The sequence below is a fragment of the Streptomyces sp. NPDC020983 genome (assembly GCF_044333485.1).
Lineage (GTDB): Bacteria > Actinomycetota > Actinomycetes > Streptomycetales > Streptomycetaceae > Actinacidiphila.
The window spans coordinates 1-111592 of sequence record NZ_JBIRRA010000016.1 but is presented as its reverse complement, the minus strand read 5'-3'; the positions used below and the strand labels follow the sequence as shown (position 1 = coordinate 111592).

Here is a 111592-nt window from a genome sequence, read left to right as displayed (position 1 = left end):
TTCGTCTACGACGCCGACGGTGGCCGCGACTTCCTGGACGACCCCGAGTACGGCGAGACTCTGGCCGGTTTCGAGAGCACCCGGACCCGCCTGTGGGGCGGTGCGGCGATACGCGCCCTGGGCTGCCGTTTCTTCCCGCGGCTGCGCGACGGCGATCTCTACGTGGAGCGCGGCGACATCGACGATTTCCTTGCCGAGTGCGACGCACTTCGTCCCCACTTGGGCCACCTTGCCCGGCAAGGCGGTTACGAGGCCGACTACGTCACCGAGCGCTTCGACAACATCGTCGCAGCCGCGGTACGGGCCAAGGCCGAGGCCGGGGGCATCGTCGTCTGGTGACCGGGTCACCGCCACCGCCCCCCCACGGAGGTCGGTTCCCTCGCGCCGCCACTCGACGCGGACGCGCCACTCCTCCTCCGCCTCCCCGTAGCGGACCGCGTAGGTGACCAACTCCGAGATCACGCGTGGAAGCCACCTGTGCCCAGGGTAGTTCGGGAAATCACACACTCAGCAGCAGACGGTGGGCAATGATCCGGATGTGACCCCGGATCCACGTGACCGTCGCCGGTCCTCGGCGCGAGCAGCAACGACTCCTCAAGTGAAGAGCCGACCGTCCAGCGACGACGCGCATGAGGTCGTGTACTTTCGACGCCACTCCGCAGACGACCCTCAGGAGATGGCCCCCGGACGAGCCTTCCTGCGCGATGTGTGTCCGGTCAAGGTGCGCGCCCACATGCAGTCGGTTCTCGTGGCTGTAGCTACGGCCCCGCCCAAGAGTTTCGCTGGGGGTGGCTACTGGGAGGCGATGAAAGGCGACATGACCGGCTGGTACGAGGTACGCGTCGACGGACCCAAGCGCCACCACTACCGGCTGTTCTGCTTGCTTGACTACGAGGCGGAAGGGTACGAGAAGCCGCTACTGGTGGTGGTGACGGGACTGGACAAGCCGTTCCGCACCGTCCTGGCCGATAGCGACTACAAGGCGGTGCGGGACCTCGGCCAGGAGTACGTGGAACGGAACCCTCGGTCCATTCTGTGACAATCGATCGGCTCAGGCGGCCGCACCCGATCGAGACTTCCCACTCCGGAGTCCGCTGAGGTGCTTCGCGAGCGCTTGGGTGTCAGCAGCTCGCCCTTCCAGGAGCGGATCCGTCACTGCTTTCCGCTCGGCCGCAGGCAACGGCTCAAGGGTGATCCGCATCCCGAGCGCAGTCGCCACCTCGGCGAGCGTGCCCAGAGTGGGGTTGACATGACCTGCCGAGAACAGCCGCCGCACAACCGCCGGCTCCGCGCTGATCGCACGTGCCAGAGCGGCCTTCGAGAGGTCCGCCGCGTCACGTGCCTCGTCCAGGGCATTGACGATCCGGTCGATGGTGGCGATACGCATGGACTCAACCACGTAGTGGCGGAGGAACTCAGGGTCTTGCAGGTCCTCGGCGAGGTCATCCCAAAATGCGCTGTGCGGGGTCGCCATGGCGTCCTCCTCTCGCAGATCCTTGACGAAGAGCGTATCAAATAAGATACACATGTGCTAGGTCAGAAGTGCCCCGGAGCGCTCAGCTGTCGCGATTTTCGCAGGTCAGAGGTGTTATCCCACGTAGTGGACGAGTGTGGATCGCCGTCGCGGAGAGGCTTCAGACGTACGTCGGCAGTCCAGCCGCGCCAGACCGCTGAAGGTGCCTCGGCCGAGGCTACGGGGCCGCAGGTGCCGGACGCACCCTGGGGGCGTCCGAGGAGGCCGCCGACGGCCTTCGACAACGTCCCTGGCACGTGCGAAGCACGCTATGACGGTCTGCGAGACCGAGAGCCACACAGCGCATGACGAGTTCAGCCGAGACATCACGAAGGGAGAGGCCTGATGAACCACTCTCGATGGAGACTCAACCGTGAACGCGCCATCGCCGAGGGTGGAGCTGAGGCGCCAGGGGTCGAGGCGATGCGCACGGAGATCCGCTTGGCCTTCGATCTCGGGCAGGCCGTCCACGACCGCAGGATCGAGCTGGGCATCTCCCAGAGCGAGCTCGCCAGGCGGGCGAACATGACCCAGCCCCAGATCTCCAAGCTCGAACTGGGCGGCGCCGTCCCCACGCTCCGGCTGCTGGCCCGCCTCGCCAACGCCCTCGATGCGTCGCTCACCATCGCCCTCGACGGCGACACCTCATCCGTCGTGTTCACCGCGCATGCGGCCTGACCCGGGTGAACGCTCCGGCGCATGGGCAGAGCCGCGGGCCCGCCGGGGATGCTCCCGTACCGCTACCTGCGGGTTCTCCCGCGGGGAGGGGGTGCGTGCGTGTGCGGGGCGTCAGGGTGAGGGAGTGGTGGGGGGCGGGGCCTGGCGCCACTGTGCTTCGGCGCCGGCGCTTCGGAGCAGGGCGACGGCGGACTGGGCCCCGTACGCGGTCAGACCGCCTGCGAGAACGACGGGAGCTTCGCGCGCCAGGTCCCGGCTGTGCCACACGCTCAGCCCGCTCACCTTGCGCACCGCCAGGATCACCTCCCTCTCGCGGGGCCCGCAGTCGATGAGCACCACCTCGTGGGACGGGCCGTCGCAGAGCAATGTGGAGGGCCCGGTGGACTCTTCGTCGGGCATCGCGCTCCCATCCTCAGTGCCGGCCACCACCAGCCGGTACCGGCTCGGGCGGGGGTCTACCAGCCGTGTTCGGGAGGTCCGACGATGGCGGCGCCGGCCTGGGCCGCGAGCCAGGCGGGGCGCAGGTCGTCCCCGGGCCGGGCGTGGACGAACACGGTGTGCTCCGCGGTCCACTCGGAGCAGTGGATGTCCTGGCTGTTGCAGGCGATCTGGAGCTCGGCGTATTTGTACTCCTCGTGCTCCAGTCCGAGTTCGGGCACGGACGGCCACTTCAGGTCGTACCACAGCACGTGGCCCGTCGTGATGCCGGACCATGCGACCAGGGCCTCTCGCGCCTCGGCAACGGAAGCGACGCCCAGGGACACGTGCACGGGAAGCCCGGTGCCGTCCTTCGCGTAGGACTTCACCCTCGCCTCGGGGAAGGTACCGACCAGGCGCTCCAGGACGTCCTGGCTGTGCGCCCAGGCATCCAGGTGGCACCCCGTCGGGTCGTACCAGGAGGCGACGGACAGCAGTCTCTCGGCCAGGGCGAACGCCTCCCCCAGGTCCGTGGTCTGCAGCACCGGCCACGCACGCGTGTTTCCCATGCCGCGCATCCTGCCGAGGGCCCATCGCACAGTCCAGCCATTTCAGGGCCGGACGGGCCGTTCATCCCGGCCCGTCCGGCCCGTCCCGCCCAGATCAGCAGCCCGCCTGCCGCCCAGGCCGACGGGACGCCAGCTGCGTCCGGGTGAACCGCTCCCGCGGATGCGGCCGGGGAGCGTCCCGCGGCACGGTGTCCGTGTCGGTCGTCCCCCGCCGGACGGTCCTGAGGCGGCCGATCCTCCGGTGCGGCATCCATGGCCCCCCCGTGCCTCGGCGACCGGGACCAGAGCAGGCCCGTGCCGTCCGGGGGACCCCCGATCCGGCAACCTGCGGATCACGCCCGTCCGTTGCACCGCTTCGAAGGGCGCCGCTGCTCCTGGCCGCCGGAGCAGGCCGCCCGCCCGGGCGGTACGCGGCGCCGCCGGGGGCGTCAGCCGATCTGTTCGGCCAGGGCGACGAGGATGCCCGCGGGGCCGCGGACGGTGCAGAGACGGTAGGCGTTCTCGTACCGGGCCACCTCGCCGACGAGTTCGGCGCCGTGCGGACGCAGGCGGGCCAGGGTGGCGTCGAGGTCGTCGACGGCGAACATGACGCGGTGCAGGCCGAGGGTGTGGGGTGGCGGGGCGGACGGGGTGGCGGGGATCGCCGCGGGGGAGTGGAAGGCCGTCAGTTCGAGCTTTCCGTTGCCGTCGGGGGTGCGCATCATCGCGATGGTGGTGCGGACTCCGTCGAGGCCGAGCATCTGGTCCGGGCAGCTCCCCGAGAGTTCCGCCTCGCCCTCCTGTTCCATGCCGAGGGCGGTGAAGAAGGCGACGGCGGCCGCCAGGTCGTCGACGACGACGCCCACGTTGTCCATCCGCTGGATCGTCACGGGGGTGCTCCTTATCGTTGCGCGGTCCGTTCCGGCTACTGGTACCCCCGGGACGGAGCCGGCGCCGCGTTTTCGACATCCGCGCGGCGCCGGCCGCGGCGGCCCGGCGGGCGCGGCGCCGGGCGGGTGCGGCCGTACGGGGGAGGGCGTGCGTGTCCGGGAGGGGCCGCGGGGGAGGGGGACGCACGATGGGAGGGACCGTCTTCGCCCCGAGCGACCGTCCGGCTCATCACGCGGGAGAGAACATGGCCTGTCGCAGCACCGGAAAGCGCGGCGGGTGGTGAGCCGCGGGGGGCGGGGGCGGGGTGCGCCGAGTCCGCGGGTGTCCGTGTTCACCGCCAGCCACGAGCCGCGCTTCCTCGACGAGTGCCTCGCGTCGCTGCGGCGGCAGACGTTCACCGGGTGGGAGTGGGTGGTGCTGCTCAACCGGGGGGCGCGGTGGCGGCCCGAGCAGCCGGACGAGCGGGTGCGGGTCGAGGTCGCGGACGAGGTCAAGGGGGTCGGGGCGGCCAAGCGGCGGGCGTGCGCGGTGACGCGGGGGGAGTTCCTGGTCGAGCTGGACCACGACGACGTGCTCGCCCCGGACTGCCTCGCGCGGATCGTCGAGGCCTTCGACGCCGACCCGGACGCCGTGCTCGTCTACAGCGACTGCGCCCAGATCCGGGAGGACGGCAGCGCCGACACCTCGCGTTTCGACGCCGCGCACGGCTGGGAGTACGAGGACGCGGAGGTCGGCGGCCGCGCCGTGCTGAGCCTGCGCTCGCTCGCGCCCGTCCCGCACAACGTGTCGTACATCTGGTACGCGCCCAACCATGTGCGCGCCTTCCGCTTCAACGCCTACGACAAGGTCGGCGGCTACGACGCGGAGCGGGAGGTGCTCGACGACCAGGACCTGATGTGCCGGCTCTACCAGGCCGGGCCCTTCCACCACATCCCGCGCTGCCTGTACCTCCAGCGCGTGCACGCGGGCAGCACCCAGCGCGACCCGGAGACGAACGCCCGCATCCAGCGCGAGACGGTCGCGCTCTACGACCGGCACATCGAGGGCAACGCGCTGGCCTGGGCGGAGAGGGAGGGCCTGCCGGCCCTCGACCTGGGGGCCGCGCACGGCAGGCCCGCCGGCTATCTGGGGGTCGACCGGGAGCCGGGGGAGGGCGTGGACCTCACGGCCACGCTGCCCGCCCCGCTCGACCTGCCGGACGGCTCGGTGGGGGTGATCCGCGCGGTGGACTTCCTGCCGCACGTGCCGGACAAGACCGGGCTGATCAACGAGATCCACCGGCTCCTGGCGCCGGGCGGCATGCTGCTGTCCCTCACCCCGAGCACGGACGGCCGCGGCGCCTTCCAGGACCCGGCGCACACGGCCTTCTACAACGAGAACTCCTTCTGGTACTACACGGACGACGCCTTCCGCCGCTACGTCCCCGGGATCTCCGCCCGTTTCCAGACGTCCCGCCTGGTGACGTACTACCCGTCGCCCTGGCACGAGGCGCACCGCATCCCGTACGTGGCCGCGAACCTCGTCGCGGTGAAGGACGGCGCCCCGCGCTGCGGCGGCCCGCTGCGGGTCTGACCCGGCACCCGTTACGGCACCGCGCCCCCGCGGCCGGTGCGGCGGGGGCGGCGGGGGCGGCGGTACGGCGGGTCACCGGTACAGCGGCGGGCGGCTCAGCAGCTGCACCCGCTGCACTGGCACGGGCCGCCGGACTGGCAGCCGCAGCTGCAGCCCGAGCCGCAGCCGCACGCGGCGACGAGCGGGAGCGGGATACGCAGCGGGGCCGCGGCGGCGTCGGGGGCCGACTGGTCGCGTACGGGTGTGGGTGTGGGGGACTCCGGCATCAGTGCACCCTCCTCGGGCTTGGCCTGCCCTCCAGTGAAACGGCGCCGCCCCGGGTTCATCAAGGGCGCACTAGTGCACCCCGCTCCCCGCCGCGCGCCCCGCACGCCCCCGCCCGGGCGGGGCGGCGGCCCCGCCCCGCCGTCCCACCGCTCCCGCACGCCCCGGCCCGCCGCGTACGCGCTACGCCGTCTCGACGTCGGTCGGCAGCGGCGACAGCTCGTACACGTGCTCGCCCGTCACCAGGTAGACGACGCGCTTGGCCACCGACACGGCGTGGTCGGCGAAGCGCTCGTAGTAGCGGCCGACGAGGGTGACGTCGACGGCGGTCTCGATGCCGTGCTTCCAGCGGTCGTCCAGCAGGTGCTGGAAGAGGGCGCGGTGCAGCTCGTCCATGCGGTCGTCGTCGGCCTCCAGCTGGAGCGCGTCGTCGACGTCCTTGGTGATGATGACCTCGGCGGCCTTGGCCATCAGGCGCTGCGCGAGCTGGCCCATCTCCAGGATGGTGCTGTGCAGGTCGCGCGGCACGGCGGAGGCGGGGAAGCGCAGCCGGGCGAGCTTGGCGACGTGCCGGGCGAGGTCGCCGGAGCGCTCCAGGTCGGCGCTCATCCGCAGGCTGGTGACGACGATGCGCAGGTCGGTCGCCACCGGCTGCTGGCGGGCGAGCAGGTTGATCGCCCGGGTCTCCAGCTCGCGCTGGAGGTCGTCGACCTTCTCGTCCGCGCCTATGACGCTCTCGGCGACGTTGAGGTCGGCGTCGAGCAGCGCGGTGGTGGCGCGGCCGATCGCGGAGCCGACGAGCCGGGCCATCTCGACGAGGCCGTCGCCGATGGAGTCGAGTTCCTCGTGATATGCGTCCCGCATTGCGTTCGCGTTCCTTCCATGAGCCTGCATGAGCTTCCATGAGCTGATGAGCGGTCTGTACACACGGTGCACGGGCCGGCACAAGAGGGCTTCTCCTCCACGCTCCACGCTCGCGGCCCACGGAGTACCGGCCGCGCACCCGGAGTGAACCACCTCCTACGTCAAGGTGAACTCTTGGCAACGGGCGACCGAGAGCTCTCTTCCAGGGTTGTGGAGCGCTTGCGTGGGCCACCTAACCTGGAGCCATGGACGTGAACGCGGCAGTCGCCGCAGCCAGCGCGATAGCCGGTCTGGCGACCGGTGTGATCGCCGTGCTCGCGTTCCGCTGGAGCGAGCGGGAGCAGGCCCGCCCGACCCGTACCGCACTGCACGCGGAAGCCGCGCTTCCGCCCGGCGTGGACACGGTGCTGTCCGTGCTGCGGTCCTCGGCGGTCGTCCTGGACGAGGGCGACACCGTGGTCAAGGCCAGCTCGGCGGCGTACGCCCTCGGACTGGTGCGCGGCGGCAGGCTCGCCGTCGACCAGATGCTGCAGATGGCCCGCGAGACACGGCGCGACGGCGAGATACGGCAGGTGGAACTCGACCTCCCGCGCCGCGGCGCGGGGCGGGGCGAGGGTCTCGCCGTGTCGGCGCGGGTGGCGCCGCTGGGCTCGCGCCTGGTGCTGCTGCTCGTGGAGGACCTCACCGAGGCCCGGCGGATCGAAGCGGTCCGGCGGGACTTCGTCGCCAACGTCAGCCACGAGCTGAAGACCCCGGTCGGGGCGCTCTCGCTGCTGTCGGAGGCCGTCATGGACGCCTCCGACGATCCCGAGGCGGTGCTCCGCTTCGCCGGCCGCATGCAGATCGAGGCCACCCGGCTCACCAGCCTGGTGCAGGAGATCATCGACCTCTCCCGGGTGCAGGACGACGACCTGCTGGACGACGCGGAGCCGGTCGCGGTCGACGACCTCGTCGCCGAGGCGGTGGACCGCTGCCGCCACCAGGCCAACACCAAGCAGATCACCATGGCCACCGGAGCCCCGCCCGACCTGTTCATCTGGGGCAACCGGGGCCAGCTCGCGGCGGCGCTCGGCAACCTCGTCGAGAACGCCGTCAACTACAGTCCGGCCCGTACCCGGGTCGGCATCGCCGGACGCCGTATCACCGCCGCCGGGGGCGACCTCATCGAGATCTCCGTCACGGACCAGGGCATCGGCATCTCCGAGAAGGACCGCGAAAGGGTCTTCGAGCGCTTCTACCGGGTCGACCCGGCACGCTCGCGGGCCACCGGCGGCACCGGGCTCGGCCTGTCCATCGTCAAGCACGTCGCCGCCACGCACGGCGGCGAGGTCACCGTGTGGAGCGTCGAGGGACAGGGCTCCACCTTCACACTGCGGCTTCCCGAGGCCGGGATCGCCCGCGACCGCGCGCTCCCGCCCGGCACCGATCCCGATGCCGAGGCGGAGCCGGCCGACGAGCCGTCGGACGAACAGCTCTTCCAGACCCTCCCCGAACACATCCCCGCTCCGGAGGTCCTTCCGTGACCCGCGTACTCGTCGTCGAGGACGAAGAGTCCTTCAGCGACGCGCTGTCGTACATGCTCCGCAAGGAGGGTTTCGAGGTCGCCATATCCGCGACCGGGCCCGACGCGCTGGACGAGTTCGAACGCAACGGCGCCGACCTGGTCCTGCTCGACCTGATGCTGCCGGGGCTGCCCGGCACCGAGGTGTGCCGCCAGCTGCGGCTCAAGTCCAATGTCCCGGTGATCATGGTGACCGCCAAGGACAGCGAGATCGACAAGGTCGTCGGGCTGGAGATCGGCGCCGACGACTACGTGACCAAGCCCTTCTCGTCGCGGGAGCTGGTCGCCCGCATCCGTGCGGTGCTGCGCCGCCGCGGCGAGCCCGAGGAGATCTCCCCGGCCGCGCTGGAGGCCGGGCCGGTGCGGATGGACGTCGACCGGCACGTCGTGACGGTCGGCGGCGGCAAGGTGGACCTGCCGCTCAAGGAGTTCGACCTGCTGGAGATGCTGCTGCGCAACGCCGGCCGGGTGCTCACCCGCATGCAGCTCATCGACCGGGTGTGGGGTGCCGACTACGTCGGGGACACCAAGACGCTCGACGTCCACGTCAAGCGGCTGCGGGCGAAGATCGAGCCCGACCCGGGCGCCCCGCGCTACCTGGTGACCGTCCGCGGCCTCGGCTACAAGTTCGAGCCGTAGGCCGCGGGGGGACGCCGTACGTGCAGGGGGTCCGCGCCGTGGCGCGGACCCCCTGCACGTGGCAGTACGTGCGGGACGTGCGGTGCGGCCGGGCCTACGAGGCCGCGGTCGCCGTGCCCGTCGGCGTGGCGGTGCCGCCCGGCGCCTGCGGCGTCTCCGTCGAGGTGGCGGTGCCGGTCGGGGTGGGGGCCGCGGTCGTCGGCAGCGAGCCCGGGCCGTACGGCGCGAAGTAGGCCGCGGCGGGCATCACCTGGATCTTCAGGGGGATCTGGCCGGTGCCGCTGAAGGTGAACACCGCGTTCTGGAAGCCGCCGTTCTGCAGCTGCTCCTGGCCGCCGGTGACGACCCCGCTGGGGTTGCCCTGGCCGCCGACCAGCACGGTGTCGTGCGCGGGGACGGTGATGGCGCCGGTGCCGTTCGCACCCGACAGCTGCACGGACGGGCCGCTGCCGATGCTGACGCTGTCCAGCGTCTGGTCGCTGTCGCCGTTGTTGAACAGCCGGGCGGTGATCGAGGCGGGGCCGCTCGGGTCGGTCAGGACGAAGGCGTTCTGCACCTGGATGGCGCCCTTCGACCCGGCCGGGTTGTCCGGCTTGACCTTCAGGGTCTCGGCCTGGTTCCCCGCGGCGCAGGCGGCGAGGGGGCTGACTGAGAGAGCGACGACGGCGGCGGCGAGGGCGCCGCGTCGGAAGCTGCGGACCACGGCGGCGGCATCTCCTTGGACTCGGGCTGACGGCCTGGCCGGCTGTGGCGGGCAGCCGGTTCGGCGGGATCGGGCGATCTTCCAGCGGCCTAAGATTACCGAGCCCCGGTATCGGCCGCGCACCGGGTGTCCCCCTCAGTGACAGTCCCTCACCCGGGCGGTCGTGTCCGCGGGTCGGGGGGCTCCGCGGCGAGGCGGCGGAAGTGCGGCGATGGCCGGATCCGGTCGGTGCCCGGCCGCGGTGGCGGCGACGCGGTACGCGCGCGCAACACGCCTGCAATGTATTCCGGCATTACCACGGTGTGATTACCGGCGGGTCGACGTGACGCGGCGGGTCGGGGTGATTTCCGTGATCGCCGGACAATTTGATCTTCAACCGCGCCGTGCGTGGCGTGAACCCGAACGGAGTAGCGAAGATCCACTCGCCGGTGAGCGACAAATCCGGACGTATCGCCCCGTGTGCGGCGGCCGGTGTCACTCCGGCGGCGGCGATTCCGGGTCCCCGTATACCCGCTCCGACCTGCGAATACCGGGTCCGCGTGGCACCCTCCAGCACGTTCCGGGGGCGCTTGTCAAGCCCCGAGATATGCCCTGACCTGCGAAAACGCCATTCAGATGAGGGCGTTCCCGTGTTACCCTGGATAGCCACGGAAGGGGTACCTGTCACATGACGTTCAAGGTTGGCGACACCGTGGTCTATCCCCATCACGGGGCCGCGCTGATCGAGGCTATCGAAATTCGCCAGATCAAAGGCGTGGACAAGACCTACTTGGTGCTCAAGGTCGCCCAGGGCGACTTGACGGTGCGCGTACCCGCGGACAATGCGGAGTTCGTCGGCGTGCGCGACGTTGTCGGTCAGGACGGGCTGGATCGGGTCTTCGAGGTGCTGCGCGCGCCGTACACCGAGGAGCCCACCAACTGGTCCCGTCGATACAAGGCAAATCTGGAGAAGCTGGCGTCCGGCGACGTCATCAAGGTCGCGGAAGTCGTCCGTGACCTGTGGCGCCGCGAGCGCGAGCGCGGCCTGTCGGCCGGCGAGAAGCGCATGCTCGCCAAGGCGCGGCAGATCCTGGTCAGCGAGCTCGCTCTCGCCGAGAACACCAACGAGGACAAGGCCGAGGCCCTGCTCGACGAAGTCCTCGCGTCGTAAGACCGTCCCTTTCCGGACGTTCTCGTGTCGCGTCCACTCCAGCGCCCACCCACGCTGCCGTGACGTACTGACTTACGCAGACGCACCCCCGGCACCCTCCGGGGACCCTGCCGCGGCACCCGGCCCAGCACCACGGCCGGGTGCTGCGGCATGCTCGGTCCGGCGCACGCGGCGGCTGGACGGGTGACCGCAGCTGCCGCAGCGCGTACGCCGAACCCGGCGCCTGCGGTCCAGCAGGGCTTAAGGTCGTCCCCAGGACTTCACGGAAGGGGTCCTGGCGGGGTGACCGTGCCCTGCAACCACCCGGAACATCACCCGGGCGCACCCCCAAGCGATACCCAACTCATACAAGGACACAAACCTGCGTACCGCAGCCGTCATTCCCGCCGCCGGACGTGGCGTCCGGCTGGGCCCCGGGGCGCCGAAGGCGCTGCGCACTCTCGGCGGGGTCCCCATCCTGGTCCACGCGGTGCGCGCGATGGTGCGCGTCCGCGCGGTCTCCGTGATCGTCGTGGTCGCGCCGCCGGACGGCGCCGCCGAGGTGCGGGCGCTGCTCGACGCGAACGGGCTGCCCGAGTCCACCGACATAAGGGTCGTGCCCGGCGGTGCCGAGCGGCAGGACTCCGTACGCCTCGGCCTCGCCGCGCTGCCCGACGACGTCGACGTGGTGCTCGTGCACGACGCCGCCCGCCCGCTGGTGCCCGTCGAGACGGTCGAGGCCGTCGTCGACGCGGTACGGGGCGGGGCGCCCGCCGTGGTGCCCGGGCTGCCGCTCGCCGACACCGTCAAGAGCGTCGACCCGGACACCGGCGCCGTCACCGGCACGCCCGAGCGGGCGCTGCTGCGGGCCGTCCAGACCCCGCAGGGCTTCGACCGGGAGGTGCTGGCCAAGGCGCACTCCTCGGTCGGCGGCCCCGTCACGGACGACGCGGGCATGGTCGAACGGCTCGGCATCCCCGTCCTCGTCGTGCCCGGGCACGAGGAGGCCTTCAAGGTCACCCGGCCGCTGGACCTCGTCCTGGCCGAGGCCGTACTCGCCCGCAGGAGGGCCAATGGGCACTGAGCCCCCCGCCGGGGAGACGCTGCCGGTGCCGCTGCCCCGGGTCGGCGTCGGAACGGACGTGCACGCCTTCGCCGCGGGCCGCGAACTGTGGTGCGCGGGCCTGCACTGGGAGGGCGCGTCCCACGGGCTCGCCGGGCACTCGGACGGCGACGTGGCCGCGCACGCGGCGTGCGACGCGCTCTTCTCGGCCGCCGGGCTCGGCGACCTCGGGGCGCACTTCGGCACGGACCGGCCCGAGTGGGCCGGGGCGTCCGGGGTGACGCTGCTCGCGGAGGCGGCGCGCATCGTCCGCGCGGCCGGCTTCACGATCGGGAACGTCGCGATCCAGGTCATCGGCGTCCGCCCGAAGATCGGGACACGGCGCGCCGAGGCGGAGGCGGCTCTCGCCGCGGCGGTGGGGGCGCCGGTCTCGGTGTCCGGCACCACGACGGACGGGCTCGGCCTCACCGGCCGCGGCGAGGGGCTCGCCGCCCTGGCCACCGCGATGGTGCTGCCGCCGACCGCGGCCGCGCCTGCGTCCTGAGCGTCCGCCCCGGGCAGCCCCCGGGGCGGGGCACTTCCACCGCGCGCGGATGAATCCGCGTCCTCCCGGCGTTGACGGACCCAAGCAGCCGGCCCCCAGGAAGGCACCGTAGCCATGGCCCACCTCTCGGACACCGCTCGTGCGCTCTTCGACGACAAGACCTACGCGACCGTCGCCACCGTCGAGCCGGACGGGACGCCGCAGCTGTCCGTCATCTGGGTGACGCGGGACGGGGACGACGTCCTGTTCTCCACCACCCGGGACCGCCGCAAGGCGCGCAACCTGGCGCGGAACCCGCGGGTCACCGTGCTGGCGACGCCGAGCGGGAACCCGTTCACCTACGTCGAGATCCGCGGCACCGCGACCCTCACCGAGGACGAGGACCGCAGCTTCGTCGACTCCGTCAGCCGCAAGTACACCGGCGCGCCGTACAGCAACGACGGACCGGGCACCGTGCGCCTGATCGTGCGGGTCACGCCGGAGCACGTCGTCGAGCGTCTCTGACGTCCACGGGCCTTCCGCCCGGCGGTCCGCGAAGGCCGCCGGGCCCACTACCCTTGAGGGGTGACTATTCGCCTGTACGACACAAACGCGCGCCAGGTACGTGACTTCGTCCCGCTCATGCCGGGCTGCGTCTCTCTCTACCTGTGTGGCGCCACCGTGCAGGCGGCCCCGCACATCGGCCACATCAGGTCGGGGCTCAACTTCGACATCCTGCAGCGGTGGTTCCGCTACCGCGGCTACGGCGTGACCTTCGTCCGGAACGTCACCGACATCGACGACAAGATCATCCGCAAGTCCGCCGAGCAGGACCGCCCCTGGTGGGCCATCGGGTACGAGAACGAGCGCGCCTTCACCAGCGGCTACGACGTGCTGGGCTGCATGCCGCCCACCTACGAGCCGCGGGCGACCGGACACGTGCCCGAGATGATCGAGATGATGCGCGGCCTCATCGAGAGCGGCCACGCCTACGTCTCCGACGGCAACGTGTACTTCGACGTGCGCTCCTTCCCCGGCTACCTGGAGCTGTCCAACCAGGAGCTGGACAACCTCCGGCAGCCGGAGGGCGAGGGCGAGACCGGCAAGCGCGACCAGCGGGACTTCGCGATGTGGAAGGCCGCCAAGCCCGGCGAGCCGTCCTGGGAGACCCCGTGGGGCCGCGGACGGCCGGGCTGGCACCTGGAGTGCTCCGCCATGGCGCACAAGTACCTCGGCGAGGTCTTCGACATCCACGGCGGCGGCATCGACCTGATCTTCCCGCACCACGAGAACGAGATCGCCCAGGCCAAGGCCTACGGCGACGAGTTCGCGCGCTACTGGGTGCACAACGCGTGGGTCACCATGAGCGGCGAGAAGATGAGCAAGTCGCTCGGCAACTCCGTGCTGGTCTCGGAGATGGTGCAGCGCTGGCGGCCGATCGTGCTGCGCTACTACCTGGGCACCCCGCACTACCGGTCGATGATCGAGTACAGCGAGGAGGCCCTGCGCGAGGCCGAGGCCGCGTTCGCGCGGATCGAGGGCTTCGTGCAGCGGGTGGTGGAGAAGGCCGGGCCGGTCGAGCCGGCCGGCGAGGTGCCGCCCGCCTTCGCCGAGGCGATGGACGACGACCTCGGGGTGCCGCAGGCGCTCGCCGTGGTGCACACCACCGTCCGGCAGGGCAACAGCGCGCTGACCGCCGACGACAAGGAGACGGCGGTCGCGCGCCTGGCCGAGGTCCGTGCGATGCTCGGAGTGCTGGGCCTGGATCCGCTGGACCCGCACTGGACGGGCGCCGACCGCGGGGACGACCTGCACGGCGTCGTCGACTCGCTGGTCCGGCTGGTGCTGGAGCAGCGGCAGCAGGCGCGGTCCCGCAAGGACTACGCGACGGCCGACGCGATCCGCGACCAGCTGGTGCAGTCCGGTCTGGAGATCGAGGACACCCCGACCGGCTCGCGCTGGACGCTGCGCGGCTGACGACAGGCGCTGGGGGGTGCGGGCGCCCGGCCCCCGCACCCCCCGCCGCTTTCCGGGCCCGTGCCCAACGACGTGACGTAGACGGAAGAAGTGAGAGTCCCCATGGCCGGCAACAGCCAGCGCAGGAACCGCCGAACGAGCAGCAAGAAGGGCGCGACGGTCGGCAGCGGCGGGCAGCGCCGCAAGGGCCTGGAGGGCAGGGGCCCGACCCCGCCCGCCGAGATGCGCCCGGGCCACAAGAAGAACCGGATCGCGGCCGTCCAGGCCCGCAAGAGCACGGGCCGGCAGCAGCGTCCGGCGGGCCGCGGCGGCCGGTCGGCGTCCGAGATGGTCGTGGGCCGCAACCCGGTCGTCGAGGCGCTGCGCGCCGACATCCCGGCCACGGCTGTCTACGTCCAGCAGTTCATCGACAACGACGACCGGGTGCGCGAGGCGCTGCGGCTGGCCACCGACCGCGGGGTGCCGCTCATGGAGGCGCCCAAGCCGGAGCTGGACCGCATGACGTCCGGGCTGAACCACCAGGGCATCGCCCTGCAGATCCCGCCGTACGAGTACGCGCACCCCGAGGACCTGCTCGGCGAGGCCGCCGACCGGGGCGAGGACGCGCTGATCGTCGCCCTGGACGGGGTGACCGACCCGCGCAACCTCGGCGCGGTCGTCCGCTCGGTCGCCGCCTTCGGCGGGCACGGCGTCGTGGTGCCCGAGCGGCGGGCCGCCGGGATGACGGCGGGTGCGTGGAAGACTTCGGCCGGCACCGCCGCCCGCGTCCCCGTCGCGCGCGCGACCAACCTGACCCGCGCCCTGGAGGCGTACCAGAAGGCGGGTCTGACCGTCGTCGGCCTCGCGGCGGACGGTGATGTCGAGCTGTACGACCTGGACGTGCTGGACGGGCCGGTCGTGATCGTCGCGGGCAGCGAGGGCAAGGGCCTGTCGCGGCTGGTCGGCGAGACGTGCGACCTGCTGGTGCGCATCCCGATGCCGGGCGGCGCGGCCGAGTCGCTGAACGCCGGCGTGGCCGCGGGCGTGGTGCTCTACGAGGCGGCCCGGCGCCGCTCGTGACCCCGGCCGGGCGGGTGCGGGAGGGCATCATACGGGTCCGGTCCGATTGACGCGTCTCGGACATCGAGGGCGGTGTCCGGCAGTGTCCTAAAGGACCGTCACTCGGTTAGATGAGTGTGGACACCAGAACACCCCGCCCCTCCCCGGGGGGAGGGACGCCCGGATTCGACGAGCCCGTCCTGACCATGGCCCGCGTGCCGAGCGACCCCGCCCAGGTCATCGTCACGCACGCGAGCTTCCGCGTGCAGCTGGGAAGGACCTCCGCACGCGCCCTCGCACGCGGCCAGCGCGGCCAGGCCGTGCCGCGCGCCGCGCAGCAGCACACCGCACCGACGGGCCGCCGCCGGCTCGCGCCGATGGTGTGGTCCGGCCGCACCGAGCCCGGCGACGCACCGGCCGGTGAGCTGTTCCAGGCGGTGCACGGCACCGGGTCCCCCGACCCGGACGGCGCGGCGGGCGCGACCACGCAGGTGCTGCCGCGGATCGGCGGGGCGACGGTCCTGCCGCCCACGACCCCCACCGTCGTCGGCCCCCGCAACGGCGAGGCCCCGACCACGGGCCTGCTCGGCGGCGTACGCCCCGCCCGCGGCGCCTTCGACGAGGAGCCGCCGGCCGCCGGCTACGACGCCGGGTACGACCTGTACGGGGACGAGGACGACGAGGACGAGCTGCACGCGGCCGCGCCCCGGCGGGAGCGGCCCGTGCCCAAGGGCGGCGACTTCGTCAAGCACGCCTGGTACCCGGGCCGCCGGATGAACCTCGGCATCGTCCTGCTGCCGCTGCGCATCTTCCTCGGCTTCGTGTCGATCTACGCGGGCATGGGCAAGCTCTGCGACCGCGTCTACTTCGACGGCGGCAGGCGCGGCTCCATGGTCACCTGGCTCAACTCGCTGCACCCGTGGGCCGCCGCAGAACCGCTGCGCGACGCCGCCCTCAACCACCCCGTGGGCGCGGGCCTGTCCATCGCCTTCCTCCAGGTCGTGGTGGGCGTGCTGACGGTCTTCGGCCTGTGGCAGCGGGTCGCCGCGGTCTTCGGCGCGGCACTGTCCGTCGCGCTGCTGGTCACCGTGAGCTGGCGCACCGTCCCCGTCTACGACGCCCCCGACTTCATCTACCTCGCCGCGTGGAGCCCGCTCGTCATCGCCGGCGCCCCCGTCTACTCCGTCGACGGCAAGCTCGCCTCCGACGCCTGGCGCCGGCTCGGCCCGCGCGTCGGCCTGTGGGGGCTGCGCCGCTACGTGCTGCGCCGCGGAGTGGTGCTGGGCACGCTCATCGTCGGGTGCTCGCTGCTGATCGGCTCCGTGCTGGGTGCCGCGGTCCGGGCCAGCACCACGCCGGGCACGCACCAGGTCGGGCCCGCCGGGCCGCCGGTCAACGAGCTGCCGGGCCAGCCGCTGCCCGAGGTCTCGGGGGACGACGACGGGAACGGGCCCGGGAGCCCCGCGGCGCCCACGCTCCCGGCCGAGGAGCGGAAGAAGCCGCAGCCGGAGACCTCCACGCAGCCGCCGGGCAGCGGCACGGAGGACGGCGCCGCCCCGCACACGCCGGGGAGCGGCTCGCACACCCCGGGCGGCGCGGGGTCGACGGGCGGTACGCCGGGCGGGTCGGGCGGCGGTTCGTCCGGCGGCTCGGGCGGGACGTCGCAGCCCCCCGCGGCGCCGCCGACGCACGCGGACCCGCCCCCGCCGCCGCCCGCGCCGAAGCCCACCCAGGGCGGCGCGATCGGCGGGCTGCTGGGCGCGGGGCTGCTGGGCGCCCCCGAGCCCTCCGCGGTGCCGACGGCCTGAGGGCCCGCCCCTGACGCACGATTCCCCGCGGCTCCGGGTGAGCCGCGGGGAATCGTGCGTCGGGGGCTTGTTCAGATCACGGGCGCGGTGCTCAGCTCGCGGGCGGCCTCGCGGAGGTCCTTGGCGGTGTCGATCGCCCGCCAGTAGGCGCCCTGCGGGATCGGGTAGCCGGCGAGGCGGCGCTCGCGGGCCAGCCGCGGGAAGGTCGTGCGCTCGTGGTCGCCCAGGTCCGGCAGCAGCGCGGTGAAGGACGGCGCGAAGACGTACACGCCCGCGTTGATCAGGAAGGGCGAGGGCGGCGCCTCGATGAAGTCCAGCACCTGCCCGAACTCGTTGGTCTCCACGGCGCCCCACGGGATGCGCGGCCGGGCGAGCGCCAGGGTCGCGACCGCGTCCCGCTCCTCGTGGAAGGCGGCCATGCCGCGCAGCGAGAAGCGGGTCCAGATGTCGCCGTTGGTCGCGTACCACGGCTCGTCGGCGCGCGGCAGCGAGGCGGCCGCGTACTTCAGGCCGCCGCCGCGGCCCAGCGGCTCGCCCTCGACGACCGTCGTGACCTTCAGCGGCAGCGGCGCCTTCTCCAGCCACTCCTGGAGCACCTCCGCGAGGTGCCCGCACGACACGACGACGTCCGTGACGCCCTCCGCGGCCAGCCAGGCGAGCTGGTGGCCGATGATCGGCGTGCCCGTGCCGGGGATCTCGACCATGGGCTTGGGCCGGTCGTCGGTGTAGGGCCGCAGCCGTGAGCCCTGGCCGCCGGCCAGGATGACGGCCTGGGTGACCGGGACGGTCGTGTCGTGCGCGGTGGTGTCGTGCGTCATGCAGCGCACCCTATGCGACGGACCGTGAGCGCGTACGCCCGGCGACCCCCGCGGGGGTCGCCGGGCGTACGCGCTCACGGCGGCGCTCGGACCGGTCGGGTGGGAGGGGCCGGGCCGTCAGCCCATGGCGGCGACGCCGGTCGCGAAGGACGTGTCGCACACCGGCCGCGACCACGCCTGCGCGCGCCGCACCGAGCCGTCGTACTTGGCGACGGCGGCACGGCCCAGCGAACGGGCGATGGAGACGCAGTATTTGGCGAGGGACGGATGCCGGGCCATGGCGACCTGGAGGTCGGTCAGGGCGGCACCGGGGTCCCGCTGCTGGAGTTCGTCCAGCAGGCGGGCACGCAGCGCCTCCTGCGGCGCCCTCGCCGCCTGGTCCGCCGTCACCCGGGCCGGTGACTTGGCGGAGGCGGTGAGCACCTGTGCGTCGGAGGAGGAGACGGCCCACGGGACGCGGGTGACGGCGAGCGTTCCCGACAGCACGAGAACGACCGGGAGGACGAGCGCGAATGTCTTGCCGAGACGGCGAGCTACCTGGTTCACGGTTCGGATCGTAGCGACTGGTGATGAATCGGCGACATTCAGTCACTCTTGCGGGGGAGTGAAATCGCCGCGCGGTGCGTTCGAGCGTTGACGAACGGGCCCGAACTGCCGCTTGTGCGGCTGTATATCCGCCGGGTGCCGGGTGCCGGGTGCCGGGTGCGGGGTGCCGGGCCCGGGGCCCGGGTGCCCGTACGCGAACGGCCGGGCGGTGCGTACGGATACGCACCGCCCGGCCGTCACGGGCGCGCAACTCCCCCCGGGAGGGGTCGTTGTGTGATCAGGTCGTTCAGTCGCTCAGGCGCTCGCCGGAGGAGGTCGCGAAGACGTGGGTCTCGTTCGGGCGCGGCACGACGTGCAGCACGGAGCCCTTCTCCGGGATCTCGCGGCCGCCGACGCGGATGACGACGTCCTTGTCCTCGTCGCCGACCTTCGCCGAACCGTAGACGTAGCCGTCGGCGCCGAGCTCCTCGACGACGTTGACGGTCACGGCGAGGCCCGCCGGGGCGTCCTTGGACAGCGACTTGGCCTCGCTGTCGCCGCTGACGATGTCGAAGTGCTCGGGACGGACGCCCACGGTGACCGTGCGGTCGCCCTTGTCCGCCGCCGCCTGCACCGCGTCGCGCTCGACGTTGACCAGCGCGTTGCCGAAGCGCACGCCGCCGTCGACGATCGGGACCTCGATGAGGTTCATCGCCGGGGAGCCGATGAAGCCCGCGACGAAGAGGTTGGCCGGCTTGTCGTACATGTGGCGCGGGGTGTCGACCTGCTGGAGCAGACCGTCCTTGAGGACGGCGACGCGGTCGCCCATCGTCATGGCCTCGGTCTGGTCGTGGGTGACGTAGACCGTGGTGACGCCGAGACGGCGCTGCAGGCTCGCGATCTGCGTACGGGTCTGGACACGGAGCTTGGCGTCGAGGTTCGACAGCGGCTCGTCCATGAGGAAGACCTGCGGCTCACGCACGATGGCGCGGCCCATCGCGACACGCTGCCGCTGACCACCGGAGAGCGCCTTCGGCTTGCGCGACAGGTACTCGGTGAGGTCCAGGATCTTGGCGGCTTCCTCGACCCGCTTGCGGATCTCGGCCTTGTTGACGCCGGCGATCTTGAGCGCGAAGCCCATGTTGTCGGCGACGGTCATGTGCGGGTACAGCGCGTAGTTCTGGAACACCATCGCGATGTCGCGGTCCTTGGGCGGCAGGTGCGTGACATCCCGCTCGCCGATCCGGATCGCGCCGGCGTTCACGTCCTCCAGCCCCGCGAGCATGCGGAGCGAGGTCGACTTGCCGCAGCCGGACGGGCCGACGAGAACCAGGAACTCGCCGTCCCCGACCTCGATGTCCAGGCCGTCGACGGCGGGCTTGTCGCCACCCGGGTAGATCCGGGTGGCCTTGTCGAACGTCACAGTAGCCATGGTGGTACGCAATCCCTTCACCGGCAGGAACGTGCCGGACGATCCGAGTAAAGGAAGCAGGTCTCTCGGTGCCGCTTCAGTGGTCGAGCCCGCGACGACGCGGACTCTCCGGTGACGCTACCTGCATGTTCCACCTTTTGTCACCAGGTCCCGGACGCCTTTTTCGTCACCCCCGGACGGAAAAAGGAGGTCCCGCCCCCATGGGGTGGAACCTCCGGTACGAGCCCCCGGTCGGATTCGAACCGACGACCCCCTGTTTACAAGACAGGTGCTCTGGCCGACTGAGCTACAAGGGCGGGCGGGCCTGACGGCGCACACCCGTACTCTAGCGCGTCGGCCCCGGCGCGGCCCCGGGATAACGCCCCGGTCGGGTGCGGCCGGGGAGGGCAGGCACGGTCAGGGCAGGGGCCGCACCGCCGAGACGCGGTGCAGGTGGACCAGGACGTCGAAGGCGCCGGGCAGCGACGCGACCGCGAGGTGCTCGGCCGCGTCGCGGGCCGGGGTGTAGACGCCGCTGATGACGCGGGCCGTCGCCGGGCCGGACCACGCCCGCGCCGCCCGCGGCTCGCGTAGGTCGAGCCAGTGCGCCGGGCTGCCCTGGGCGGCCGCGGACAACCGGGCGTCGAGCCGGTCCGGCGCGGGGGCGGGAACCTCGGCGGCACCGAGGTCGCCGTGGTGGAAACCGATCGCCACCGACACGTAGCGGGCGCCGTACCGCTCGCGCAGGAGGCTGCCGACGGTGGGCTGCGGCCCCTGCTCGGGGACCGCCCCGAGGGCCGCGGGGGCCGCGCAGGTGTGGGCGATGCCGTCCCAGTAGACGACGCGGCGGCCCGTGCGCCGCTGCCGGTCGGCGATCGCCCCGGACCAGGCCACGGCGTCGCCGGCGTAGTTGGCCCGTCCGGCGACGCTGCGCTCGTGGAAGTCGGCGATCAGCCGCATCCGGTCGGCGGCCGCCTTCCCGGGCGCGTCCCCGGGCAGTTCCGCGACGAGTGCGAGGGCGGCGCGGGCGTGCTCGGCGAAGGGCCGGCCGGGGTGCAGGCCGCGGGCGCGCTGCACGTGCTCGTCGAGGACGTGGGCGGTGCGGATCGGCTCCAGATGGGCGGCCAGTTCGGCCAGTCGCCCGGGCGCGGTGCGGCGGACGTGGTCGAGTACGGCGTCGTAGTCGGCGGGGCGCGCGTGGGTGGGCTTGACGCCGAAGATGCGGACGGGGTCGCCGGGGTGGGCCTGGTTGAAGCCGCGGATCCACTCCAGGGCGGCCGACGTCTCGGCGGTGCGCCAGGGACGCCAGGCCCCGTCCAGCGCGTCCGCGGCGGTGCCCGGGCCGCCGTTCGCGTACGCGTCGAGCCGCGCACCGGCGGCCGCGTCATCCTGGACGGCCAGCTCACGGTAGCCGTGCTCGCCGACCAGTCGACGGGAGATCAGGTCGCGGACGGTGAAGGTCTCGTGGGCGAAGCGGGTGGACTCGCCGAGTCCGGCGACCAGGGGCGCGCCGGAGGCGACGGCGGCGGCCAGCGCGTCCAGTTCGGCGGGGGAGAGGGCGGTGAAGGTGCCGCGGGCGGCGTCGGCGGCAGTCACGCGGGGACCCCCTCGCGGACCGGCTCCAGTGCGCGGGACCAGCTCAGGACGTCGTCCAGCAGGGCGCCGAGCGGGCCGTGCGTGTGCGGGTCGGGCGCGACCGCGGTCGTGGCGGGGCCTTCGGCGGCGGGGGCGGTGAAGTCGTCGCGCAGGGACAGCGCGACCTGGGAGCGGACGGTGGCGACCCGCAGCTCGGACAGGATCAGCCGCAGGTGCTCGGCTGCCCGCGTACCGCCGTGCACGCCGTAGCTGACCACCCCGGCGGCCTTGTCGTTCCACTCGGCGTAGAGGAAGTCCAGGGCGTTCTTCAGCGCGCCGGGGACGGAGTGGTTGTACTCGGGGGTGACGAACACGAAGCTGTCGAGGCGGGCGATCGCGTCGGCCCAGCGGCGGGTGTGGGGGTGGGCGTACCGGCCGGCCATGGCGGGCAGCTCCTCGTCGAGCAGCGGCAGGCCGAAGTCGGCCAGGTCGACGATCTCGAAGTCGGCGTCCGGGTGCCGGCGGGCGGCCGCGGCGGCGATCCAGGCGGCGACGGCGTGGCCGCGGCGGCCGGGGCGGGTGGTGCCGACGACGATGCCGATCCTGGTCATGGCGGGCTCCTCAGCAGAAGGGGTTGCACCGATCGGTGTAGACGGTACATCTGTCGGTGCATCTATTGCAACGATCGGTGTAATCGGTGCGGTGGGTGGAGTAGCCTCGGCGGCGTGACGGAGAAGAAGAGTTCGTGTGCCGCCCCGAACGGCGTGCCGGCCGGTGCGGCCGCGCGGGGCGGAGCGGCCGCCAGGCGGAAGCCGGCGGGGCAGCCCGACAAGCGGCGGGCGATCCTGGCGGGGGCGCTGAAGCTGTTCGCCCGCGACGGCTACACCCGGGCGAGCCTGGACGCGATCGCCGCGGAGGCGGGCGTGTCCAACCGCACCATCTACAACCACTTCACCGACAAGGCCGAGCTCTTCCAGGTGGTCATCCAGGAGAGCACCCGGCGCGCCGCGGACACGATGATCGACTTCATCGACCGCCACCTGGGCAAGGTCGTCGACCTCGAACAGGACCTGGTCGACTTCGGCCTGGCCTGGCTCGGCGTGCTCTCCTCCGACCTCGCCCCGCACTTCGCCCTGGTCCGCCAGGTCGGAGCCGAGGCCGAGCACATCCCGCCCGCCGCGCTGGAGCTGTGGCGTGAGACCGGCCCCGTCCGCACCCGCCGCGCGCTCGCCGACAAGCTGAGCGCCCTCGCCGCCCGGGGCGACCTGGTGGTCGGCGACCCCCTGCGCGCGGCCGGCCACCTCATGCTGCTCGCCTCCGCCGACAACTTCACCGACCGCGCGGACCTCGCCGACCCCGCCGCGTGCCGCGCGATGGTCACCGCCGGGGTGCGGGCCTTCCTGCACGGCTACGCGCCGCGGGCCTGATCAGGCGCCAGGGCCCGCGCAGAGCGCCGTCTCGACGGCGGCGCGCATGTCGGTGTCCTGGGCGTCGGTGCCGCCCGGGTCGACGTTCACCATGACGGTGGCCTGCCGGCCGTCGGCGGTGGCGCCGCCCGCGGTCTCGTAGCCGAAGATGTCGCCGCCGTGGCCCCAGTAGGTGCCGCCGCAGGGCAGTTCCCGGCGCTCCAGGCCGAGGCCGTACTCCCGGCCGGTGTCGCCGGTGGCGCGGACCGACGTCATCTCCGCCAGCTCGGCGGGGCGCAGCAGGCGACCGCCCAGGAGCGCGGCGAGGAAGCGGTCGAGGTCGCCCGCGCTGGAGATCATCTCGCCGGACGCGCCCGCGACGGAGGGGTTGATCGCGGTGGTGTCCACGAGCGGCGCGTCCGCGCCCGGCCGTACGTAGCCGCGCGGGTGCGGGCCGGGGATCACCGGGGAGTCGCCCGGTACCGAGGTCGTGGTCAGCCCGAGCGGGGTGATGATGCGGCGCCGGATCTCCTCGCCGTAGGGGTGGCCGGTCACCTTCTCGATGATCATCCCGGCCAGCAGGTAGTTGGTGTTGGAGTAGTCCCAGCCGTCGCCGGGGGCCGGGAGGGTCGGGGGGCCGGCGAGGGCCAGCTCCACCAGGTCGCGGGTGTCGTGGTGGGCGAGCGGGTCGCCGAGAACCTCCCGCGGGTCGAGGGAGTCGAGGTAGTCGGGCAGGCCGCTGGTGTGCTGGAGCAGCTGCCGTACGGTGACGGCCCGTCCGTCGCCGCCGGGGCCGCGGACGACACCGGGCAGGTAGCGCTCCACCGGCGCGTCCAGGACGACGCGGTGCTCGCCCACGAGCTGCAGGACGACCGTCGCCACGAAGGGCTTGGTCATGCTGCCGATCCGGAACCGGCTGTCACCGCGCATCGGGGCCCCGCTCCGCACGTCCGCGACACCGCTGGTCAGCACCGATCTGCCGTGCCGGTCCCGCACCTCGACGAGCGCGCCGGGGCCGCCGTCGACGGTGGTCAGCCGCTGGAGGACGGTCCGCAGCCCGGTGTCCGCGGCGGCACGGCCGGACGGCGCGGCGGCGGCCGCGCTCGCCGGGAGTGTGGCCGCCACGATGCCCGCCGCCACGGCCAGTGCGAGTGCCCCGCCCAGCGTGCGCTTGTGCCTGATCACGTTCTTCTCCCCGTGTCCGTTCATCGTCGGCCCGGCCGCCGCTGCGTGCGGCCGCCGGTCGCGGAGGGGCCGGATGCGCCCTTTCCGTGCAGCTCACGATGCCGCAGCGGCGGGGGCCGGGGCGCTGGGGCGGCCAACCGGAAAGCAGGTGGGGGTAACCCCCGCCGGTCACGGACGCCTGCCGGAGCAACTCCCTCTCGCGCGTGAGCGGTTGTGGACCGTGGCGCGCGTGCGTGGGCCGGGGCGGGGACGGCTCCCCCTGCGTCCTGAGCTGGGCGCGCAGGGCAGGGGCCGGGAACGAGCGGGGCCCCGGACCGCACGGTCCGGGGCCCCGCGTGCCGGGGACGGCTCAGTACAGGCGCAGGGAGGACCAGCCGGTGCCGATCTGGACGCGGGGGCGGAAGGTGCCGTCGCCGCGGCCGTCGTAGCGCCACAGCACGCCGCTGGCGTCGCGGGCGACGAGGTCGTTGCGGCCGTCGCGGTTGAGGTCGCCGATGCCGATGAGGGCGTTGTAGGCCTGCCAGCCGGTGCCGGTCTGCGTGCGGGGCAGGAAGCCGCCGTGGGTGTTGCCGAAGTAGCGCCACATCGCGCCGGAGGCGTCCACGGCGACGATGTCGCCGCGGCCGTCGGCGTTGAGGTCGCCCACGGCGACGATCCGGCTGTAGTTCTGCCAGCCGGTGCCGATCTGCACGCGGGGGGCGAATGTGGCGTAGCCGCTTCCGGCGTAGAACCACAGCACGCCGGAGGCGTCGCGGGCGACCAGGTCGTCGTGGCCGTCCATGTTCAGGTCGCCCACGGACAGCATGAGGTTGTAGGCGTTCCAGCCGGAGCCGATCTGGAAGCGCTGGGCCTGGGTGTAGCCGCCGAGGTACGAAGTCCCGTCACCGGAGTAGGAGTGCAGGTGTCCGGAACCGTCGCGTACCAGCAGGTCGTTGTAGCCGTCTCCGTTGAAGTCGCCGAAGGGCACGAGGGCGTTGGTCTCTGTCGGGCCGCTGCCGGGGTACCAGTCCGAGGAGCCGCCGGAGTCCGTGAGACGGCCGTCGCCCGTGGCGCGGTACCAGTGGCCGGAGTACCGGTAGGTGCCGTTCGGCCGCAGCGTGTACAACGCCTGCGCGTTGTCGCAGTCGTAGGCGCGGTAGACCGAGGCCCCGCACCTCACCCGCACGGTGCCGGACAGGACGCCCGCCGTGGACGTACCGTCCTGGGCGGTCACGTCAAGTCGCCAGGTGTAGCTGCCACTCGGGGCCATGCGGCCGTCGGGCAGCTTCCCGTCCCAGGTGAACCTCAGCAGTTGGCGCAGAGGCCCGCCGGTGACGAGGGCCCCGGTCGCGCCGGTCCTCGCGTCCGTGACGGTCACCTGCCAGGACGTCACCGGCCGGTCGAGCAGGATGCTCTGGCCCCAGGGAGTCGCGTTCCGCGGGTACACGGCGTCGCTGTACGGCGTGGCGGTGGCGGTGGCGGTGGAGGTGGCGGTGGGTGCGGAGGCGGGGACGCCGGTGGCGAGGACGTGGACGTTGCGGTCGGCGGTGACGTAGGCGACGGCGTCGCTGTAGCGGTCGACGGCGAAGGTGATGCCGCGGTCGTCGGCGAGCGGGGAGTCGGGGACGTCGGCCAGGGCCAGGGGGGCCGCGGCGGTGCCGGTGTGGAAGTCCGTCATCGTCAGCTGGTGCGTGGCGGCGTCGTGCGTCACGAGGTAGCCGTCGCCGAGCAGGGCCTGCCCGGCGGGGACGGGGATACGGGCGCCGCTGTCCAGGTCGTACACGCCCGCGGCACCGGTGGCGCCGCACGACCAGTACAGCCAGTGCTGGGCGACCTGGATCTCGGTCGCACGGCAGTCCGCTCCCGTGGCGACGGTACGGACGACCGCGGGGGTGGCGGCGCCGAGGTCCGTGGCGGTGACGGTGCCGACCGCCTTGTCCACCGGCGCTTGCCAGAGCGTGTTGTTCCACAGCGCCGCGCCGGTGACCGGCCCGCTCAGGACGGTGGCGCCGTCGGAGGACCTGACGGCGTACAGGGTGTCCGGACCGGCGACCAGTTGGTAGCGGAAGGACGCGTCGATGAGCCGGCCGCCCGTGAAGGGCATCGTGGTGGCCTGGCTGCCCGCACGGAGAATCGTCTGCCCGTCGGCGCGGGTGTCGAGGTAGGACGGGCCGTACGTGTTGCCGTCGATCGTGCGCGCGCAGGTCTGCCCGGCCTCGCACAGCTGCGCGGTGGCGGGCAGGTTGGTGGCGGCACCGGGATAGGGGTCGGAGCCCGCGGCGACTGCGGTGGGGCGCACCGTCATCTGCGATCCCGCTCCGAGCGGCGGGAGGCTCTCGACGTGCCGCAGGACGCCGTGGGCCATGGACAGCCCGGCGTTGGCGGACGGCAGGGGCGGCAGGGTCAGGACGGTGGTGGAGTTCAGAGCCCCCTCAGCTGTGAGCCGGTAGCGGGTGACCACCGAGACGGTGGGGCTCTTGCTGCCGACCGCCAGCACGGAGCCGTCCGAAGCCGCGAGCGGGTTTCCGAAGGCCGTGCCCAGCGCGACGGCAACGGTGCCGTCCGAGAAGCGATAGTCCACCAGGGAGCCCGCTTTGCCGGTCAGCTCGTCGTCCGCCAGCAGAGGCCCGGTCAGCAGGCGATCACCGAGCGGAACGAGGGTCTGCGGCGTGCTGCCGGTCCTGAGCGTGACCGTCGCGGGTGTTCCGGACGCCGAGCCGTCCAGGAGGGCGCTCACCGGCAGCATCGAGGCCACCGTGCCGCTCGACCACTCCAGGTCCGTCGGCGTCAGGACCGGTTTCATGGGAACGGTCGTGACGGGGGCGGTGGTGGCCGCGCCTGTGTCGAGGTCCACCAGCGCGTAGTGGGATGCGCCTCCCGGCCCGCCGTCCTGGTAGCGCACCGCACCCCGGTGCGCGTGGTCCGTCGTGGCGCTGAGCAGGGGGTTCGACAGGTACGCGCCGTCCGGCAGGCCGGTGACCGGAACGACGGTGGTGCCGCCGTCCGCCGCCAGGTCCAGGATCTCGACGTCCGACCGCGCGGGAACGGTCGTGTTCACGTAGCTGCCGAGCAGCGCGCGGGTGCCGTCCCCGGCGACGCTCACGACCGTGAAGCCGGCGGGGAGCGGGTAGGCGGTGAGGCTGTCGCGGTCGGGCGTGCCGACCTTGAGTACGCCGGGGGTGTCCGTCACGGCGAAGGCGTCGCCGCCGGCCGGGACGACGTTCGCCAATGGGATCCCGTCGAGGACGGGGACCCGGTGGCTGTTCCCGGTGGCGTCGTCGGTCCACTGGTAGCCGTCCACCCCCTGCCGCCGGTGCAGGAAGCCCGTCGTACCTGCGGCCACGAGACGGTCGGCCGTCAGGACGCGGTCGACCGGCGGGACGACGGTGATCTCGGTCGGTGCCGCCGGTGTGCTGTCCGTCGCGGACGCGGGGGCGGAGGTCACGGCGGAGGCGCCGAGAACCAGGGTGATGCATGCGGCCAGAGCCGTTCCGGACGCGGAACGGTGGTGCGGTGTCACGTGTGCGGGTCTCCCCCCGGAGAAAGGTGAACGGAGCGTAGCACCAGGTCAGCTGGGGGACGGCGGCTGTTCGTCGCCCGCCTGCCGTGCGCAAGGGCGCCCGCACCGTTGCGGGGTGCGGGCGCCCTTGCGGCGACGTGCCGGGGACGGGTCAGTACAGGCGCAGGGAGGACCAGCCGACGCCGATCTGGACGCGGGGGCGGAAGGTGCCGTTGCCGCGGCCGTCGTAGCGCCACAGCACGCCCTTGGCGTCGCGGGCGACGAGGTCGTTGCGGCCGTCGTGGTTGAGGTCGCCGATGCCGATGAGGGCGTTGTAGGCCTGCCAGCCGGTGCCGGTCCGGACGCGGGGGCGCAGGGTGCCGTTGCCGCGGCCGTCGTAGCGCCACATGGCGCCGGAGGCGTCCACGGCGACGACGTCGCCGACCGTGTCGCCGGTGACGTCGGCGACCGCGACGATCCGCGGGTAGCTCTGCCAGCCGGGGCCGATCTTCACCCGCGGGGCGAAGGACGACTTGCCGGTCCCGGCGTAGAACCACAGCACGCCGGAGGTGTCGCGGGCGATCAGGTCGTCGTGGCCGTCCTTGTTGAGGTCGCTCACGGACTGCATGAGGTTGTAGGTGTTCCAGCCGGAGCCGACGCGGACGTGCTTGACGGTGCTGTCGTCGGGTGAGAGGCCCGACCACCCGTCGCCGAGCACCGCGGTCAGCGCGCCCGAACCGTCGCGCACCAGCATGTCGTTGAAGCCGTCCCCGTTGAAGTCGCCGAAGGGGACGACGGCGTTGACCTGCCAGGTGTTCCCGCCCAGGTCCCAGTCCCCGCCGGAGCCCCACATCACGAGGCGGCCGTCGACGGTCGCGCTGTACCAGTGGCCCAGGTGCATGCTGCCGTCGCCGGGGAAGAGGGCCAGCACGGACTGCTGGTTCCAGCAGTTGTAGCCGCGGTAGATCGCGGTTCCGCAGGCCACCGTGACGATGCCGCCGGTGGCGAAGACCGGCGAGGTGCCGCCCGGTACGGTCACGTCGAGCCGCCAGGCGTAGCGGCCGCTGGGTGCCATGCGGCCGTCGGGCAGCTTCCCGTCCCAGGTGAACGCCAGCAGTTCCCGGCTCGGTCCGCCGGTGAACCGGGCGGCCGTCGCGCCGGTGGCGCCGTTCGTGACCGTCACCTGCCAGGAGACCACCGGCCGGCTCAGGGCGATGCTCTCGCCCCAGCCGGGCAGCCCGGGGTCCCGCGGGTACACGCCGTCGCTGGACGGCGTGGAGGTGGCGGTGGGTGCGGAGGCGGGGACGCCGGTGGCGAGGACGTGGACGTTGCGGTCGGCGGTGACGTAGGCGACGGCGTCGCTGTAGCGGTCGACGGCGAAGGTGATGCCGCGGTCGTCGGCGAGCGGGGAGTCGGGGACGTCGGCGAGCTTGAGGGGAGCCGCGGCGGTGCCGGTGTGGAAGTCCGTCATCGTCAGCTGGTGCGTGGCGGCGTCGTGCGTCACGAGGTAGCCGTCGCCGAGCAGGGCCTGCCCGGCGGGGACGGGGATACGGGCGCCGCTGTTCAGGTCGTACACGCCCGCCGGGCCGGATGTGCCGCACGACCAGTACAGCCAGTGCTGGGCGACCTGGAGTTCGGTGGCGCGGCAGGGCGCGAAGGTCGCGACGGAGCGGATGACCCTGGGGTTTGGCTGAGCGGTCAGGCTGGTGACCGTGACGGTGCCGACCGGCTCGCTCGCGGGCGCCTGCCAGAAGGTGTCGTTCCACAGGGCCGCGCCGGTGATCGGCCCGCCGGTGACGGTCAGCCCGGACGAGTCGACGACGTACTGGGTCGTCCCGCTGTCGACCAGCTGGTAGTGCAGGGACGCGTCGACGATCCGGTCGATCGGGAGGGGCGTGCCGACGGACCAGGTGCCCGCGTGGAGCGTCGTCCCCGCGAGGTAGGACGGGCCGTACATGTTGCCGTCCACCGTGCGCACGCAGATCCGTCCCTCCTCGCACATCTGCGTGTCGGCGGGCAGCGTCAGGGTGCTGGTGGAGAACGGCGGGTTCCCGGAGGTGTCGGAGTCCGCGGCGAGGGCGTGGCTGTACAGCCGCAGCACCGGGTCGGTCCCCGCCTGCGGGAGGGCTTCGACGTGCCGCAGGAATCCGTGGGCCACGGCGAGTCCGGCGTTGGCGGACGGCGCGGGCGGCAGCGGGAGGACGGTGGTGTCCGTCAGGGTGCCGTCCGCGGCGGGCGTGAAGCGGTGCACCGCCGACACGGTGGCGTCCTTGCCGCCGACCGCCACCACCGAGCCGTCGGAGGCGGCGACGGGTGCGCCGGTTCCCGAGCCCAGGAGGGTCGTCGCCGGGCCGCCGTCGAACGGGTTGTCGACGAGGGGCAGCAGTGTGCCGGCCGGATCGGACGGGAAAGCCTGCGTCCGCTGCGTCAGCAGGTGGCCGCCGACCGGCACGAAGGCGTAGGGCGCGTACGGGGTGACGGTCACCTCCGCGAGGGACGCGGAGGAGGCCGAGCCGTCGAGGACGGCGCTCACCGGCAGCATGTCGACCACCACGGTGCCCTCGACCGTCTGCCTCCACGCGATGTCGGACGGCGTCAGGAGCACCTGCGCGGGGACGTCGGGGCCGGGGATGTCGGTCGCCTCGCCGGTGCCGAGGTCCACCAGGGAGTACTGGAGCGGGCCCCCGGCCTCCTGCTGGTAGCGGATCACACCGTGCTCCGCGTGGTCCGTCGTGGCGGTCGAGGCGGGGGCGGAGAGCACGGCGCCGTCGGGCAGGCCGGTGACCGGGACGACGGTGGTGCCGCCGTCCGCCGCGAGGTCCAGCACCTCCACCTGCGAGCGGCCGGTGGTCGTGTAGGGCCTGCCGATCAGTGCCCGGGTGCCGCCCACGCCCACGCCCACGAGCGAGAACCCGGCGGGGAGGGGGTAGCTGGTGAGGGTGTCGCGGTCGGGCGTGCCGACCTTGAGCACGCCGGCGGTGTCCGTGACGGCGAAGGCGTCGCCGCCGGCCGGGACGACGTTCGCGAGCGGCACACCGGCCAGCGCGGGCACCGGGTGGGACGTGCCCGTCGCGTCGTCCGTCCACTGGTAGCCCTCCACCCCCTGGCGCTGGTGCAGGAATCCGGTGGTCCCGGCGACCACGACGTGGTCGGCCGCGGGGACGTCCGGGTCGTGCGGCGGGATGACGGCGAGTTCGGTGGGCGCCGCCGGAGAGCCGCTCGCGGCCAGCGCGGGAGCGGACGTCACGGCGGAGGCGCCGAGGATCAGGGTGATGCATGCGGCCAGAGCGGCTCTGGACGCCGGATGGCGGTGAGGTGTCACGTGTGCGGGTCTCCCCCCGGAGAAAGCGTGGACGGAGCGTACCGCCGGGACCGGCGCCGGGGCAGCGGCCGGACGGGCACTGCTTCGCGGCGGGCCCGCGGGAGCCCGCGGGGGTGCGGTGCGGGGGCGCCGGAACGGCGCGAGCGGCGCCCGCACCACGGAGGTGCGGGCGCCGCTCGTGGAGCGGGGTGGATCAGAAGAGCCTCTTGTACGTGCCCCAGCCCGTGCCCACCTTGACGCGGGCCTTGAAGCCGCCCGTGCCGGAAGCGGGGTAGTAGTACGCGGTGCCGGTGGAGTCGACGACGAGGAGGTCGGAACGGCCGTCGCCGTCCATGTCGCCGGGGGCGGCGAGCTGCTTGAAGCCGCCCCAGCCGGAGCTGATCTTCACGCGGGCGGCGAAGGGGGCCGCCGAGTTGCCGGTGCCCTTGTAGAGCCACAGCGTGCCCGTGCTGTCGCGGGCCAGCAGGTCCGCGCGCCCGTCGCCGCTGAGGTCGCCCGCGCCGACGAGGGTGTTGTAGCTGCCCCAGCCGCTGCCGACCAGGATGCGGCTGGAGAACGTCTGGGCGTTGCCCGTCCCGCGGATGAGGTAGAGCTTGCCGTCGGTGGCCCGGGCCAGCAGGTCGCCCTTGCCGTCGTTGCTCAGGTCACCGGGGCCCACGACCAGGTTGTAGCTGCCCCAGCCGCTGGAGATCTCGACGCCCAGGAAGTCGTTGTACAGGTAGCTGCCGTAGCGCTCCAGCAGGTCCGCGCGCCCGTCGCTGGTCAGCGCGCTCGCGAAGGTCAGGTTGAACTGGCCGGCCCAGCCGCCGGGGTCGCCGAGCCGTACACGCGGGGTGAAGTGGCCCGCGTTGTCGGCGCCGTACCACCACAGGGTGCCGTCGGACGTCTCGCCGAGCAGCTCCTTCTTGCCCCAGGCGGGGATGCCGCCGGAGCCGGCGAACAGGTCCACCGTCCAGCCGGTGCCGTTCGGCTGGCGCGTGCTGAAGTTGCCGGCGCCGTTGGAGAGGTACGTGTAGATCGTGCCGTCGGTCGTCCGGGCGAAGAGCCCGCCCTTGCCCGAGGGGCCGTTGCCGAGACCCACGAGCTGGTTGTAGGCGTTCCAGCCCTTGCCGATGACGGTCCGCGCGGCGTAGGGCGCGCTGGGCACGCCCGTGCCGGCGTAGAAGTAGAGCGTGCCGTCGCTCGCCCGTCCCACCAGGTCGCTGATGCCGTCGGCGTTCAGGTCGCCGGGGCTGGTGAGCTGGTCGTAGATGCCCCAGCCGGAGCCGACGAGGGCGCGGGCCTCGAACGGGGCGCTCGCGCTGCCCGTCCCCGCGTAGAGCCACAGCTTGCCGCTGTAGTCGCGGGCGATGATGTCGGCCTTGCCGTCACCGGTGAGGTCGTCCGTCGCGACGAGCTTGTTGTAGGCGCCCCAGCCGGAACCGGTCCAGGACGGGTTGTTGGGGAAGTTCGCCGCGGTGAACATCTCCAGCTTGCCGGTCGCCGTGGTCGCGAGGACCTCGGGGCCGGCCGCGCCGTCCAGGTCACCGGGCGTGAGGAGGTCGACGAACTGCTCCGGCGCGGCCGGGAGTTCGGCGTCCGGCGGCGTGGCCAGCGAGTTGTACAGGGTCCCGTCGGGAGCCCGGAAGAGCTGGTCCCCGATGCCGTCGCCGTCGACGTCGTAGCGCTGCGGCGCGGGAGTGACGGTGCCGGTGGCGTCCGACGGAGTGGCCGTCGGTGCGTCCGCCGTCCCGGACCTCGTCAGCTTCGGGCTCTTGGTCGCCGTCCCCTGCCAGGGCGACTCGAAGTGCGGCACCTGGCTGGTGGAGACGTCGGGCCGCGTGTAGCTGTGCGCGCCCGGCTCTGCGGCCTGGGCGCTCGTCCCCAGCGCGAAGGCGCCGAGGGAGAGAATGCCGGCGGTGCACACCGCGACGAGGCGGCGGCTCGTGACTCTGGCCGGCTGCGATTCTGACACTAATCCCCCCATGGGATCTCAAACGATGAATCCCTGAACCGCGCGTGTGCGAGGTATTCGAAGACGCGTCCGGTTCTGGTGAGCGGAGTGTACTCCCGGGCCATGACACCGGCATTCGGGTATCCCGCCCCGGGCGGCGCGGTGTCCGCGCGGCGGCCCGAATGGTGTGCCGGCCGCCCTTCTTTCCCGCTGCCGGTCGTGTGGCGGCTGCAAAGAAGCACTCCCCCCGATAATCCGGTACGGGACACAGGAATGCGCGGCTCCCTTTCGCCCGCGTGCCGGTGGGCGCGACGGGCGGACCCGCGCCTTCCGCGGACGGCCCGAGGACTCGTGCCCGGGGCGGCGGGCGCGGGTGCGCCTAGAATGTCCGCAGGTAAGGGGGCAGGATGCCGACGTTCGGGCTGCTGGGGCCGCTGCTGGTGCACGACGGGGCGCAGGAGCGGGCGGTCGGTGGCCGCAAGGTCCGCGTCCTGCTCGCCGCGCTTCTGCTGGCGGCCAACCGGACGGTGTCGAAAGACGCTCTCAAGGAGGCGCTGTGGGGCGCCAGTCCGCCGGCCACCGCCGACGCCTCCCTCTTCAACCACCTGACGCGGCTGCGGCGGCAGCTGGCCTTCCTCGGGGACACCCCGCAGCGCGTCACCGCGGTGCCGCACGGCTACCGGCTGCACGTCGCCGACGGCGAACTCGACGTCGAGGTCTTCCAGCGGCACGTGGACGCCGCGCGCGCCGCGCACCTGCGGCAGGACTGGTCCGCGGCGGCGGAGGAGAGCGCCGCCGCGCTCGCCCTGTGGCGCGGCTCCCCGCTCGCCGACCTGCCCGAACTCGCGGACGCGGAACCGCAGCTGCCCGTCGTGCGGCAACTGGCCGAAGCGCGGCTGCAGGCCCTGGAGTGCGGCTTCGACGCCGGTCTCGCGCTGGGCCGCGGCGCCGAACTCATCGGCCGGCTCACCGCGCTCGCCGCCGAGCACCCGCTCCGCGAGGGACTGCACCGGCAGTTGATGCTGGCGCTGCACGGCGCGCACCGGCAGGCGGAGGCACTGGAGGTCTACGCGCGGCTGCGGGCCACGCTCGCCGAGGAGCTGGGCGTCGACCCGTCGGCGGCGGTCCGGGCGGCGTACCAGGCGGTGCTGGCCGCGGACGCCTCCGCGGACCTGCCCGCGCCCGTACCGGAGCCGCCGGACGCCGCCGGGCCGCCCGCCCCCGCCTTCCGGCCGCTGCACCAACTTCCCGGCCAGGCAGGCCTGTTCACCGGGCGGGACACGGAGGTGGCCCGCCTGGTGGAGCTGCTGCGCCCCGATGCCGGCGCCGGCCGGGACACGCCCGGCCGCGCGCCGCGCCCGGTCGTCGTCTCGGGGATGGGCGGCGTCGGCAAGACCGCGCTGGCCGTCCACGTCGCGCACCTGCTGCACGCGGACTTCCCCGACGGGCAGCTCTACGCCGACCTGCGCGGCTTCAGCCCCGGCGGCCGCCGCAGCCCGCGCGACCTGCTCGTCCGCTTCCTGTCCGACCTGGGGGTGCGCGAGGAGTCGCTGCCCGGCGACATGGACGACTGCGCCGCGCTCTTCCGCACCGTCCTCGCCCACCGCCGGATGCTGCTGGTGCTGGACAACGCGCGGGACGCCGCACAGGTCCTGCCGCTGCTTCCGGGCAGCGGCGGCTGCGCGGTCGTCGTCACCAGCCGGCACACCCTCACCGACCTGCCCGCCGCCGTCCTGCTGCCGCTGGCGCCGCTCACGCCCGCCGACCAGCAGGTGCTGCTGGCCGCCCTGTGCGGGACCGAGCGCGTCCGGGACGAGCCGGAGGCCGCGGCCGGCATCATGGCGCTGTGCGGCGGGCTGCCGCTGGCGCTCAGCGTCGTCGGCGGCCGGCTCGCCTCCCGGCCCGGGTGGCCGCTGTCGCTGCTGGCCCGCCGGCTGTCCTCCGGCGCCGGCCGGCTGCCCGAACTGACCGTCGGCAGCCTGGACGTCGAGGCCACGATCGGCATGAGCTACGTCGCCATGCGCGACAGCGACCTGCCGCACGAGCGGGCCGTCGCCCGCGCCTTCCGGCTGCTGGGGGTGTGGCCCGAGCACGAGGTGACCCCGCACGCGGTCGCCGCCCTGCTCGCCCTGCCGGTCCGCGACGCCGCCCGGCTGCTGGACCGGCTCACCGACGTCCACCTCGTGCAGAGCCCGGCGCCGGAGCAGTACGGCATGCACGACCTGCTCGGCGAATACGCGGCCGAGCGCGTCCGCGCGGAGGAGCCCGCCGAGGAGCGCGCCCGGGCCGAACTGCGGCTGCTGGCCTGGTACGTGGCGGCGGTGGAGGAGGCCTCGCGGATCACCGTGGGCGAGACGCAGCCGCCCCCGCCGCTGGCCGAGCCCCCCGCGGCCCCGGCACCGCCCTTCGCCGACGCGCACGAGGCGCTCGCCTGGTACGTCCGCGAACTCCCCGCCATCCAGCACGCGATTGTCCGGGCCGGCGCCCTCGGCCGCTCCGACATCGCCTGGCGGCTGGCCGTCGGCCTCTTCGGCTACGGCGACACGTACTGGTGGACGGGCATCTGGGACACGGCGCTGCGCGCCGCCCTGGAGATCGCCGTCGCGCACGACGACACGGTGGGGCGGGCCTGGCTCTACCGGCGGATCGCCGTCGCGCACGGCATGGCCTACCGCAACGAGGAGTGCCTGGAGAACCTCGGCATCGCCCTCGGGCTCTTCGAGCAGGCCGGGGACATCACCGCGCAGGCCTCCATCCTCGGCAACATCTCCGCGCTGCACACCCAGGCCGGCCGCGCCGAGCCCGGACTCGCGTACGCGCTGCGCTCCCAGGAGCTCTACCGGCAGGTGGACCTGCCCGGCAGCGAGTCGCTGGTCCTGGGCCGGATCGCCGACGCGCTCATGCTCGCCGGCGACTACGCCGGGGCCGTCGAACAGCAGCGCCGGCGGCTGCCGTTGCTGCGCGCGCTGGGCCGGCCGACCGCGCTGGCCACCCTGCTGACCAACTACGGCGCCGCGCTCCAGCACCTCGGCGAGCGGGCCGACGCCTTCGCCGCGCTCGGCGAGGCCCTGGCCATCCGGCGGCAGTTGAGCGACTACGGCGGCGAGGCCGACTGCCTGGCCGTGACCGCCCGCGCCCACCACCACTTCGGCGAGTGGGAGGCCGCGCGCGAGTGCTGGCAGGCCTGCCTCGACCTGTCCCGCTTCCACCTGCTCCCGCAGCGCGAGCAGGAGTGCCTGGCCGGGCTCGCGGCCCTGGACGACGCCCTCGCGGCGTTCGGCCCGCAGGCCGCCCGCCGCGAGGGCGCACCACCCCGCGAGGCCCGTCTCGCGGGGGAGTGACCGCGGATCGTCCGACCCGCGGACCCGATGACCGGCGAGCGTCCGGACGCCGCCCGCCGGCTGCCTTGCGTGCTGCCGGTCGCGGGCGGGCCGGAGCCTGCCCCGTGACCGGGCCCTGGCCCGCCCGCGGCCGTGCGGTGTGCGGCGGTCCCCCGGCCGCTCGCGGGGCAGGCTCCGGCCCGCCCGCCGCCTGGAAGGAAAACTACGAGCCGCCGACAACAAACCACCAACGGTTCGCCAACGGCGGGCCGCGAGGGGCCGGAGGCACGCTCCTCCACGACGGCGGCGCTCCCCGGCTCGCCGCCGACGTCCCTCCGCCGGGCGCCGGTCCTCCGCGCCGGGCGGGCGGTCAGGGCCCGGCGGCCGCGGCCCCCGGGCCGCCCGGCGCGGTCACGCCGCCGGCTGCCAGGCGAAGCCGTCCGGGTCGGTGAAGGCGCCGGTGCCGGACGTGGCGATCGCCAGACCGTGCGGGCCCTCGCCCTCTGGCGGCACCCCGGCGTCCTTCGCCAGGGCGCGGCGGCCGTACAGGGCGAGCTTGACGCCGCTGCCGGGGGTCGCGAACTCGACGTACTTGCGGCCGAAGCTCTTGCCGACCGGGAGCCCCTGCTCCACGTAGAAGCGCTTGCTCGCGAGCACGTCCGAGGCGCCGAGCAGCAGCACCATCTCGTCGACCGTCCGGCTGTCCGGACCGGTGTCCTTCTTCGCCGACGTCGCGATCTTCCACAGCGCCCCGTCGGGTGCCCGCACGACCCCGCCGTACCCCCACAGCGACTTCGTCACCGGCTTGACCTCCGACGCCCCCGCGTCGATCGCGGCACCGACCAGGCCCCGCACGATCGACGGCTGCGCCACCACGAGCGACAGGGTGTAGCCGCGAAAGCCGCTCCCCACCCCCTCGGCGGGCCGCACCCGCACCCGCTCGCCGAGCCCGAAGGCCCGCTCGTAGAACAGCTCGGCGGCCGCCGGGTCCGCGGCGTCGAGAATGACAGCTTCGATGGAGTTCATGCTTCGACCGTAGTCACGCCCCCACCTGCGCGCTTCTCCAAAGCTGACCGGTCGCGGAGGCTTCCCCTGTGTGGCGGACATGTCACAGAAGCGTTCTGATCACGTGCGCCCGCGAACGACGCCGGTGCGCCCCGCGTCGGTGGGGGGGAGCGCCTGCCCACCCGGGGGCGGGCCCGCCGATCCCAGGAGAAACCATGCGCAGCCGGAGCATGCCGGTCGTCGTCCTCGCCGCCGTCGTCGCCGGGGGGACGCTCGCCGGCTGCCACAGCACGAGCGGGACGAGCCACGGCCACAAGTCGAGGAAGTCGCGGTCGCTGTCGCACTACGGCTCCGGCTCGCAGGCCGGCCGGACCACCGCGCGGCCCGCGTCCAGCGCCTCGGGCACGTCCACGGCCGGCGCTGCGTGCCGCGGGGCGCAGCTGGCCGGGAGCGCGAGTCCCGCGGGCAGCGGGGCCGCGGTCGTGGTGCTGCGCAACACCGGGTCGAGCGCCTGCACGATGTACGGCTTCCCCGGCGTGGACCTGACCGGCAAGGACGGCACGGTCAGTGCCGAGCGCAGCACGCTGGCCCCCACCACCGTCCGGCTGGCGGCGAGCGGCTCGGCGTCCTTCACGCTGCACTTCACGCCCGCCACCGGGGACGGCAGCGGGGTGACGTTCACGTCCCTGAGCGTCACCCCGCCGGACGGCACGGCCCGGATCCTCGTCCCGCTCACCCTCAGGCTGGCCGCCGGCGAGACCTCCGACCCGGTCACCGTCGACCCGGTCATGAGCGCCTGACCCGCGCCCGGGAGCCACTCCCACGGCCAGCCGGCGCCGCGGCCCCGGGACAGGAGGGCGATCATCGTGAAGAGCTTGTCGCTGAAGCCGCCGATCCCGTAGCGGTGGGGTGCGCTGGTGTCGAGGGCGGCGGGGGCGTGGCCCGCGGAGTTGAGGTACGGCCGCTTCGCGGCGCAGGCCGCCGGCGCGGCGGGCGAGCGCGGACTCGGCGGCCGTCACGACCGCCGCCGAGCGCATGTTCATCTCGCCGCGCAGGTACGGCACGAAGCGCGCGAACCAGTCGGGATCGGCCTTCGTCGCGGCGTGCACCAGCTCGCGGAAGCGGTTGTCGCGGGCGTCGCCGGACTCGTAGAAGAGGCCTCGCCGGCCATGTTCACGGCGGCGAGGAGGAACAGCTCGCTTCTGGCGTCGCGCCGGTACGCGGCGCCGCCCTCGAAGGTCGTCGTCGTGCCGTCGGTGCGGAGGGGGCCGGTGGGTGCGGAACGGGTGCGGGCGAACTTCGCCGTGTCGGTTGCCTTTTCGGAGAACGCGCGGTCCTGCGGCACGCGGCACCAGGGGATTTCGTGCTCCGAGGCGGGAAATCCGTGATTCCGCGGTCCGGGGGACCGGCCGGAGAGAGATTCCGGGCCGCCGGCGGACGGACGGACCGCAAGGCGCCGCGAGTACCTGCCGCAAGAGCAGAATCGGTGCTCTGCCCCTGAGCTACGGAGCCACGGCGGCTCCGGCGGGATTCGAACCCGCGACCACTCGTTCCCGAAACGCAGCAGGCCGGTCCTGCGCTTCGCCTGCCACCCGAATCCGGTTGCCGTCCCCGAAGGGTTTCGCGCGGATGCGGGAGCGGTGCAGTTGGTCGAAGACCCCCGCCTGCTGCCACCGCTCCAGGCGCCGCCAACAGGTCTGTCCGGAACCGAACCCCAGCTCCGGCGGCAGGAGTTGCCGGTCCGCCGTTGGCCGCGGACCCGGCGACTTCTCCGGCCAGGGCGGCAGCAGCGGCTCGATCAGCGCCCACAGGTCGTCGTCCACGATCCACGGCCGGGTGCTCGCATCCTCCCGAACGGCGGACTCGTCACATCGGTCACGCCGGGCCAGGGCACTTCAACAAGATCACGTCACGAGCTCGTAGGACACGGTCTGATACTGCAACCGTCTTTGGCGTGACTGGCTGCCTGGCTGTTCGCCGACCTGGGCATGGATGGGGATCTCGGTGATGTCCGGGCGTAACGGGGAGGCTAGCGAGGTGCCGCGAGTACGTCCCGGAGTACGTTCTCGAGCGTGACGCGGGCCAGCTCGTGTCTCAGGGTCTCCTCGATGCCCTCGTAGACGCCCTGCATAGCCGGCTGGATGCCGTAACCCACCACGCATCCCTGGTCCGGGGTGGTGCGGTGCATTGCGAACAGCGGGCCGGGTTCCACTGCCTCGTACACGTCGAGCAGGGTCATCGACCCCAGCTCGCGCGCCAGCGACCAGCCCGCGCCCGCACCCCGCCGGGACTCCACGAGCCCGGCCCTGCGCAGCTCGCCGAGCAGCCGCCTGATCACCACCGGGTTGGTGTTCGCGCTGGCCGCGATCTGCTCGGAGGTGGCGACCTCATGGCCCTGGCGCTGGTAGAGACCGATCCAGGCCAGCGCGTGGGCGGCAATGGTCAACCTGCTGTTGGCGCTCATGAATCCCTCCTCTCGGCCGCAACGCTTCATGTTACGACAGGACGCAGTCGTAACAACGAAGGTTGCAACAAGCTGTCGTAACAATTAACGTTGCGACTGCCGGAAGGGTCAATCAACGAGGTGAGAAGAATGAGCAAGCCACTCACGGGCAAGGTCGCCCTGGTCACCGGGGGGTCGCGCGGACTGGGAGCCGCGACCGTACGACTGCTGGCCGAGCAGGGCGCCGACGTCGCCTTCACTTATGTGAGCTCCGAGAAGCAGGCGCAGGCTGTCGTCGACGAGGTGCGCGGCAAGGGAGCGAAGGCCGTCGCCTTCAAGTCCGACCAGGCGGACACGAGTCAGGCGCCGGCGCTGATTGACGACGTGGTGGCGCACTTCGGCGGCCTGGACATCCTCGTCAACAACGCGGCGATCTCCGCGGCCGGCACAGTGGACGACCCGGACGCCGACACCGCCGCACTGGACCGGATGCACGCCACCAACTACCTCGGCGTGATCGCCGTCATCCGGGCCGCCTCCCGAGTGCTGCGCACGGGCGGCCGCATCATCACGGTGAGTTCCGGACTGGGATCCCGGGTCGGCACCCCGGGAGCTGCCGACTATGCGGCGACCAAGGCGGGAGTCACCAGGTACACCCTGGGGGCCGCACGGGACCTCGGGCCCCGGGACATCACAGCCAACGTCGTGGAGGCCGGACTGATGGAGGGCGGCATGGAAACGAACCCCGAGACGATCAAGGCCCTGACCAGCATGCTGTCCCTGCAACGCACGGGTCACCCCCGAGAAATCGCCGCGGCGATCGCCTTTCTGGCGAGCCCCGCCGCGTCGTACGTCACGGGCGCGGTGCTGGACGCCCACGGTGGCTACAACGCCTGAACCGGAACCCCTGCCGCGCGCCCCGAAGGAAATCCCGTCTTCGGGGCGCGCACCGCCAACGACCCGCGCGTGCGTGGACACGCCTCAAGAGCCCGGATCGTGATCGTGTGACGAGCTCGTAGGGCGGCGGGGCATCCGCCTTCCCAGGCTTTTCCGCGCCGTACGGGGGGAGTCGGCATACTGGCGGCATGACGGCAGCAGCGGAGGGGGAAGGGGGCGCGGCCCCTGCGGCGCGCACCCCGGGCGGTACGGCGTGGCGCGCGGCGGTCCTGCTCGTCCTCGCGGTGGGGCTCATCGCCGGCGGTTCGGCGCTCGGCTCCGAACTCGTCGGCCACGACGTCCGTCTGGGCATGGTGGCCGCCGTCCCGGCGGCCGTGTGCGTGGGCGTCCCGACCATGCTGTGGCTGCGCGCCCGCCAGGGCCACATCGCCGCCCCGCTGCTCGGCACGCTGCTCGCGGTCCTGTCGGGTGCCAACCTGCTGCACGACCACCGCTCGGTGTACGCCGGGCACGCGCTGCACCTGATCCGGACCGGCTCGGCGGTGTACGAGGAGTCGCTCCTCGCGGCCGGTGCGGTGGTGGCGCTGGCCGCGGTGCTGGTCGCGGCGGTCGACGGCCACCGCCACCCGCGCGCCGACTGAGCCCGGCCGCGGGCGCCGGCCGGGTGCCGCACGGCGAACGGGACCGCCCGGGCTCTTCCGTACGCGCGTAGAATCCCGCATCATTGCGGTGTCACCTTGCACTGCCGGCACATCAGACGCATCCGGCCCATTCCGGGACCGGGCCCGCACGAGGCACGAGACCGCTTCGCCCGCACGCGCGCACCGCCAGGCACCGCACGGAACCCGCCCCGCGTGCGGAACAGGCACACGGCAGCACCCGCTCCACCGCACCCTCGCCGCACCCCGGCACGGCACGTCACCGCAACGGCGCGGACACGTCACCCTCCTCCGTATTTGTCATGGGCATGTAGTTCTCACCCGTGCGCACCCCCCCCGGTCCGGCGCCGCGACGCGCGCGTACCGCCGTTCACCGTACTGTCATGCGCAGGTCATAAGCCTGCGCCACCTCCGAAGGGAACGCGACATGGCCTGCGGATCGACCTACCTCTGGGCCGGCGAAGCCACCTGGTTCTGCTGCGGCAACGCCTGGGGCTCCTGCGGCAGCGCCGGCACCGGCGCCTGCGGCACCTGCCAGTCCAGCAAGCACATGGCGGCCTGGCCCAACCTCTCCGCCGCCTGCTACGACATCACCCGCCCCGACCTGTGCGGCGAGGGCATCCCGCGGCGCACCTGCGGCGCGACCATGAACGTCAAGCACCAGTGCTCCGGCGCCACCGTGTGCGTGACGCTCGCCGACTGCGGCCCGCGTACCAAGAGCTTCTGCGGCGAGGCCACCTGCTGCAACGGCACCTGCCGCACCAACCGGGTCATCGACCTGACGCCCTCCGCCTTCTCCTCGATCGGCAGCCTCAGCTCCGGCAAGCTCCCCGTCTACATCTACGAGTGACCGGCGCCCCCCGCCCCTCCACCTCACCCCCGGGAAGGACGACATGAGCCACAGCCACGACAACGGCGGGCGCCACCTGGACCGCCGGCGCTTCCTGACCACGGCCGCGATCGGCGGCGCCACCATCGTCGGCGCCTCCGCGCTCGGCGGCCTCGACGCCGAGGCGGCCTTCGCCGAGCCGACGCCCTCCCTCGACGCGGCGATCCCCGCGGCCTTCGCCGAGGGCCGCGTCGTCGCCGTCAACCGCAACGTCCTGGACGTCGCCGGCTCGCACGGCGAGCGCCACCTCGTCCAGCTCACCAACGCCACCAGCATCTGGAAGCTGCGCACCACCACCGCCGAGGCCATCGAGCCCGGCGACGGCCTCTACGCGCGCGGCGCCGCCATGCCGGACGGCACGATCGCCGCCGACGCGGTGTGGGTCAACATCGTCAACGTCTACGTCACCATCCGCGGCATCGCCAGGGACCGGCTGCACCTCAGCCACGGCGGCAACGAGGTCGTCGGCCACATCGTGCCGGACACCACGACCGCCTCCTACCTCGGCGGAGCGCTGACCGCGGACCTGTCCCGCACCCGCATCGGGCAGGAGGCGCAGGTGCTGGGCGCCTGGCGGCCCGCGGACGGCCACATCGACATGGCCCGCGTCTCGCTCGGCCACTGACGGGAGGCGCCGTGATTCCGCTGGTCTCCAACCTCGCGCCGCTGGTGTGCGCGGTGCTGCTCACCGCCACGGGCGCCGGCAAGGCGTTCGGCCGGCAGACCGCCCAGCTGGCCGCGAACACCGTGCTGGTGCGCGTGCTCAACGACGGGCGCCGCGCCACGCTCGCGCTGCGGGCCGTCGGGGCGGTCGAACTCGCCCTGGCCGCGGCTTTGTTCGCCGTTCCCGACACGGTGGCGCCGGGTGCCGCGACCGCCGCGCTCGGCGCCGGCTTCACCGGTTACCTGGCCTACGCCCGGGCCACCGCGCCGGAGTCGTCGTGCGGGTGCAGCGCCCGCGCGGAGGGCCCGATCGGGGTGCGCGCCTTCACCCGGGCCGGGCTGGTGGTGGCCGGCGGGGTCCTGGCCGCGACCGCCGACGCCCCCTGGTGGTCGCAGGCCGCCGACCGCCCGGCCGGCGCCGCGGGCGTCCTGGCGCTCGCCGCCGCCGTCCTGGCGGTGCTCGTCGCCGATCTCGACAGGGCCGTACGGGTGCCGCTGCGGCGGGCCCGGCTGCGGCTGTTCGGCCACCCGCTGCCGCCGGCCGGCGGCGCGGGCGAGCGGGTGCCGGTCGCGGCGAGCGTCGAACTGCTGGAGAACTCGCTGGCCTGGCAGGCGGCCATGCCCGTCGTCCGCTCAGGGCTGCTCGACCACTGGGACGACGGCGGCTGGCGGGTGCTGCACTACACCGGCGCGTACCGGGACGCACGCGGCACGCACCCGGCGAGCGTCCTCTTCGCGCTGGACCTCACGCTCACCGTGGACTCCGCGCCCCAGCCGGCGGTGCGGGTCTCGGTGATCGACGACGCGACCGGCGAGGTGGTCCCGTCCGCCGTGCCCACCCCTGTCCCACGGCGGGCACCGCTTCCCATGGCCACCTGACCGGTCCGGCCCGCGCCCCCGTCCGGCAGCCGCCCGGGCGGGGGCGCGGCGCGTCACGCCCCCGCGGCCCGGGCCGTCCGGGCACCCCGCGCGGCGCGGGAGCCGGGCAGCCGGGCGCGGTTCCGGGAGGGGCGGGAAGCCGCCTCCCGGCGGGCGGCGCCGGGACCGCGCGGCGACCTGGCATTTTCCGCCGCGGGGCCGGATCGGCGCCCTTGCGCGGCCGCTGACGGCGGGTCTGTCCACATTGGTACGTGTCCCATTTTGGACAACGGAGCGGCAGGGGCGGCGAATTGCCAGTTCACAGGCTTGGTGAGCGCTGACAGGGGAACAAAAGGCCTGATCGGGAGGTGTGGATGAGGACGCCGGTGTCCGTGGCGCGAGGGGTGCCGCGTCGGGTACGAATTCTCCCGTTGGTACACACCACGTTCCGGGGACGGGACGCGGGGTGCGCCGGCGGAACGGACCTCCGCGCCGCAGTACCCGTACTGCCCACGGCGTCCGCTGTACCTGCAACGCCCGTAGTATCCGCACCACTTGCAGGACCTTGCACCACCCCGCCCGCGGTCCCCGCGGCCGCGGCCGGGGTGCGCCGAAGGCCACCGGTCGGCTCCGTCCGGTTCGGGGGGGAGTCTTCGGCGAGTCGTGTGGGGGGCCGGCGCATCCCGCCGGCCCCCCGCCACGTCACGCGCTGCCGTCTCCTGGAGGTCGTCATGGCGTACGAGCCGCCCGCCGGTCCGCCCGGCGCGCACGCGCACGCGGCGGGCGTACGGGACGGCGCCGAGGACGGCGCGCCGCCCCCGCCGTGCGACCGCGTCGGCGTCACCGGCGAGGATCCCGCCGCCACCCGGCGCCGGCTCGCGGCCCTCGTCGCCGGCCTGCGCGCCACGGCCGGCCGCGCGGCCGCCGCGGGCCCGGACGACCCGGTGGCGGACCTTCCCGGCTCCGCCGAGAGCGGCGACTACGCCGAGCTGCTGGCCGCCTTCGCGGACCTGGACCCCGACGAGCCGGCGGTCCCCGGTGCCGGAGCGGATGAGGCGGCCGCGACGGCGCTGGCCCTGGAGCGGGCCGTCGTCGACTTCTGCACCGACCTCGCGCTCGGCGACCCCCGCCGCGTCCGGGGCCACGTCACCGGCGGCGCCGCCGAGGGCCTGGCCGGCGGTCTGCGGGCGGCACGGCACGCGCTGCCCGGCGCGCCGCTGTACGTGACCGCCGCCGCGCACCACGCCGCCCGCGACCACGCCCGCCGCCTCGGGCTGGACGTCGTCGAGGTCCGGCAGGACGAGGACGGCACGATGGACACCGCGGCCCTCGCCCGGCTCACCGCCGAGCGCCCCGGCGGCGCGATCGTGCTCGCCACCACCCACACCGCGGGCGGCAGCGGCGGCGACGACCTGGCCGCGGTACGGGCCGCCGCCGCGCCCGCCGGACCCGTCCACGTCCACGTCGAGGCCGGACCCGCGGGCCTGGCCGCGCCCTTCGCCGGCCGCGGCCCCGCCTGGGACCTGCGGGACGGCGCCGACAGCCTCTCCTTCACCGCGCACCGGCTGCTCGGCCTGCCCGTCCCCTGCGGGGTGCTGCTCACCGCGGGTCCCCTGCCGCCCGTCCGCGGCGACGGCGGACGCGCCCCCAACCCGCTGGCCACCGCGCTGCTGTGGGCGGCGCTGCGCGACCGCGGCTACGACGGGCTGCGCGCGCTCGTCCACACCTGCTACGAGACGGCCTGCTACGCCGCCGGGCACATCACCGCCGCCGGCTACCTCGCCGTGCCCACCGGGCACGGCGTCACCGTCCGCTTCCCCCGCCCCGCCGCCGGCCTGTGCGCCCGCTGGCGGCTCACCACCTCCGGCCCGTACGCCTGCCTGACCGCCCTGCCGCCGGTCACCCCCGCCCGGGTGGACGCCCTGTGCCGCGACCTCTTCGCCGGCGGCCCCCTCCCGACCGTCCCCTTCCCCCGGCCGGCCTCCGAGCCGCGCAGCGCCTGGGCGGCCCGGTGACCACGCCGACCGGCCCCGAGAAGGCCGCCGCCCGCCGTCCGGTGCCCTCCGCCGCAGCCGCCGGGGCGGTGGCCGCCCTCGGCCGGGCCGTGGACGGCCACCGCGCCGCCCCCGCGGTGGGCCGACGGGCCGCACACCGCCCGCCGGCTCCTGCCGCACCCTCAAGACCGGCGCCCGGCCCGGGCAGAGCCGGGCGCCGCCGCACCCGCACGCTTGGCGACGTGCGGGTGCGGGCCCACCCCTCGCGGGTCCGCTCCGGCTGGGCCCGTGTCTCCCCGGACCGCCCCTGCCGGCGGCTCCCGTGGGTCCGCCGTCCCGCCCGCGCCGGCCTCCCCGGCGGCGCGGCCCCCTCCCCGCGGGACGGCTGACATGCACCTCCCTCATCCGTACGACCCCCCGACGCCGGACGCGCACGCCTCCGGCGTCCCGTCACGGGGGTACGGGGGCCGGCCCGCGGACGGTCACGGCGAGCCGGTGCCGGAACCGGGGCCCTACGGCGGACGGCAGCCCGGAGCCGCGGGCGGCACCGGGGCGGAGTGGCTGGTGCCGGTCAGGGTGCCGGTCATCCCCGTCGCCACCACGCCGTGGACGGGGGACTGGTTCGGCGCCGGGGCCGCGGACGGCGCGCCCGTCACGCCGGTGAGCGTCGCCGTCCTGCCCGGCGGGACCGTCCACACGTGGGGCACCGTCATGTCGCAGGCGCGCGGCCTCGCCGACGACACCCACCCGGCGTGGTCCGCGGCGGCGTGGCAGGCCCGTGAGACCGGCCGGGCCACGCACGTCGCCGTCGGCCACCCCGACGGCCGGGTCGAGCGGCTCCTCGTCGAGGCGGACGGCACCGCCCACCCGGCGCCGCAGCCCGTCCCCCCGGTCCCCGCGCGCCGCCCGCCCGACCCCTGCTGGGGCGACCCGGCGGACATGCCGCACGACCTGTGCGCCCTCGCCCCCGGCGCCGGCACCGACCCCGCCGCCGCCCTCGGCCGGGCCGCCGGGGATGCGGCCCGCGACGGCGACTGGGCCGCCGCCACCCACTACGCCACCGTCGCCGCCGCCCGGCTGCACGCGCAGGGCGCGAGGGCCGGCGCCGACAAGGCGGCCCGCCTCGCCGTCACCTCCTGGCTGCGCACCGCCGACACCCCCGTCACCGCGGCCCTCGGCTTCTCCCTGGTCCACCTGCTCATCTCGACGCTGCCCACCCTGCAGGGCCCGATCGCCGCGCTGCTGCGCCGCCTCGCCGACCACCTTCCGGCGGCGCCCCGCTGAGGCGCGCGCGTCACACGCCGGTGAAGAGTTCCGCGAACTCCTCGTCGCGGGCGAGCTTCAGGCCCGCCTCGAAGCGGCTCGCGGCGTCCAGCCGCTCCATGAGCTTGGCGATCGCCCGCTGGACCGTACGCCGGTGGACGCCCAGCTTGCGGGCGATCTGGTCGTCGCTGAGGCCCGAGGCCATGAGCCGGATGATGACCCGCTCCTGCGCGGTGACGGCGTCCGCGTCCTCCGCGCCGCCGCCCGCGGAGGGCGCCAGCGGCCGGCCGCGCAGCCAGAAGTCCTCGTACACCGCGCGGAAGGCCCGCATCAGGGCGGCGCCGCGGACGACGATCAGCGTGTCCGAGGGGTGCTCGGGATCCGCGGCCATCAGCGCCGCGTGCGAGTCGAAGGTCAGCAGGTCGAAGGGCGCGTGGTCGATGAGCCGCAACTCCACGCCCGCGTCGGCCAGATCGTGCAGCCAGCGCGCGTACTTCGGCGAGGCCAGGCAGGACATCGGGTAGATGGCGCGGCTCGCCACCCCGCGCTCCAGGAGCGAGCGGTCGTGCGCGAGCGAGGCCTCCAGCACCTCGATCGACGGCATCGGCCCCGGGTGCATCGAGTCGATCCGCTCCCGGGCCGCGTCCGACAGGTCCAGCCGGATGCGCTGCTTGCGCCGCGGCTCGGAGACGAACTCGACGGACACCTCGCGCGTCTCGCGTGTCTCGCGCTGGACCGCGGGCCGGTAGACGGCCGTCAGCGCCTCCGTCACGCGCTGCAGCCGCACCCCGTTGCGCAACTGCTCGGTGGCGTTGGCCTGGTAGTGGTCCATGGCGCGGGCCAGTGCCGCGTCCGGGTCGACGGCCTCGGCGACGCCGTCGCGTATCTGCACCAGTCCCAGATCCGTCAACCGCCGCCAGCCGCGCCCGCCCTGGGCCTCGTCCAGCTCCGCGGCCGCGTACAACTCGGCGGCGGACGGCGGGCTCGCGCCCGTCACCCTGCTGCGCGCCCGCAGCGCCTCGTACAGCGCCAGCGCGGCCTCCTCGTCGCGCTGCGTGCTGCTGCCACCGCCCGGACCGCCTCCCGCGGCCCCCGGCGGGAAGCCGTCCCCGCTCGGCACCGGAAGCATCCGTCCACCCCACCTTCCCGGGCGGCCCGGCGCCCCACCCGGATACGGAGGCGCTCACGCCCCCCGGGGTTCCCCGTGCTCCCCGCGTACCCGCGCCGGCCGCACAACGCCGCGCACATCCGAAAGCCGGCGTCCTGCCGGGGCGGTGACGCCCCCGCGCCTGCGGCTCGCGCCGCTCCGGCCGCCGCGGCCGATCCCGCCGCGGGGCGGCGTGTGAGACACCCGGCTCCGCTTTCGGATCATAGTGTGCCGGATTCCGGCCGCGGACGGTCCGGGCACCGCCGGATCCGGGGTGCCCGGGCGCCGCCGTCAGAGGTCGAACTCCTGCGGGTTGAGCCCCACGGCGAAGCACGCCTCGCGCACCACGCCCTTCTCCGTCGCGTCGAAGTCGCCGTCCGCGCCGCCGATGACGATGCCGATCTGGATCACCGCACGGGCCTCCGTGGGCTTCTTCTGGACCTTCGCGATCTCCTGGAGGATCCCCACCTTGCCGAAGGCGAAGTCGGCGGTCAGCTTGCCCAGGTAGTCGTCGAAGCGCCGCTGGAGGTCCTGTGCGGGGAAGTTCTGCAGCACCTCGTTGGTGGCGATGAGGGTCGCGACGCGCTGCCGCTCGGACGGGTCGATCGACCCGTCCGCGGCCGCCACGAGCGCGCACATCGCCATGCTGGCGTCACGGAAGGCGCCGCTCTTGAGGTCGTTCTTCTTGGCGTTGAGCTGCGCCTGCATGTTCGTCGCGGACTCTTTGAAGCGGTCCCACAGGGCCATCGGGGGTCTTCTCCTCGTACGGGCGGTTCGTTACCTCCGGAGAACTCCGCGAGGGTACGACCGAGTTCCCGGACGCCTCCCCGCCCGCGGGGGCGGGCACCGGGGGCGCGGCCGCGTGACCGGCCACGACGGCGCCGCGCGCCGGTGCCGGCGGGGCGGCCGCCCCGCCGTGCGGGACCGCCGGCCGGGCGGTGGCCGCCCCCGCGCCCGCGGCCCCGTCCCGGCGGGCGCTCAGGAGGTCAGGACCACCTTGCCCGTCGTCGCGCGGGCGCCGAGAGCCGCGTGCGCGGCTCCCGCGTCCTGGAGGGCGAAGGGGTGGATGCCCGGGACGAGCGTGCCCTCGGCGGCGGCCGAGAGCGCCGCGGCCTCCAGGCGGCGCAGGCCCTCCGGCGTGCCGGTGAGCTTCGCGAGGGCGGGCCCGGCGAGGGTGCGGGAGTCGACGCCCGGCACGGGCTCCGCGGGAGCGCCGGAGGCCCAGCCGTGGACGAGGTGCCGCCCGCCGGGCCCGAGCAGGGACAGCGCCTCGGCGGCCGTCCCGCCCCCGACACCGTCGAAGACGACCGTCGCCGCGCGCCCGCCCAGTGCGGCCCGCACCTCGTCCGTCCACCCGGGCCGCAGGTAGTCGGCCGCGAGAGCGCCCAGCGCGCGGACGCGCGCGGTCTTGTCGGGCCCGCCCGCGGCGCCGACGACCGTCGCTCCGATCGAGAGCGCGTGCTGCACGAGCAGCGTGCCGATCCCGCCCGCCGCGGCGAGCACGACGACCGTGTCGCCGGCTTCGAGCCCGGCGAGCTGCAGGACGGCCAGCGCGGTGCGGCCGGTGCCGATCATCGCGACGGCCGCCCGCAGGTCCAGCGTGTCCGGTACGGCGTGCAGCCGCGCCTGCTGCGTGACGGCCAGCTCGGCGTAGCCGCCGGGCGCGGTGCCGAGGTGGGCGACGACGCGCCGCCCGAGCCACGCCGGGTCGGCACCGGGACCGATCCGGTCGACCGTACCGGCGACCTCCCGGCCCGGCACGGTCGGCAGCTCCGGCAGCGGGATCGGGCCCGAGACCCGGCCCTCCCGCAGCCACGTGTCGATCAGGTGCACACCCGCCGCCGCGACCGCTATCCGCACCTCGCCGGCACCCGGCTCGGGATCCGCCACCTCCTCGTACCGCAGCTTCCCGGGCCCCCCGAACTCGTGCAGTCGTACGGCAAACACGTCCCCGCCCTCCGCTCCCGGCACCCGCAGCGGTGCCTGCTCCCACCCAACCCGGCCTGCCGGGCGCCGCCAATCGGCCATTCGCCCTAGGGCGCGGGACCCCGGGCCAGGGTCAGGCGTCGGGGTTCACGTGGCGGCCGTCGCGGGCGGCGAGGTCCAGGCGGATCCGGCCGTCGGTGCAGGCGGCGACCGCGTCGGCGAGTGCGCGCCAGTCGGCGGCGGAAAGGTGGGAGGAATCCAGCGCGTGACGGCGGCCGCCCTGCGCGGGCAGCACGTACAGGGACACCACCGGGTCCCGGTGGTCGTGGTCGAAGACGAGGCCCGCGATGTCGCGCCACGGCAGCTGGATGTGCTCGCGCCGGCTCCCGCCGACCGTCTGCTCGACGGTGAGGCCGTCCGGACCGGCGGTCACCCGCACCCGCGGCGAGGACACCGTCAGCCGGTAGGGCCGGTGCCGCTCCTTGTGCCGCCGGGCCGCGGCCTCGCGGACCGGCTCCGCGGGCGCCGCCCGCCGCCCGGCCCCGCCGCCGGGGCGGGACGGGGGCACGCGGTACGGCGGGCGGTACGGCGGCCGGTTGCCGGTGGATCCGCGGCGTACCCGCACCGGCACGCTCACCAGCAGCGCGAGCGGCAGCAGGAGGCCGGGCAGCAGCGCCCACAGCAGCCCGGGCAGCGGTGCGCGGCCCAGCGGGGCGAGGCGCTGCGCGTCCGTGCGCCAGCTCTGCACGTCGTACGCGGCGCCGTCCACGACCAGGACGTCGACCCGCACCCCTGTGGGATCCGGGCCCGTCGCGAACCTGCCGAGGCCCTCCGGCGTGTAGTAACGGCCGTACCGCTCCCACCCGGCGGACCCGAAGTGCAGCGGCATCGTCCTCCACCACTCGCCGCGGGGCTGCACGGTGGTCGTGCCGCCCCAGCGCTGCGGCAGATCCGCGACGCCCGGCGTCCCGTACCGCGACACGTATCCGCGCGATCCGTGCTCGTGCGCGGCGACCGCGCCGACGATGCCCGCGGGCAGCGCGACCGCGGCCGCCGCCGCGAGCACCCAGCCGTACCAGTGGACGCTTTCGCGCAGGCCGAGGCTCAGCATCAGCTCGCACGCGATCAGCGTCAGCGGCGCGGCCGCGGCGATCATGACCACGACCGCCGCCGGCCCCCACGCGCCGGGCCCCAGCAGGGCACCGGACCCCAGCGCGAGCAACCCGCCCGCGGCGTACACCTTTGTGCGCATGTCCTCGACCTTCCCACGGGCCCGCGAGGGCACCCGTCCTCCGGGGGCGCGGGGAGCCTGCGCGCGACCCGCTGCCCGCCGGGGGTCGGCACGGGACCGGACCGCCCCTCTGCGCCGGTGACGACGCGCACGTGGCCGGCGGTTGCGCGCGCCCCGGAACGCCCGTCCGGTGGCGCGGCCGCGGGCCCCGCGGGGGGTCAGACGCGCGGGTGGCGGGAGAGGAGGGTCCAGACCGCGGGGTTGGCCGCCAGGCCGTCGTGCATGTCGGTGAGGTCCGCGACGACGTCGTGGAGGAAGTCGCGGGCCTCCCGCCGCAGGTCGGCGTGGCGGACGGAGAGGGGCGGCTCGTCGGGGAGCCAGTCGGCGGTGATGTCGACGAAGCCGAAGCGGCGGACGAAGCGGAGCCGGTCCGAGGACTCGGTGAAGTCGAACTCGGCGTGCTGGGGCCGGGCGGCGCGGCTGCCCGCGGGGTCGCGGTCGAGCTGCTCGGCGATGTCGCACAGCGCCCACGCGAAGTCGAGGACGGGCACCCAGCCCCAGGCGGTGGCGAGTTCGCGCTCCCCCTCGGCGATGTAGACGTCACCGCAGAAGAGGTCGTGCCGCAGGGCGCGGACGTCCGCCGTGCGGTAGTCCGTCTGCGGCGGGTCGGGGAAGCGGCGCGAGAGCGCGTAGCCGAGGTCGATCACCGGTCGATCGTCCCAGACCGGCCGCCCGCCGCCCCCGGCGGCCGCCCGCGGACGAGCCCCCCGGCACGGGAACGGCGCCCCTCCCGGCTGCGGGGAGGGGCGCCGTCGGGGCCCTGGGCGGACGGGGGTGTCAGAGGCTGACGCCGAAGTCCGTGGCGATGCCCGCGAGGCCCGAGGCGTAGCCCTGGCCGACCGCGCGGAACTTCCACTCCGCGCCGTTGCGGTAGAGCTCGCCGAAGACCATCGCCGTCTCGGTGGCGGCGTCCTCGCTCAGGTCGTAGCGGGCGATCTCCGCGCCGCCGGCCTGGTTGAGGATGCGGATGTACGCGTTGCGCACCTGGCCGAAGTTCTGGCTGCGGGACTCGGCGTCGTAGATGGACACCGGGAAGACGATCTTCTCGACGTCGGCGGGCAGGCCGGCCAGGTTGACGTTGATCGCCTCGTCGTCGCCCTCGCCCTCGCCCGTGCGGTTGTCGCCGGTGTGGACGATGGTCTGGTCCGGCGTCTGCTTGTTGTTGAAGAAGACGAAGTGCGCGTCGGAGTAGACCTTGCCCGTCGCGTTGACCGCGATGGCGCTCGCGTCGAGGTCGAAGTCCGTGCCGGTGGTGGTACGGACGTCCCAGCCCAGGCCGACCGTCACAGCCGTCAGGCCGGGCGCCTCCTTGGTGAGAGAGACGTTTCCGCCCTTGGTCAGGCTTACCGCCATGGGAAGTCCCCTTATGTCTGGTCGTAGGTGTTGCGGTCGAAACTACCTTCATCGGACTGAACGCGGACCGGGGATCCGCTGGTTCCGCACGGCGCGCTAAATCCCGTGCACGGCGGCGGCGCACGCGCGACCATGGAAGGCATGTACGGGCCACTGACCATCCGCGGCTCCGTCTCCGTGCCGGAGGCGGAGCTCCAGTGGCGTTTCTCCCGGTCGTCGGGGCCCGGCGGGCAGCATGTGAACACGTCCGACAGCCAGGTGGAACTGCGGTTCGACCTCGCGGCGACGGAGGCGCTGCCCCCGGTGTGGAAGCAGCGCGCGCTGGAGCGGCTGGCCGGCCGGCTGGTGAACGGGACGGTCGCGGTCCGCGCCTCCGAGCACCGCTCGCAGTGGCGGAACCGGGAGGCGGCCGCGGCCCGGCTCGCGGCACTGCTGGCCGAGGCGACGGCGCCGCCGCCCAGGGCGCGCCGCCCGACGAGGATCCCGCGCGGCATCAACGAGCGGCGGCTGCGGGTCAAGAAGCAGCGCGGCGAGACCAAACGGGGCCGCTCCGGCGGCAGCTGGGAGTGAGGCCGCGCCCCCGGGAGGGCTCAGCGCAGGAAGCGGTAGCGCCCGCGGAAGTACGCCAGCGGGCCGCCCTCCGCGCTGGGGGTGCGCGCGTCCAGGACGTGCGCGACCACCAGCGTGTGGTCCCCGGCGGGGACGCGCTGGGCGGTCTCGCACTCCAGTATCGACAGCGCCCCGCCGAGCACGGGCGCGCCCGAGTGCTCGCCGCGGTAGTAGGAGATGTCCTCGAACAGCAGCCGGTCGCTGACCCGGCCGCGCAGCGCGAAGCGCCCGGCGATGTGCCGCTGGCTCTCGCTGAGCACGGAGGCGGCCCAGCGCGGCTGCCGTTCGAGCAGCTCGTCCATCCGGGATCCGATGCGTACGCTCACCAGCACCATCGGCGGTTCGAGGGAGACGGACATGAAGGCGGTCGCGGTCATGCCGACGTCCTCGCCGCGCGGCCCGTCGTCCGGGTCGTGCGCGGTGATGAGGACGACGCCCGCGGTGAGGCGGGTCATCGCGGCGCGGAAGGCATCGGGGTCGACAGTGTGGGCCATGGTGGTCCCAGCATGCCGGTCGCTCGGTGTGTGCAGCACCTTCCTCACGTTACGGCTCGGTAGGCGGATGCGGATCGGGCTGTGGTCGCAGTCATAGCCTGCCCTCGGACCTAGGTCCGGGGCGGGCCGGATGCCGCACCCTCCGTATTCACATGCTTACGCGATGATGTGACTTGGGTCACAAGCAGCAGATATTGTTGACCCTGTGTACCGACCGCACAGCTCGCTGTGATTCAGTGGCCGGAGTAAACCGGTGTCGGCGGCGTCATCGGATGTATCGCGAAGACTACGGGAGTTGGCCGTCCAGGGCGCGGAGAGGGGCATGGATACCGAATCGGAGCCGTATGTCCGCCTCGCGACCCTGCGTCAGCTGCACCAGGTCGTGGCGGACCTCAACACCGCTCGCAGCCTCGCCGACACCATCCAGGCGGTCGCGGACGGCGTGGTCACCGGCCTCGGCTACGACCTCGCCGCCGTCAACCTGGTACGGCCGGACGGCGACCTCGTCGTCGCCGCCTTCGCCGGCAGCGAGGCGGGCGAAGCGCTGCTCACCGGCAAGGTCGGCTCCCGCGAGGCCTGGGACCGGCGGCTCGCCATGGGCCGGCGCTGGGGCTCCCTGCGCTTCATCCCGCACACCGAGGGCTGGGTCCTCAACGAGGACGACGTGCCCCAGTGGCACACGGACGGCCCGCTGCCCCGCTTCGCCGACGAGTGGCACCCCGGCGACCGCCTCTACGCGCCCATGTACGCCTCCCTCGGCGGCGGCGGCGACATGCTCGGCGTCATATCCGTCGACAGCCCCTCCAGCGGCCGCCACCCCGGGCCCTGGGGCCAGGAAGCGCTCCAGATGTACGCCTTCCAGGCCGGCATAGCCATCAGCAACGCCCGGCTGCGCGCCAACATGCAGCGCGCCCTCGTCCGCCTGGAACGCGACCAGCAGGCGCTGCGGGCCAGCGAGGAGAGCTTCCGGCAGGCCTTCGAGTACGCGCCCAGCGGCATGGCCATCGCCGAGATGGGCGGCGACCAGCACGGCAGGCTGCTGCGGGCCAACGACGCGCTGTGCCGGCTGCTCGGGCGCAGCGCCTCCGTCATGCGCCGCTACTCCTTCTCCGACCTCGTCCACCCCGAGGACGTCGGCCTGCTGCTGCGCACCTCCGCCGAGGGCGGCCGCGCCGAACTCCGGCTGGCCCGCCGCGACGGCACCTACGTGTGGGTCTCGCTGCGCAACTCCGTCGTCGCCGACACCACGGACGGGCCGCGCTTCCTGCTCACCCACGTCGAGGACATCGAGGACCGCAAGAGCCGGGAGCTCCAGCTCGCCCACCGCGCCAGCCACGACTCCCTCACCGGCCTGCCCAACAGCGCCGAACTCCGCTCCCGCCTCACCGCCCGGATCTGCAACCGCCCCGGCGACAAGGACGCGGCCGCGCTCGCCGCGGAGGTCCAGGGCCCCGACGAATTCGCCTTCAGCTACGGCTACGGGCCCGACGAGCTGGCCTCCCCGCTCGGCGCGATCGGCTACGACTCGCACACCCACGTCACCGCCCCCGACGAGCGCGACCCCGCGCCCGGCAAGGGCCTCGCCGTCCTCTTCTGCGACCTCGACGGCTTCAAGTCCATCAACGACCGCTTCGGCCACCACACGGGCGACGCCGTCCTCATCGAGGTCGCCCGCCGCCTCACCGGTGCCGTACGCGACGGCGACACCGTCGCCCGCCTCGGCGGCGACGAATTCGTCGTCCTCGCCGACGGGCTCGCCCCGGCGGACGCGGCGGATCTCGCCGTGCGGCTGCGCAACGCGATCACCCCGCCCATCCGCGTCGACGGCCGCGCGGTGCGCGTCGGCGCGAGCTTCGGCGTCGGCTGGGCCGGCTGCGGGATGACCGTGGAGGAGATCCTCCACTCCGCGGACCAGCGCATGTACGTCGAAAAACGCAGCCGCTCCTCCTCCCCGCGCCCCAGCCACCGCCGCGCCGGCTGACCCCCGCCGCGGGGTGCGCTTTCGGGCGGTGCCCGCCGGGAGGCTTTTGCGGCGGTCCCGCCGCGGGGGTGCCCGCCCCTGGCGGCGCGGGGCATTTCCACCCGCACCACCCGTGCGGGTACGGCGTCGGCTGTCCGCCTGCCTGCGGGGGTGACTCGCCGTCGGCGGCGATCCGCGGTCCCCAGGACCTCCACCCCCACCGGCGGGGGGCCGCCGCACCGGCCCCGGGAGGGGGACGATCCGGGGGTGCCCCCGCAGGAGCGCGCACACCGCCGCCCCACCAGTTCGGGGTGAGGCCAGACGCGCGTTCCGGGGAGGTACCCCCGAAGCGGCACCCGACCCCCCGGGCAGAGGCGCGATGCCCCGCCGGGTGACGCCGGGGGGCGCGGGGAACTGCGCGACCAGCCCCCACCCGCAGAAGATCGCGCGGCGGAACCGCACCAGGCACCCCCGCGGCGCCCCCCCGGCGGGAGGCCGCGCCGGCACCGGCGGGGTGAGAGAAGATCGGGGGATGGGTCAGAGCGAGGAAAGCAACGGAGAAGCGCGGCGGCTCGCCGCGATCGCGGCGTGCGAGCGCGTGCTCGCGAACCCGCCCCGCCCGTCCATCGCGGAGCGGCTGGCACGGCTCGTGCAGGAGGGCTCGGAGGCGTACGACACCAGCGGACCGGTGGACATGTACGGCGACGAGGAGGGCGTCGTCGGCGAACTGGAGCGCCGCACGGCGGAACTGCTCGGGACGGAGGCGGCGGCCTACTTCCCGACTGGCACGATGGCCCAGCAGGTCGCCCTGCGGTCATGGGCGGGCCGGACGGGCAACCCGCTGGTGGCCCTGCACCCGCTGGCGCATCCGGAGATGTACGAGCGGGACGCCCTGAGCGTCCTGACAGGGCTGCGGACGGTCCACCCGACGAGGGACCCGCGGATGCCGTCCGCGGAGGAGGTCGCGGACCTCGACGAGCCCTTCGGCGCGCTGATGCTGGAGCTGCCGCTGAGGGTGGCCGGGTACGTGCTCCCGACGTGGGAGGAGCTGACGGACACCGTGAAGGCGGCCCGCGAGCGGGACGCCGTGGTGCACTTCGACGGCGCCCGCCTGTGGGAGTGCCCGACGCACTTCGGCCACACGCTGCAGGAGATCGCGGGCCTCGCGGACAGCGTGTACGTGAGCTACTACAAGTCGCTGGACGGCATCTCGGGCGCCGCGCTGGCGGGCTCGGCGGATTTCGTGGCGGAGGCCAAGGCGTGGCGGCACCGCTACGGGGGCCAGGTCTTCATGCAGTTCCCGGCGGTGCTCTCGGCGCTCGCGGGCCTGCGCAACGAACTGCCGCGGCTGCCGTCGTACGTGGCGCACGCCCAGGTCGTGGCCCGCGCGCTGCGGGAGGGGCTCGCGGAGGGCGGTGCGACGTGGCCGCGGACGTACCCGGACGCGCCGCACACCCACCAGTTCCAGGTGTGGCTGCCCTACGCCGAGGACGTGCTGAACCAGGCCGCGCTGGAGCAGGCGGAGGAGCGCCGCGAATCGCTCTTCGGCCGCTACCAGTTCTTCGAGCCGCGCATCCCGGGCCTGTCGATGCTGGAGATGACCGTCGGCCCGGAGTCCCTGGAGTGGACGGAGGCCGACGTGCGCGCGGCGGCCGCCGACTTCGCGCGCCGGCTGCCCTGACGCGGGCCCCCACCAGCCGGCGGGCCCCGCCGGCGGGATGCGCGCCACCGGCGGGAGGGGTCCCGCCGGTGGCGCGGGGGTCAGGCGCGCAGCAGCAGCTTGCCGGTCGTCGCCCGGGATTCGACCAGGCGGTGTGCCTCGCCCGCGTCCGCGAGGTCCAGCTCCGCGGTCACGGGCAGCTCGACGCCGCCGTCGATCACCGCGCGGAAGGCGGCGTCCGCCAGCTCGCGCAGCCGTGCCGGGTCCTTCGCGGCCAGCCCCATGAGGGAGAAGCCCGCGACGGACTGGGCGGCCGGGTAGACGTCGGCGGGGCCGATCTGCCAGGGCGCGGCGTTGCCGGAGTTGCCGAAGGAGACCAGCCGGCCGAAGCGCGCGGTGACGGCGAGCGTACGGCGGAAGGTCTCGCCGCCGACCGCGTCGAGCGCGACGTCCACGCCCCGCCCGCCCGTGGCGGCGAGCACCTGCTCGTCGAAGTCGGTGTCCAGGAAGACCTGGTCGTAGCCGGACTTCAGGGCGTGCGGCGCCTTGTCCATGCTGGAGACGACACCGAAGACGGCCTTCGCCCCGCCGAGCCGCGCGAGCTGTCCGGCCACCGTGCCGACCCCGCCCGCGGCGCCCTGCACCAGGACGGTGTCGCCCTCGCGCAGCCGCGCCACGTCGTGCAGCACGCCGTACGCCGTCGGCATCACGGTCGGCAGCGTCGCCGCCGTCCGCAGGTCGAGCCCCGCGGGGACGGTGAAGGCGCTGGCGGCGGGCACGACCGCGACCTGCGCGTAGCCCCCGCCGCGGACGAACGCCGCGACCTCGTCACCGACCGCGTGGCCCGTGACGCCCTCACCCACCGCGAGCACCCGCCCGGAGACCTCCAGGCCGGGCCGGAAGGGCAGCGCGTCGACCTGGTAGCCCTTCGTACGGGCCATGATGTCGGCGAAATTGACGCCCGCGAAGGCGACGGCGACGGTGATCTCGCCCGGTCCCGGTTCCGGCTCGGGCACCTCCACGAGCCGCAGCACGTCCGGCCCGCCGAACTCCTCGATGACGATCGCGCGCATGGCGCCTCCCCGTAGTCCTCTTCCGTCCACTGCCTCGCAGTGGTGTCGATCAAACGCGCCCGGCTCCGCTTTTGATTCCGCGTCAGCCGGGCCCGTACCCGGCGCCGGGAGGTTCAGCCCCCGTCGTACACGTTCGTCACGTCACAGTGCGCCGCCGCCCGCCCGCACCACGCCCGACTCGTACGCCAGGACGACCGCCTGCACCCGGTCGCGCAGCCCCAGCTTGGTGAGGATGCGCCCGACGTGTGTCTTGACCGTCGCCTCCGACAGCACGAGCTTCGCGGCGATCTCGCCGTTCGACAGGCCCTGCGCCACCAGCAGCAGCACCTCCCGCTCACGGTCGGTGAGCTTGTCCAGCTCCTTGTGCCGCGGTTCCGACTCCGGCGCCGGGAGCATCGGCGTGAAGCGGTCCAGCAGCCGGCGGGTCGTGGAGGGCGCGACGACCGCGTCCCCGCTGTGCACCGCGCGGATCGCGGCCAGCAGCTCGTCCGGCGGCACATCCTTGAGCATGAAGCCCGCCGCACCCGCCTTGAGCGCGGCGAAGGCGTATTCGTCGAGGTCGAAGGTGGTCAGGATGAGCACCCGCGGACCGTCGCCGCGCTCCCGGTCGCCACGGCAGATGCGCCGCGTCGCCTCCACCCCGTCCATGCGCGGCATCCGCACGTCCATCAGCACGACGTCCACCCGGGTGGAACGCAGCACCTCCAGGGCCTCCGCGCCGTCGCTCGCCTCCGCGACGACCTCCATGTCCGGCTGCGCGGCCAGCACCATCCGGAAGCCGGTGCGCAGCAGCACCTGGTCGTCCACGAGCATGACCCGGATCCCCATCACGTCCCCATCCGTCACTTTCCGATTCCGTTTCAGGGCCCGGTCCGCAGCGGCAGCACCGCGCTGATCCGGAAACCCCCGCCGGGCCGCGGCCCGGCCGTCAACGTCCCGCCGACCATGCCGATCCGCTCCCGCATGCCGATCAGGCCCTGGCCGAGACCGTCCCGGCCGCCCTCCTCGTGCAGCGCGTCCGCGCCGCCCCGCCCGTCGTCCTCGATCAGCAGGTCCAGCTCCTGATCGCCGAAGCCCAGCACGACATTCGCGCTGGCCCCGTCCCCGCCGTGCTTGCGCACGTTCGTCAGCGCCTCCTGCACGATGCGGTACGCCGTCAGCTCCACGCCGCTCGACAGCGGCCGCGCCTGCCCGGCCACCTCGAACCGCACCGGCAGGCCCGCCCCGCGCACCTGGTCGATCAGGTCCGCGAGCTGGTCCACACCCGGCTGCGGCACGTACTCGCCGCCCGCGTCGTCCCCCGCCCGCAGCAGCCCCAGCAGCCGGCGCATCTCCGCGAGCGCCTGCCGGCCCGTCGTGGAGATCGTGCTCAGCGCCTGCCGGGCCTGGTCCGGCGCCACATCCATGACATACGCGGCGCCGTCCGCCTGCACCACCATCACCGACACGTTGTGCGCCACCACGTCGTGCAGCTCCCGCGCGATCCGCGCCCGCTCAGCGGCCACCGCCGCCTTCGACTGCGCCTCCCGCTCCCGGTGCATGCGCTCGGCGCGCTCCTCCAACTGCGCGTAATACGCGCGGCGCGTCCGCAGCCGGTCGCCGATCACCCACGACAAGGCGAAGATCACCGTCAGGAAGAACGTCTGGAGCAGCGTCGTCCAGATCGTCGAGTACTTGTCGTCCGGCGGCCACCGCACCATCGCGATCGGCGTCGCCAGCAGCCCCGCGCCCAGCGCGAGCCGGGACGACCAGCGCGCGCCCGTCGCCGCACACGTGTAGATGATCGCCAGCATCGCGGCATCGCCCGGGTTGGGCGCCTTCACGTCCAGCGCGAGCTGGGCCAGGCCCGTCGCGACGGCCAGCAGCAGCATGCGCTCGGGCGCGCGGCGGCGCAGCGCCACGACCGTCGCCAGGGCCATCGACAGCGGCACGGCGGCGGCGCGTGCCGCGGGCGACGGTGTCCTGTCCGCGGCGACCCACACCGCGCACACGGCGAGGAGGACGACGGCCCAGAAGGTGTCGACCCCCGTCGGGTGGCGGCGGAAGAAGTCGTAGATGCGCTGCACATAACCCAGCGTAAGGAGCGTTGCGCGCCGCGGGGTCACCCCGGGGACCGATCCCGCGTCCACCTTGGGGTGGACCCCGGACCCCGCCCCCTTACGCCCCCGGGCGCGCGCAACCTTCCGCCGGTGGGGGCTGGTCGCGCAGTTCCTTGCGCCCCTGGGGGGTGCGGCTTGGGGTGGCGGTTCGCGGTTCTGCCGGTGGGGGCTGGTCGCGCCGTTCCTTGCGCCCCTGAGGGGGTGCCGCGTGCGGTGGGCGGTTCGCCTTTCGCTTGGTGGGGGCTGGTCGCGCAGTTCCTCGCGCCCCTGAGGGGGTGCCTCTTGCGGTGGGGGTTCGCCGTTTCGCCGGTGGTGGGTTGCTCGCGCAGTTCCTCGCGCCCCTGGGGTCATCCGGCGGGGCATCGCGCACTCCGTGCGGGGGTGGGGTCGGGTGCCACTCCGGGGGTACCTCCTCGGAATGCGCGTCTGGCCTCTCCCCGGATTGTGGGGCGGTGGGGTGCGCATTCCTGCGGGGGCACCCCCGGATCGTCCCCCTCCCGGTGTCTCGTGGGCGGCTGCCTGCCGGTGGGGGTGAATCTGTCCAGGGACTGCGGTTCGCCCCCGACGGCGATGCACCCCCACGAGAAGGCCGTCAGCCGATATCTATCCCGCACGGGTGGTGGGGGTGGGAACACCCCGCGCCGCCAGGCGCGGGCACCAACGGCGGCGGGCAAGCCGCCCACGGCCCCCGGGCGGGCACTGCCCGAGCGCGGCGCCGCCAGGCGCGGGGACCCGCGGCGGGGCAGCCGCTCACGTACCGGCAACCGGGGCACCGCCCGAAGCGCCGCCGCGGGGCCCATCGCACGCGGGCAGCGTCTGCGGCGGCGGCGCAGGGGTGCTCGGCCGGGAGGGGGGAGTTGGGAGCGTCACATCGGGGCGCCGCCCGCAGGGGGTTCGCGTAGGATTGACGAGAACCCGAGCGGGAGGCGAGATGGTGGAGGAACGGCCGGGACGGCTGACCGTGGGGGTCGTGGGCGCGGGCCGCGTCGGCCCGGCGCTCGCCGCCGCGCTCGCTCTGGCGGGGCACCGCCCCGTGGCTGCCTCCGGTGTGTCGGAGGCCTCACGGCGCAGGGCCGAGGCACTGCTGCCGGGCGTTCCGATGACGGAGCCCGGCCAGGTGCTGGCCGTGGCCGACCTCGTGCTGCTCACGGTCCCCGACGACGCCTTGCCCGCGCTGGTGAACGGGCTGGTGGAGACCGGTGCCGTACGCCCGGGGCAGCTGATCGTGCACACGTCGGGCCGCTACGGCACGGCCGTGCTGGAGCCGGCTCTTCGCGCGGGGGCCCTGCCGCTCGCGCTGCATCCGGCGATGACCTTCACCGGGACCCCGGTGGACGTGCAGCGGCTGGCGGGCTGCACGTTCGGGGTGACGGCGCCCGGTGAGCTGCGGCTGGCCGCGGAGGCGCTGGTCATCGAGATGGGCGGGGAGCCGGAGTGGGTCGCGGAGGAGGCCCGTCCGCTGTACCACGCGGCGCTCGCGATCGGCTCGAACCACCTGGTGACGCTGGTGGCGCAGGCGATGGACCTGCTGCGTACGGCCGGGGTGGGGGAGCCGGGCCGGATGCTGGGCCCGCTGCTGGGCGCGGCGCTGGACAACGCGCTGCGTTCCGGCGACGCCGCCCTGACCGGTCCGGTGGCCCGCGGTGACGCCGGCACGGTCGCCGCCCACCTGCGGGAGCTGCGTGCGCACGCGCCGGAGGACGTGGCGTCGTACGTGGCGATGGCCCGCGCCACCGCGGACCGCGCGCTGGCCAACGGCATGCTCAAGGCCGAGTCCGCGGAGGCGCTGCTCGGCGCGTTGTCGGACGACCCCAACCACCGAGACGAGGGCACCGTATGACCGAGCTGGTCCACCACGCCGGGGACCTTCCGCCCGCGGCCGCCGTGGTCATGACCATGGGCGCCCTGCACGAGGGGCACGCCTCGCTGATTCGCGCCGCTCGGGCACGGGCGGGGGAGGGCACGGTGACGGTCACGGTCTTCGTCAACCCGCTCCAGTTCGGGCCGAACGAGGACCTGGACCGCTATCCGCGCACGCTGGCGGCGGATGTGGAGCTGGCGGCGCGGGAGGGCGCCGACTACGTCTTCGCGCCGGACACCGACGAGGTCTACCCCGGCGGTGAGCCGCAGGTGCGGATCAGCGCGGGGCCGATGGGCGAGCGTTTCGAGGGGGCCTCGCGGCCCGGGCACTTCGACGGCATGCTCACCGTCGTCGCCAAGCTGCTGCACCTGACGCGCCCCGCCGCCGCCGTCTTCGGGCAGAAGGACGCCCAGCAGCTGGCCCTCATCCGCCGCATGGTCACCGATCTGAACTTCCCCGTCGACGTCGTCGGGGCCCCGACCGTCCGCGAGGCCGACGGCCTGGCGCTGTCCAGCCGCAACCGGTACCTGTCCGCGGCGGAGCGGACGTCGGCGCTCGCGCTGTCGCGCGCCCTGTTCGCCGGACGGGACGCCGCCGCGGAGGGCCCCGCGGCCGCGGCGGGCGCGGCCCGTGCGGTGATGGCCGCCGCGCAGCCGTCCGTCGTCGCGGACTACTGCGCCCTCATCGACCCCGCCGACTTCACCGAGGCGGGCCCCGGCCACACCGGCCCCGCCGTGCTCGCCGTCGCCGCCAGGGTCGGCGCCACCCGTCTGATCGACAACATCCCGCTGGAATTCGGAGCCGCGTCATGACCGCATCGGCAAGCAGCACCGGCATACGCCTGCACGCCCCGGCCCCGGGCTGGGCCATCAGCGCCGACGTCGTGGTCGTGGGATCCGGTGTGGCCGGGCTGACCGTGGCGCTGCGCTGCGCCGCGGCGGGCGCGAAGGTCACCGTCGTGACCAAGGCCAAGCTGGACGACGGCTCGACGCGCTGGGCGCAGGGCGGTATCGCCGCGGCCATCGGGGAGGGCGACACCCCCGAGCAGCACCTGGACGACACGCTCGTCGCGGGCGCGGGCCTGTGCGACGTGAACGCGGTCCGCCTGCTGGTGACCGAGGGCCCCGGCGCGGTCCGCCGCCTCATGGCGACCGGCGCCCGCTTCGACACCGACCCGGACACCGGGGAACTCCTCCTCACCCGGGAGGGGGGCCACCACCGGAGCCGTATCACCCACGCGGGTGGTGACGCGACGGGCGCGGAGGTCTCCCGCGCGCTCATCGGGGCGGTGCGCGGGGCGGACATCGAGCTGATCGAGAACGCGCTGGTCCTCGATCTGCTGGAGGACGCCGAGGGCCGCACCGCGGGTGTCACGCTGCACGTCATGGGGGAGGGGCGGCGGGACGGCGTCGGGGCGGTCCACGCGCCCGCGGTCGTGCTGGCCACCGGGGGCATGGGCCAGGTCTACTCGGCGACGACCAACCCGCCGGTGTCCACCGGTGACGGTGTCGCCCTCGCGCTGCGCGCCGGGGCGGAGGTGAGCGACGTCGAGTTCGTGCAGTTCCACCCCACCCCGCTGTATCTGGGCCCGGACGCCGAGGGGCAGCAGCCGCTGGTGTCGGAGGCCGTGCGCGGCGAGGGCGCGCACCTCGTCGACGCCGACGGCGTCCGCTTCATGGTCGGGCAGCACGAGCTGGCCGAGCTGGCACCGCGCGACATCGTCGCCAAGGCCATCACGCGCCGCATGCAGGAGACCGGCACCACCCACATGTTCCTCGACGCCCGGCACTTCGGGGCCGAGATGTGGGAGAAGCGCTTCCCGACGATCCTCGCCGCCTGCCGCGCGCACGGCGTCGACCCGGTCGACGGCCTGATCCCGATCGCCCCGGCCGCGCACTACGCCTCCGGCGGAGTCCGCACCGACCTGCACGGCCGTACGACCGTGCCGGGCCTGTACGCGTGCGGCGAGGTCGCCTGCACGGGCGTGCACGGCGCGAACCGGCTCGCGTCCAACTCGCTGCTCGAAGGACTGGTCTTCGCCGAGCGCATCGCCGACGACGTGGTCGCCGTCCTCGCCGGGCGGGGCGCCGCCCCCGTGCGCCCGGTCGTCCCGGAGGCCGGCGGCGCGCCGCTGCTGGCCTCCGAGGCACGCTACGAGGTGCAGCGCGTCATGACCGCGGGCGCGGGCGTGCTGCGCAGCGCCGACTCGCTGGCGGCGGCCGCGGGCGCCCTGGAGCGCCTGCACACCGCGGCCGTGGAGGCGTACGACCGCGAGGGCAAGACCGCCGAGCCGTGCGTCGAGACGTGGGAGGCGACCAACCTGAGCCTGGTCGCCCGGGTCCTGGTGGCCGCCGCCCGGCGCCGTGAGGAGACGCGCGGCTGCCACTGGCGCGAGGACCGCCCCGACCGCGACGACCGCGACTGGCGCCGGCACCTCGTCGTCCGCCTCACCCCGCACCGTACGCTCGACGTCCGCGCCACCGACGGGCACGACTTCCCGCCGGTCCGCGGCACGCGGGCGGGCGGCTGAGTCGGGGATGATGGGGCCCGGGGGCGCCTGTCCGCACCCGGCCCCGCACCGCCCGGGACCGCACCCGCCGCCACCGCCCGTACCACCCGCCGCGCGCCCGCGGCACCCGCACCGCCCGCCGAAGGAGCACCAGTGACCAGCCCCGACCGCCAGCCCGTCGCCCTCCCGCTGCCGACGATCGGCCCGCCGCAGGAAGCCGGCGGCGGCTGCGGGGACGGCTGCGGCTGCGGCTCCGCCGACTACGGCCTGGACCCGCTGGAGTGCGGCCTCGACCCGGATCTCGCCGAGCTGATCGCCGAGTCCGGGCTCGACCCGGTGCAGGTCGAGGACATCGCGCACATGGCGATCGAGGAGGACCTCGACCAGGGCGTCGACATCACCACGGTCGCGACCATCCCGGAGGAGTCCTTCGCGGTCGGCGACTTCACCGCCCGCGAGCCCGGCGTCGTCGCGGGGCTGCGGGTCGCCGAGGCGGTGCTGTCGGTGGTGTGCACCGACGAGTTCGAGGTCGAGCGGCACGTCGAGGACGGCGACCGGGTCGCGGCGGGCGACCGGCTGCTGACGGTGCGCACCCGCACCCGCGACCTGCTCACCGCCGAGCGCAGCGCCCTCAACCTGCTGTGCCGGCTGTCCGGCATCGCCACCGCCACCCGCGCCTGGGCCGACGTCCTGGAGGGCACGAAGGCGCAGGTCCGCGACACCCGCAAGACCACGCCGGGGCTGCGGGCGCTGGAGAAGTACGCGGTGCGCTGCGGCGGCGGCGTCAACCACCGCATGTCGCTCTCCGACGCGGCCCTCGTCAAGGACAACCACGTGGTCGCCGCGGGCGGTGTCGCGCAGGCCTTCCGGCTCGTCCGGGAGGAGTTCCCCGACGTGCCGATCGAGGTCGAGGTCGACACCCTGCACCAGGTGCGCGAGGTGCTCGACGCGGGCGCCGACCTCATCCTGCTGGACAACTTCACCCCGGCCGAGACCGCCGAGGCCGTCGCGATCGTCGGCGGCCGCGCCTTCCTGGAGTCCTCCGGACGGCTCACCCTGGAGACCGCCCGCGACTACGCCGAGACGGGCGTGAACTTCCTGGCCGTGGGCGCGCTCACGCACTCCGCGAAGATCCTGGACATCGGCCTGGACCTGCGAGCGGAAAGCTGACGGCGGATGCTGCTCACGATCGACGTCGGCAACACCCACACCGTCCTCGGGCTCTTCGACGGCGAGGAGATCGTCGAGCACTGGCGCATCTCCACCGACGCCCGCCGCACCGCCGACGAGCTGGCCGTGCTGCTCCAGGGCCTCATGGGCATGCACCCGCTGCTCGGCGACCTCGGTGACGGCATCGACGGCATCGCCATCTGCTCCACGGTGCCGTCGGTGCTGCACGAGCTGCGCGAGGTCACCCGCCGCTACTACGGCGACGTGCCCGCCGTCCTCGTCGAACCGGGCGTCAAGACGGGCGTGCCCATCCTCGTCGACCACCCCAAGGAGGTCGGCTCGGACCGCATCATCAACTCCCTCGCGGCCGTCCACCTCTACGGCGGCCCCTGCATCGTCGTCGACTTCGGCACCGCCACGACCTTCGACGCGGTGTCCTCCCGGGGGGAGTACGTGGGCGGCGCGATCGCCCCCGGTATCGAGATCTCCGTCGACGCCCTCGGCGTGCGCGGCGCCCAGCTGCGCAAGATCGAGCTGGCCAGGCCGCGCAGCGTCATCGGCAAGAACACGATCGAGGCGATGCAGTCCGGGATCCTCTACGGCTTCGCCGGCCAGGCGGACGGCATCGCCGAGCGCATGGCCCGCGAGCTCGCCGCCGATCCCGACGACGTGACCGTCATCGCCACGGGCGGGCTCGCGCCGCTGGTGCTGAGCGAGGCGTCGATCATCGACACGCACGAGCCGTGGCTCACCCTCATCGGCCTCCGCCTGGTGTACGAGCGCAACGTCCCCACCGCGTAGCGGCTCCTGCCCGCCGTTTCCCCCCGGGCCGCGGGCGCGGCCGGGGCGACGCACCCGGCGGCGGAGGGTGCGGGGAATTTGTCCGCTTAGCACTTAAAGTCCAGGCATGCCCACCCCTCACGGCACCCGCGGGGGCCTCGCCTTCAGTGCGGACGAGGTCCGCACCCTGCGCCGCGCCCTCGCGGAGAGCCGGAGCGCGGAGTGCGCCGCGCTCGCCGCGGCCGTGGCGGACGCGGCGGGCGAGGCCGCGGCACTGCGCGCGTTCCTGCGCGCCGAGCTGCGGCGCTACCGCGAGGCGCTGCCCGGCGCGGCCGCCGGGTACATGGAGCGGCTCGCCGCGGCCGTGGGCGACGGGCACCTGCCGGGTCCCGAGGACCTGAGCGCGCTGCGCAGGCTGCGCGCCCAGGCGCCGGCGGGCCCGGAGCACGAGCGGCGCACCGCCCTGCTGCGCCGCTGCGAGAACCTGGCAGTCAACGACGACGTACGACAGCGTCTGGAGGCCCATATGCCCGCGCCGCGCCGCCTGCTCACCCTCCCCGGTCCGTCCGCCGCCGACCAGCCGAAGCCCGCCCCGAAGCCGGGGCCCGGCGCGCCCCGCCCCGCCTCCCCGCAGCCGCCCGCGCCCGAGCCCGGCCGCCGCACGCCCACGCCCGCCGAGATCTGGCCGCCCCGCCCCTCCCGCCCGGAGCCCCCGGCGAAGGACGCCGCCGCCGTGGTGGGCCCGCGCTCGGCGCTCTGACCGCTCCGCCCCGCGCCGCGCCCGGCTTTCCCCGGGGATTGGCCCCGCGTTCACCGCGCGGCGTGCGGCGCGGCGCCCTTTTCCGGCACCCTCCGGCGGTTCGGCACACCCGTATGCGGGGCGCGGAGGAGGCGTGGCTACTCTGGCGGTATGGACTACGTTTCCGCGATCGTGCCCCCGCTGGTGATGGCGATCCTCTTCACGTGTGTGATCGTCACGATCGTCAAGCACCAGGGTGGCGCCCAGGCCAGGGAGGACGCGGCGGTCGACGCGGCCTTCTCGCGCGCCGAGGCCGCCCGCCAGGCCGCTGACGAGGACCGCTGACCCACCGCGGGCAGACCCCTGACGGGTCCGCATTCCGGGCATTCGGCCATACCAGCGCTTAGTATTCCGAGTGTGCCCCGGCCATTGGGAGACCTCGAAGACGCGGTCATGACCCGGGTGTGGGAGTGGAACCGTCCGGTCACTGTTCGTGAGGTTCTTGAGGACCTTGCGCGCGACCGTACGATCGCCTACACCACGGTGATGACCGTAATGGACAACCTGCGCCAGAAGGGCTGGCTGCGCAGGGAGGCCGATGGGCGTGCTTATCGCTATGAGGCGGTATCGACGAGAGCGGCATACTCGGCCGCACTGATGAACGAGGCATGGTCGGCGAGCGACAACCCGGCCGAGGCCCTGGTCCACTTCTTCGGCATGATGTCCCCGGAACAGCGCGAAGCGGTGCGGGACGCAATGCGCATCATCCAGTCCGTCGACCCCTCCGGCCCGCCGGATGCGGAAGGGCGATAGCGTCCGTGCATGCCCCTCGTGTCGAATGACGTGACCATCCGCCGTGCCCGCACCTCGGATGTCCCCGCCGTGCGGCGGTTGCTGGACGTGTATGTGCGCGACGGCATCCTGCTGGACAAGGCGACCGTGACCCTATTCGAGGACATCCAGGAGTTCTGGGTCGCTGAACGCGACGAGGACGCCTCCGTGGTGGCGTGCGGCGCGCTGCACGTCATGTGGGAGGACCTGGCCGAGGTCAGGACGCTGGCCGTGGACCCGGCGCTGCGCGGTGCGGGGGTGGGCCACCAGTTGCTGGTGAAGTTGCTGCAGACCGCGCGCTGGCTGGGAGTCCGCCGCATTTTCTGCCTCACGTTCGAAGTGGACTTCTTCGCCAAGCACGGCTTCCGGGAGACCGGGGACACCCCCGTGGACGGCGATGTGTTCGGCGAGCTGCTCCGTTCCAAAGACGAGGGCGTCGCCGAGTTCCTGGACCTGGAGCGGGTGAAACCGAACACCTTGGGCAACAGCCGCATGCTGCTGCAACTGTGACGTTCCGGTTTGTCCGGATCGCACTGTCTCGGGCACCCGTCTTCGTGCAAGGGGTTTGTGTTTTCCCGGGAAAGGCGCTTTGCTTTTACTGTTAATCCGTTTTCGATGAAAGGGAAGCCGGTGGCACAGAAGGTTCAGGTCCTTCTCGTTGACGACCTCGACGGCGGTGAGGCAGACGAGACCGTGACGTTCGCACTCGACGGTGTGACGTACGAGATCGACCTCACCACGGCGAATGCCGACAAGCTGCGCGGGCTGCTCAACCCGTACACGGACAGTGGCCGCCGCACCGGGGGCCGTGCCGGACGGGGGCGTACCAAGGCGGCGCGCGGGGCGGGCACCTCGGGGCCCGACACCGCGAAGATCCGCGCGTGGGCGAAGGAGAAGGGCTACGAGGTCAACGACCGCGGCCGGGTCCCGGCCACGATCCGCGAGGCGTACGAGAAGGCCCACGGCTGATCCTGCGCACGCGCCCGGAGCGCGATCCGGTGGCAGGCCGTCGCCGCGGCGGCGACGAGGGCCGGAAGGCCGATGGGCACCCCCGATCCATCGGCCCCGCCGGTCCGGCCGGTGACATGCAGCGCGGGCACCGTGGCCTCGACGTCGGCGCCCGGCCGAGGGGGCCGCAGCCACACCGGTGCCGTCCGGTCGTATGCGGCCTCCCGGCGGCCCCACTCGGGGTGCGCCGGCGCCCGCATCAGCCGGCCCGAGCCGAGCGCGGACAGATCCAGCGGGATACCGCCCCAGTCCAGCCATTCCAGCAGGCCGGGCAGCTCCTCCGCGGAGCCCGCCGCGACCAGCAGCCGCACCCTGCGCCCGTCGAGCGCGACGGGCCCGAGCGCGCCGGGCCGCGGGAAGCGCCCCAGCAGTGCGTACCCCGCCTCCGCGGGGACGTCCAGCGCGTCGAAGCGCACGCCGGTGACCAGCCCCGGCGCGGGGGGCGCCCCGGAGGGCCCGGGCATCCCGGCCACCGGCCAGCCCAGCTCATCCTCGTACCAGCCCATGCCCAAGCAACTGCCGGCGCCCGGTGTGGTTACGCGGAGTGCGGGTGCGAACACATGGAGTACGGGTCCGGCGGGGCGGGACGGCGGCGTGAAGTGTTCGTCCGGGCGCAAGACTGTTCGCCCTTAGCGCACACCTGACCAACATCCGGTGTGGAGTGCCGGTCGCGCAGGGTAAGAAGTACCTAGTGGGAAGGGATGGTGCCGCGACAGGCGGGGCAGGCGTTCGCCACGGGCGTATTAGAGAAAGAGGTATTCGCCTGGCCTGCGGGAACATCGTCTCGCACCATCGAGGTTGTGGGAGTGACGTCAGCCGGTAGCGCAGCTTTCCCCGTCGCAGCGGGGGTCGATACGTGAGCGGCGCCGCTGTGCGGGACTAGCATGCGGAAGGACAGGGAGGGGACCGACCCCTCACTGCCCTACCGCTCTGAGGAGCGATTAACGATGTTCGAGAGGTTCACCGACCGCGCGCGGCGGGTTGTCGTCCTGGCTCAGGAAGAAGCCCGGATGCTCAACCACAACTACATCGGCACCGAGCACATCCTCCTGGGCCTGATCCACGAGGGTGAGGGTGTCGCCGCTAAGGCCCTGGAGAGCCTCGGGATTTCTCTTGAGGCGGTCCGCCAGCAGGTGGAGGAGATCATCGGGCAGGGGCAGCAGGCCCCGTCCGGCCACATCCCCTTCACTCCTCGGGCCAAGAAGGTCCTGGAGCTGTCGCTCCGCGAGGCTCTTCAGCTGGGTCACAACTACATCGGCACCGAGCACATCCTGCTCGGCCTGATCCGCGAGGGCGAGGGCGTCGCCGCCCAGGTCCTGGTGAAGCTGGGCGCCGATCTGAACCGGGTGCGGCAGCAGGTCATCCAGCTGCTCTCCGGTTACTCCACGGGCAAGGAGTCGGCCACGGCCGGCGGGCCGGCCGAGGGCACCCCCTCGACGTCGCTCGTCCTGGACCAGTTCGGCCGCAACCTGACCCAGGCCGCAAGGGAGACAAAGCTCGACCCGGTCATCGGGCGCGAGAAGGAAATCGAGCGGGTCATGCAGGTGCTGTCCCGCCGCACGAAGAACAACCCGGTGCTCATCGGCGAGCCCGGTGTCGGCAAGACCGCGGTCGTCGAGGGCCTCGCCCAGGCGATCGTCAAGGGCGAGGTCCCGGAGACGCTGAAGGACAAGCAGCTCTACACGCTGGACCTGGGCGCCCTGGTCGCCGGCTCCCGTTACCGCGGTGACTTCGAGGAGCGCCTGAAGAAGGTGCTCAAGGAGATCCGCACCCGCGGCGACATCATCCTGTTCATCGACGAGCTGCACACGCTGGTCGGCGCCGGCGCGGCCGAGGGCGCGATCGACGCGGCCTCGATCCTCAAGCCGATGCTGGCCCGCGGCGAGCTGCAGACGATCGGTGCCACCACGCTCGACGAGTACCGCAAGTACCTGGAGAAGGACGCGGCCCTGGAGCGCCGCTTCCAGCCCATCCAGGTCGCGGAGCCGTCGCTGCCGCACACCATCGAGATCCTCAAGGGCCTGCGCGACCGGTACGAGGCGCACCACCGCGTGTCGATCACCGACGAGGCCCTGGTCGCGGCCGCCACCCTGGCCGACCGCTACATCTCGGACCGCTTCCTGCCGGACAAGGCGATCGACCTGATCGACGAGGCCGGCTCCCGGATGCGCATCCGCCGCATGACCGCGCCGCCGGACCTGCGCGAGTTCGACGAGAAGATCGCCGAGGTGCGCCGGGAGAAGGAGTCCGCGATCGACTCGCAGGACTTCGAGAAGGCCGCGTCCCTGCGGGACAACGAGAAGCAGCTGCTCGCCGCGAAGGCCAAGCGGGAGAAGGAGTGGAAGGCCGGCGACATGGACGTCGTCGCCGAGGTCGACGGCGACCTGATCGCCGAGGTCCTCGCCACCGCCACCGGCATCCCGGTCTTCAAGCTGACCGAGGAGGAGTCCTCCCGGCTGCTGCACATGGAGGACGAGCTGCACAAGCGGATCATCGGCCAGAAGGACGCCGTCAAGGCGCTCTCGAAGGCGATCCGCCGCACCCGCGCGGGGCTCAAGGACCCGAAGCGCCCCGGTGGCTCGTTCATCTTCGCCGGCCCGTCCGGTGTCGGTAAGACCGAGCTGTCCAAGGCGCTCGCCGAGTTCCTGTTCGGCGACGAGGACGCGCTGATCTCCCTCGACATGTCGGAGTTCAGCGAGAAGCACACCGTCTCGCGGCTGTTCGGCTCCCCGCCCGGATACGTCGGCTACGAGGAGGGCGGCCAGCTCACCGAGAAGGTGCGCCGCAAGCCGTTCTCCGTGGTCCTCTTCGACGAGGTCGAGAAGGCGCACCCGGACATCTTCAACAGCCTGCTGCAGATCCTGGAGGACGGCCGCCTGACCGACTCCCAGGGCCGGGTCGTCGACTTCAAGAACACGGTGATCATCATGACCACCAACCTCGGCACCCGCGACATCTCCAAGGGCTTCAACCTGGGCTTCGCCGCCCAGGGCGACACGAAGACCGGCTACGAGCGGATGAAGAACAAGGTCAGCGACGAGCTCAAGCAGCACTTCCGCCCCGAGTTCCTCAACCGTGTGGACGACATCATCGTCTTCCCGCAGCTCAGCCAGGAGGACATCCTGCAGATCGTCGACCTGATGATCAGCGCGGTGGACGAGCGGCTGCGCGACCGCGACATGGGCATCGAGCTCAGCCTGGAGGCCAAGGAGCTGCTCTCCAAGCGCGGCTACGACCCCGTGATGGGCGCCCGGCCGCTGCGCCGGACGATCCAGCGGGAGATCGAGGACGCGCTGTCGGAGAAGATCCTCTTCGGCGACCTGCGCCCCGGCCACATCGTGGTCGTGGAGGTCGAGGGCGAGGGTGAGGCGGCGACGTTCACCTTCCGCGGCGAGGAGAAGGTGACGGTGGCCGACGCCCCGCCCGTCGAGACGCCGAACCTGTCCAAGGAGGGCTAGCCCTCCGGCCCCTGCGGGGGTCCAGCCCCGGGTCCGGGACCACGCGGTGGTCCCGGACCCGGGGCTTTTCGCGCGCCCGGAATGGGCCGGGGAGAGCACCCGGAATGCGCCCGGAATGGGCCCCGGAGAGCGCCCGGAGAGCGCCGGGACAACGCCCGGCAAAGGGGCCCCGCGGTGAGGTGACGCACGTGACGCGGATTACGTACGAAAGGGATTAGTAGACGGCGCCCCAAGGGCTCGCGGGAGCATGCGGGTATTTGTCCGTTTTACGACGCTCGGTAGGAGGTGAGGTGTTTGCCCTGCCGGTCCGGCGCGGGTTACCAAGGTGGAGCACGGGCTGACCCCGGCTCGTCGCAACCCCCACCCCGTGAGGATTTTCCTGCATGCGTAAGAACTCGACGATGAAGAACCGCGCTGCCGCCACCGCGACCCGTGGCCGCGTGGCCGTGGTGACCGGCGGGCTGCTCGCGGCGCTCGCGCTGGGCTCGACCGCAGCGTTCGCCGCCGGCGGCGCGCACGAGGCGGCGCCGGCCCCGGCCGCCGCGAGCGCCACCTCTGCCGCGGACGTCCTGCAGAAGCAGGCGACGGCGCAGAAGGACGCCGCCGCCCAGGCGAAGGCCAAGGCGAAGGCCGAGGCCGAGGCCAAGCAGCGCGCGGCCGAGAAGGCCGCCGCCGACCGCGAGAAGCGGATCGCCGGCTGGATGACGCCGACCGAGAAGTACACGATCGGCGCGGGCTTCGCCAAGGCCGGCCCGCACTGGTCGCACAAGCACTCCGGCCAGGACTTCGTCGTGCCGTCCGGCACCTCCGTCCGGGCCGCGCACACCGGCACCGTCGTGACGGCGGGCTGGGGCGGCGCGTACGGCAACAACATCGTGATCAAGCACGGTGCGCACCTGTACACCCAGTACGGCCACCTGTCGAAGATCGGCGTGCACGTGGGCGAGCGGGTCATCACCGGCGAGGAGATCGGCAAGTCCGGCTCCACCGGCAACTCGACCGGCCCGCACCTGCACTTCGAGGTCCGTACGACCCCGGTCTACGGTTCCGGCGTCGAGCCGCTGCACTTCCTGCGGACGCACGGCGTGAACGTCTGATCCGGGACGACACCGGCGGCGTGACGAACGCCTGCACGTGAGTCAACCGGGCGCGGGGCGGGTCAACCCGTAGGGGGGTCACCCGTCTCCGCCTGGGCGACGAGATCGAGGGCGACCTCGAGGATGGCCGCGCGCTTCTCCTCGGGGTCGCCCTCGACGTTCTGCATCACGAACATCCCCGCGTGCATCGAGAACAGCGCGGTGACGCTGCGCACCTGCGCGGGCAGCGGCGCCGCCGGGTCCTTGAGCACGCCGCCCAGCGCGGACATGCTGCTCCTCATCCGCTCGCCGATGTTCAGGTCCCGGACGGTGGCCTGGTTCTCCTGGACGAAGCGGAAGAAGTCCGCGGCCTTCCACAGGATGTCGCTGTAGCGGCGCAGCAGCTCCTGCTTGGTCGCCAGCGTGCGCGGCTCCCCCTCGGCCCAGGTCACGAGGTCCTCGACGGGTGTCGTGAGGTCCTCGGCGATGCTGGTGATGATGTCTTCCTTGGTCTTGAAGTGGTAGTAGAGCGCCGCCTTCGTGACGTCGAGGCGTTCGGCGATCTCCCGCAGGGAGGTCTTCTCGTACCCCTGCTCGGCGAACAGCTCCAGCGCGATCTGCTGGATACGGCCCCGGGTGTCGCCCCGCCGCTGGTGCGCGGGGGCGTGCGTGGGCGCGGGGGCGTGCTGCTCCTGCTGCGGTGTGCCCATGGGGACCGTCGCTCTCCTGCTGTGTGACCCTCCGCCGGGAGGAGGGGGCTCGCAAGCCCTCACGGTAGGGCCTCGCCGCGAGGCCTCGCACTTACTTGACGCCCGGCTAGTTAGCACCGTACCGTGCTCGTACGACAATGTGCTAGCCGGGCGGCAAGTAAGTACCGCTGAACCACCGCCCTCGTCACGGGGGAGAAACCACCGGTCATGTCCCAGACCGAATCCGCCACACCCTCCGCATCCGGGCCGCTGCCCGCAGGTGCCGGAGCGGACGGCAAGGAGAGCGGGCCCCGCCAGCGCAGCGTGCGCGTGGTGATGGCCGGCCTGCTGATCGCGATGCTGCTGGCGATGCTCGACAACATGATTGTCGGCACCGCGATGCCGACGATCGTCGGCGAGCTCGGCGGCCTCAACCACCTCTCGTGGGTCGTCACGGCCTACACCCTGGCCACGGCCGCCTCCACGCCCATCTGGGGCAAGCTCGGCGACATGTACGGCCGCAAGGGCATCTTCCTGACCTCGATCGTGCTCTTCCTGATCGGCTCGGCCGCCTCCGGCGCCGCCCAGTCGATGGACCAGCTCATCGCCTTCCGGGCCTTCCAGGGCCTGGGCGCGGGCGGTCTGATGGTGGGCGTCATGGCCGTCATCGGCGAGCTCATCCCGCCGCGGGAGCGCGGCAAGTACCAGGGCATGATCGCCGGCGTCATGGCCATCGCCATGATCGGCGGCCCGCTCGTCGGCGGCTCCATCACCGACAACTGGGGATGGCGCTGGAGCTTCTACATCAACCTGCCGATCGGCGCGGTCGCGCTCGCCGTCGTCACGACGGTGCTGCACCTGCCCAAGAAGCGCAGCGAGGGCCGGATCGACTACCTCGGCGGCGCGCTGCTGACGGTCTCCATCACCTCGCTGGTGCTGCTGACCACCTGGGGCGGCACCCAGTACGCCTGGGGCTCCGTGCAGATCATCGGCCTGCTCGTGGTCGGCCTCGCGACCCTCGCGGCCTTCATCGTGTCCCAGACCCGCGCCCCCGAGCCGATCATGCCGCTGCGGATCTTCCGCAACGCGAACTTCTCGCTCGTCTCCGTCATCGGCTTCCTCGTCGGCTTCACGATGTTCGGCGCGATGACCTTCCTGCCGCTCTACCAGCAGACCGTGCAGGGCGCGTCCGCGACCAACTCCGGCCTGCTGCTGCTGCCGATGCTGCTCGCGATGATGGTCGTCTCGATGGTCGCCGGCCGCGTCACGACGGCGACCGGCCGCTACAAGATCTTCCCGATCGTCGGCGGCGCGCTCATCACCGTCGGCCTGTGGCTGCTGTCCACGATGGACGTCCACACCACGCGCTTCACCTCCGGCCTCTTCATGGCCGTGCTCGGCGCGGGCATGGGCTTCATCATGCAGATCACCATGCTGATCGCGCAGAACAGCGTGGAGATGCGGGACATCGGCGTCGGCTCGTCGTCCGCGACCCTGTTCCGCACGATCGGCGGCTCCTTCGGCGTCTCCCTGTTCGGCGCGCTCTTCTCGCACAAGGTGCAGCACTCCATGGAGTCCGCGCCGGGCGGGGCCGCCGCGATGAAGGGCGGGGCGCAGCTGGACCCGGCGACGATCGCGCGGTTCCCCGCGGGCCTGAAGGACGCGTACTTCCACGCGGTGTCGTCGGGTACGCACGTGGTCTTCCTGTGGGGCGCGATCGTGAGCGTCTTCGGCTTCCTGGCCGCCTGGTTCCTGGTCGAGACGCCGCTGCGCGGCGCGCCGGGCGCCAAGCCGAAGGCCGCCTCCGAGCCGGAGGACGAGCCGCTGCTCGCCGACGCGCTCTGAGTCCTGGACGGGGAGCCCCCGTCCGCCCCTCCCGGGCGGGCGGGGGCTCCGCGCTGCCCGGGGCCTACCGGGTGGTGAAGGCGCCGCCGTTGACGTGCAGGGTCTGGCCGGTGATGTGCCGGGCACCGGGGGAGGCCAGGAAGAAGGCCGTCTGCGCGATGTCGTCGACCGTGCCGGGCCGCTTGTCGTGCGTCTCCTCGACGAGGGCGCGGTGCCGCTCGTCGGTCATCCCGCCGCGGAAGAAGCCGGTGCCGGCCACGTAGCCGGCCGAGATGACGTTGCAGGTCACGCCGCTGGGCGCCAGCTCGTGGGAGAGGGCGGCGTTCCAGGCCGCGAGCGCCGCCTTGGCCGCCCCGTACGAGCCGCCGCGCCTCTCGGCGCCGATCGAGCCGATGCTGATGACGGAGCTCTCCCCGCTGAGCCGGGGCCGCACGGCGGTGGTGGTCAGGACGGCGGTGAGCAGGTTCTGCGCGAGGCTGTCCTGCCACTGGGCGAGGACGCCGTGCAGACCCGCGTCGCCTCCGGCGGGGGTCGAGGGCAGGCCGCCGGCCGCGTTGACCAGGACGTCCACGGTGTCGATCCGCCCGGCGAGCGCGGCGACCTGCTCCGGGTCGGCGGCGTCGCACACCGCGCCGTCCACGCCCAGCTCGCCGGCGGCCCGGGCGACGGTGTCCTGGTGCCGCCCGGTGAGGATCACACGGGCCCTGTCCGCGGCGAAGAGCGCGGCGACCGCGCGGCCGATACCGCTGGTGCCGCCGGTGACGAGGACGGTGCGGGTCAAGGGGGCCTCCCTGGTCCGATGCTACGTTTAGACCTAAACGTAGCGGACGGACGGAGAGGACGGGCATGGAGGACGACGCGGCGGGGGCCGGGACGCCCGCTTCCGGGGCCGCGGCGGCCGGGGAGCCGCGGGACCGCGCGGCCGGCCGGCCGGATCCCGCCGCTTCCGCCGCCGGGACGGAGCGCGGGGCGGTCCCGCCCGTGGGAAGCGGCCCGGGCGCATCCGGCTCCGCGCGGACGGCCGCCGGGATCGCCGCGGCCTGGCGGCGCGAGCGGCCGGGCGCGCCCACGGACTCCATCGAGATCGTCACGCCCCTCTGGTGGCTGGCCAAGCTCTTCGCGGACGACCGGGCCCGCGTCCTGCGCGCCGCGGGCATCGACGCGGCGACCCTCGACCTGCTGTCCGTCATCCGCCGCGCGGGCCCGCCGTACGTCCTCGGCACCCGCGAGATCGCCCGCCGGACGCTGGTCACCGCCGGCGCGGTCTCGCAGCGGGTGGCCCGCGCCGAGCGCGAGGGCCTCGTACGCCGTGCGCCCGGGGCCGGACCGCGGTCGGTGGAGGTCGCGCTGACACCCGCCGGGCACGCCCTCGTCGAACGGTCCGTCGACGCGGTGCTGGGCCGGGAGGCGAGCCTCGTCCAGGGGCTGACCCCGCAGGAGCGCACGCAGCTCATCACCCTGCTGGACACGCTCATGGCCGACGTCCGGCGGCGCACGGCCCCTTCCGCCGGGGGCTGAGCGTCAGGCCGCGATGGCGCGGGCGTAGGCGGCCGGGTTGTCGAACATGATGCAGTGCCCGGCCTCGGGGACGCTGACCACCTCCACGCCCGCGGCCTCCAGACCCGGGCGGCCCACCCACTCCTCACCGGACCGCTCGCCCACCAGGTAGGTCCGCGGGATGTCCGTCAGTGACTCCAGCATGGTGCGCATCGTCGGTTCCGTGCCGCGGACCAGGGCGGTGGCCGTGCGGTGCAGCGCGAGCGGGTCGGAGGTCCGCATGGTGGCCGCCCACAGCCAGCCGACCCGTTCCAGGGTGGCCGCGAAGCCGCCGCCGTGCACGAACTCCTCCTCCGTCCACTGCGCGATCGCGCTGCTGTCCTGCGTGGGCTCCGGCGGTGCCGGGTCGAGGTTCGCCTCGGCGAGCACCAGCCGGGACACCAGCTCCGGCCTGCGGTACGCGAGCACGATCGCGACCGCCCCGCCCATGCTGTGCCCGACGACCTCCGCGCCCCGCACGCCCGCCGCGTCCAGCACGCAGGCGAGCGCGTCCGCGTGCTCCTCCAGGGAGTACCCGAAGTCGGCGGGACGGTCGCTGAGCCCGAAGCCGGGCAGGTCGACGAAGAGGGTGCGCCGCCCGGCGAGCAGCGGGTCGGCGGTGAGGTGCGCGGTGTACGCCCCCGAGGCCGCGCCCAGCCCGTGCACGTGGACGCGCACGGGCCCGTCCCACTCCCGCTGCCCCTCGGCCTCCGTCCACCGGATGTGGGCGCCGCCGGTGCCGAAAGGTGTCTGCCGCATGATCCTGCTCCTTCGCTCGCGTGTTCGGCCAGACGATACATCGTGCCCGAGGTATGTCGCCACCGAAACACCCCGGCGTCCGCCCGATGGGCGAGAATGGCCCGATGCTGGAACTCGCGATCCTCGGCTTCCTCTACGAGGAGCCGCTGCACGGCTACGACCTGCGCCGTCGGATCGCCGCGCTGAGCGGCCACGTCAAGCCGGTGGCGGAGGGCACCCTCTACCCGGCGATCAAGCGGCTGGAGCGGGCGGGCCTGCTGAGCCGCGACCCCCAGCCCGGCGCGGCCGCCGCACCCCGCCACGTCCTGAGCCTCACCGCTGAGGGCCGCGCCGATCTCCACCGCCGCCTCGCGGACCCCCCGGAGGCCGACATCACCAACGAGAACCGCTGGTTCACCGTCCTGGCCTTCCTCCGCCACCTGCCCGACCCCGCCGCCCAGGCCGCCGTCCTCCGCCGCCGCCTGGCCTTCCTCGAAACCCCGTCGAGCTTCTTCCACGACGCCTCGGGCCCCCGGCGCGCCGAGGACATGCCCGACCCCTTCCGCCGCGGCGTCCTCCTCATCGCCCGCGCGACGACCAGGGCGGAGCTGGCGTGGCTCCACGAGACGCTGGCGTCCCTGGACGCGGAGGCGTCCGCCGGATGACCGGTGGCCCGCACCCGTCGTGACGGCGACGGGCGCGCGTGCCCGCACCCCGCCGCAGGCCCCGGTCCCGGGGGCGGCGGGCGGGCCGGGGCCCGCGCGGGAGGGCTCCGCGGCCGCGGGTGACACGTGCCCGGCGCGGCTACGAACCCGCTGCCTCCTGGGCGGCCGGAGGCCTGCGCACGCGGGTGGTGCCGGCGTCCAGGCGGGTGCCGTCGGCGGCGGCCGGGATGCAGACGGGCACGGGCGTGCCGTGGGCGTCGACGAGGGTGGAGCGGGGTTCGCCGGGGGTGAAGGCGTGGTGCTCGCCCCACTGGCGCAGGGTGAGGATGACGGGGAAGAGGGCGTGGCCCGCGTCGGTGAGGACGTACTCCCGGCGGCGGCCGGTCGGCGCCGTGCGCTGCGCCAGGAGCCCGTGGGCGGTGAGCTTGCGGAGGCGGTCCGCGAGGATGTTGCGGGCGATGCCGGTGCGGCGCTGGAACTCGGTGAACGCCCGCGCCCCGTCCATCGCGTCGCGGATCACCAGCAGACTCCACCGGTCGCCGACCAGGTCGAGGGTGCGGGCGACGGGGCACTCGGGGTCGGTCCAGCCGGCCTCCGGCCGGCCGTCCGCGGGGCCGTCGCCGTCCTGCGGGACGGCCGCGGGTCCGCCCGTGCCGCGCCCGGCCGGGCCGGTGGCGCGCGCGGCGCTGTCTGGCATGGCACCTCCCACATGAGTTGCGAATCGAAACCAGTATGCCGTACGGTCCCCATCGGTTTCGATTTGCTACCGATGGGGGGCGCGGATGACCGCACGACTGCGGCTGCTGCTGGCGACCGTGTGCGGGGTCGCCGTGGCGAGCGTGTACGCAGCGCAGCCGGTGCTGGGGACGATGGGGCGCGACCTGGGCGTGCCGGCCGGCCTCACCGGCTGGATCGTCGCCGCCGGCCAGCTCGGCTACCTGGCCGGCCTCGTGCTGCTGGTCCCGCTCGGGGACACCGCCGACCGGCGCCGCCTCATCGCCGTGCACCTGGCGGCCACCGCCGCGGGCCTGGCCCTCACGGCCGCGGCGCCGGCGGCGTGGGCGGCGTTCACCGGGCTCGCGGCGGCCGGGGCGTTCGCGGTCGTGGTGCAGACCACCGTCGCCTACGCGGCGTCCGTCTCACCCCCGGCCGAACGCGGCCGGACCATCGGCGTCGTGACCTCCGGCGTGGTCGTCGGCATCCTGGGCGCGCGCGTCGTCACGGGCGCGCTCGCCGAGGCGTGGGGCTGGCGGAGCGTCTACGGCGTGCTCGCCGTGCTCGCGCTGGGCCTCGCGGTCCTCGTCCTCCGCCGGCTGCCCCCGGACGACAGGGGTGTGCGGCCCGTGGGCTACGGGCGGGCACTCGCCCGCCTCGGCGAACTGTTCACGCAGCGCCTGTTCCTGACCCGCGGGCTCGTCGCCTTCTTCCTCTTCGCGTCCTTCGGCACCCTGTGGAGCGGGCTGTCGCTGCCGCTGGCGGCCGCGCCCTGGCACCTGGGCGAGAGCCGGATCGGCCTGTTCGGCGTCCTCGGCCTCGCGGGCGCGCTCGGCGCGGCGCGTGCGGGGCGGTGGGCCGACGCCGGGCGCGCGGCACCGGTCACCGGGCTCGCGCTGGCCCTGCTCGTCGCCTCGTGGGCCGCGATCGGGCGGCTGCCGCGGTCGCTGTGGCTGCTCGGCGCCGGGATCGTGCTGCTCGACTTCGCGGTGCAGGCCGTGCACGTGAGCAGCCAGCACCTGCTCACGGCCGCGCACCCGGACCGCCTCAGCGGCGTCATCGGCGGCTACATTGTCTTCTACTCGCTGGGCTCCGCCCTCGGCGCCGCCGCCACCACCGCCGTCTACGGCGCCCGCGGCTGGGAGGGATCCAGCCTGCTCGGGGCCGGTTTCGCGGCCTGCGCGCTGGCCGTCTGGGCGGCCGACCGGGCGCGTCGGTCTCAGCCGCGGGCCGTGAGGGGCGGCGGTGCGGCAGGGTAGGACGGCAGGCACGCGGCCTTCGCGCGCGGCGCCGCCGGCGGGTCCGGCGTGCCCGAGGTGGCCGTGAACCTGCCACGGACCTTCTCCCGCACGGGTCGGCGGCAGATTCCGGGTGGACGCCGACCGTCGGCCCGGTGCGGCCGGACGTCGAGCGTCATCCCCGCGCTTCGAGTGCCTCGAAGATGTCCGCGTCCGTCTCCCGCTGCCAGTCGGGGAGTTCGGCCCAGTCGGCGACATACCCCGGCTTCGGGTCCGGGATGAGCCGGTGGATCTGCGCGATCCAGCAGGTGGCGACGAACCGCCCCTTCTGCTCCCGGGTGAGCTTTTCGGCGTGCCCCTCGCTGACGTCGAGAAACGCCTCGACCTGCCCCTCGACAGCGGCCGCCGCCTCCCGCTCCCACGCGGGCGTGTCCTCCCAGGGCGTGACGTACCCGGGCTTCGGCTCCCCCGGGTGGCGCTTGCGGACGCCGGCGATCCAGGCATCACGGAACCGGCGGCCGGGTTCGTTCGTCACGATCAGGCTCCCAAGGTGATGAGGCGATCGCGGAGTTCGGTGACCCGCGAGTCGGAAAGGAAGGGTGCGAGGTGGGGTTGCAGGCCGTGCAGTCTACGGACGATGTAGCCCGAACCTGTACGTTGCGCAAGGTCCGCAGCGTCCGAGCCGTAAGTGACCAGCCGGTCGATGTCCCTGCGGCGTGCGCCGATGACGGCGAGGTCGGAGAGTACGGCGCCGCGGCGACGAGGAGAGAGCGAGTCCTGAAGAGCCTCGCACAAGGCGTGCTCCGCCAGGTCGAGCCGGCCGAGGGACATGTACGCGGCGCCGCGTTCCTCGGCGAGTCGGTCGCCGGTGAAGCGCAGCCAGCCGCCGGGCGCGGCGGTGGCAGTTGCCTGCACGGCAGTCGCTTCGTCCAGGGCCCGGCCACACCCGTCCGCGTCGCCCAGCCCCGCTAGCACTTGCGCCCGTACGGAGGCGACCCAGTGCCGGGTGGGGAGCTGGCTGTCCCCGTTGCGAGCAAGGACCTCCGCGGCGTCCAGAAGCGGCAAAGCGTCGCCGTATCGGCGTGAGTAGATACTCACGAAGGAGTGGCGGACCAGTCCACATGCCCAGAGGTCCCGATTCCGCGCCTCTTTGCTCGCGTCGCCAGCAAGGGCGTAGCAGTGGGCTGCCTCGGTGTAGCGGTTGGCGTCGAACCACACCTCGCCCGCCAACTGCGCGACGTTGCCGAGCATGTCGCACAGGGTGCGGCGTTCCTCCTCCGAGCGTGCGTCTCGCAATGCCGAAGTGAGGCCGGAGACGTGGTCGCGTACGACGGGGTAGATCGCTTGCTTGGCAGGTGCCAGGCTGTAGACGCTCCAAAGGTGTGCGTTGAGGGCGCCGTACTCTCGGAAGTCGTCGGTGTCGACCGTGTCCAAGGCAGTCGTTTCCCCGGCGGGAGCGCCGGGGATGGACACGCTCGCGACGCTGGCGAGGCGTAGGAACTCACGGCGAATCATGTCCTCCAGGGTGCATGAATCAGGCTCCTTTACGAACACGGGTGCGGTGTGAGTTCCAGGACGGTCGCCCGCGTCGACAGGGCGCGGCGGTCGTGAAGCGGGATGCTCTCCCCCGGCGCTGACCGAGTCCAGGCGAACGGCGAAGCCTAGCTCGGCCAGCGACCGGCCGGTCATTTCATGGAGGACGCGGGCGTAGACCGGGCGCGGGGTGGTCACCTCGCCGCGTTCCCAGGCGGCGATCAGGCGGCTAGTGCAGCCGGTGTTCTCGCTCAGGGCAGCGGCCGTGGCGTTGACCAGCCGGGCGAACTCGTCGCGGCTCATGCGGAATTCCCGTTCCCGCACCCCGCGGATGACGGTATTGGGCCTGGCGTCTGCGGTCATTGCGCCTCCGGCGCTACAGCACGTGGACGTTCCGAACGTAGCCGGTGGAGAGCTGCTTCGGGTGCGGCATTCCCGTACGGGGTGAATCCGAAGCGCGAATTACATGCTTCTTACATTCCGGTGGCCGCGCGCTCGCCGGGGCCCCTCGGGTTCTCTCGACGGAGAGAACCCGGGACCCGGGTTCGTGACGGAACGGAGAACGCCCATGACCACCGCCAGGACCCCCGCCGTCCCCGCCCCGCGCGGGCGCCCGGACGTACGGGTACGGCACCGGATGGCGTTCGGTATCGGCCCCGGCCTCGGGGACGTCGGGCGGGCCCGGCGGCAGGCGGAGGAGTGGCTGGGCGGGCTGGGGCTCGGGCAGCGCGGACGGTGTCGTGACGGTGCTCGGCGAACTGGCCGGCAACGCGCTGCGGCACGCGCCGGGCGGGGGAGCCGAGGCCGTCCTCGGGGTGGGCGGCGGGCGGGTTGTCGTCGAGGTCCGGGACGGGTCCCCCGCGCCGCCCGTGCTCCGTACGGACGCGGACCCGTACGCCGAGACGGGCCGCGGGCTCTCGCTGGTGGCCGCCTTCGCCGCCGACTGGGGCTGGACGCCGGGGCCGCGCGGCAAGACCACCTGGGCCGTACTGGCCGCCCCGGGCGGCCCCGCGCACGTACCGCTCCCTGTCTGCGGCGAGTGCCGCGTGCTGGGCGGCGGGACCGACCTGCGATGCGCGCTCCAGGCGCACACCTCGGGCTCCCACCAGGCGCACGCCGTGCACCTCGACGGTGTCGACACCGGTGCGATGTGGGCACGTTGGGAGATGCCCGACGACCGCGTCACCCTCGAAACGCTCCCCGACTGCCCCGCGGTCGATCCCGCCGAACCGGACGACGCGTGCTGCGCGTACGAAGGGCACCCCGGCGCGCACAGCTACCAGCTCACCGACCCTGGCGACCGTAGGAGCCGGGCATGAGGGCACTTCCGTTGCGGCCGGTCTTCGCGTGGCTGGAGATCACCGGCTTCTGCAACCTCGCCTGCCGCCACTGCTACGCCAACTCCTCCCCGCAGGGCACGCACGGGGTGATGAGCTCCGCCGAATGGCTGCGCGTGATCGACGAGTTGACCGCGATGGGCGTCCGCGACGTCCAGTTCATCGGCGGTGAGCCGACGCTGCATCCGGACCTGCCGCGCTTCGTGCGCTACGCACTCGGGAAGGCGATGCGCGTCGAGGTCTTCAGCAACCTCACCCACATCCGGCCCGAGGTGTGGGACGTGCTGCGACTGCCCGGCGTGCGGCTCGCGTTCAGCTACTACAGCGATCAGGACGCCGACCACGACGACGTCACGGAAGTGCAGGGTGCGCACGCACGGACCCGGGCCAACGTCGAGAAGGCGCGCGAACTCGGCGTCGCACTGCGCGGCAGCGTCATCGACGTGCTGCAAGGGCAGCGAGCCGGGAACGCCGAGCGGGATCTGCTCCAGCTCGGCATCCGCGACGTGCGTACGGACCGGGTCCGGCCTTTCGGGCGGGGCGCGGGCGGCGCGTACCCGGCTGTGCGGCGGCTGTGCGGCATGTGCGGTCGCGCGAAGTTCGCCGTCTCGCCGGACGGCGATGTGTGGCCTTGCGTCTTCGCACGCTGGATGAACCTCGGCAACGTCCGCGAGCAGAGCCTCCAATCCATCTACGACGGCATCGCCATGCGCGCGGCGCGGGCCGAACTCGAAGCCGCCTTCCCCGACAGCGCGGTGCGCACGAGCCCGACGTGTCTGCCCGAGTGCAACCCGGCGTTCGACACGTGCAGCCCGCAGACCGTCTGCGCGCCGGACGCGGCGTGCGAACCGACCGGCGAGAGTGCGCGGCTGTCGCCGCGCCGGTCCGTGCGCTACCACAACCCCGGCGTCTCGGGCACGGGGTGCTGACGGGCCGGGTGGCGGCGCCCTAGCGTGGCCGCATGTTCGAAGACTCTCCTGCTCTGTACCTGGCGCGGCGCGACGCCTACGCCGCCTTTCTGGCAGCCGCCGATGCCGAGGCGCATGTCGCGTGGTTCCGCGGGGACGGGCGGTACGCCGACGAGGCCGCCGCCGTCGCGGCCGTGGACCGGGCCTACGCGGCGACGCGCGGCGCCTTCGCACCGATCGAGGTCGAGGGCCTCGGCCCCGCCCCGGAGGGCCGCGGCCTGCTGGACGGGCTGGCTGCGCTGCACAGGGACGGCGGCGCGCGTCCGGACTGGAAGGCGTTCAAGGCCGCCCGTGAGGGCTTCGTGGCAGCGGCCCGTGCGGCGCTCCAGGGGTTTCGGAACGGTCAGTCCCAGCCGCGGAGCGTGACGGAGGGCGGCGCGGACGCCAGGTAGGACGACAGGGCCGTGGAGGAGGAAGGGACGAAGGGGGTGGGGAGGGCGGTCACGGGGGTCCAGACGACGGCGGAGTGCTTGGTGGGCTCGCGGTTCTCCGCCGTGCCGGACCACGTGGTGGCCGAGAAGACGACGCTCATGTAGCCGTTGGGGGCCTCGACACCCCACGCACCGTGGATGACGTGGGCGAGGCGCAGGGACTCGCCGGCCACCACCAGGCCCGTCTCCTCGTGGAGTTCGCGGACGGCGGTGGCCGTGACGGGCTCGCCGGGATCGGACTTGCCGCTGGGGAGGTCCCAGTGGCCCGGCGCGAACTTCGCGTGGTCGCCGCGGCGGAGGAGCAGGACGCGGCCGGTCGCCCGGTCGTGGACGACGACGGACGCGGCGAGCAGGGTCATCGCGGAGAGCGCGGGCGGGAGCGGGGTGGGGCGGGTGTCGGTCACGGGGCCTCCGGAGGGGATGCGGGCACTGCTCCCTTGATAGCCCATGGCTATGACAGCGGGTATTGGACCGCTGCGAGAGGCCACCCGACGATGGCGGTGAGGCGGGGAGGGCCCCGCCACGGCCCGGGGAGAGTCATGCGCGCGGTGGTGTACGACGGTGAGGGCGTCACGCTGGGGACGGCGCCGCAGCCGGTGCCGGGGGACGGGCAGGCGCTCGTCGACGTCCGGGCGGTGTCCCTCAACTTCACGGATGTCGCCCACCTGGACCCGGCGACCCCGCCCGGCACCGTACTGGGCCTGGACGCCGCGGGGGTGGTGCGGCAGGCCGCCGCGGACGGCTCGGGGCCCGAGGCCGGCGCCCGCGTCGTGACGTTCGGGTGGGGGCGCGGCGCCTGGGCCGAGACGCGCGCCGCGGACACCCGGCACCTCGCCGTCCTCCCGGAGGGTGTCGGCTTCGCGGAGGCCGCCGCGCTGCCGGCCGCGGGGGTGACGGCGCTGCGCGCGCTGCGGCAGCTCGGGCCCGTGGCCGGGCGGCGGGTGCTGGTGACGGGGGCGTCCGGTGGCGTCGGGCGTTTCGCCGTCCAGCTGGCCGCGCTCGCGGGCGCGTACGTGGTGGCCGCCGTGGGCAGCCCGGAACGCGGTGCGGGTCTGCGGACGTTGGGCGCGCGGGAGGTCGTCACCGGCCTCGCGGACGTCTCCGCGCCCTTCCACGGCGTGCTGGAGAACGTCGGGGGCCCGCTTCTCGGCGAGGCCTTCGCCCTGCTGGAGCCCGGCGGCAGCCTCCAGAGCATCGGTGCGGCCTCGGGCCGGCCCTCCACCCTGGACCTGGAGGCGGCGCGGCGTGCGGGCGGCGCCAGACGTCTGGAGGTCTTCGCGGTCGGCACCCCGGACGCCCCCTTCGGCCCCGACCTCGCCCATCTCGCCGCCCTGGTGGCGGAAGGCCGCCTCGACCCCCAGATCGGCTGGCGCGGCCCCTGGGAGCGCGTCCGGGAGGCCGCCGGTGCCCTGCGCGAGCGCCGCGTCGCGGGCAAGGCGGTGCTGGAGGTGACGGCGGCGGGGTGACGGCCCCCGTCCGCCGGGCGACCGGCGGGAGCCCGTACGCCCGCGGCATGTTCTCCCTGCCGGCGGGCACCCGCGGCCTGTACCTGCGAGGGCGGCTCCGGCGCAGCCCGACGGCGGCAGGACCCGGCCCCGGCTCGGCGACCTCCGCACCGGCCTGAACGGCCCGCACGAGGGCACGTCCTCCCCCTACGACGGGCCCGGCCACCTCGCCCGTATCTGCGTGGGCGACATGCTCCACCGCCAACTCCTGCTCCTGCGGCGACGGCCACTGATCCACCCGCGCCTCGCACGCGCCGGGCGTCAGCGCGGCAGCAGCAGTTGCGCCACCGCCCCGCCGCCGGACGAGGGCGGGGCGTTGCGGAAGGTGAGGCGGGCGCCGAGGACGCGGGCCTGCCCGGTGGCTATCGTCAGGCCGAGGCCGTGGCCGCCGGAGCGGTCGGTGGAGCCGGTGCGGAAGCGGCTGGGGCCGTCGCGGAGCAGGTCGGCGGGGAAGCCGGGGCCGTGGTCGCGGACACGGACGAAGGGGCCGTCGACCAGCACGTCGACGGGCGCCGCGCCGTGCCGCGCGGCGTTCACGAGCAGGTTGCCCAGGACGCGTTCGAGCCGCCGCGGGTCGGTCTGCACGACCGCGTCCGCCACCACCGTGACCCGCGCCCCGGGCGCCAGCACCGGCACCCGGTGGCGGACGAACTCGCCCAGCGCGACATCCTGCAGATCGGCCCGCTCGGCGGCGCCGTCCAGCCGGGCGACCTCCAGCACGTCCTCGACGAGCGTGCGCAGCGCGTGCACCCGGTCGCGTACCAGCTCCGACGGCCGCCCCGCCGGGAGGAGTTCGGCGGCGGTCACCAACCCCGTGAGGGGCGTGCGCAGTTCGTGCGCGATGTCGGCGGTCACCCGCCGCTCGGCCTCCAGCCGCCGCTGCAGCGCGTCGGCCATCGCGTCGACGGCGCGCGCGAGTTCGCCGGTCTCGTCCCGCCCGCCGCCGATGGCCTCGCGCACCCGCACGCCGGTGTCGCCGTCGGCGGCCCTGCGGGCCGCGAGCGCCGCCCGCCGCAGCCGCCGCGACATGCGGCCGCCGACGAACACGCCGATCGCCGTCCCGCACAGCACGACCGCCACCGAGCCGATGACGAGCGTGCGGTCGAGGTCGGTGAGCACCGAGTACCGGTCGGTGATGCCGGTCCTGAGGGACAGCACCCGGCCGTTCCCGGCGGGCGTCGCCGCCCACACCCGCAGGCCCCGACGGGTCCGCTGGACGTACGTGGCGCGCTGGCCGTCGTCCGCGTACGTACGCAGCTCCGGCGGCAGGCCGGGGTCGTCGATCGCGGCGTAGAAGACGAGCCGTCCCGTCGTCTCGTAGATCCGCAGCGCCGACTGGACGCGCTCGTCCTGCACGTCGCGGGCGTTGTTGATCATGCTGACCCGGGCCGCGTTGTGCACGACCAGGCTCAGGGCGACCACGACCAGCGCCGAGACCAGGGCGATGGCCGCGCTCAGCTTCCACCGCAGTGTCATCCCCGGCAGCCGGCGCCGCACCCGGCGGGCCAGCGCCCGGCAGCGGCGCACCAGGCGTACGGCGGGGGAGCGGCGCGGCGGCACGGCGGGGCGCCTCAGGCCCGCAGCTTGTAGCCGAAGCCGCGCACGGTCTCGATCCGGTCCTGCCCGACCTTCGCCCGCAGCCGCTGCACGTGCACGTCGACGACGCGTGTGTCGCCGCCCCACTCGTAGTCCCACACCCGCGCGAGCAGCCGGTCCCGCGAGAGCACGGTGCCGGGCGCGGCCGCGAATTCCAGCAGCAGCCGCAGCTCGGTCGGTGTCAGGGCGATGCGCTCGCCCTCGCGTGTGACCTCCAGGCCCTCCGGGTCGATCGCGATGTCGCCGAAGGACAGCAGCGAGCCCGGCTCCGGGGCCGGGTCGCCGGTGGCGGTGGCGCGGAAGCGGCGCAGCACCGCGCGGATCCGGGCGACGAGCACGGCACCGTCGAAGGGCTTGGTCACGTAGTCGTCGGCGCCTGCCTCCAGGCCCAGGACGATGTCGATGGCGTCGGCCCGCGCGGACACCATGATGATCGGCACGGTCGACTCGTCCCGGATCTGCCGGCACAGGCTGACCCCGTCCAGGCCGGGCAGCATGACGTCGAGCAGCGCGAGGTCCGGGCGCCGGGCGCGGAAGGCGTCGAGGCCCGCGAGCCCGTCGGGCGCGGCCGTGACCTGGAAGCCGTCACGCTCCAGGGCGAGCGTGGTGGCCTCGCGGATGACGTCGTCGTCCTCGACGAAGAGGACGTGCGGGCCGTTCGGGTACAGCATCGCGCTACCCGCCCGACGCGGTGGGCGCCGGGGAGGCCCCGGTGAGCGCCGGGACGCCCGTGGTGGGCTGGGCGGTCGGTGCGGGCCGGCCGGCCGTCGCGCTCGGCAGGCCCGGGTCGAGCGGGTCGGAGTCCGGACGCGGCGCGGGCTCGGTCGACGTCGGCTCGGGCATGACGGTCGGCGTCTTCGACCCGAAGTCCGCGTATTCGCGCGAGACCTGCACGAAGCGGCCGCCGCGCCACACGTACGTCACCGAGTCCTGTCCGACCGGCGACGACGCGGGGTCGTTCATCTCGTACACCTCGTGCGTGATCTCCAGTCGGCCGCCCTCGACGCTCCCGTAGACCGGCGGCCTTTCGTCGGCGAAGACGTTCTGGTACTTCCCCGCCACCATACGGTAGACGTACGCGGCCACTCCCAGGCCGTTTCCGCAGGTCGTGACGTTGACCACGAGGTCGGGGCCGTCACCGGAGGTGAGGTTTCCGGAGTCGACGGTGACGGGGTAGTCGTCGGGGCCGCCGGTGCGGAGCGCACGGCCGGGGCGCTCGGAGGGGGGCGTGGCGGGGGGAGTGGAGGCGGAGGCGTCCCCGTCGCCGGCCCCGGGGTCCTGACCCGCGCCGTGACCGGACCCGGCACCGGACGCCGACTCCGCCGCGCGCTGACGGGGCGGGCCCGCGGTGCCGCACGGGACGAGGTCCTCGCGCACGTCGCGGCTCACGCTGCTGTCCCGCCGGACCATCGTGGTCAGCGCCCTCTTGTCCAGCGCGAGGGGCGGCGCGCTCTGCGTGGACACCGCGCGGGTGCTCGGCGACGGCGCCGGGCCCTCGTTACGGGCCCCCGTCCCCGCCGTGCCGCAGCCGGACACCACGACGCACGCGCCGGCCAGCGCGGTCATCGCGGTGGTCGCGGCACTCGCGGGTCTCACGCGACGCACATCGCCTCCGTCAACTCCTCCCGCCCTGTTCCGGGCCCCGTCCCCGGGGTCGCCACGGCCCGCGCCGCCGGGCGCGGGCGGTGCCGGTAACCGTAGCCGCCGTCCTCCAGGTGGTCGCGCAGGCGGGCCAGCGCCCGGTGCAGCGTGCTCTTGACCGTGCCGATCGACAGGCCCAGCGCCCGGGCGGTCTCCTCCGTCGTGAGCTGCCCGTAGTGCCGCAGCAGGACCACCTGGCGCTGCTTGGGCGCGAGTCCGGCGATGGCGTCCAGCAGCATCTCACGGTCCGCGCGCTGCTCGGCCCCGTCGTCGACGACGGACTCCGGGGACTCCGGCAGCTCCCCGGTGGGCACTTCCTCCAGCCTGCGGCTGCGCCACCACTCCGTACGGGTGTTGATCATGACCCGCCGCATGTACGCGTCGGCGAGGGCCTTGTCGGCGATCGTGTCCCACCGGGGAAAGGTACGGACGAGGGCGGTCTGGACGAGGTCCTGCGCGTCGATCGGGTCCGGGACGAGACGGCGGGCGCTGCGCAGCAGGGCGTCCTGCCGTGTCCTGACGTACTCCTCGAAGTCCAGTACCGCGCCGGTCCCCGCCATGGTGCTTCTCCCGCCCCTTGCTTGTCCTTGCGGACGAACGTAGGGAGTGGATGTCAGGCTTCCGCGACCGTGAGCGCACGGTGGGCGCACGGCGAGCCATCGGTTGTGTAACAGGCGGGAGGAAACGGGGCGTTACGGCACCGGTTGCCGTGCCCGCCCGCATGCCGGACGGGACGGCGGGCCGCCCCCGGCGAGGGGGCCGGCACCGTCAGGACGGCAGGCGGTAGACGCCGTTGGCGAGGGGCTCGACGAGGCCGTCGGCGACCAGTCCGTCGAGCGCGCGGGCGCGCTGGACGGGCTCGTGCCACACCGCGTCCAGGGCGGCCTGGGACACGGGCCCGGGCGAGGCCCGGAGGACGGCGAGCAGGCGGCCGCGGACCTGGCGGTCCGTGCCCGCGTACGTCTGGCCGCGCCGGGGCGGCCCCTCGTGGGGCGGGCTGCCCGCGAGCCGCCAGGCGCAGAGGGCGGCCACGGGGCAGCGCCCGCACTGGGGGGAGCGGGCGGTGCACACGAGGGCGCCGAGCTCCATCGTGGCGGCCGCCCACCGCGCCGCGGTGGCCTCGTCGGAGGGAAGGAGCGCGGCGGCGGTGCGCCGCTCCGCCGCGGTCGTGGCGTTGGGCGGGTGCTCCACGCCGGTGACGACGCGGGCGAAGACCCGCCGGACGTTGGTGTCGAGCACGATGTGGCGCTGCCCGTAGGCGAAGGACGCGACGGCGGCCGCGGTGTACTCGCCGACGCCGGGCAGGGCGAGCAGTTCCGCGTGCAGGCGCGGCACTTCGCCGCCGTGCCGGTGCGCTATGGCGGCGGCGGCACCGTGCAGGCGCAGGGCCCGCCGGGGGTAGCCGAGGCGGCCCCAGGCGCGGACGGCCTCGCCGGGGGATTCGGCGGCGAGGTCGGCGGGGCGGGGCCAGCGGGCCAGCCACTCGGCGTGGACCGGGAGGACACGGGCCACCGGGGTCTGCTGGAGCATGAACTCGCTGACCATGACCGACCAGGCGCCCGCGTCGGGACGGCGCCAGGGCAGGTCGCGGGCGTGCGCGCCGAACCAGTCGACGACCAGCTCGTGCAGCGACGTCACGGTGGCGGGCGTGAGCCCCGGGACCTCCGGTCTCGGGTGCCGCGGCGCGGCCGGGGATGTGGCGGTTGGGGCGGACTCGGGGGTGTCGTGCAGGTCTGTGCTCATGGCAGGGCGATCCTCGCACATACCACTGACAGCGACCGCCCGGAAACGTAAACGTGATCATCCGCAAAGAGCGGCGACGGAGCGGCGGGTGTTGCGACGGCACACGGGTGATCTCCCCTAGAGTTCGGGTGTGGGCTCGTTGCGCAATCCCGTGGGACCTCTTCCGTCGTCCATCTACTGGCGGCGGCGAGTCGCCGTGTCCGCCGCTGTGGTGGTGATCGCGGCGCTTGTGGTCTGGGCCGTGACCCGCGGCGGCGGAGGTGGCGGCAAGGGGACGTCCGCGCCCTCCGGTTCGCACACGCCCGTCGGCACGATCACCGCGGGCCCCACGCCGTCCGGCACCCACATCAGCGGCCGCCCGGGCGGCCGCGACACCGACCCGGGCGACACGGACGGCGGCAACTCCGCGGGCGCCACGGCGGGTTCCGCCGGCACGGCGGGTGACACCGCGGGCTCCGGCGACGGCACCGCGGGCTCCGGCGACGGTACGGCGGCGGGCTCGTCCGCCGGCACGGACGCGGGCACCGGCGGTGGCGGCAGCGGTGGCGCGGACGGCACGGGCGGCACGGCCGTGCAGGTCCCGGCGGGGTCCCCGCTGCCCAACTGCACCTCCGCCACGGTGACGTTGGCCCTCACCACGGACCAGAACCAGTACCCGGCGGGCCAGTACCCGGCCTTCACGCTGCGCGCCACCAACAGCGGCGCCGCCGACTGCAAGCTGGACGTCGGCGCGGTCTCCGCGGTCCTCGACGTGACGAAGGACCCCGACAACAGCCACGTGTGGTCCTCCGCGGACTGCCCGCCGAGCAAGTCGCCCTACCTGATCAGGATTCCCGCCCACAGCTCCGCCGCCCACACCGTGCGCTGGAACGGCCGGACCAGCTCCCCCGAGTGCGCGTCCCCCAAGGGCGCTCCCGCCACCGCGGGCAACTACCTCGCCCAGGTCACCGTGCCGGGCTTCGGCGTGAAGCAGCGCTCGTTCTCGCTGTCCGCGAGCTAGGGGCTCCCCGGGTTCACACGCGGCCGCGGACCGGCTCCGCTCCAGGGCCGGCCGGGGCCGTCCACGCGGTGCGGGACCGGAGCGGGCCGCGCTCCTAGAAGGTGATGACGGTGGCCTGTTCGAGCGTGAAGCGCAGGAACTCGTCCCGGGCCACCTTCAGGTTCAGCCCGCGCCGCAGGAGTTCGGCCTCCGTCCCGTCGGCGCGGGCCGCGTTGACGCAGGCCCCCACCAGGACGCCGCCGGCCACCAGTTCGTCGATGTGGCGGTTGTAGGTGACGACCGCCTCGGAGGGGTCACCGTCCGAGAGACGGCGCTGGGCCGGTCCAAAGCAGAAGACCTCGACGCCGCAGTCGTGGTCGGGCGCGATCTCCTGGATGCGCTGGGCCACGCGGGTCCCCGTCGCGAGCGAGTGGTCGTCGTCGTGGAACACGTGGATGACCGTCTTCGGCATCTGCCGCCACCTCCCAGTCGTCCGGTCCGGACCCGGACGGCCCGACCCTAACGAGGGTCTCCCATGGCGAGACGGCCTGTATCACTAGGTGATACAGGCCGTCTGGGGGTGACGGGTCCTAGACGTAACGCTCCAGGATCGAGGACTCCGCGAGGCGGGACAGGCCCTCGCGGACCGAGCGGGCGCGGGCCTCGCCCACGCCCTCGACGGCCTGGAGGTCGTCGACGCTCGCCGCCAGGAGCTTCTGGAGGCCGCCGAAGTGGTCGACCAGGCGCTCTATCACCGCGTTGGGCAGACGGGGGACCTTGGCCAGGAGGCGGTAACCGCGGGGCGAGACCGCCGAGTCGAGGGACTCGGGGGAGCCGGTGTAGCCCAGTGCCCGGGCCACCGAGGTCAGTTCGATCAGCTCGTTCTGGGGGAGGCCGTCCAGTTCCGCGAGGGCCTCGGCGACCGTGCGGCTGCGCTTGGCGGTCGGCTCGGGGACGTAGTCGCGCGCGACCAGCTCGCGCTCCGGCTCCACCCCCGCGATCAACTCGTCGAGCTGCAGGGCCAGGAGGCGGCCGTCGGTGCCCAGCTCCACGACGTACTCGGCGATCTCGGTGGCGATCCGGCGGACCATCTCCAGGCGCTGGGCCACCGACGTCACGTCCCGGACGGTGACCAGGTCCTCGATCTCCAGGGCCGACAGCGTGCCGGCGACCTCGTCCAGCCGCAGCTTGTAGCGCTCCAGGGTCGCCAGCGCCTGGTTGGCGCGGGACAGGATCGCCGCGGAGTCCTCCAGGACCCGCCGCTGCCCGTCGACGTAGAGGGCGATCAGCCGCATCGACTGGCTCACCGACACCACGGGGAAGTTGACCTGCCTGCTGACCCGGTCCGCGGTGCGGTGCCGGGTGCCGGTCTCCTCGGTCGGGATCGTCGGGTCCGGCACCAGCTGCACGCCCGCGCGCAGGATCTTGGTGATGTCCTTGTCCAGGATCAGCGCGCCGTCCAGCTTGCACAGTTCGCGCAGCCGCGTCGCGGTGAACTCCACGTCCAGCACGAAGCCGCCCGTGCACAGCGTCTCCACCGTCCTGTCCATGCCCAGCACGATCAGGCCGCCGGTGTTGCCGCGCACGATGCGCTCCAGGCCGTCGCGCAGCGCCGTACCAGGGGCGACGGCGCTCAGCGCGGCGCGCATGAGCCCGGCGCCGTCCGCTCCGCCGCCGGACCTGCCGGCGGATTCCGCCGCTGCCTTGCGGGCCGGGGCGGAGCCTGCCCGGTCGTTGGCTGCCACTGCGTTCCTCCGGTCGGTGCGGTTTGGACTGAGTTTACGTCGTCCGCGCCGGGCACCGCCGATCGCCGGGCACACGCCCCCGGGGCGCAGCGGCCCGTCCGGTGCCGCCGCCGTCCGGGCGGGGCGCCCTCTCAGGACTCCGCGGCGCCGCCGCCCCGGGGCCTGCGGGCGGGGAGCGCGCGCAGTGCCTCGCCGATGTCGGACACCTCGATGACGCGCATCCCCGCGGGCACCTTGCCCGGGTCGGCCGGCACCAGGGCGTGGGTGAAGCCCAGCCGTGCCGCCTCCGCGAGCCGCCGCTGCACCCCCGTGACCCGGCGCACCTCCCCGGCCAGGCCCACCTCGCCGATCGCCACCAGGTTCTTGGGCAGCGGTGTGTCGATCGCCGCGCTCGCCAGCGCGAGCGCCACCGCCAGATCCGCCGCCGGCTCGGTGAGCCTCACCCCGCCGACCGTCGCCGTGTAGATGTCCTGCTTGCCGATCGCCTTGATCCTGCCGCGCTGTTCGAGCACCGCGAGCATCATCGAGACCCGGGAGTTCTCCAGGCCCGAGGTCGTACGGCGCGGCGACGGGATCTGCGTGTCCACCGTGAGCGCCTGCACCTCCGCGACCAGCGGCCGCTTGCCCTCCAGCGTCACCGTCAGGCACGTTCCCGGCACCGGCTCGTCACGCCGGGTCAGGAACAGCCCCGACGGGTCGGCGAGCCCCGTGATCCCCTCGTCGTGCAGCTCGAAGCAGCCGACCTCGTCCGTCGCCCCGTAGCGGTTCTTCACCCCGCGGACCAGGCGCAGCCGGGCGTGCCGGTCGCCTTCGAAGCTCAGCACCACGTCCACGAGGTGCTCCAGCAGGCGGGGACCGGCGATCGTGCCGTCCTTCGTGACGTGGCCGACCAGCAGCGTGGCCATACCGCGCTCCTTCGACGCCCTGATCAGCGCGCCCGCCACCTCGCGGATCTGCGCGACCCCGCCGGGGGCGCCGTCGATCTCCGGCGAGGCCACCGTCTGGACGGAGTCCAGGACCAGCAGCGACGGCTTCACGTCGTCCAGGTGCCCGAGCACCGCGGACAGGTCCGTCTCCGCCGCCAGGTAGAGGTGGTCGGCGATCGCGCCGATCCGGTCCGCCCGCAGCCGCACCTGCGACGCCGACTCCTCGCCCGTCACGTACAGCACCGGGCTGCGCTCACCGGACGCCTTCGCCGCGACGTCCAGCAGCAGCGTCGACTTGCCCACGCCGGGCTCGCCCGCGAGCAGCACCACCGCCCCGGGGACCAGACCGCCGCCCAGCACCCGGTCCAGCTCCGGCACGCCGGTCGAGCGCGCGGTGGCCTGGCGGCCGTCGACCTGACCGATCGGGCGGGCCGGGGCGCTCACCCTGCCGGGGGCGGTGGTCCGCACGGCGGGGGCGCCGCCGTACTCCTCGACCGTGCCCCACGCCTGGCACTCGCCGCAGCGGCCGAGCCATTTGACGGTCGTCCAGCCGCATTCGGTGCAGCGGTAGGAGGGGCGGTCCTTGGGGGCGGTCTTGCGGGTGGCCATGCGGTCACCGTAGCGGGCGGGTGTGACAGCGGGTCCCTCCGCGGCCGTCCGCCGGTGCCGTGCGCGGGCGCGCCGGGACGTACCGTCACGGCCGAGCGGCCGGATTCACCCGCAAGGGGGCGCTGTCGGCCCCTAACGGGGGGACGGGCAACCCGTAAGGGTTAATCGCTGCGAGGACGGCTGAACGGGACGCACTCGCGGGCCTACCGTCAGCCGGTGATGAGCAGGCAGGAGACCCCCACCCCCACGCCCTCCGCGCAGAGCCACCCGACGGGCGCGCACCGCAGGCCGCGGGCTGCGGCCCTCACGCGCGGCGCGGCCGCGCGCGAGGCGGCCGGACACGGAGGCGACGCCGCGCGGCACCGGGGGCGGGGCGGCGCGGTGGCGCGCCCGCAGGGGACGCTGCCGATAGTGCCGCCGGGACACTACGAGCCGTATCTGGACGGGCTGTTCACGTACTGCCTGTCGGTGCTGTGCGAGCACGACGCCGCGGCGGAAGTGCTCGGGGAGGTGCTGGCGCTCGCGGAACGGCAGCGGGCGCGGCTGCGGGATCCGGCGCTGCGCAGGCCGTGGCTGTACGCGCTGGCCCGCTGGTCGTGCCTGCGGCGGCTGGCCGCGGGCAGGCCGGTGGCACCCGTGCGGGCGGCGGCGGACATCGCGGCGCAGCGTGGTGCGCAGCTCGCGGCGCTGGCGTGGCCCGAGGCGGCGGGGACGACGCCGGAGCAGCGCGAGGCGCTGGAGCTGGCCGTGCGGCACCAGCTCGCGCCGCACGAGGTGGCCGCGGTGCTGGGGATGGAGACGGGCGCGGCACGCGGGCTGCTCGCGCGGGCGGCGTGCGAGGTGGAGCGGACGCGCGCGGCCCTGGCAGTGGTGGAGAGCGGGCGGTGCGCCGCGCTCGCGCAGCTCGCCGGGGACAACCGGGTGCTGCTCGGGCCCGCGTTGCGGGACGAGCTGGTGCGGCACGTCGACGAGTGCACGCTGTGCCGCCGTACGGCCGAGCGCGCGGTCGCCGCGGGGCCGTGGCCGGGGGCCCCCGGCGCCACCGCGGTGCTCGCCCTCATCGAGGCGCCGCGGGCGGCGTCGTGCGCGGCGCTGCTGCACGCGATGGAGAGCGGCGCGGGCCGCAGCCGGGGCGTCACACCGCGGTTCGACCGGCGGGGTTTCCCGCGCGATCTGCGGGACCAGGCGGCGCGGCGGGCGCAGTTGCGGCACCGCGTGATGACGACGACGGTGGTCGCGGCGGTCGTGGCCGCGCCCGTCCTGGCGGTGTGGGCGGCCTACCGCGCGACACCCCTCGGCGACGACGACACGCACGGCGGCCGTACGGCGGCGGGCGCGCCCGACACCGGTCTGCCCTACGAGAAGGCGGGCTCCTCCCGCCCCGGGCCCTCCGCCCCGCACCCCGGCACCCGCGCGCCGGGGGAGGCGTCACCCGCCGCGGACGTCACGGCGGTGACCGTCACGCCCTCCGCGACGGCGTCCCCTCCGGCGGGCGCGGGCACCCTCACCGTCACCGCGGCGCCGGCCAGGGGCGGCACCCTGGTGACGCTCACGGCGAGCGGCGCCGGCGACGTGCGGTGGTCGGCTTCGGCCTCGGCGCCCTGGCTGCGGCTCTCGGCGGTGTCCGGGGTGCTGCACCCCGGCGGGTCGACGACGGTCTCGATCACCGTCGAGCACTCCCTCGCCCCGCGCGGCAGCTGGACGGCGAGCGTGGCCTTCGCCCCGGCGAACGCCACCGTCATCCTGCACGGCACCACCCGCCGTTCGGCCCCGCCCCCGGCCTCCGCGTCCCCCACGCCCGCCCCGCCGGCCTCCTCCACCCCGGACCCGGCCCCGTCCGGCACCACCCCGCCCCCCACGTCGGCCCCGCCGACGGACCCGCCGACGACCCCCGACCCGTCCCCGTCCGGCTGACCGGGTGTCAGCGGCGGGCGCTAGGGTCCCCGGATGACGAGCGAACCGAGCACGGCCGGCTGGCTGGAGGACACCCGGGTGTCCTACGATACCGTCGCCGAGAGCTACACGGAGTACGTACGCGACCTGCTCGACGGCCTGCCGCGGGAGCGGGCCGCCCTCGCGGAGTTCGCCGGCCTCGTACGGGCCGGCGGCGACGGGCCCGTCGCGGACGTCGGCTGCGGGCCCGGCCGCGTCACCGCCTTCCTGCGCACACTCGGGCTGGACGCCTTCGGCATCGACCTGTCACCGCGGATGATCCAGATCGCCCGCCGCGACAACCCCGGCGTGCGCTTCGCGGTCGGCTCCATGACCGATCTGCCCCTCCCCGACGCCTCCACCGCCGGCCTCCTCGCCTGGTACTCCCTCATCCACGTCCCCGACGAGGAGATCCCGCGGGTCCTCGCCCACTTCCACCGCGTCCTGCGCCCCGGCGCGCCCCTCCTGCTGGGCTTCCACGTCGGTGACACGAGCCGCTGGAAGACGGAGGGCTACGGCGGGCACCCCATGCGCCTGTACGTCCACCACCGCACCCACGCCCGTCTCGCCTCCTGGCTCACCGCCGCCGGCTTCACCGTCGCCTCCCGTACGACCCTGACCTCGGCGGAGTCCCCGCTGGGCGGCATCCTCCTCGCCCACCGTGCCCCCTCCTGACCCACCGGCGGATGGGGGCGGACCGTTCGCGTCCCGGTGGCGCGGCACCTCCGGCGACGGTCTCCCCCCTCTCCCGCCGTCCGGGCGGGTGACGCGGCCCCGCCCGTTCCTGCCGGGCGCGGCGGAGAGCCCCTAGGGCAGGGTCAGCACGCGCGGCCCCTCCGCCGTGATCGCCACGGTGTGCTCGAAGTGCGCCGCCCGGCTCCCGTCGTCCGTCCGCAGCGTCCACCCGTCCGCGTCGGCGTGGTAGGCGTCGGAGCCCCCGGCCATGAGCATCGGCTCGATCGCGAGGGTCAGCCCCGCGCGCAGGGGGAATCCGCGCCCCGCACGGCCGCGGTTCGGGACGTGCGGGTCCTCGTGCATGCGCCGCCCGATCCCGTGCCCGCCGAAATCCGCGGGCATCCCGCAGCGCGCCTGCGCCGCCACCCGCCCGATCGCGGCGGAGATGTCGCCCATCCGGTTTCCGGGGACGGCGGCCGCGACACCCGCCTCCAGGGCGCGGACGGTCGCGGCGACGAGTTCGGCGTCGCCGGGGCGCGGTGTGCCGACGGTGAAGGTGACGGCCGCGTCGCCGGTCCAGCCGTCGAGTTCGGCGCCGCAGTCGACGCTGAGGAGGTCTCCGTCGCGCAGCCGGTAGCCGGTGGGGATGCCGTGCACGACGGCGTCGTTGACGGACGTGCAGATGACGCCGGGGAAGGGCGTCGGCGCGAAGGACGGCCGGTAGCCGAGGAAGGGCGAGGTCGCCCCGGCCTCGTCGAGGACGGCGCGGGCGGCCTCGTCGAGGTCGAGCAGCGAGACGCCCACGGCCGCGGCGTCCCGGGTCGCGGCGAGCGCGCGGGCGACGACGCGGCCCGCCTCGCGCATCGCGTCGATGGCCGCGTCGGTCTTGAGCTCCACCATGAGGGCAGCCTCCAATTTTTATACCGGTATTTGTTTACCGGTATTAGTATCACAGGCATGGTGAGAACCCCCCTGACCCCCCGCGAGCGCCGCCGGGGCGAACACTTCGGCGCGCTGCTGCGCGCGGCGCGCGGCGACCGCAGCATGGTGGAGATCGCGGCGGCCGCGGGCGTCTCCGCGGAGACGCTGCGCAAGATCGAGACGGGCCGCGCCCCGACCCCGGCCTTCTTCACGGTGGCGGCCCTCGCCGCGGCCCTCGGCATCTCCCTCGACGAGCTGGCCGCGGCCTGCGCCCGCGACGCCGCGGCCGCGGAAGCGGACGCGGAGGAGCTGACGGCCTAGGGCGTGTCCGCAAAGTCCCGTCGTCCGCCCGGAGGGCGGGGCAGACGGTGTCTGGTGCGTGCGATCGCAAGGCGGAGGGTCGTCCTCGTAGTGGGCCTACTCGGACGAGCCCGACAACGTAGCGAGCGTGCGTGCCAGGCGCCGTGTGCCAGGCGGGACTTTGCGGACACGCCCTAGGGGAGGGGAGGGACGGGCCCGCGGCCTCAGGTGTACGGGAGCGGGTGGCGGACCTCGAAGCCCTCGCCGCCGTAGAGCGAGTCGTACGTCACCCGCAGGGTGAGCCGCGTGGTGAGGAGCTGCCACAGGTCGCCGTGGCGGACCGGGTCGTAGTCCGGGACGTGCATCAGGAAGCGCTCCGCCCCCGCCGGGATCACGTGGTGCCCCGGGTTGACGGCGAGGGCGCGCGGCCACTCGGCGAGGCTGCCGCGCAGGCCGTCGATGACCGGGCGGATCCAGCCGCCCAGCTCGACCCCGTCGAGCGCGACGGAGGTCGAGGTGACGACGGCGGGCCCGAGGCCGTAGTTGCACAGCCGCAGGCCCGTCGTGCCGCCCTGGCGGCGCTGCGTCCAGATTTCGAGGAGGGGCGCCACCGAGTGCCGGTTGTGGCGGCGTGTGGTGCGGGCCTCGCTGATCGAGACGGCGAACGATGCGCTCGCTATGGCCGTGGCGGCGACGGCCGTGACGGTGCTGGCGTCCATGGCGGGCTCCTTCCCGTGGAGAAGGAGGCCCGCCGGGCCGCCGCCGGTTCCGGCGGGTCCGCTAGCCCGCGGCCGGGTCCGCCGGGTGCGGGGCCACGAGGGGGAGGGCGGAGGCGAGGCGGGCTTCGCAGGCGGCGGACAGCTCCGCGTAGGCCGCCGGGCCCATGAGCTCGGTCAGCTCGGCGCGGTAGGAGGCGTACACGGGCTCGCCGCCGCCGTGCGCGGAGGTGGCGGAGGTGCACCACCAGTGCAGGTCGTGGCCGCCGGGGCCCCAGCCCCTGCGGTCGTACTCGCCGATCGAGACGACGAGGACGCGCGTGTCGTCGGGCCGGTCGACCCACTCGAAGGTGCGGCGGATCGGCAGCTGCCAGCACACGTCGGGCTTGGTCTCGAGCGGCTCGCGGTTCTCCCGCAGCGCGAGGGCGTGCAGCGCGCAGCCCTGGCCGCCGGGGAAGCCTGCGCGGTTGGAGAAGATGCAGGCGCCGTCGACGACGCGGGTCTGCCGCTCGCCGTCCTCGTTCTCCTCGGCCCAGTAGCCGTCCCGGCCGGTGCCGAGGCCGTGGAACTGCCAGTCCTGCGCGGTGAGCCGGGAGACGTGCCCGGCGACCCGCTTCTCGTCGTCGTCGTCGGAGAAGTGCGCGCCCAGCGAGCAGCAGCCGTCGTCCGCGCGCCCGGCGACGATGCCCTGGCAGCCGTGCCCGAAGACGCACGCCCAGCGTGACGTCAGCCACGTCAGGTCGCACCGGAAGACCTGCTCCTCGTCCGCCGGGTCGACGAATTCCAGCCACGCCCGCGCGAAGTCCAGCCCCGCCTCGTCGCCCACCGCGACCTGCTCCCCGCCGTTGCGGGCCCTCACCTTTGCCACGCGCCCAGCGTAAGACCGTATTGCCCCGTTTCCCCTCACCGCCCCGCAGGAGACGTCTCTTCCCCCCGCCGAAGGCGCGCGGGAAAGGGCGCGCCCCCGCCCCGGCGGCCCCTCCCGCGGGGCGCGCACCCCGCACTCCCGGCCGGTGCGCGGGCACGCCCCCTCCCGCCCCCGCCCCGGCCGTAAAGTGCTGCCCATGCGACTGGGAGTGCTCGACGTGGGGTCCAACACCGTCCACCTGCTGGTGGTGGACGCGCACCCGGGCGCGCGCCCGCTCCCCGCGTATTCGCACAAGGCCGATCTGCGGCTCGCCCAGCTCCTCGACGCGGACGGCGCGATCGGCGACGAGGGGGTCGAGCGCCTCGTGGCCACGGTCGCGGACGCGATGCGCGTCGCGGAGGACAAGGGCGCCGAGGACGTCCTGCCGTTCGCGACGTCCGCCGTGCGCGAGGCGGTGAACGGCGAGGCCGTGCTCGCGCGTGTCGAGCAGGAGACCGGCGTGCGGCTGACGGTGCTGTCCGGGGAGGACGAGTCGCGGCTGACCTTCCTCGCCGTACGCCGCTGGTTCGGCTGGTCGGCCGGGAAGCTGCTGGTGCTGGACATCGGCGGCGGCTCGCTGGAGGTCGGCTACGGCATGGACGAGTACCCGGACGCCGCCGTGTCGCTGCCGCTCGGCGCGGGCCGGCTGACCAGCGGCTGGCTGCCGGGCGACCCGCCGTCCGGCAGCCACGTGCGGGCGCTGCGCCGGCACGTCCGCACCGAGATCGCCCGCACCGTTGCAGAGTTCGCCCGCCTCGGACCCGCCGACCACGCGGTGGGCACGTCCAAGACCTTCCGCCAGCTGGCCCGTATCGCGGGGGCGGCGCGCAGCGCGGACGGGCTGTACGTGCAGCGGGTGCTGCGGCGCGAGGTGCTGGAGGAGTGGGTGCCGCGGCTCGCGGAGATGGCGGCGCGGCAGCGCGCGAACCTGCCGGGCGTGTCCGAGGGCCGCGCCGGCCAGCTGCTCGCGGGCGCGCTGGTGGCCGAGGCGGCGATGGACCTGTACGGCGTCGGCGCCCTGGAGATCTGCCCGTGGGCGCTGCGCGAGGGCGTGATCCTGCGCAAGCTCGACGTGATGGCCGCGGGGACGGCGGAGGCGGGCCCGTCGCCCTCCGCGCCGGCCCCGGCCGCCCCCGCCTCGCGGGGCCCTGTGGCCAACACCACACCGCATGTCGCCCCGTACGCCCCACCCGCCCCCTCACCCCCGCAGAACGGCGGGTCAGGCGCCACCGTCGCCCGCCGGACGGGCTGAGCGCGCACCCCCCTGAGGCCCCCGCGGCGCCCGGGAGCGGGCCCTCCCCGCGGGCCACGGCCGTACGCTGGCATGCGTGTCCCACGCCCCCGACAGCCCCGACGCAGCCCCCGGCACGCCGCCCCGCGGCACCGTGCCGCCCGCGGGCGTGCCCGGCGCGGCACCCGGCGGCATGACCGGCGGGGCCGCGTGCGGCGCGAAGGTCGCGCTGTCCACCGCCTCCGTCTACCCCGAGTCGACGGCGACGGCCTTCGAGATCGCCGCCCGCCTCGGCTACGACGGCGTCGAGGTCATGGTGTGGACGGATCCGGTCAGCCAGGACGTCGACGCGCTGCGCCGGCTGTCGGACTACCACCGCGTGCCGGTACTCGCGGTGCACGCGCCCTGCCTGCTGATCACCCAGCGGGTGTGGTCCACCGACCCGTGGGTCAAGCTCCAGCGCGCGAAGTCCGCCGCCGAGCGGCTCGGCGCCTCGGCCGTCGTCGTCCACCCGCCCTTCCGCTGGCAGCGCTCGTACGCGCGCGGCTTCGTGCGCGGGGTGTGGCGGATGGCGGACGAGACGGACGTCCGCTTCGCCGTCGAGAACATGTACCCCTGGCGCTACCGCGACCGCGAGATGGCCGCGTACGCCCCGGACTGGGACGTCACCCGGGAGGACTACCGGCACTTCACGGTGGACCTCTCCCACGCGGCGACCTCGCGCACAGGCGTGCTGGAGATGGCCGCGCGGATGGGCGACCGGCTCGCGCACGTCCACCTCGGCGACGGCAACGGCTCGGCGAAGGACGAGCACCTCGTGCCGGGCCGCGGCACCCAGCCCTGCGCCGAGCTGCTCCGCTCCCTGGCCGGACGCGGCTTCGACGGCCACGTGGTCGTGGAGGTCAACACGCGGCGGGCCATGTCCTCCGCGGAGCGCGAGGCCGACCTCGCGGAGGCGCTGGCCTTCGCCCGCCGCCACCTGGTCCTCCCGCCGGTCGCGAGCCGCCCCCGGCGCTGACGCCCCCCGCCGGAGGGCTCCGCGAAACAGCACAAGCCTTCCGTCATCCGGACGGACTGTCCGGATCCTGGGCGACGGGCGTACCCTCGACGGCAGGCCGCGAGCCGCGTGCCGTCGTACGAACGCGAGTGGAACTAGGGAGTGGAACCGTGCCCGAGCTGAGGTCACGTACGGTCACCCACGGCCGCAACATGGCGGGCGCGCGCGCCCTCATGCGCGCATCCGGCGTGGACAACGCCGACATCGGCAAGCCGATCGTCGCGGTCGCCAACAGCTTCACCGAGTTCGTACCGGGGCACACCCACCTCCAGCCGGTCGGGCGGATCGTCTCCGAGGCGATCAAGGCGGCCGGAGCGGTGCCGCGCGAGTTCAACACCATCGCCGTGGACGACGGCATCGCGATGGGCCACGGCGGCATGCTCTACTCGCTGCCGTCGCGCGACCTGATCGCCGACTCCGTCGAGTACATGGTGCAGGCGCACTGCGCGGACGCGCTGATCTGCATCTCCAACTGCGACAAGATCACCCCGGGCATGCTGATGGCCGCGCTGCGGCTGAACATCCCGACGGTCTTCGTCTCCGGCGGCCCGATGGAGGCCGGCCGGGCGACGCTGGTCGACGGCACCGTCCGCAAGCTGGACCTGATCAACGCGATCTCCGACGCCGTCAACGAGAGCGTCTCGGACGCCGACATCCTCCGTATCGAGGAGAACGCCTGCCCGACCTGCGGCTCCTGCTCGGGCATGTTCACCGCCAACTCGATGAACTGCCTCACCGAGGCCATCGGCCTGGCCCTGCCCGGCAACGGCTCGGTGCTCGCCACCCACACCGCCCGCAAGGCGCTGTACGAGGAGGCCGGCCGCACCGTCGTCGAGCTGACCCGGCGCTACTACGAGCAGGACGACGCCACCGTGCTGCCGCGCGCCATCGCCACCGGCGCCGCGTTCGAGAACGCGATGGCGCTCGACATCGCGATGGGCGGCTCCACCAACACGATCCTGCACCTGCTCGCCGCCGCCCAGGAAGCCGAGCTGGACTACGGCCTGAGCGACATCGACGCGGTCTCGCGCCGGGTGCCGTGCCTGGCCAAGGTCGCGCCGAACGTCGCACCCTCCGGCACGTACTACATGGAGGACGTGCACCGCGCGGGCGGCATCCCGGCGATCCTCGGCGAGCTCTACCGCGGCGGGCTGCTCAACGAGGACGTGCACACCGTGCACTCCCGCTCGGTCAAGGACTGGCTCGGCACGTGGGACGTGCGCGGCGGCTCCCCCTCGCCGGAGGCCGTCGAGCTCTTCCACGCCGCCCCGGGATGCGTGCGGTCGGCCTCGGCCTTCTCGCAGTCCGAGCGCTGGGACTCGCTGGACACCGACGCGGCCGGCGGCTGCATCCGCGACGTCGAGCACGCCTACTCCAAGGACGGCGGCCTCGCCGTGCTGCGCGGCAACCTCGCCGTGGACGGCGCCGTCGTCAAGACCGCGGGCGTCGACGAGTCGATCTGGACGTTCGAGGGCCCGGCGGTCGTGTGCGAGTCGCAGGAGGAGGCCGTCGAGAAGATCCTCCGCAAGGAGATCGCGCCCGGCGACGTCGTCGTGATCCGCTACGAGGGCCCGCGCGGCGGCCCCGGCATGCAGGAGATGCTCTACCCGACCTCGTACCTGAAGGGCCGCGGCCTCGGGAAGTCCTGCGCCCTGATCACCGACGGCCGCTTCTCCGGCGGCACGTCGGGCCTGTCCATCGGCCACGCCTCGCCGGAGGCGGCCGCGGGCGGCACCATCGCGCTCGTCGAGGACGGCGACCGGATCCGTATCGACATCCCCGGCCGGACGATGGAACTCCTCGTCCCCGACGAGGAGCTGGCGGCCCGCCGGGAGGCCCTGGGCGGCGTCTTCAAGCCGCGCGCCCCGCGCGACCGGCCCGTCTCGGCGGCGCTGCGCGCGTACGCCGCGATGGCGACGAGCGCGGACCGCGGCGCGGTGCGCGACGTGAGCCTGCTGGAGCGCTGAGCCTCTGCGCGGCCGCCGTCCCCCGCGGGCAACTGCCCGCGGGGGACGGCGTTTTCGCGCCCGTGGGGGGGGATCTAGCCCAGGCCGAGGGCCGCGGCCGCGCGGGCGGCCATCGCGGACTCGCCGAGCGCGTTGGGGTGCACCGGCACGAAGTTCGTGCCGAACAGCACCGGTTCGATCCACCGCGTCCCGACGGGCCGGCACGCGTCGTGCCCGTCGGAGGCCGCGGCCATGTCGACGTACGTCGCCCCGGTCGCCGCCGCCGCGCGCTGCACGGCCGAGTTCAGGTGCGCCTGGAGGTCGCGCAGGTAGGGGATGTCGCCCGAGGCGATGGGCAGTTGCGCGAAGCAGCCGGGCACCGCGGAGGCCGGCACGATCCACGGGTAGCCGAGGATCGCGACCTGCGCGCCCGGTGCCTTCGCACGGACGGCCGCGAGCGCGCCCTTGAGCGCCTGGAAGGTGCCGTTGTCGACCTGGTCGGTGAAGGTGCTCCCGTACAGGCTCTGGCAGGGGTGGCCGAGGCCGAGGGTGGCGATGCCGGCGGAGCCGCAGGCGAGTATCGCGTCGATGAAGGTGTTGTTGTCGTTGCCGCCGATCGTCATCGTCACGACGTCGGTGCTCGCGCTCAGCGCGTCCAGCTGCGGTGCGATGCCCGGGTACTGGGCCCCGGCGAAGTCCTTCGTCTGGGCGGCGCCGCACGTGACGTCGTGCAGCGCGAGCCCGGCACGGGCGGCGAGCACGTGGGGGTAGTTGGCGGAGGACCGGATGCACAGCAGCGAGGCGTCCGGGTCGAGCGGCAGCACGCCGGAGGCCGCGCTGTAGCTGTCACCCATCGCCACGTACGAGCGCTGGGCCTGCGACTGGGCCTGCGCGGTGGGCGCGGTGAGACCGAGGACGGCCAGTGCCGCGGCGGCGAGGACGGCGGCGAGGCCGCGGGCGCGGCGGGGGAGAACGCGCATCGACATCTCTCCTCGTTTCGTGGGGGTATGTGACGAGATCGGGTGAAGTCGGCGCTGCTCAGCAGAAGTTACTGACTGGTCAGTCTGTGGTCAATGGTCCGCGCACGCACCCGTCGCAAAGGCGTTCACTTCTTCACGGTTTCGCCGCACCGCCGCCGCGACCACGCCCCCGCCGTGCCCGGACCCCCTCCCGGGCCGGGGCCGCCGCCGTCGCGGCACCGGCCCACCCACCGGACGGCCGCGGGACACCGCGCGGGCGGCCCCCGCGACCGGGGGACCGCGGCGCCCGCCGTACGCGGCGGCCCGGGGCGCGGACGCCGGTCCGGACCGCCGCCCGTCCACTTCCCGCCCGTGCCCATAATGGAAGGCGTGAGTGAGCACCAGCAGACAGCCGCCGCCCCCGAGGCCCCGGGAGCCGCGGCCCCCGCCCAGGGCCCGGCGCCCGAGCCGATCCGCTTCTTCGGGACGACCTGGGTCGACCACGACCGCGGCTACGGCCTGCGCCGCCTCGGCGTCAGCGTGGGCTCGCTGGCCGCCGCCGCGGCCGGCTCCTTCGTGCTCAAGATCGGCTTCCAGGGCCTCGGCGACGCCAAGATCGGCACGTTCGTCACCGCCCTCGCCTTCATCGGCCTCGCCGTGTGCAGCGTCCTCGCCTTCCGCCACACATGGCGCGGCTTCGTCACCCGCCGCCCCTCGGGCGACGCCGACGGTACGGCGAGCCTCTACGCGATCGGGTTCGTCGGCGGCCTGCTCGCCTATTTCGTGCGCTCCCTGTCCGAGGCCCCCGGCGAGGACCTGCGCCGTGCCGAGTACGCCGAGGCCCGCGCCCGGTACGAGGCCCGCCAGTCCCGCCCGAAGGCGAAGGCGAAGCCCAAGGGCAAGCGCAGGCGCTGAGCTGCCGCGGGACCCCGGCCGCGCCGCAACCCGTGCGTCCGGCGCCCCCGCCCGTCCGCGGGGAGACCGCGCGTGCTCCCGCCGGCCGAACCCCCTCCTCCGCACGCGGTGGCCGCTAGCCTTGCGACGGTGAGCACGACGGCATCCGAAGCGGTGACCGCGCTGCGGCGCGGCAAGTACGTGAGCGTCACCACCTTCCGGCGCGACGGCACCCCCGTGCCGACCCCCGTCTGGTACGCCCTCGGCGACGGTGAGCTGGTCTTCTGGACCGGAGCCGCCAGCGGCAAGGTCAAGCGGCTGCGCACCAACCCCCGGGTGGTGCTCGCCCCCTGCAACGCCCGCGGGCGCGTCGCCCCCGGCGCCCCCGAGCTGGAGACCACCGCCCGCGTCCTGGACGACGCGGGCAAGGCCGCCGCCCGCCGCCTCCTCGCCCGGCGATACGCCCTGGTCCGGCTCGGCGACCTGGCACGCACGGTGCTGCGCCGCACCGCCCGCCCCGACCAGGTCGGCGTCAGCGTGGCCCTGTGAGCCGCCCCGCCCGGTGAGCGCCGTCCCACGGCACACGACAGCGGGGCCGGCAACCCGCCGGCCCCGCCGCACCACCCGCCCGCCGGTCCCCCGGCGACGTCACCCCCGGGCCGCGCTCACCGCGCCGACCCCGCCCACCACCGCCGCGACGACCGCGCCGTGCCACAGCCCCGTCCACACGCTGCCGAAGAAGCCCTCGCTCGTCAGCACCTGCCGCAGCACCAGGTCGGTGACGAACATCGCCGCCGCCGGTACCGCCGCCACGCGCCACGGGTGCCTGCGCGCCCACCGCCTGATGCGCCGGTCCCGGCCCCCGTGCCCGTGCGCGGAATACCCGAGCACCGCGCCGGCTCCCCCCACGCAGAAGAAGAGCAGCGCGGCGATCGACAGGGAACCGCTGAGAATGCCGAGTCCGAAGTGCCCCTGCACCAGGTGCAGGGCCAGCGACACACCACCGCCGAGCGCGCCGACCACAGCCGCCGGCCGCCACGGACCGAGGCTCGCGGAGGCGACGGCCAGCTGCCGCTTCTCCGCGCCGGTGGTCACGGTTTCGCGGGATGAAGGGTTCATACCGCTACGGTCGCCCCGTCCCGTCCCTATGCGCCATAGGGGATGACCCTGAGCCGCCCCCCACCCCCGCCCAGGCCCCGCCGGCGCACAGCCGCGGACGACTTCCGGCCTGTGGACAACCCCGACCCGGTGTCCGCCGCACCCGGCATCATGGGGCCATGACCCAGCGACACGTGGCCGTCCTCGGCACAGGAAAGATCGGCGAGGCCCTGCTCTCCGGCATGATCAGGGCCGGGTGGGCGCCCGCCGACCTGCTCGTCACCGCCCGCCGCCCGGAGCGCGCCGAGGAGCTGCGCACGCGCTACGGCGTCCAGCCCGTCGACACCGCGGAGGCGGCCAAGACCGCCGAGACCCTCATCCTGGCCGTCAAGCCGCAGGACATGTCCGTGCTGCTCGACGAGCTGGCCCCGCACCTGCCCGCCGACCGCCTGGTCATCAGCGCCGCCGCCGGCATCCCCACCACCTTCTTCGAGGAGCGCCTCGCCGAGGGCACCCCCGTCGTCCGCGTCATGCCCAACACCCCGGTGCTCGTCGACGAGGGCATGTCCGTGATCTCCGCGGGACGGCACGCCGACGAGAGCCACCTCGCCCGCACCGAGGCGATCTTCCAGCCGGTCGGCAAGACCCTGCGCGTCCCGGAGAAGCAGCAGGACGCCGCCACCGCCCTGTCCGGCTCCGGGCCCGCGTACTTCTACTACCTCGTCGAGGCCATGACCGACGCCGGCATCCTCCTGGGCCTGCCCCGCGCCCAGGCGCACGACCTCATCGTGCAGTCCGCGATCGGCGCCGCCGTGATGCTCCGCGACAGCGGCGAGCACCCGGTCAAGCTCCGCGAAGCCGTCACCTCCCCGGCCGGCACGACGATCAGCGCCATCCGCGAGCTGGAGAACCACGGGGTACGCGCCGCCCTCCTCTCCGCGCTCGAAGCCGCCCGCGACCGCAGCCGCGAGCTGGCCTCCGGCGCCTGACCCGCGGGCTGCGTCCACCGGGCCCTGCCGCTCCCTCCCGGGGAGGGGCCGGACCCGGTGGCGCACCCGCACCCCTTCAGGCCGGCGGCAGGAGCCCGACCGCGCGGTAGGCCGCGTCGACCGTCGGCCGCGCGACCTCCCGCGCCCGCGCCGCGCCCTCCCGCAGCACCCCGTCCAGATACCCCTGGTCCGCGCTCAGCTCGGCGTGCCGCGCCCGGAGCGGCCGCAGCAGCTCCACCACCGCCTCCGCCGTGTCCCGCTTGATGGCCCCAAAGCCCGCGCCCTCGGCGTCGTAGGCCTCCGCGAGCGACTCCGCGTCCTTGCCGGTGCAGGCCGCCAGGATCTCCAGCAGGTTCGCCAGCCCGGGCCGCGCCGCCCGGTCGAAGGTCACCCCCGGCTCGCTGTCGGTCACCGCCCGCATGACCTTCTTCGTGATCACGTCCGGCTCGTCCAGCAGGTAGACGATCCCGGCGGTGGCCGCGTGCGACTTGCCCATCTTCGACGCCGGCTCCTGGAGGTCCATGACCCGCGCCGCAGCCGCCGGCCGCGTGGCCCGCGGCACCACGAACGTCGTCCCGTACCGCTGGTTGAAGCGCTCCGCCAGATCCCGGGTGAGCTCCACGTGCTGCGTCTGGTCCTCACCCACGGGCACCTCGTCGGCCCCGTACGCGAGGATGTCCGCCGCCATCAGCACCGGGTAGGTCAGCAGCGACAGCCGCACCCCCTGCCCGGCTGCCTGCGCCCGCGCGGACTTCTCCTTGTACTGGATCATCCGCCGCATCTCGCCGTCCGTGGCGACGCACTCCAGCAGGTACGACAGCCGTGCGTGCTCGTCCACATGGCTCTGCACGAAGACGGTGCACACCTGCGGGTCCAGCCCCGTCGCCAGCAGCAGGCTCGCCGCCTGCCGGCTCAGCCGCCGCACCCGCGCCGGATCGTGCTCGACGGTCAGCGCGTGCAGATCCGCCACGAAGAACAGCGACTCCGCCCGGTGCTGGTCCTCCTCCGCCCACCGCCGCAGGGCACCGAGATAGTTGCCGAGGGTCAGATGCCCCGTGGGCTTCACACCGCTGAGAGTCCGTGTCATGTCGCCGTCTCCTGTCGTCCGTGGTTCGCCGGTCGATGTGCTCGGGAGACCGCCGCCCACCGCGGCCGCAGACAACGAAAACGGCCGCCTGGAGCGGCGGCCGTGGGTGCGTACGTGAGTCCGGGCCGCCTCTAGGCGGCCCACCACTGGGTGCTGTGACACGTACGCGACGTCATGGGGTCAGAGTAGCGCGCACCCCCCGGTTGTGAAGGTCCCGGCACGAAGTTGACACACACCGGACAGGTGCGTAACGTACTCCGGGCTGTCCGACGTGAGCACCGATCTTGGTCGGTTCCCGGACAGCCATTCCGCAGCAAACACTCGAACGACCACGGCCTGACGCCGGGGGCGTCTGCGTGTGCGTTTTTGGAATGCGCGGATTCTGCGGAAGCAGAAGCCAAAGCCCTCCGATTTGGAACGGCCGAGGGAGATCCGCTAAAGTCTCACTCGTCGGAACGGCCGAACGGCCGGAAAGACAAACCCCGCTGACTGGGGGTCAGGCACTGGAAAGCGTCTGATAGAGTCGGAACACGACGAAGGGAAAGCCCGGAGGGGCCGGTGAAACG

105 protein-coding genes, 1 tRNA gene and 3 pseudogenes (1 of these 109 cut by a window edge) are annotated in these 111592 nt (G+C 74.1%); 57 read left to right on the top strand and 52 right to left on the bottom strand.

What is annotated here, in order from left to right; all coding sequences use genetic code 11:
* Both ACH4SE_RS30615 and ACH4SE_RS30610 read left to right on the top strand, forming a co-directional pair.
* Positions 1–339, top strand: partial view of a hypothetical protein gene (locus ACH4SE_RS30615; RefSeq protein ID WP_398546771.1) — the 3' portion only. 21 nt of this gene lie to the left of the window's left edge; the window shows 339 of its 360 coding nt (coding positions 22–360); the start codon falls outside the window, past its left edge; its stop codon occupies positions 337–339.
* A 337-nt stretch (positions 340–676) separates the two neighbouring features.
* A complete protein-coding gene (locus tag ACH4SE_RS30610; RefSeq protein ID WP_398546770.1) occupies positions 677–1039 on the top strand; it encodes a hypothetical protein in 363 nt (120 codons plus the stop codon).
* A gap of 12 nt (positions 1040–1051) precedes the next feature.
* Here the strand turns inward: ACH4SE_RS30610 and ACH4SE_RS30605 are convergent, their stop codons facing one another.
* Positions 1052–1474 carry an XRE family transcriptional regulator gene (locus ACH4SE_RS30605; RefSeq protein ID WP_398546769.1) on the bottom strand — a complete coding sequence of 141 codons (423 nt, stop codon included), beginning with the start codon at positions 1472–1474 and terminating at the stop codon, positions 1052–1054.
* A 384-nt stretch (positions 1475–1858) separates the two neighbouring features.
* Between ACH4SE_RS30605 and ACH4SE_RS30600 the strand changes: the two genes are divergently transcribed.
* Complete coding sequence (locus ACH4SE_RS30600) at positions 1859–2191, top strand: helix-turn-helix domain-containing protein (RefSeq protein ID WP_398546768.1); 333 nt, start codon at positions 1859–1861, stop codon at positions 2189–2191.
* Positions 2192–2302: 111 nt separating this feature from the next.
* Here the strand turns inward: ACH4SE_RS30600 and ACH4SE_RS30595 are convergent, their stop codons facing one another.
* From ACH4SE_RS30595 to ACH4SE_RS30585, 3 genes are all read right to left on the bottom strand, one after another.
* Complete coding sequence (locus tag ACH4SE_RS30595) at positions 2303–2590, bottom strand: ribosomal protein L7/L12 (RefSeq protein ID WP_398546767.1); 288 nt, start codon at positions 2588–2590, stop codon at positions 2303–2305.
* 56 nt (positions 2591–2646) lie between these two features.
* On the bottom strand, positions 2647–3177 hold the full coding sequence (locus ACH4SE_RS30590) for a hypothetical protein (RefSeq protein WP_398546766.1): 531 nt from the start codon (positions 3175–3177) through the stop codon (positions 2647–2649).
* A 428-nt stretch (positions 3178–3605) separates the two neighbouring features.
* Positions 3606–4031 carry a VOC family protein gene (locus ACH4SE_RS30585; RefSeq protein WP_398546854.1) on the bottom strand — a complete coding sequence of 142 codons (426 nt, stop codon included), beginning with the start codon at positions 4029–4031 and terminating at the stop codon, positions 3606–3608.
* 337 nt (positions 4032–4368) lie between these two features.
* On the opposite strand from ACH4SE_RS30585, the gene ACH4SE_RS30580 reads away from it, so the two are divergent.
* Entirely contained in the window at positions 4369–5619 is a 1251-nt protein-coding gene (locus tag ACH4SE_RS30580) for a glycosyltransferase (RefSeq protein ID WP_398546765.1), read from the top strand.
* A gap of 95 nt (positions 5620–5714) precedes the next feature.
* Here ACH4SE_RS30580 and ACH4SE_RS30575 read toward each other — a convergent pair whose 3' ends face one another.
* Complete coding sequence (locus tag ACH4SE_RS30575) at positions 5715–5885, bottom strand: hypothetical protein (protein WP_398546764.1); 171 nt, start codon at positions 5883–5885, stop codon at positions 5715–5717.
* 181 nt (positions 5886–6066) lie between these two features.
* Positions 6067–6747 carry a phosphate signaling complex protein PhoU gene (phoU, locus tag ACH4SE_RS30570; protein ID WP_398546763.1) on the bottom strand — a complete coding sequence of 227 codons (681 nt, stop codon included), beginning with the start codon at positions 6745–6747 and terminating at the stop codon, positions 6067–6069.
* Between the two features lie 245 nt (positions 6748–6992).
* Between phoU and ACH4SE_RS30565 the strand changes: the two genes are divergently transcribed.
* Positions 6993–8270 carry a sensor histidine kinase gene (locus ACH4SE_RS30565; RefSeq protein ID WP_398546762.1) on the top strand — a complete coding sequence of 426 codons (1278 nt, stop codon included), beginning with the start codon at positions 6993–6995 and terminating at the stop codon, positions 8268–8270.
* Positions 8267–8947 carry a response regulator transcription factor gene (locus tag ACH4SE_RS30560; RefSeq protein WP_031525271.1) on the top strand — a complete coding sequence of 227 codons (681 nt, stop codon included), beginning with the start codon at positions 8267–8269 and terminating at the stop codon, positions 8945–8947. Before ACH4SE_RS30565 ends, ACH4SE_RS30560 begins: the two co-directional genes overlap by 4 nt.
* Positions 8948–9041: 94 nt before the next feature.
* Here ACH4SE_RS30560 and ACH4SE_RS30555 read toward each other — a convergent pair whose 3' ends face one another.
* Complete coding sequence (locus tag ACH4SE_RS30555; RefSeq protein WP_398546761.1) at positions 9042–9650, bottom strand: DUF461 domain-containing protein; 609 nt, start codon at positions 9648–9650, stop codon at positions 9042–9044.
* 667 nt (positions 9651–10317) lie between these two features.
* On the opposite strand from ACH4SE_RS30555, the gene ACH4SE_RS30550 reads away from it, so the two are divergent.
* The 7 genes from ACH4SE_RS30550 (at position 10318) to ACH4SE_RS30520 (ending at position 17188) form a co-directional block, all read left to right on the top strand.
* Positions 10318–10800: a CarD family transcriptional regulator gene (locus ACH4SE_RS30550; protein ID WP_031525269.1), complete on the top strand. Its 483-nt coding sequence runs from the start codon at positions 10318–10320 to the stop codon at positions 10798–10800.
* A 334-nt stretch (positions 10801–11134) separates the two neighbouring features.
* Positions 11135–11863 carry a 2-C-methyl-D-erythritol 4-phosphate cytidylyltransferase gene (gene ispD, locus ACH4SE_RS30545; protein WP_398546853.1) on the top strand — a complete coding sequence of 243 codons (729 nt, stop codon included), beginning with the start codon at positions 11135–11137 and terminating at the stop codon, positions 11861–11863.
* A complete protein-coding gene (gene ispF, locus ACH4SE_RS30540) occupies positions 11853–12386 on the top strand; it encodes a 2-C-methyl-D-erythritol 2,4-cyclodiphosphate synthase (protein WP_398546760.1) in 534 nt (177 codons plus the stop codon). Before ispD ends, ispF begins: the two co-directional genes overlap by 11 nt.
* 114 nt (positions 12387–12500) lie before the next feature.
* Positions 12501–12890, top strand: a complete 390-nt coding sequence (locus ACH4SE_RS30535; protein ID WP_398546759.1) for a PPOX class F420-dependent oxidoreductase — start codon at positions 12501–12503, stop codon at positions 12888–12890.
* A 60-nt stretch (positions 12891–12950) separates the two neighbouring features.
* Positions 12951–14342, top strand: a complete 1392-nt coding sequence (gene cysS / locus ACH4SE_RS30530) for a cysteine--tRNA ligase (protein WP_398546758.1) — start codon at positions 12951–12953, stop codon at positions 14340–14342.
* Positions 14343–14444: 102 nt separating this feature from the next.
* Entirely contained in the window at positions 14445–15401 is a 957-nt protein-coding gene (gene rlmB, locus ACH4SE_RS30525; protein ID WP_398546757.1) for a 23S rRNA (guanosine(2251)-2'-O)-methyltransferase RlmB, read from the top strand.
* 110 nt (positions 15402–15511) lie between these two features.
* Positions 15512–17188: a DoxX family protein gene (locus tag ACH4SE_RS30520; RefSeq protein WP_398546756.1), complete on the top strand. Its 1677-nt coding sequence runs from the start codon at positions 15512–15514 to the stop codon at positions 17186–17188.
* 71 nt (positions 17189–17259) lie between these two features.
* On the opposite strand, the gene ACH4SE_RS30515 is transcribed toward ACH4SE_RS30520, so the two are convergent.
* From ACH4SE_RS30515 to ACH4SE_RS30490, 6 genes are all read right to left on the bottom strand, one after another.
* The gene (locus ACH4SE_RS30515) at positions 17260–18006 is read right to left on the bottom strand and encodes an NDP-sugar synthase (RefSeq protein ID WP_398546755.1); all 747 of its coding nucleotides are present in this window, start codon (positions 18004–18006) and stop codon (positions 17260–17262) included.
* A gap of 117 nt (positions 18007–18123) precedes the next feature.
* Positions 18124–18552: a hypothetical protein gene (locus tag ACH4SE_RS30510; RefSeq protein ID WP_398546754.1), complete on the bottom strand. Its 429-nt coding sequence runs from the start codon at positions 18550–18552 to the stop codon at positions 18124–18126.
* A 286-nt stretch (positions 18553–18838) separates the two neighbouring features.
* Entirely contained in the window at positions 18839–19963 is a 1125-nt protein-coding gene (locus ACH4SE_RS30505) for an ABC transporter ATP-binding protein (RefSeq protein ID WP_398546753.1), read from the bottom strand.
* 222 nt (positions 19964–20185) lie between these two features.
* A tRNA-Thr gene (locus ACH4SE_RS30500) sits at positions 20186–20259 on the bottom strand.
* A gap of 100 nt (positions 20260–20359) precedes the next feature.
* Positions 20360–21538, bottom strand: coding sequence for an erythromycin esterase family protein (locus tag ACH4SE_RS30495; protein WP_398546752.1), 1179 nt, complete (start codon positions 21536–21538; stop codon positions 20360–20362).
* On the bottom strand, positions 21535–22128 hold the full coding sequence (locus ACH4SE_RS30490; RefSeq protein WP_398546751.1) for an NADPH-dependent FMN reductase: 594 nt from the start codon (positions 22126–22128) through the stop codon (positions 21535–21537). Before ACH4SE_RS30490 ends, ACH4SE_RS30495 begins: the two co-directional genes overlap by 4 nt.
* Positions 22129–22242: 114 nt before the next feature.
* Between ACH4SE_RS30490 and ACH4SE_RS30485 the strand changes: the two genes are divergently transcribed.
* Entirely contained in the window at positions 22243–22944 is a 702-nt protein-coding gene (locus ACH4SE_RS30485; RefSeq protein WP_398546750.1) for a TetR/AcrR family transcriptional regulator, read from the top strand.
* Here the strand turns inward: ACH4SE_RS30485 and ACH4SE_RS30480 are convergent, their stop codons facing one another.
* The 4 genes from ACH4SE_RS30480 to ACH4SE_RS30465 all read right to left on the bottom strand — a co-directional run bounded on the left by ACH4SE_RS30480 (position 22945) and on the right by ACH4SE_RS30465 (position 32862).
* Positions 22945–24108 (bottom strand): serine hydrolase domain-containing protein, encoded by a 1164-nt coding sequence (locus tag ACH4SE_RS30480; RefSeq protein WP_398546749.1) that lies wholly within the window; start codon positions 24106–24108, stop codon positions 22945–22947.
* Between the two features lie 349 nt (positions 24109–24457).
* Positions 24458–27607, bottom strand: coding sequence for an FG-GAP-like repeat-containing protein (locus ACH4SE_RS30475; protein ID WP_398546748.1), 3150 nt, complete (start codon positions 27605–27607; stop codon positions 24458–24460).
* Between the two features lie 151 nt (positions 27608–27758).
* Entirely contained in the window at positions 27759–30908 is a 3150-nt protein-coding gene (locus ACH4SE_RS30470) for an FG-GAP-like repeat-containing protein (protein WP_398546747.1), read from the bottom strand.
* Positions 30909–31101: 193 nt separating this feature from the next.
* Positions 31102–32862, bottom strand: a complete 1761-nt coding sequence (locus ACH4SE_RS30465) for an FG-GAP repeat domain-containing protein (RefSeq protein WP_398546746.1) — start codon at positions 32860–32862, stop codon at positions 31102–31104.
* A gap of 386 nt (positions 32863–33248) precedes the next feature.
* Here ACH4SE_RS30465 and ACH4SE_RS30460 point away from each other — a divergent pair, with 386 nt between their 5' ends.
* Positions 33249–36182, top strand: a complete 2934-nt coding sequence (locus ACH4SE_RS30460) for an AfsR/SARP family transcriptional regulator (RefSeq protein WP_398546745.1) — start codon at positions 33249–33251, stop codon at positions 36180–36182.
* A gap of 390 nt (positions 36183–36572) precedes the next feature.
* Here the strand turns inward: ACH4SE_RS30460 and ACH4SE_RS30455 are convergent, their stop codons facing one another.
* A complete protein-coding gene (locus ACH4SE_RS30455; protein WP_398546744.1) occupies positions 36573–37187 on the bottom strand; it encodes a glyoxalase in 615 nt (204 codons plus the stop codon).
* 194 nt (positions 37188–37381) lie between these two features.
* Between ACH4SE_RS30455 and ACH4SE_RS30450 the strand changes: the two genes are divergently transcribed.
* Positions 37382–37966 carry a DUF4232 domain-containing protein gene (locus ACH4SE_RS30450; RefSeq protein WP_398546743.1) on the top strand — a complete coding sequence of 195 codons (585 nt, stop codon included), beginning with the start codon at positions 37382–37384 and terminating at the stop codon, positions 37964–37966.
* A gap of 150 nt (positions 37967–38116) precedes the next feature.
* Complete coding sequence (locus ACH4SE_RS30445) at positions 38117–38554, top strand: hypothetical protein (RefSeq protein WP_398546742.1); 438 nt, start codon at positions 38117–38119, stop codon at positions 38552–38554.
* A gap of 252 nt (positions 38555–38806) precedes the next feature.
* Here the strand turns inward: ACH4SE_RS30445 and ACH4SE_RS30440 are convergent.
* Positions 38807–38956 (bottom strand): annotated as a pseudogene (locus tag ACH4SE_RS30440) (transposase); the annotation flags it as partial.
* A 239-nt stretch (positions 38957–39195) separates the two neighbouring features.
* Positions 39196–39630 (bottom strand): Rrf2 family transcriptional regulator, encoded by a 435-nt coding sequence (locus tag ACH4SE_RS30435; protein ID WP_398546741.1) that lies wholly within the window; start codon positions 39628–39630, stop codon positions 39196–39198.
* 129 nt (positions 39631–39759) lie between these two features.
* On the opposite strand from ACH4SE_RS30435, the gene ACH4SE_RS30430 reads away from it, so the two are divergent.
* The 7 genes from ACH4SE_RS30430 (at position 39760) to ACH4SE_RS30400 (ending at position 46853) form a co-directional block, all read left to right on the top strand.
* A complete protein-coding gene (locus tag ACH4SE_RS30430; protein ID WP_398546740.1) occupies positions 39760–40506 on the top strand; it encodes an SDR family NAD(P)-dependent oxidoreductase in 747 nt (248 codons plus the stop codon).
* Between the two features lie 188 nt (positions 40507–40694).
* Positions 40695–41147, top strand: a complete 453-nt coding sequence (locus tag ACH4SE_RS30425) for a hypothetical protein (RefSeq protein ID WP_398546739.1) — start codon at positions 40695–40697, stop codon at positions 41145–41147.
* A gap of 445 nt (positions 41148–41592) precedes the next feature.
* On the top strand, positions 41593–42015 hold the full coding sequence (locus ACH4SE_RS30420; protein WP_398546738.1) for a hypothetical protein: 423 nt from the start codon (positions 41593–41595) through the stop codon (positions 42013–42015).
* A 43-nt stretch (positions 42016–42058) separates the two neighbouring features.
* Positions 42059–42679, top strand: a complete 621-nt coding sequence (locus ACH4SE_RS30415) for a twin-arginine translocation signal domain-containing protein (protein WP_398546737.1) — start codon at positions 42059–42061, stop codon at positions 42677–42679.
* A gap of 11 nt (positions 42680–42690) precedes the next feature.
* Positions 42691–43596, top strand: a complete 906-nt coding sequence (locus tag ACH4SE_RS30410) for a MauE/DoxX family redox-associated membrane protein (protein ID WP_398546736.1) — start codon at positions 42691–42693, stop codon at positions 43594–43596.
* A 710-nt stretch (positions 43597–44306) separates the two neighbouring features.
* The gene (locus ACH4SE_RS30405) at positions 44307–45590 is read left to right on the top strand and encodes a histidine decarboxylase (protein ID WP_398546735.1); all 1284 of its coding nucleotides are present in this window, start codon (positions 44307–44309) and stop codon (positions 45588–45590) included.
* Positions 45591–46064: 474 nt separating this feature from the next.
* Positions 46065–46853 carry a hypothetical protein gene (locus ACH4SE_RS30400; protein WP_398546734.1) on the top strand — a complete coding sequence of 263 codons (789 nt, stop codon included), beginning with the start codon at positions 46065–46067 and terminating at the stop codon, positions 46851–46853.
* A gap of 10 nt (positions 46854–46863) precedes the next feature.
* Here the strand turns inward: ACH4SE_RS30400 and ACH4SE_RS30395 are convergent, their stop codons facing one another.
* The 6 genes from ACH4SE_RS30395 to ACH4SE_RS30370 form a co-directional block, all read right to left on the bottom strand.
* Complete coding sequence (locus ACH4SE_RS30395; RefSeq protein WP_398546733.1) at positions 46864–47961, bottom strand: LuxR C-terminal-related transcriptional regulator; 1098 nt, start codon at positions 47959–47961, stop codon at positions 46864–46866.
* 309 nt (positions 47962–48270) lie between these two features.
* Complete coding sequence (locus ACH4SE_RS30390) at positions 48271–48726, bottom strand: tellurite resistance TerB family protein (RefSeq protein ID WP_398546732.1); 456 nt, start codon at positions 48724–48726, stop codon at positions 48271–48273.
* Positions 48727–48957: 231 nt separating this feature from the next.
* The gene (locus ACH4SE_RS30385) at positions 48958–49926 is read right to left on the bottom strand and encodes a zinc-binding dehydrogenase (RefSeq protein ID WP_398546731.1); all 969 of its coding nucleotides are present in this window, start codon (positions 49924–49926) and stop codon (positions 48958–48960) included.
* A 112-nt stretch (positions 49927–50038) separates the two neighbouring features.
* Positions 50039–51157 carry a hypothetical protein gene (locus ACH4SE_RS30380; protein WP_398546730.1) on the bottom strand — a complete coding sequence of 373 codons (1119 nt, stop codon included), beginning with the start codon at positions 51155–51157 and terminating at the stop codon, positions 50039–50041.
* Between the two features lie 197 nt (positions 51158–51354).
* Positions 51355–51843 (bottom strand): hypothetical protein, encoded by a 489-nt coding sequence (locus ACH4SE_RS30375; RefSeq protein WP_398546729.1) that lies wholly within the window; start codon positions 51841–51843, stop codon positions 51355–51357.
* A gap of 130 nt (positions 51844–51973) precedes the next feature.
* Positions 51974–52549, bottom strand: coding sequence for a TerD family protein (locus ACH4SE_RS30370; RefSeq protein WP_398192224.1), 576 nt, complete (start codon positions 52547–52549; stop codon positions 51974–51976).
* 132 nt (positions 52550–52681) lie between these two features.
* On the opposite strand from ACH4SE_RS30370, the gene arfB reads away from it, so the two are divergent.
* Entirely contained in the window at positions 52682–53119 is a 438-nt protein-coding gene (gene arfB, locus ACH4SE_RS30365) for an alternative ribosome rescue aminoacyl-tRNA hydrolase ArfB (protein ID WP_398546728.1), read from the top strand.
* Between the two features lie 20 nt (positions 53120–53139).
* Here arfB and ACH4SE_RS30360 read toward each other — a convergent pair whose 3' ends face one another.
* Entirely contained in the window at positions 53140–53652 is a 513-nt protein-coding gene (locus ACH4SE_RS30360; RefSeq protein ID WP_398546727.1) for a flavin reductase family protein, read from the bottom strand.
* 322 nt (positions 53653–53974) lie between these two features.
* Between ACH4SE_RS30360 and cdgB the strand changes: the two genes are divergently transcribed.
* Both cdgB and ACH4SE_RS30350 read left to right on the top strand, forming a co-directional pair.
* On the top strand, positions 53975–55633 hold the full coding sequence (gene cdgB / locus ACH4SE_RS30355) for a diguanylate cyclase CdgB (protein ID WP_398546726.1): 1659 nt from the start codon (positions 53975–53977) through the stop codon (positions 55631–55633).
* 511 nt (positions 55634–56144) lie between these two features.
* Positions 56145–57293, top strand: a complete 1149-nt coding sequence (locus tag ACH4SE_RS30350) for a threonine aldolase family protein (RefSeq protein ID WP_398546725.1) — start codon at positions 56145–56147, stop codon at positions 57291–57293.
* 80 nt (positions 57294–57373) lie between these two features.
* Here ACH4SE_RS30350 and ACH4SE_RS30345 read toward each other — a convergent pair whose 3' ends face one another.
* The 3 genes from ACH4SE_RS30345 to ACH4SE_RS30335 form a co-directional block, all read right to left on the bottom strand.
* Positions 57374–58345 carry a zinc-binding alcohol dehydrogenase family protein gene (locus tag ACH4SE_RS30345; protein WP_398546724.1) on the bottom strand — a complete coding sequence of 324 codons (972 nt, stop codon included), beginning with the start codon at positions 58343–58345 and terminating at the stop codon, positions 57374–57376.
* 141 nt (positions 58346–58486) lie between these two features.
* On the bottom strand, positions 58487–59173 hold the full coding sequence (locus ACH4SE_RS30340) for a response regulator (RefSeq protein WP_398546852.1): 687 nt from the start codon (positions 59171–59173) through the stop codon (positions 58487–58489).
* 32 nt (positions 59174–59205) lie between these two features.
* Positions 59206–60411 (bottom strand): sensor histidine kinase, encoded by a 1206-nt coding sequence (locus ACH4SE_RS30335; RefSeq protein ID WP_398546723.1) that lies wholly within the window; start codon positions 60409–60411, stop codon positions 59206–59208.
* A 964-nt stretch (positions 60412–61375) separates the two neighbouring features.
* On the opposite strand from ACH4SE_RS30335, the gene ACH4SE_RS30330 reads away from it, so the two are divergent.
* The 10 genes from ACH4SE_RS30330 to ACH4SE_RS30285 all read left to right on the top strand — a co-directional run bounded on the left by ACH4SE_RS30330 (position 61376) and on the right by ACH4SE_RS30285 (position 69303).
* Complete coding sequence (locus tag ACH4SE_RS30330; protein WP_398546722.1) at positions 61376–62284, top strand: Rossmann-like and DUF2520 domain-containing protein; 909 nt, start codon at positions 61376–61378, stop codon at positions 62282–62284.
* On the top strand, positions 62281–63117 hold the full coding sequence (panC, locus tag ACH4SE_RS30325; RefSeq protein ID WP_398546721.1) for a pantoate--beta-alanine ligase: 837 nt from the start codon (positions 62281–62283) through the stop codon (positions 63115–63117). The genes ACH4SE_RS30330 and panC overlap by 4 nt, the downstream gene beginning before the upstream one ends.
* Complete coding sequence (locus tag ACH4SE_RS30320) at positions 63114–64835, top strand: L-aspartate oxidase (protein WP_398546720.1); 1722 nt, start codon at positions 63114–63116, stop codon at positions 64833–64835. The genes panC and ACH4SE_RS30320 overlap by 4 nt, the downstream gene beginning before the upstream one ends.
* Positions 64836–65003: 168 nt before the next feature.
* A complete protein-coding gene (nadC, locus tag ACH4SE_RS30315; RefSeq protein ID WP_398546851.1) occupies positions 65004–65984 on the top strand; it encodes a carboxylating nicotinate-nucleotide diphosphorylase in 981 nt (326 codons plus the stop codon).
* Between the two features lie 6 nt (positions 65985–65990).
* A complete protein-coding gene (locus tag ACH4SE_RS30310) occupies positions 65991–66785 on the top strand; it encodes a type III pantothenate kinase (RefSeq protein WP_398546719.1) in 795 nt (264 codons plus the stop codon).
* A 106-nt stretch (positions 66786–66891) separates the two neighbouring features.
* A complete protein-coding gene (locus ACH4SE_RS30305) occupies positions 66892–67524 on the top strand; it encodes a hypothetical protein (protein ID WP_398546718.1) in 633 nt (210 codons plus the stop codon).
* A gap of 150 nt (positions 67525–67674) precedes the next feature.
* Positions 67675–67848 carry a hypothetical protein gene (locus ACH4SE_RS30300; protein ID WP_398192247.1) on the top strand — a complete coding sequence of 58 codons (174 nt, stop codon included), beginning with the start codon at positions 67675–67677 and terminating at the stop codon, positions 67846–67848.
* A 72-nt stretch (positions 67849–67920) separates the two neighbouring features.
* Entirely contained in the window at positions 67921–68316 is a 396-nt protein-coding gene (locus ACH4SE_RS30295) for a BlaI/MecI/CopY family transcriptional regulator (RefSeq protein WP_078862728.1), read from the top strand.
* Between the two features lie 9 nt (positions 68317–68325).
* On the top strand, positions 68326–68844 hold the full coding sequence (locus tag ACH4SE_RS30290) for an amino-acid N-acetyltransferase (RefSeq protein WP_398546717.1): 519 nt from the start codon (positions 68326–68328) through the stop codon (positions 68842–68844).
* A 120-nt stretch (positions 68845–68964) separates the two neighbouring features.
* Complete coding sequence (locus ACH4SE_RS30285) at positions 68965–69303, top strand: Lsr2 family protein (RefSeq protein WP_398546716.1); 339 nt, start codon at positions 68965–68967, stop codon at positions 69301–69303.
* On the opposite strand, the gene ACH4SE_RS30280 is transcribed toward ACH4SE_RS30285, so the two are convergent.
* Entirely contained in the window at positions 69234–69848 is a 615-nt protein-coding gene (locus ACH4SE_RS30280; protein ID WP_398546715.1) for an SCO3374 family protein, read from the bottom strand. The genes ACH4SE_RS30285 and ACH4SE_RS30280 overlap by 70 nt on opposite strands.
* Before the next feature lie 441 nt (positions 69849–70289).
* Between ACH4SE_RS30280 and ACH4SE_RS30275 the strand changes: the two genes are divergently transcribed.
* The gene (locus tag ACH4SE_RS30275; protein ID WP_398546714.1) at positions 70290–72800 is read left to right on the top strand and encodes an ATP-dependent Clp protease ATP-binding subunit; all 2511 of its coding nucleotides are present in this window, start codon (positions 70290–70292) and stop codon (positions 72798–72800) included.
* Between the two features lie 383 nt (positions 72801–73183).
* Positions 73184–73897 (top strand): M23 family metallopeptidase, encoded by a 714-nt coding sequence (locus ACH4SE_RS30270; protein ID WP_398546713.1) that lies wholly within the window; start codon positions 73184–73186, stop codon positions 73895–73897.
* A gap of 62 nt (positions 73898–73959) precedes the next feature.
* Here the strand turns inward: ACH4SE_RS30270 and ACH4SE_RS30265 are convergent, their stop codons facing one another.
* Positions 73960–74586: a TetR/AcrR family transcriptional regulator gene (locus tag ACH4SE_RS30265; protein WP_398546712.1), complete on the bottom strand. Its 627-nt coding sequence runs from the start codon at positions 74584–74586 to the stop codon at positions 73960–73962.
* Between the two features lie 207 nt (positions 74587–74793).
* Between ACH4SE_RS30265 and ACH4SE_RS30260 the strand changes: the two genes are divergently transcribed.
* Positions 74794–76410 (top strand): MDR family MFS transporter, encoded by a 1617-nt coding sequence (locus ACH4SE_RS30260; protein WP_398546711.1) that lies wholly within the window; start codon positions 74794–74796, stop codon positions 76408–76410.
* Positions 76411–76474: 64 nt separating this feature from the next.
* On the opposite strand, the gene ACH4SE_RS30255 is transcribed toward ACH4SE_RS30260, so the two are convergent.
* Entirely contained in the window at positions 76475–77191 is a 717-nt protein-coding gene (locus ACH4SE_RS30255; protein WP_398546710.1) for an SDR family NAD(P)-dependent oxidoreductase, read from the bottom strand.
* A gap of 65 nt (positions 77192–77256) precedes the next feature.
* Here ACH4SE_RS30255 and ACH4SE_RS30250 point away from each other — a divergent pair, with 65 nt between their 5' ends.
* Positions 77257–77928 (top strand): MarR family winged helix-turn-helix transcriptional regulator, encoded by a 672-nt coding sequence (locus ACH4SE_RS30250; protein ID WP_398546709.1) that lies wholly within the window; start codon positions 77257–77259, stop codon positions 77926–77928.
* A gap of 3 nt (positions 77929–77931) precedes the next feature.
* On the opposite strand, the gene ACH4SE_RS30245 is transcribed toward ACH4SE_RS30250, so the two are convergent.
* A complete protein-coding gene (locus ACH4SE_RS30245; protein ID WP_398546708.1) occupies positions 77932–78705 on the bottom strand; it encodes an alpha/beta fold hydrolase in 774 nt (257 codons plus the stop codon).
* A gap of 104 nt (positions 78706–78809) precedes the next feature.
* On the opposite strand from ACH4SE_RS30245, the gene ACH4SE_RS30240 reads away from it, so the two are divergent.
* A complete protein-coding gene (locus tag ACH4SE_RS30240) occupies positions 78810–79349 on the top strand; it encodes a PadR family transcriptional regulator (protein WP_398546707.1) in 540 nt (179 codons plus the stop codon).
* A gap of 139 nt (positions 79350–79488) precedes the next feature.
* On the opposite strand, the gene ACH4SE_RS30235 is transcribed toward ACH4SE_RS30240, so the two are convergent.
* Positions 79489–80046 (bottom strand): winged helix-turn-helix transcriptional regulator, encoded by a 558-nt coding sequence (locus tag ACH4SE_RS30235; protein WP_398546706.1) that lies wholly within the window; start codon positions 80044–80046, stop codon positions 79489–79491.
* An 85-nt stretch (positions 80047–80131) separates the two neighbouring features.
* On the opposite strand from ACH4SE_RS30235, the gene ACH4SE_RS30230 reads away from it, so the two are divergent.
* Complete coding sequence (locus ACH4SE_RS30230; RefSeq protein WP_398546705.1) at positions 80132–81322, top strand: MFS transporter; 1191 nt, start codon at positions 80132–80134, stop codon at positions 81320–81322.
* Positions 81323–81476: 154 nt separating this feature from the next.
* Here ACH4SE_RS30230 and ACH4SE_RS30225 read toward each other — a convergent pair whose 3' ends face one another.
* Together ACH4SE_RS30225 and ACH4SE_RS30220 are read right to left on the bottom strand one after the other, a co-directional pair.
* Complete coding sequence (locus ACH4SE_RS30225) at positions 81477–81836, bottom strand: hypothetical protein (RefSeq protein ID WP_398546704.1); 360 nt, start codon at positions 81834–81836, stop codon at positions 81477–81479.
* A 2-nt stretch (positions 81837–81838) separates the two neighbouring features.
* Positions 81839–83197 carry a transcriptional regulator gene (locus tag ACH4SE_RS30220; protein WP_398546703.1) on the bottom strand — a complete coding sequence of 453 codons (1359 nt, stop codon included), beginning with the start codon at positions 83195–83197 and terminating at the stop codon, positions 81839–81841.
* A gap of 359 nt (positions 83198–83556) precedes the next feature.
* Here ACH4SE_RS30220 and ACH4SE_RS30215 point away from each other — a divergent pair.
* The 3 genes and pseudogenes from ACH4SE_RS30215 to ACH4SE_RS30205 all read left to right on the top strand — a co-directional run.
* A pseudogene (locus ACH4SE_RS30215) lies at positions 83557–84153 on the top strand (ATP-binding protein); the annotation flags it as partial.
* On the top strand, positions 84150–85100 hold the full coding sequence (locus tag ACH4SE_RS30210; protein ID WP_398546702.1) for a radical SAM/SPASM domain-containing protein: 951 nt from the start codon (positions 84150–84152) through the stop codon (positions 85098–85100). The pseudogene ACH4SE_RS30215 and the gene ACH4SE_RS30210, both read left to right, overlap by 4 nt.
* Positions 85101–85132: 32 nt before the next feature.
* A complete protein-coding gene (locus tag ACH4SE_RS30205; protein WP_398546701.1) occupies positions 85133–85531 on the top strand; it encodes a hypothetical protein in 399 nt (132 codons plus the stop codon).
* Here ACH4SE_RS30205 and ACH4SE_RS30200 read toward each other — a convergent pair.
* Positions 85483–86019 (bottom strand): NUDIX domain-containing protein, encoded by a 537-nt coding sequence (locus ACH4SE_RS30200; RefSeq protein WP_398546700.1) that lies wholly within the window; start codon positions 86017–86019, stop codon positions 85483–85485. The genes ACH4SE_RS30205 and ACH4SE_RS30200 overlap by 49 nt on opposite strands.
* Before the next feature lie 90 nt (positions 86020–86109).
* Here ACH4SE_RS30200 and ACH4SE_RS30195 point away from each other — a divergent pair, with 90 nt between their 5' ends.
* On the top strand, positions 86110–87036 hold the full coding sequence (locus tag ACH4SE_RS30195) for a zinc-binding dehydrogenase (protein WP_398546699.1): 927 nt from the start codon (positions 86110–86112) through the stop codon (positions 87034–87036).
* A 300-nt stretch (positions 87037–87336) separates the two neighbouring features.
* On the opposite strand, the gene ACH4SE_RS30190 is transcribed toward ACH4SE_RS30195, so the two are convergent.
* The 5 genes from ACH4SE_RS30190 to ACH4SE_RS30170 form a co-directional block, all read right to left on the bottom strand.
* Positions 87337–88551, bottom strand: coding sequence for a sensor histidine kinase (locus tag ACH4SE_RS30190; protein WP_398546850.1), 1215 nt, complete (start codon positions 88549–88551; stop codon positions 87337–87339).
* A 95-nt stretch (positions 88552–88646) separates the two neighbouring features.
* Positions 88647–89342, bottom strand: a complete 696-nt coding sequence (gene cseB / locus ACH4SE_RS30185) for a two-component system response regulator CseB (protein WP_398546698.1) — start codon at positions 89340–89342, stop codon at positions 88647–88649.
* A 4-nt stretch (positions 89343–89346) separates the two neighbouring features.
* Positions 89347–90267, bottom strand: a complete 921-nt coding sequence (locus ACH4SE_RS30180) for a hypothetical protein (RefSeq protein ID WP_398546697.1) — start codon at positions 90265–90267, stop codon at positions 89347–89349.
* Positions 90264–90872 (bottom strand): SigE family RNA polymerase sigma factor, encoded by a 609-nt coding sequence (locus ACH4SE_RS30175; protein WP_398546696.1) that lies wholly within the window; start codon positions 90870–90872, stop codon positions 90264–90266. Before ACH4SE_RS30175 ends, ACH4SE_RS30180 begins: the two co-directional genes overlap by 4 nt.
* Positions 90873–91080: 208 nt before the next feature.
* Positions 91081–92055 (bottom strand): A/G-specific adenine glycosylase, encoded by a 975-nt coding sequence (locus ACH4SE_RS30170; protein WP_398546695.1) that lies wholly within the window; start codon positions 92053–92055, stop codon positions 91081–91083.
* A 196-nt stretch (positions 92056–92251) separates the two neighbouring features.
* On the opposite strand from ACH4SE_RS30170, the gene ACH4SE_RS30165 reads away from it, so the two are divergent.
* Positions 92252–93055, top strand: coding sequence for a hypothetical protein (locus tag ACH4SE_RS30165; protein WP_398546694.1), 804 nt, complete (start codon positions 92252–92254; stop codon positions 93053–93055).
* Positions 93056–93149: 94 nt separating this feature from the next.
* On the opposite strand, the gene ACH4SE_RS30160 is transcribed toward ACH4SE_RS30165, so the two are convergent.
* The 3 genes from ACH4SE_RS30160 to radA form a co-directional block, all read right to left on the bottom strand.
* Positions 93150–93506 (bottom strand): hypothetical protein, encoded by a 357-nt coding sequence (locus ACH4SE_RS30160; RefSeq protein WP_398546693.1) that lies wholly within the window; start codon positions 93504–93506, stop codon positions 93150–93152.
* A 118-nt stretch (positions 93507–93624) separates the two neighbouring features.
* Positions 93625–94779 (bottom strand): DNA integrity scanning diadenylate cyclase DisA, encoded by a 1155-nt coding sequence (disA, locus tag ACH4SE_RS30155; RefSeq protein WP_398546692.1) that lies wholly within the window; start codon positions 94777–94779, stop codon positions 93625–93627.
* Positions 94780–94910: 131 nt separating this feature from the next.
* On the bottom strand, positions 94911–96314 hold the full coding sequence (radA, locus tag ACH4SE_RS30150; RefSeq protein ID WP_398546691.1) for a DNA repair protein RadA: 1404 nt from the start codon (positions 96312–96314) through the stop codon (positions 94911–94913).
* Positions 96315–96533: 219 nt separating this feature from the next.
* Between radA and ACH4SE_RS30145 the strand changes: the two genes are divergently transcribed.
* Together ACH4SE_RS30145 and ACH4SE_RS30140 are read left to right on the top strand one after the other, a co-directional pair.
* A complete protein-coding gene (locus ACH4SE_RS30145) occupies positions 96534–98228 on the top strand; it encodes a hypothetical protein (protein ID WP_398546690.1) in 1695 nt (564 codons plus the stop codon).
* Positions 98229–98261: 33 nt separating this feature from the next.
* Complete coding sequence (locus ACH4SE_RS30140) at positions 98262–98921, top strand: class I SAM-dependent methyltransferase (RefSeq protein ID WP_398546689.1); 660 nt, start codon at positions 98262–98264, stop codon at positions 98919–98921.
* Between the two features lie 132 nt (positions 98922–99053).
* Here the strand turns inward: ACH4SE_RS30140 and map are convergent, their stop codons facing one another.
* A complete protein-coding gene (gene map / locus ACH4SE_RS30135) occupies positions 99054–99821 on the bottom strand; it encodes a type I methionyl aminopeptidase (protein WP_398546688.1) in 768 nt (255 codons plus the stop codon).
* 57 nt (positions 99822–99878) lie between these two features.
* Here map and ACH4SE_RS30130 point away from each other — a divergent pair, with 57 nt between their 5' ends.
* Entirely contained in the window at positions 99879–100163 is a 285-nt protein-coding gene (locus ACH4SE_RS30130) for a helix-turn-helix domain-containing protein (RefSeq protein WP_398546687.1), read from the top strand.
* 203 nt (positions 100164–100366) lie between these two features.
* Here ACH4SE_RS30130 and ACH4SE_RS30125 read toward each other — a convergent pair whose 3' ends face one another.
* Both ACH4SE_RS30125 and ACH4SE_RS30120 read right to left on the bottom strand, forming a co-directional pair.
* Positions 100367–100861, bottom strand: coding sequence for a hypothetical protein (locus tag ACH4SE_RS30125; RefSeq protein WP_398546686.1), 495 nt, complete (start codon positions 100859–100861; stop codon positions 100367–100369).
* 61 nt (positions 100862–100922) lie between these two features.
* The gene (locus ACH4SE_RS30120) at positions 100923–101726 is read right to left on the bottom strand and encodes a hypothetical protein (RefSeq protein WP_398546685.1); all 804 of its coding nucleotides are present in this window, start codon (positions 101724–101726) and stop codon (positions 100923–100925) included.
* Positions 101727–101922: 196 nt separating this feature from the next.
* Between ACH4SE_RS30120 and ACH4SE_RS30115 the strand changes: the two are divergent.
* From ACH4SE_RS30115 to ilvD, 3 genes and pseudogenes are all read left to right on the top strand, one after another.
* Positions 101923–102852 (top strand): annotated as a pseudogene (locus ACH4SE_RS30115) (Ppx/GppA family phosphatase); the annotation flags it as partial.
* Between the two features lie 337 nt (positions 102853–103189).
* Entirely contained in the window at positions 103190–104014 is an 825-nt protein-coding gene (locus ACH4SE_RS30110) for a sugar phosphate isomerase/epimerase family protein (protein ID WP_398546849.1), read from the top strand.
* Between the two features lie 149 nt (positions 104015–104163).
* Positions 104164–106020: a dihydroxy-acid dehydratase gene (ilvD, locus tag ACH4SE_RS30105; RefSeq protein WP_398546684.1), complete on the top strand. Its 1857-nt coding sequence runs from the start codon at positions 104164–104166 to the stop codon at positions 106018–106020.
* 74 nt (positions 106021–106094) lie between these two features.
* On the opposite strand, the gene ACH4SE_RS30100 is transcribed toward ilvD, so the two are convergent.
* The gene (locus ACH4SE_RS30100) at positions 106095–106979 is read right to left on the bottom strand and encodes an SGNH/GDSL hydrolase family protein (protein ID WP_398546683.1); all 885 of its coding nucleotides are present in this window, start codon (positions 106977–106979) and stop codon (positions 106095–106097) included.
* A 360-nt stretch (positions 106980–107339) separates the two neighbouring features.
* Here ACH4SE_RS30100 and ACH4SE_RS30095 point away from each other — a divergent pair, with 360 nt between their 5' ends.
* Positions 107340–107873, top strand: coding sequence for a hypothetical protein (locus tag ACH4SE_RS30095; protein WP_398546682.1), 534 nt, complete (start codon positions 107340–107342; stop codon positions 107871–107873).
* Between the two features lie 129 nt (positions 107874–108002).
* Positions 108003–108401 carry a PPOX class F420-dependent oxidoreductase gene (locus ACH4SE_RS30090; protein WP_398546681.1) on the top strand — a complete coding sequence of 133 codons (399 nt, stop codon included), beginning with the start codon at positions 108003–108005 and terminating at the stop codon, positions 108399–108401.
* A gap of 99 nt (positions 108402–108500) precedes the next feature.
* Here ACH4SE_RS30090 and ACH4SE_RS30085 read toward each other — a convergent pair whose 3' ends face one another.
* On the bottom strand, positions 108501–108971 hold the full coding sequence (locus tag ACH4SE_RS30085; protein ID WP_398546680.1) for a hypothetical protein: 471 nt from the start codon (positions 108969–108971) through the stop codon (positions 108501–108503).
* Between the two features lie 158 nt (positions 108972–109129).
* Between ACH4SE_RS30085 and proC the strand changes: the two genes are divergently transcribed.
* Positions 109130–109939, top strand: a complete 810-nt coding sequence (gene proC / locus ACH4SE_RS30080; RefSeq protein ID WP_398546679.1) for a pyrroline-5-carboxylate reductase — start codon at positions 109130–109132, stop codon at positions 109937–109939.
* A gap of 76 nt (positions 109940–110015) precedes the next feature.
* On the opposite strand, the gene trpS is transcribed toward proC, so the two are convergent.
* A complete protein-coding gene (trpS, locus tag ACH4SE_RS30075) occupies positions 110016–111026 on the bottom strand; it encodes a tryptophan--tRNA ligase (RefSeq protein WP_398546678.1) in 1011 nt (336 codons plus the stop codon).
* Positions 111027–111592 lie beyond the last annotated feature (566 nt).

Bases quoted from the DNA above. Each gene is read 5' to 3' on its own strand.
- ACH4SE_RS30330 (WP_398546722.1), top strand. From the start codon at position 61,376: ATGGTGGAGGAACGGCCGGGACGGCTGACCGTGGGGGTCGTGGGCGCG.
- ACH4SE_RS30290 (WP_398546717.1), top strand. From the start codon at position 68,326: ATGCCCCTCGTGTCGAATGACGTGACCATCCGCCGTGCCCGCACCTCG.
- arfB (WP_398546728.1), top strand. From the start codon at position 52,682: ATGGAAGGCATGTACGGGCCACTGACCATCCGCGGCTCCGTCTCCGTG.
- proC (WP_398546679.1), top strand. From the start codon at position 109,130: ATGACCCAGCGACACGTGGCCGTCCTCGGCACAGGAAAGATCGGCGAG.
- ACH4SE_RS30505 (WP_398546753.1), bottom strand. From the start codon at position 19,963: ATGGCTACTGTGACGTTCGACAAGGCCACCCGGATCTACCCGGGTGGC.
- ACH4SE_RS30520 (WP_398546756.1), top strand. From the start codon at position 15,512: ATGAGTGTGGACACCAGAACACCCCGCCCCTCCCCGGGGGGAGGGACG.
- ACH4SE_RS30250 (WP_398546709.1), top strand. From the start codon at position 77,257: ATGGAGGACGACGCGGCGGGGGCCGGGACGCCCGCTTCCGGGGCCGCG.
- ACH4SE_RS30110 (WP_398546849.1), top strand. From the start codon at position 103,190: ATGACCGGCGGGGCCGCGTGCGGCGCGAAGGTCGCGCTGTCCACCGCC.
- ACH4SE_RS30590 (WP_398546766.1), bottom strand. From the start codon at position 3,177: ATGGGAAACACGCGTGCGTGGCCGGTGCTGCAGACCACGGACCTGGGG.
- ACH4SE_RS30170 (WP_398546695.1), bottom strand. From the start codon at position 92,055: ATGAGCACAGACCTGCACGACACCCCCGAGTCCGCCCCAACCGCCACA.
- ACH4SE_RS30235 (WP_398546706.1), bottom strand. From the start codon at position 80,046: ATGCCAGACAGCGCCGCGCGCGCCACCGGCCCGGCCGGGCGCGGCACG.
- panC (WP_398546721.1), top strand. From the start codon at position 62,281: ATGACCGAGCTGGTCCACCACGCCGGGGACCTTCCGCCCGCGGCCGCC.
- ACH4SE_RS30160 (WP_398546693.1), bottom strand. From the start codon at position 93,506: ATGCCGAAGACGGTCATCCACGTGTTCCACGACGACGACCACTCGCTC.
- ACH4SE_RS30515 (WP_398546755.1), bottom strand. From the start codon at position 18,006: ATGACGCACGACACCACCGCGCACGACACGACCGTCCCGGTCACCCAG.
- ACH4SE_RS30575 (WP_398546764.1), bottom strand. From the start codon at position 5,885: ATGCCGGAGTCCCCCACACCCACACCCGTACGCGACCAGTCGGCCCCC.
- ACH4SE_RS30340 (WP_398546852.1), bottom strand. From the start codon at position 59,173: ATGGGGATCCGGGTCATGCTCGTGGACGACCAGGTGCTGCTGCGCACC.
- ACH4SE_RS30140 (WP_398546689.1), top strand. From the start codon at position 98,262: ATGACGAGCGAACCGAGCACGGCCGGCTGGCTGGAGGACACCCGGGTG.
- ACH4SE_RS30585 (WP_398546854.1), bottom strand. From the start codon at position 4,031: ATGGACAACGTGGGCGTCGTCGTCGACGACCTGGCGGCCGCCGTCGCC.
- ACH4SE_RS30230 (WP_398546705.1), top strand. From the start codon at position 80,132: ATGACCGCACGACTGCGGCTGCTGCTGGCGACCGTGTGCGGGGTCGCC.
- ACH4SE_RS30395 (WP_398546733.1), bottom strand. From the start codon at position 47,961: ATGCTTCCGGTGCCGAGCGGGGACGGCTTCCCGCCGGGGGCCGCGGGA.
- ACH4SE_RS30360 (WP_398546727.1), bottom strand. From the start codon at position 53,652: ATGGCCCACACTGTCGACCCCGATGCCTTCCGCGCCGCGATGACCCGC.
- ACH4SE_RS30605 (WP_398546769.1), bottom strand. From the start codon at position 1,474: ATGGCGACCCCGCACAGCGCATTTTGGGATGACCTCGCCGAGGACCTG.
- ACH4SE_RS30420 (WP_398546738.1), top strand. From the start codon at position 41,593: ATGGCCTGCGGATCGACCTACCTCTGGGCCGGCGAAGCCACCTGGTTC.
- ispF (WP_398546760.1), top strand. From the start codon at position 11,853: ATGGGCACTGAGCCCCCCGCCGGGGAGACGCTGCCGGTGCCGCTGCCC.
- ACH4SE_RS30320 (WP_398546720.1), top strand. From the start codon at position 63,114: ATGACCGCATCGGCAAGCAGCACCGGCATACGCCTGCACGCCCCGGCC.
- ACH4SE_RS30430 (WP_398546740.1), top strand. From the start codon at position 39,760: ATGAGCAAGCCACTCACGGGCAAGGTCGCCCTGGTCACCGGGGGGTCG.
- ACH4SE_RS30280 (WP_398546715.1), bottom strand. From the start codon at position 69,848: ATGGGCTGGTACGAGGATGAGCTGGGCTGGCCGGTGGCCGGGATGCCC.
- ACH4SE_RS30460 (WP_398546745.1), top strand. From the start codon at position 33,249: ATGCCGACGTTCGGGCTGCTGGGGCCGCTGCTGGTGCACGACGGGGCG.
- ACH4SE_RS30345 (WP_398546724.1), bottom strand. From the start codon at position 58,345: ATGCGCGCGATCGTCATCGAGGAGTTCGGCGGGCCGGACGTGCTGCGG.
- ACH4SE_RS30220 (WP_398546703.1), bottom strand. From the start codon at position 83,197: ATGACCGCAGACGCCAGGCCCAATACCGTCATCCGCGGGGTGCGGGAA.
- ACH4SE_RS30600 (WP_398546768.1), top strand. From the start codon at position 1,859: ATGAACCACTCTCGATGGAGACTCAACCGTGAACGCGCCATCGCCGAG.
- ACH4SE_RS30435 (WP_398546741.1), bottom strand. From the start codon at position 39,630: ATGAGCGCCAACAGCAGGTTGACCATTGCCGCCCACGCGCTGGCCTGG.
- ACH4SE_RS30610 (WP_398546770.1), top strand. From the start codon at position 677: ATGGCCCCCGGACGAGCCTTCCTGCGCGATGTGTGTCCGGTCAAGGTG.
- ACH4SE_RS30380 (WP_398546730.1), bottom strand. From the start codon at position 51,157: ATGCGCACAAAGGTGTACGCCGCGGGCGGGTTGCTCGCGCTGGGGTCC.
- ACH4SE_RS30100 (WP_398546683.1), bottom strand. From the start codon at position 106,979: ATGCGCGTTCTCCCCCGCCGCGCCCGCGGCCTCGCCGCCGTCCTCGCC.
- phoU (WP_398546763.1), bottom strand. From the start codon at position 6,747: ATGCGGGACGCATATCACGAGGAACTCGACTCCATCGGCGACGGCCTC.
- cdgB (WP_398546726.1), top strand. From the start codon at position 53,975: ATGGATACCGAATCGGAGCCGTATGTCCGCCTCGCGACCCTGCGTCAG.
- cseB (WP_398546698.1), bottom strand. From the start codon at position 89,342: ATGCTGTACCCGAACGGCCCGCACGTCCTCTTCGTCGAGGACGACGAC.
- ACH4SE_RS30095 (WP_398546682.1), top strand. From the start codon at position 107,340: ATGGAAGGCGTGAGTGAGCACCAGCAGACAGCCGCCGCCCCCGAGGCC.
- ACH4SE_RS30265 (WP_398546712.1), bottom strand. From the start codon at position 74,586: ATGGGCACACCGCAGCAGGAGCAGCACGCCCCCGCGCCCACGCACGCC.
- ACH4SE_RS30245 (WP_398546708.1), bottom strand. From the start codon at position 78,705: ATGCGGCAGACACCTTTCGGCACCGGCGGCGCCCACATCCGGTGGACG.
- ACH4SE_RS30190 (WP_398546850.1), bottom strand. From the start codon at position 88,551: ATGACACTGCGGTGGAAGCTGAGCGCGGCCATCGCCCTGGTCTCGGCG.
- ACH4SE_RS30450 (WP_398546743.1), top strand. From the start codon at position 37,382: ATGCGCAGCCGGAGCATGCCGGTCGTCGTCCTCGCCGCCGTCGTCGCC.
- ACH4SE_RS30405 (WP_398546735.1), top strand. From the start codon at position 44,307: ATGGCGTACGAGCCGCCCGCCGGTCCGCCCGGCGCGCACGCGCACGCG.
- ACH4SE_RS30535 (WP_398546759.1), top strand. From the start codon at position 12,501: ATGGCCCACCTCTCGGACACCGCTCGTGCGCTCTTCGACGACAAGACC.
- ACH4SE_RS30125 (WP_398546686.1), bottom strand. From the start codon at position 100,861: ATGGACGCCAGCACCGTCACGGCCGTCGCCGCCACGGCCATAGCGAGC.
- ACH4SE_RS30370 (WP_398192224.1), bottom strand. From the start codon at position 52,549: ATGGCGGTAAGCCTGACCAAGGGCGGAAACGTCTCTCTCACCAAGGAG.
- ACH4SE_RS30310 (WP_398546719.1), top strand. From the start codon at position 65,991: ATGCTGCTCACGATCGACGTCGGCAACACCCACACCGTCCTCGGGCTC.
- ACH4SE_RS30260 (WP_398546711.1), top strand. From the start codon at position 74,794: ATGTCCCAGACCGAATCCGCCACACCCTCCGCATCCGGGCCGCTGCCC.
- map (WP_398546688.1), bottom strand. From the start codon at position 99,821: ATGGTGGAGCTCAAGACCGACGCGGCCATCGACGCGATGCGCGAGGCG.
- ACH4SE_RS30085 (WP_398546680.1), bottom strand. From the start codon at position 108,971: ATGAACCCTTCATCCCGCGAAACCGTGACCACCGGCGCGGAGAAGCGG.
- ACH4SE_RS30425 (WP_398546739.1), top strand. From the start codon at position 40,695: ATGACGGCAGCAGCGGAGGGGGAAGGGGGCGCGGCCCCTGCGGCGCGC.
- rlmB (WP_398546757.1), top strand. From the start codon at position 14,445: ATGGCCGGCAACAGCCAGCGCAGGAACCGCCGAACGAGCAGCAAGAAG.
- ACH4SE_RS30210 (WP_398546702.1), top strand. From the start codon at position 84,150: ATGAGGGCACTTCCGTTGCGGCCGGTCTTCGCGTGGCTGGAGATCACC.
- ACH4SE_RS30275 (WP_398546714.1), top strand. From the start codon at position 70,290: ATGTTCGAGAGGTTCACCGACCGCGCGCGGCGGGTTGTCGTCCTGGCT.
- ACH4SE_RS30455 (WP_398546744.1), bottom strand. From the start codon at position 37,187: ATGAACTCCATCGAAGCTGTCATTCTCGACGCCGCGGACCCGGCGGCC.
- ACH4SE_RS30595 (WP_398546767.1), bottom strand. From the start codon at position 2,590: ATGCCCGACGAAGAGTCCACCGGGCCCTCCACATTGCTCTGCGACGGC.
- ACH4SE_RS30240 (WP_398546707.1), top strand. From the start codon at position 78,810: ATGCTGGAACTCGCGATCCTCGGCTTCCTCTACGAGGAGCCGCTGCAC.
- ACH4SE_RS30145 (WP_398546690.1), top strand. From the start codon at position 96,534: ATGAGCAGGCAGGAGACCCCCACCCCCACGCCCTCCGCGCAGAGCCAC.
- ACH4SE_RS30550 (WP_031525269.1), top strand. From the start codon at position 10,318: ATGACGTTCAAGGTTGGCGACACCGTGGTCTATCCCCATCACGGGGCC.
- ACH4SE_RS30300 (WP_398192247.1), top strand. From the start codon at position 67,675: ATGGACTACGTTTCCGCGATCGTGCCCCCGCTGGTGATGGCGATCCTC.
- ACH4SE_RS30175 (WP_398546696.1), bottom strand. From the start codon at position 90,872: ATGGCGGGGACCGGCGCGGTACTGGACTTCGAGGAGTACGTCAGGACA.
- ACH4SE_RS30305 (WP_398546718.1), top strand. From the start codon at position 66,892: ATGCCCACCCCTCACGGCACCCGCGGGGGCCTCGCCTTCAGTGCGGAC.
- ACH4SE_RS30130 (WP_398546687.1), top strand. From the start codon at position 99,879: ATGGTGAGAACCCCCCTGACCCCCCGCGAGCGCCGCCGGGGCGAACAC.
- ACH4SE_RS30350 (WP_398546725.1), top strand. From the start codon at position 56,145: ATGGGTCAGAGCGAGGAAAGCAACGGAGAAGCGCGGCGGCTCGCCGCG.
- ACH4SE_RS30415 (WP_398546737.1), top strand. From the start codon at position 42,059: ATGAGCCACAGCCACGACAACGGCGGGCGCCACCTGGACCGCCGGCGC.
- ACH4SE_RS30200 (WP_398546700.1), bottom strand. From the start codon at position 86,019: ATGGGCTATCAAGGGAGCAGTGCCCGCATCCCCTCCGGAGGCCCCGTG.
- ACH4SE_RS30490 (WP_398546751.1), bottom strand. From the start codon at position 22,128: ATGACCAGGATCGGCATCGTCGTCGGCACCACCCGCCCCGGCCGCCGC.
- trpS (WP_398546678.1), bottom strand. From the start codon at position 111,026: ATGACACGGACTCTCAGCGGTGTGAAGCCCACGGGGCATCTGACCCTC.
- ACH4SE_RS30565 (WP_398546762.1), top strand. From the start codon at position 6,993: ATGGACGTGAACGCGGCAGTCGCCGCAGCCAGCGCGATAGCCGGTCTG.
- ACH4SE_RS30390 (WP_398546732.1), bottom strand. From the start codon at position 48,726: ATGGCCCTGTGGGACCGCTTCAAAGAGTCCGCGACGAACATGCAGGCG.
- ACH4SE_RS30270 (WP_398546713.1), top strand. From the start codon at position 73,184: ATGCGTAAGAACTCGACGATGAAGAACCGCGCTGCCGCCACCGCGACC.
- radA (WP_398546691.1), bottom strand. From the start codon at position 96,314: ATGGCCACCCGCAAGACCGCCCCCAAGGACCGCCCCTCCTACCGCTGC.
- ACH4SE_RS30195 (WP_398546699.1), top strand. From the start codon at position 86,110: ATGCGCGCGGTGGTGTACGACGGTGAGGGCGTCACGCTGGGGACGGCG.
- ACH4SE_RS30205 (WP_398546701.1), top strand. From the start codon at position 85,133: ATGTTCGAAGACTCTCCTGCTCTGTACCTGGCGCGGCGCGACGCCTAC.